Genomic DNA, 113,988 nt, shown 5'->3' with positions numbered 1-113,988 from the left:
AGCTTGCCCTGCAAAGGCAACGGCATGTCGCCGATCTCGTCGAGGAACAGCGTGCCGCCGTTCGCCAGCTCGAACTTGCCGACCCGCCCCTTGCGGTCCGCGCCCGTGTAGGCGCCCGGCGCCGCGCCGAAGAACTCGACTTCGAGCAGGGTGTCCGGAATCGCCGCCACGTTCACCGTTACGAGCGGTTGGTTCGCGCGCGCCGAGCCGCCGTGGATCGCGTGCGCGAGCAGTTCCTTGCCCGTGCCCGTTTCACCGAGCAGCAGCACCGGCGACTCCAGTTGGGCCGCGCGGCGCGCCTGGCGCTTCACCTCAAGGCTTGCCGTGCTGGTGCCGACAAAACTGCCGAACGTGTATTTGGCCCGGCGCGCCTGCGCAAGCGACTGACGCGTCGCGATCAGTTCTTCCTGCACGCGCGAGTAGTGCGAAAACAGCGGCGTCAGCGCCTTGAGCTCGTCGAACAGCGCGAAGCCGACGGCGCCGACGGTCTCGCCGGCGTCGTCCTTCAGCGGCAGACGCGTGACGACGAGCGGCTCGCGGTCCGTTTCCAGAATATCGAGCAGGATCGGCTTGCCCGTTTTGACGACTTCGCGCATCAGGCTGTTGGGAATCACCGCTTCGCAATCGCGGCCGATGGCCTGTTCCGGGTCGGCAAAACCGAAGCGCGCCGCGTAACGCTTGTTGATCCACACGACGCGCGCTTCGGCGTCGACGATAAACGTGCCTTCGCTGAAGTTTTCGAACGTGCGAAACAGGGAATCCATCGCGCGGCGCAGCACGTCGCCGTAGGTGGCGGGAAGGCCCGCCCAGTCGTTCATCATGTTGTCGCTGTCTCCGGGTATCGTTTTATTGGCCGCTCTGTCTCTATCCGGAGACAAGCCTATCTCAATAGAGAGATTCGCGACAAGCCCACTGCATCAAGGCTTTGGCGCCGCTGTCAGCCACAGATCGTGCAATTCGCATCCCTGTTTTGAGACGTTTGGGTACAATCGGCGGCGCCGCGTCTCCCGGTTTTCGCGACGTACGCCCGCCGCGTCGGCGCGGCAGCCGTTGCGAGCCGCATGGCATGGAACCTGCGTTCGCGGGCGCCATGCCGTCGCTACGAGGAGACGGCGTACACGTAGAACAAACCAAGCTTCTGGAGACTCAATGTCCTTTGTCATCGTCCTTGCCGCGCTGGCGTTTCTGATGTTCGCCGCGTACCGCGGCTACAGCGTCATTCTGTTCGCGCCGATCGCCGCGCTCGCCGCCGTCCTTCTGGTCGATCCGGCCGCCGTCGCGCCCGTGTTCACCGGCATCTTCATGGAGAAGATGGTCGGCTTCGTCAAACTGTATTTCCCGGTGTTTCTGCTCGGCGCCGTGTTCGGTAAGGTCATCGAACTGTCCGGCTTCTCCGAGTCGATCGTGGCCGCCGCGATCCGCTACATTGGCCGGTCGCGCGCGAATGCCGTGATCGTCGCCGTGTGCGCGCTGCTCACCTACGGCGGCGTCTCGCTGTTCGTGGTGGTGTTCGCGGTGTATCCGTTTGCCGCCGAGCTGTATCGCCAGAGCAATATCCCGAAGCGCCTGATGCCAGGCGCCATCGCCCTCGGCGCATTCTCGTTCACCATGGATTCGCTGCCGGGCACGCCGCAAATCCAGAACATCATCCCGACCACGTTCTTCAAGACGACCTCGTGGGCCGCGCCCGCGCTCGGCGTGACGGGCTCGCTGTTCATCATCGTGGTGGGTCTCAGCTATCTGGAATGGCGCCGCCGCTCCGCGATGGCAGCCGGAGAAGGCTATGGCACGGAACTCCTCAACGAGCCGGAGCGCGTCGAGTCGAAGCAACTGCCGCATCCGTTGCTCGCCATTGCGCCGCTGGTGCTGGTAGGCGTCGCGAACTTCGTGCTGACGCGCTGGATTCCGACCGCCTACGGCGTTTCGTACACCGTCGCGCCGGACATTCTGCCGGGCGTTCACACCCCGCTCACCACGACGATCAAGACCGTGGTGGCCATCTGGGCTGTCGAGGGCGCGCTGCTCCTCGGCATCGTCATGGTCGTGCTGACGGCCTTCGGCCGCGTGCGCGAGCGCTTTGCGATCGGCACCAAGGCCGCCGTGGCGGGCGCGCTGCTGGCGTCGCTGAATACAGCGTCGGAATATGGCTTCGGCGGCGTGATCGCGGCGTTGCCGGGCTTTCTCGTGGTCAGCGACGCGCTGAAGAGCATCCCGAATCCGCTCGTCAACGCGGCGGTGTCGGTCAGTTCGCTGGCGGGTATTACCGGCTCGGCGTCAGGCGGCATGAGCATCGCGCTCGCAGCCATGTCGGACGTGTTCATCAAGGGTGCCGAGGCCGCGCATATTCCGATGGAAGTGCTGCACCGCGTGGTCGCCATGGCAAGCGGCGGCATGGACACGCTGCCGCACAACGGCGCGGTGATTACGCTGCTGGCCGTGACCGGATTGACGCACCGTCAGTCGTATCGCGACATTTTTGCGGTGACCGTCATCAAGACGCTGGCGGTGTTCTTCGTGATCGCCGTCTATTACACGACGGGGCTCGTGTAAGCGCCGGATTGCTTCAGGAGAGGATGCCGGCCGGCTCGCCGGCATCGCGACTTTTGATCAGTTATCGTGTCAACCCGACACTCTCAGCCGTGAGGTGCAATCTCCATGAGCCCTACCCCCGCTTTCTGGATGATCCCCGGCGCCCCGACGCCGGTTGGCCCGTTTAGTCACGCCGCCGAATCCGACGGCTGGGTGTTCCTCACGGGCCAGATGCCCACCTCTCCCACTGACGACGCCGCGCCGCTTCCCGAAGGTGTGGTCGCGCAAACCCGGCGCGTCATGGACAACCTCGTGCTGGTGCTGAAGGGCCTCGATCTCGGCCTGCAACACGTGGTCGCCGTGCGTATTTTCCTCACTGAGTTCAAGCGCGACTACGCGGCAATGAACGAGACGTATCGCGCGTACTTTCCCGCCGACGCGCTGCCCGCGCGCACCTGCATCGGCGTCACTGCCTTGGCTCGTGACGCGCTGGTGGAAATCGACTTCGTCGCACGCCGGCCGGGCTGAGCCGCAACGCCGCCGCGCGGGTTGACGGCGCACGTTGAACGCGCAACGTGAGGCGCGCGTTGAATTCGCGGCTCAACGCGCCGATTCTTCGTCGACGCCATAGTGGTCGCACAAGGCTTCGTGCAGCGACACGGCGCGCTCGTCCATTTCGGTGGTCCAGCTTGCGCTGTCGTTGCACAGCCGCTGCAACTGCCTGCATGCGTCGACGAACCTCGGCTCCTGCACGATCACAAACGCGCCGCTCGCGCTATGCGCCCAGCCGGCCAGCGCCTGCCGGTCTTCTTCGTCGACAATGGCAAGAAGCCGCGGCAAATCGTTTTTCAGATGCTCCTTGAGCATGGCCGTGTAGCGGGCTTTGTCGTCGGCGGCGAGGGTGTTTCCCGGTGCGGCGGACGCGGGTGCGGGCTCGGCCACCGGCGCTGCGCGGTCTTCCGGCGCAGGCGCCACCGCGGCCAATGCGGCCTCCAGTTCGCTCAACGAGGCAGGCTTCGACACGTGGCCGCTGAAGCCGCGCTCGCGCCAGCTTTGCGCGTCCTGATCCTCGGCCACCGCGCTGAACGCGAGCACCGGCAGTTGCGGGTCCAGCTTGCGCAGCGCGGCGAGCAGCGCATAGCCGTCCATCGCGGGCATATGGATATCGGTGAGCACGACGTCGAATGACCTGGTCTCGAAGAGGCCGAGCGCCTGCTCGCCATCGGCCGCGATGGCCGGCACGCACCCGAGTGTGCCCAGCTGTTCGGCGATCAGGCTCTGAATCAGCGGATTGTCCTCGGCGACCAGAACCCTGAGACCTCGCAACGCGGGATGCACCGCGAGCGGAGCCGTTGCGCCGGACGCCTTGTGCGATGTCGCGAACGCCGCGCCCGCGACGGGCACGCCGTCGGCGGCCAGTTCGATGGCCGCGCGCACCGCCGTCCCGCTGAATTCCGTCACTTCCAGCACGCCCTCGCCGCGCGCCTGCGGCCGCTCAGGGCCACCCTGCGTGATCCACACGGCGTTCACCGGCTGCAACGCACGCAAGCCGGCAATCGTGTCCAGATCGTAGGCGCCAGAGACGATCAACGCCTTCGGGTGGTGGGTGCGCAGCCACGCCTGCGCGTCGGCCAGCGTCGACACCACGTGTGCGCGCCAGCCGAAGTGTTCGAGCCAGCGGCCGAGCAGATCGACAACCTGCCGATCGTGAAAAAGCGCGAGCAGCGGCCCGCGTTCGGCCGCTTTGGGCGCGGGTTTTTCCTCCGCGGTTGCGGCGAGCGGAATCGATACATTGAACACGCTGCCCACGCCGACTACGCTTTCCGCGGAAATCGTGCCGCCCATCAGTGCGCACAGGCGCGCGCAAATCACGAGCCCGAGTCCCGTGCTGCCGGCGCCGCGCGATGCGCCCGCCTCGCCCTGCGCGAACGGCTTGAATAGCCGCGTGATTAATTCGTCGCTCATGCCCGGCCCCGAATCGCAGACGCGGCAATGCAGAACCGGCTCGCCTTGCGCATTGTCGACGAGCTCTGCCTGCAGCGTGATCTTGCCGCTCGACGTGAACTTGAACGCGTTGCTCAACAGATTGTTGATCACCTGCGCGACGCGCATTCTGTCGCCGATAACGGTCCGTTCGAGCGTCGGCGAAAGCAGCGAATAGAAACGGACGGGCCGGTCGCCCGCCATCGACGCATACGAAAGCGCAATGGTCTCGAACGCGTCAAGCAGCGCAAACGGTGCACGCACGAGCAGCATTTCGCCGGCATCGATCTTGGAAAAATCGAGAATATCGTTGACGACGCGGCGCAGCGCATCGCCCGCCACGTTCAGGCTCGCAAGCCGCTGCGCATGCGCTTCGAGGCCGGGCGTGCGCGCGAACAGTTCCAGATTGCCGAGTAGCGCGTTCAACGGCGTGCGGATTTCGTGGCTCATGGCGGCGAAGAAATTCGTGCGCGCGCGCATCATCGCTTCCGACGTCTGCTGCGCGTGCCGCAACTCCTGTTCGAGCGCGTGTTGCGCGGTCACGTCGAAGATCGCGCAAAACAGCACGTCTTCGCCGGCGTAACGGGCAGGCGCGTAGGTGAACTGCAGAAACTGGACTTGCGCGGCGTCGGCTTCGTTCGAGCCGGCAGATGCCTGCGGTTGCGAGAGTTCTGCCGGTGTCGGGTGCCCGGGGTTCCCAAGCTGCGCAGGCGGCACCGGCGCGGCTGGCGCGACAAAAGCCGCCACCCGCGCAAAAGCGTCAGCCGAAGCCCGCTTCGGCGCCTCGGCGAGAAACGCGGCGGCAATATGCTGCGGCAGGCGGCTCGTGCCCGGCTTGCTATGCAGCAGTTCGGTGGCGAGCGTGTTCGCCGTCAATATCGAATGGTCGCTTTGCCTGACGATGCACAGTCCCACCGGCGTCGCGCTCACCAGAATGTGATTGAGCGTCTCGCTTTCCAACGCGCGCGACGTTTCGGCGAATGCATTGCGCAACAGCCGCAGGCCGAAGCAGCGTGCGGTGAGCACGATCGCCAGCAGCACCAGCAACGTAAGGCCGCCGATTACGCCGAGCTGCCAGCCCATCGCCAGCGCGAGCGCACTCCACGGCACATAACCGACGAGCGAGCCGAAGCCAGGCATCAACGGCTCGTGGAAGATCGCGCCTTGCCGCCCGAAGTGGAAGACGTGGGGCGCGGTCGCGGCCACCGTCTGTTGCAGCATCGCACCGGTTTGCGCGTCGAGCGCGGCGGACGACGCCAGGATGCGGCGGTCGGGCGCCATCAGCAGCGTCGCGCCCGCGCCGCCCGGCGGCGCAACGCGCGCCGCGAGCACGTCGAGCGGAATGCTCGCGCTGATCAGCGTGACCGGCGTGTCGCCTTCGTAATAGGCGCTCACCGCGGAAACCACCGGCGCATTGCGCAGCGGATCGCGGTACGGCCCGACCCAGACACGCTCGCCCTTGGCCGGCGCGCGCTTGCCGGTTTGCAGTTGCAGTTCGCGCTCGATCGTCTCACGCAGCGTGCCGATGACCGCCTCCTGAAGCGCTGCCGGGGCTGTCGGCGGCGCCTCGGCGTGCGCATCCGTATCCGCACCCGCCAGCGAAGGCACGATCACGGCGTAATCCTCGTGAAGCCCGATGAGCGTGGCGCGCTGCGCAAGTTCGAAGGCCTGCTGCGTCACCAGCGTCGATTGTGCCGCTTCGTAGAGCCGCCCCAGCTTGTCGCCGGATTCTGCGTCCCATGCGGTGCGCGTTGCCTGCCCAACGACGATGTCGAACGCCGCGTCCACCCGCTCCACGTTGCCGCGAGCCGCGCCGGTTTGCGCAATGGATCGCTCCACCGCTTCCGGCGCGCGCCGCACGTCGGTTGCGCTGTCGTAATAGTCGAGCGTCAATTCGGCGCGCCGCAGGAACGACTCCTCCCGATGCAGCAGCAGCGAGAGGTCGGTGGCATTCTGCGACGCGAACGTGCGGCGGTATTCGAGCTGCTTGAGCGCCGCGACCGCGGCGAGTACCAGCGCAAAGACGACCACCATCAGCATCAGCGAGCCGATTGTCGCGAGGTAAACCCGCCGCTGGCGCTGCGCATTGTTGGCGAGCGAGGCAAACGCTTGAGCGAGTGACTCTTGAGTACGATCAAGGATTTTCTGCATCGGCTCAAGTATGTTGCGGTTCCCGCAGGCAGACCGCTGCGATTTCCGGCGAACCCCGTCTGCTGGCCTACACCGGCGCAGTGTAGACGTTTTGCAGGTCGCGCGCGACGCATCCGGCACCTTTAAATCGACCGTTTTCTCGCTGCACCCGAACCCTGCTTTAACGGCACTCGCACCGGCAAACCTGAGCGGATTAGTGGGGAAACCCTCAAGACATCAGGGCTAATGCCGTTATTCCTTGCAACGACGTCAGACCGCGCACGGCGCGGCGTGAGCACAGCAAGGAAAGTCATGCGCAATAATCAGCCTGTCACCGGGCACGAGTACGAATTCCCCTCGTCGCAAATGCTTGTTTCGGCGACCGATCTCACCGGCCGTATCGAGTACTGCAATCCGGCCTTTGTCGCCGTGTCGGGCTATACGCACGAAGAGCTCATCGGCCAGCCGCACAATCTCATCCGCCATCCGGACATGCCGCGCGAAGCCTTCGCCGACATGTGGACCACAATCCGCGATGGGCGTCCGTGGACCGCGCTCGTCAAGAATCGCCGCAAAAATGGCGACCACTACTGGGTTCATGCAAACGTCACGCCGGTGGTCAAGAAAGGCACCGTGGTCGGCTATCTGAGCGTACGCGTGAAGCCCACGCGTGACGCCGTGCGCGCCGCGGAAGCCTTGTACGCCCGCATGCGCGCCGGCGAAGCACGCGGCGTCAGATTGCTGCGCGGGGTCGTCGTGCGCACGGGGCTGCGTGGGCGTCTGCAAGCGCTGACGCGCCTGCCCGTCGCGACGCGCGCGGCGACCGGCTATGCATTGACGCCGCTCGCGCTCGCCGCGGCCGGCCTCGCGTCATGGCAGGGCGCGCCGCCTGCGCCGTTCTGGATCGCGTTCGCCGTGGCAAGCGCCGTCAGTCTGGTTTCATGGAGCCTGCTCGCGCGGCACGTCGGGGCGCCCGTGCGCGACATGCGCGGCTTCGCTACCCGCCTCGCCGCCGGCGATCTGACGGTCGATCTGCAGATCGCGCGTCACGACGATCTCGGCGACGTCTTGCAGGCACTGAATCAGTTGAAGGCGAATCTGGCTGCGATCGTCTTCGACGTGCGCGAGCAGATCCACGGCATGCTCGACAACGCACGCGAAATTTCGAGCGGCAACGTGGACCTCGCGCGTCGCACGGAGTTGCAGGCCGCGTCGCTCGAGGAAACCGCCGCCACAATGGAGGAGCTGACCACCACCGTGCAAGCGAACGCGGACGCCAGCGTGCGCGCGCTGGACCTCGCGAAAGACGCGCAAGCCGCCGCCGCCGAGGGCGGCAAGATCGCGGGCCAGGTCGAACAGACGATGGCGGGCATCACGGCCGCCTCGCGGCGCATTGCCGACATTACGGGGGTGATCGACGGCATCGCCTTTCAGACCAACATTCTGGCGCTGAATGCTGCCGTCGAAGCCGCGCGCGCCGGCGAGGCGGGCCGCTCGTTCGCGGTGGTCGCGAGCGAAGTGCGGATGCTCGCGCAACGTTGCGCGGCGTCGTCGAAGGAAATCAAGACGGTGGTCGAGGCGAGCGCGGCAGAGGTGGCAGCGGGCACCGAACTGGTCGCGCGCACGACGTCGCAAATGCGCGCCATCGACGAAGCGGTCGAACGCGTGTCGTCGATCATCGTGCAAGTGGCGAACGCGAGCAGCGAGCAGGCCGAAGGCATTCGCCAGGTGAACCAGGCGGTTTCGCACCTGGACGGCGCGACCCAGCAGAACGCCGCGCTCGTCGAGCAGGCCGCGGTCACAGCGCAGCGTCTTGCCGCGCAAGCCGACGTGTTGAGCGAGGCCGTGCGTCTGTTCACGGTGGCTGACGCCGGCGCTGCGCCTCGTGCTGGCTCGGTGTCTGCGTCGCACACGGCGGCGCAGGCACGCCGCCGCGCTTCAGTCGATGCGGCGCACGACGCGACGCCGGCAAGTGCGGTGCGGCATGTTCCGCGCGATGCTCACGATGCCGCACAAGACGAGGCCGCATTGATCTGATAGATCGGCATTACTCCCACCTCGACAGCGAGGTATTGGCGCCTCACGATGCAAGCGTCAGTGCCCAATGGATGTAGGGCAGTCTGACCCAAGTAACAACGGCGTTTAGCGGCCCGTCCACGCGGACGGGCCGTTTTTTTGCGCGCGGTTTAAGCTGTGCCGGCGCGGCGGTTTATGCGCACAAACTCATGCTCACCCATCAGACTCGTCAGCATGCGGAGGCAGACATGATTTCTTCCGAGTCGCAAGGCCCCGCGCCGCGCGATCCTTTGTGTTCGCATTTCACCGCGATGGCGCGCAACAACGCCTGGTCGAACCTCCGGCTGTATCGCGCGTGTCTGAGCTTGAGCGACGAGGCGTTCGCTGCGCACAGGGTGAGCTTCTTCCCGTCGTTGCAACTCACGTTAAATCACATCTTTCTGGTGGACCGCTATTACTTCGACGCGCTCGTCGGCGGCGGCCTGGGCCTCACGATTTTCGACGACGAACTCCCTTATCCGCGCGCCGAGCCGCTGTGGGAAGCGCAGGCGGCCAGTGACCATGCGCTGCTCAGCTTCTGCGAATCACTGACACCCGGCGATCTGCAGCGCGAAGTGGCAATCGACCGCGGTCCTTCAGTCGGCGTGCATCGCGAAAGCGTCGGCAAGGTGCTGCCGCATCTGTTCGTGCATCAGATCCACCATCGCGGGCAGGTTCACGCGATGTTGAGCGGCACCGCAATCGCGCCGCCGCAACTGGACGAATTTTTTCTGGACGGCGACGCGCCGCTGCGCGCCCCGGAGATGCGGGAATTGCAGCGGATGCGCGAAGCACACCGCGGCGGACCGCTGTAGCAAAATCTTGGCGCGCAGGGCTTCTTCTCATAGCGGAATGCGTGGCCATGCGCGCTGCATGGGCTCCTCGCGCCGGGCGTTTTTGCCGATCAACAGGCGCGCGGTTCGTCGTTGCGCGTAACCGCAGCTCGCGTCACGCGCGTGACAGTCCTGAAGAACGCGTGCACCGCCACGGGGCAGGAAAAATGCAGTCGTCCGCGCGACGAGTCGCGTTAAACTCATTGTCACCAAGGGACGTGGTCGCGGCGTCGGAGAATCGCTCAAACGTCAATATTGCGCGACAGACGGCGCGCCATGCTGCCCGTACAATGATTCGATCAACAACGGAACAAGGACAACTTCGATGCGCACTACCGGGTCTTCCGGGTCAATGGCCCTGCTCACCGAATACGACGACGCAACCGGGCGCGAACTGCGCACGCTGCGCCTCGAGTCGACAGAAGACGGCAAAGGCATCCTTCTGATCGAAGTCGACGAGCGCAAGCCGGGCATACATCGGGAAGTGCGCTACGAAATCACGCCCGCCGAGCTGATTGCGGCGATTCGCGCGCACGGCGCCGAGCTGCCAGGCGAGCAGCACAATCACCGTCAATAACTGCACTGTGCGGCGTGTAAGCACAAACGCGTTGAATTCGGCGGCGAGTTCGGCGGCTCGTCAGGCGCCGTGCTCGCGGCGCGCCGCTTCCTTTCTCTTCGCGCGCCACCTTCTATTAAGCGCGCGAGCTTCAATCGTTTTTCTTTCAGTTCGGGCCGCGCCGGGTTTTGCGTTTGCGAGCGGCGCTACTGCCTGCAACCCCGAATAACCGTTGTGTTTCAAGGGCTTTGCAGGCCTTGAAAATGGTCCATAATCGCTCCATTCTCCTTTGCTTTCCCACTGCGCGCCGTGCCTGAAAAGGCCGCGGATGTAAGTCGATGCTACATGACCTCGTCGAGCAATACGGCCCGGCGCTCATCTTTGCCAACGTGCTTGCCGCCTCCATCGGCCTGCCCGTACCGGCCATGCCGTCGCTCGTGTTGTTCGGGGCGATGGCCGCCATGCATCCGGGCTCCGTCGGCACGCAGTTGCTGCCGGTGCTCGTGCTGTCGATTTTCGCCACGCTGATCGGCGACAGCGCGTGGTATCTGGCCGGCCGCATGTACGGCGGCAATACACTCAAAACCATCTGCCGCCTGTCGCTGTCGCGCGACACGTGCGTGAAGAAGACGGAGCGGTTCTTTGGGCGCTGGGGCGTGCGCGTCTTGGCCGTCGCCAAATTCGTCCCGGGCTTGTCCATTGTGTCGATTCCAATGGCCGGCGCCATGGGCACGCGCTATCGCACGTTTCTCACTTACGACGGCATCGGCGCCGCATTGTGGTCGGGCACCGGGCTCATCGTCGGCGCATTGTTCGCGCACCAGATCGACATGGTGTTCGCGGCCGCCGGGCGGTTGGGGCGCACGGCCGGTCTCGTTGCCATCGCGCTGTTGCTGCTGTATGCGGCGTACCGGTGGATTCGCCGTCGTCAGTTGATCAACAAGCTGGCGTCCGCGCGCATGGAAGTCGACGAACTCGCCGCGCTGGTCTCGGCCGGCAACACACCCGTGCTGTTCGACATCCGCTCGCACGAGAAACGCAAGCTCGATCCGTTCGTCATTCCCGGCTCGCAATTCGCCGACGAGCGGCAGTTGGACCAGATCGTCGCCACCTATCCGCGCAATCAGAAAGTGGTGATCTATTGTTCGTGTCCCAATGAAATTTCGGCCGCCTGGATGGCCAAGCAGTTGAACGAAGCAGGCTTTGACGATGTGCTGCCCCTGCGCGGCGGCATGGAAGCCTGGCGCGACTCCGGTTGGCCCGTCGAAGCCCTGCCCGGCATGCCGCCACCCGAGGCCGCGGTCGAGCACGTCGCGCCCAAAGCGGTTTGACGCCGCGGCGTCTCTCTCGCGCTGCCGGCCGTGCGCGGTCGCGCCTTCGTTCAGTCAATCAACGAACATCGAAGGAGCGGTTCCATGCTTTCCATTGCAGAACCTGAAGTTCAACCACAGCCCGAGGCCGTGGTCGCCGACGCGCCGTTTTCCAATCTGTCGACCCGCATGCACCAGATGTTCCCCGCGCTCACGCCGGCGGAGATCGAGCGCGTGCGCAAGTTCGGCGAAGTGGGCAAATGGCAAGCCGGCGAACTGCTGTTCGAGACGGGCCACACGGGTCCGGGCATGTTTGTGCTGCTCGAAGGGCGCGTGAAGATCTATCAGCGCGACGGCATCGGACGCGAAGTGTTGATCGGCGAACATGGGCCGGGGCATTTTCTCGCCGAGGTCGGTCAGCTGTCCGGGCGCCACGCGCTCGTCAACGGCATGGCACTCAGCCATGTCGAGGCCTTGCTGATTCCGCCGGAAAAGCTGCGCGCGCTGCTCGTGGCCGAAGCCGAACTGGGCGAGCGCATCATGCGCGCGCTGATTTTGCGGCGCGTCTCGCTGATCGAAAAGGGCGCGGGCGGGCCGATCTTGATCGGCAGCAGTACCGACGCGCGGCTCGTCATGCTGCAAGGCTTCCTGTCGCGCAACGGTCATCCGCACTCCACGATCGACGAATGCGACGAGGACGCGTTGCGTCTCGTCGAGCAATTCGGCGCGCAAGACGGGGATATGCCGCTCGTCATCTGTCCGGACGGCTCTGTGCTGCGTCACCCGAGCATGCCGGAACTGGCCACCGCACTGGGCCTGCTGCCCGATCTCAACGACTCCATGGTGTATGACGTCGCGATTGTGGGCGCGGGACCCGCCGGGCTCGCCACGGCCGTGTATGCGGCGTCGGAAGGGCTGTCGGTAATCGTGCTCGACAGCCGCGCGCCGGGCGGCCAGGCTGGCGCGAGCTCGCGGATCGAAAACTATCTCGGCTTTCCCACCGGCATCTCCGGCCAGGCACTGGCCGGGCGCGCGTTCGTGCAGGCGCAGAAATTCGGCGCGCACGTCGCGATTCCCGTCAATGTGAAGGCGCTGCATTGCGGCGAGGCGCCGTACCGTCTCGAGCTGAAATGCGGCGGCCATATCACGGCGCGCACCATCGTCATTGCAAGCGGCGCCGTGTACCGGCGCCCCGCGCTCGAAGGGCTCGACCGTTTCGACGGACGCGGCGTGTACTACTGGGCGTCGCCTGTGGAAGCGAAGCTGTGCAAGCGCCAGGAAGTCGTGCTGGTGGGCGGCGGCAATTCGGCGGGCCAGGCCATCGTCTATCTGGCGACGCACGCGGCGAAGGTCCATGTGCTGATCCGGCGCAGCGGCTTTGAGGCCACGATGTCGCGCTATCTGATCGACCGGATCCGCTCGCTGCCGAACGTCGTCGTGCACCCGAATTCAGAGATCGGCCGGCTTGTCGCGGACGACAGCGGGCTCGCGGGCGTCGCGCTGAAAAAGCCTTTGCCCGACGGCACGGAGCAGATCGACGCGCGGCATCTGTTCCTCTTCACCGGCGCGGATCCGAATACGGACTGGCTGCGCACCTGCGGCGTCGAGCTCGACGACAAGGGCTTCGTGCTGACGGGCGCGCTGGCGCACGGCGCGTCGGCCTGCGACCTCGCGACCACGGTGAAAGGCGTGTACGCAATCGGCGACGCGCGCGCGGGCTCGACCAAACGCGTGGCGGCGGCGGTCGGCGAAGGGGCGGCCGTGGTCGCGCAAATCCACCAGTTCCTGGCCGTATCCGCCGACGAAGCGGTGGCCTCGGTCGCCTGACATCAAGCTGGTGCACGGCCCGCTGCCGTCATGCGGCGACGGGCCGTCGCAATGCCCTGCCGCCGCGCCGTATCCGCCTGAAGTAATCCCCTGTTACAGACGCCTGCAACTCGTTGCACCCGCCTTTCTTTCTGTCTCGTAAGATGAACGTCAGCTATTCGACAGTGACTGCTCACGGTCGAAAGAGTCATCGCCTTGCTGGGACACAGGAGAAAAGCATGCACAAACGCGCCGTCGCCTTCGTCGTCTTCGCCGGCTTCGGACTTGCCGCCGCCTGCGCATCGACTGCCGCTTTCGCTCGCGTCGACGTCGGCGTGTTCGTCGGCACGCCGGGCCCGGTCTACGCCGCGCCGCCCGTGATGTACGCGCCGCCGCCCGTCGTCTATGCGCCCCAGCCGGTCTACGGTTACGGCTACCGCGACGACTATTATCGGGACCGCCGTTGGCATCACGATCATGGGCGGCATCGCGGCTGGGACAAGCATCACGGGCGTGGCTGGTAGGTTTTCGGCGCGGCAGGCGGGCGTTGTATCGACTTTCGGCGCTTGGGGGCTTGGGCGCTTCCGCGCTTCCGCGCTTCGGTTCTTCAGCGGTTCGGTCCTTCCGCGCTTTGCGCCCGGCAAACACCAGCTCGCCGCATTCACGCTACAGTGTCGTCTGCTGATTCGGGCAAGCTTCCTCCCCGCCTCATCGCAGTCACTTACTGAACGACGTCCGCGTGCAGACCCTTCCGCTTTCCGCCGCCCGCACCATCCATCTGGCCGCACAAGGGTTGTTGTCGCCGCCGCGCCGCAAAGCCACCAAAGCCGACGTGCTCGACGCCATCCGCCGCATGGCGCAATTGCAGATCGACACGATTCACGTGGTCGCGCGCAGCCCTTATCTCGTGCTCTTCAGCCGGCTCGGCGCCTATTTGCCGCAGTGGCTCGACGAGCATCTCGCCGAGGGCAAGCTGTTCGAATACTGGTCGCACGAAGCCTGCTTTGTGCCGATTGAAGACTACGGTCTGCTGCGCCATCGCATGCTGGATCCGAGCGGCATGGGTTGGAAATACGCAGCCGACTGGCACGGCAAGCACCGCAAAGACATCGACAAGCTGCTCGAGTACATTCGCGCGACGGGTCCCGTGCGCTCGGCGGATTTCGCTCGCGAGTCGGGCAAAGGCAACGGCTGGTGGGACTGGAAGCCGGAGAAGCGTCATCTGGAAGTGCTGTTCGCCATCGGGCAACTCATGGTGGCCGAGCGGCGCAATTTTCAGCGCGTCTACGACGTTACCGAACGCGTGCTGCCGCACTGGAACGACGCTCGCGACCTGCCGCCGCCAGAGGTTGTCGAGGCCGAACTGCTGCGCCGCACCTGCCGGGCGCTCGGCGTCGCCCGCGCCGACTGGGTGGCGGACTACTACCGTCTGCCGCGCCGTCCGTATCGCGACGAACTTCACACGCTGGCCGATCAGGGCGAACTGATTGCCGTGCAGGTGCCCGGCTGGAAACAGGACACGTTCGCGCATCGCGAGTTCGCGCCGCTGCTCGATGACGCCGCGAGCGGCAAGCTCGTGTCGACGGTGACGACGGTGCTTTCGCCGTTCGACCCGGTCGTGTGGGATCGCAAGCGCGCGGCGGCGCTATTCGACTTCGACTACGTGATCGAATGCTATACGCCGGCCGCGAAGCGCAAATACGGCTACTTCGTGCTGCCGCTGCTGAGCCGTGGACGGCTGGTCGGCCGCGTCGATGCCAAGGCGCACCGCGCGCAGGGCGTGTTCGAATTGAAATCCGTGCACATGGAAGCGGGCGTGCGCGCGAGCGCACGACTCGCCGGCGATTTGCGGCGCGCGCTGCAACGGTGCGCCGATTGGCACGGCACGCCGCACCTGCAGATCGCGTCGGCGGCGCCCGAATGGCTGGAGGCGCTCAGCGCAGGCGAGAACGTCGAAACCTAGGCGCGCCGGCCACGCGTGCAATCAATGCAACGCCGACCATGCCAGCGAAAGCGAAAACACGCCGAGCACAACCGACGCGCCGCGCTGCAGTTTCGCCGGATCGAGCCAACCGAGCCTGCCGCTGCCGAGCGCCGCGCCGAACGCGATCCACGCCAGCGCGATCGGCGCGAGCAGGCACGCGAATATCAGCATGGCCAGCAGATACGACGGCCAATGCGCGAAAGCGTCGGCGGGGAAAATCGTTCCCGCGAACAGCATCGCTTTCGGATTGAGCAAGGTTGCGACGAACAGGCTGCGCATGCCGCTCGCGTTCTGCGCGGAATCCGGAAGCGCGACCGCCGCGCGCCACATGTCGACGGCGAGCCACGCAATGTACACGCCCGCCGCCACGCGCAGCAACGCGGGCAGCCACGGCAACGCGTGCGCGGCTTGCACGATAAAACGCCCCCAGACGGAAATCGCGACGAGATAACCGGCGAGTTCGGCGGCAATGAGCGGCAGCGAGCGCTGCAACCCCTGGCACAGCCCGGCTGACGCCAGCAACGTATTGGTGGGCCCCGGCGTGATCAGCACGACGACAATGCCGACGGCCAACAGCGCGACAGCGGAAGCAGAGAACATGGAAAAGGCGCAAGGTGGGAAACAGTGCGCCTTTTTATCATAGATGCCGCCACGCGGCGCCTCGTCGCAATGACGAAGCGCAATCGGCAATGGTCAAGCGAACGCCGCGAGCGTTGCTCAGTGGTCGAGCTTCGCGCGCAGTTCGCGGGCTGCTTCCAGCAGCCCTTCGTAGCCGGAGCGGGCGTGCTCGGGCAGATCGGGATCGCCGACGAACGCGCCGAGCGTTTCGATGAGGCTATACAGAATGCCCTTTGCAGCGCCCGACGCGATGCTGCCGGATGACACCTGCTGATCCACGTGACTGAGCGCCGCGTCGAGATTTTCCAGGTCGGGCCGGTCGCCCGTAGGCGGCTTGGGCGTTACGTCTTGCGTCATGATGATGCCTCTCCCCGTGAAAGCCTGGTGAATGAGCGATCCTTTCGCATTGTTATATACCGATCGCGCGGTGCCGTCTATGCGTGATCCGCGCTCCCGTAAAAGCTCACCTTCCGTCTTTGACGAGGCTTCTCATGCCTTCATATTCGCGCACTGGCTGCGTCGCCCGAAGATGCGCCGCGTCATATCGAACGCGACGAGATTGCCGGCCACCACCAGCAGCAGGCCGATCACCGCTAACGCTGACCATTGGTAGCCCTCGAACACCGTCGACACCGCCAGCGCCACGATCGGAAAGAGCACCGTGGAATAAGCCGCCCGCTCCGGGCCCATGCGTCCCACCAGCATCAGATACGCGGTAAAGCCGACCACCGAGCCGAAGACCGCGAGGTACGCGAGTGCGCCAAGGTAGCGCGCGGAGGACTCGACGGCAAACGGCAAGCCTGCGAGCAGGCTGCCCACCGTGAGCACGCTCGCGCCGATCAGCATGGCCCAGCTATTTGTCGCGAACGGATGCAAGCCCATGGATTGCATCCGGCTCGACAGGAGATTGCCCGCCGAAAAACACAGCGTGCCGAGAAACGCGACGCCGAGCCCGAGCCATGCGGCGTGATCGCCGAGGTGCCCGCTCATCTGCTGAACGAACAGACAGACAATGCCGACGAGCCCGAGCATCGCGCCCGCAATCGCCGACGGCTGCAAGGGGCGGCCCATGAACAGCCGTCCGTTGATCGAATTGAGAAGCGGCGCGGTGGAAAACACCACGGCGACGAGCCCGCTCGGCACCACCTGCTCGGCGTAGTAGAAGCACAAAAAGTTGACGCAAAAGAGCGCGAGGCCTTGAGCGAACAGAAAGCGCCATGCGGCGCGCGGCGGCCACATCGGCCGGCGCATGATGCGCAATAGCGCAAACAGCACCCACGCGGCGATCCAGAAGCGCCACGCGATGGAAACCGGGGGCGGCACCGCGCCCAGTTGCCATTTGATCGCGATCCACGTGGTGCCCCAGATGAGAACGGTCACGGCATACAGCAACAGATTCATGGTCGAGGCCTGCACACGGCGGATACGGGAGCTCCACTATGCGGCAGCGCGGCTCGCCGGACTTGTCCAGGATTGCGCATTTCTGCGCTTGCGCGGCCGCAGCGCAGGCGGCGGCGCGCAGTGAGCCGTATACTCACCGCTATCCGCCGTAACAACGACATCCGCCCGTTCCGTGAACTCGAGCCCGCCCGCCCCTGTGACCCACGCCACTGAAACGCCGTTCGGCATTCAGTCGGTGTGTCACACGCTGAGCAGCTCGAATGCGCATCTGGACCGCTTCGCGTGGCTCGGGGACGGTCTCGCGATCGCCGTCTGGACGCGCGACACCGAGGTCGCCGAAACCATCTACGAGCGGCCCGGCCACCACACGCTATCGTGTTATCTGGACGGCGGCTATCGCACGGAGCGCCAGAAAATGCCCGGCCGTTACGGCGCGCCGTCGCGGCTGTGCGCCTTGCCCGGCGATCACGAATCGCGCTGGTGGGTGCGCGGCCACATGCATTTCATGCATCTGTATTTTCTGCCGGAGCACTTCACGCAGCGCGCGGTGCAGGAGCTCGACCGCGAGCCGCGCGAGCTGACGCTCGCCGATCGCACGTATTTCGAGGACGCGCGCATCGCCGGTTTGTGCCAGACACTGGCGAACGAGCATTGGGACGACGCCGACGGCCTGCTGCGCACCAACGAAACCGCGCACGAAGTGCTGAGCCTGCTGCTGCGCGCCCAAGGCGTGCGACGCACCGGCGCGCCGCTCAAGGGTGGTTTGTCGGTGGCCACGCGGCGGCGGCTGCACGACTACATCGAGAGTCATCTCGCGCAACCGCTCACGCTCGGCGAACTGGCGAACGTGGCTGCGCTGTCGGAATTTCATCTCGCGCGCATGTTCCGCACGTCGTTCGGATTGCCGCCCGCCGCGTGGATTGCGCAGCGGCGGCTCGAGCGCGCGCGGACGCTGCTGCGCACCACCGCGCTGCCGCTCGCGCACATCGCCGAACTATGCGGCTATGCGAACGCCAGCCACTTCAGTCACCGTTTCCGCGAAGGCGTGGGGGTGTCGCCGGGCGCTTACCGGCAGGCAGTGGCGGTCCGATAGCCGTCCGATAGCCGTCCGATAGCCGTCGATAGCGAGACGTGGCGCGCGTCATTGCAGCGCCATTGCCAGCACGCGCGCCACGTGCAGCGCCTTCACACCGGCGCCGTCGTGAATCTGATGACGGCAGCTCGTGCCGTCGGCGACCATGATCGCGCCGTCGTCCATCTTGCGCACGGCCGGCAATAGCGACAGCTCGGCCATGGCCTGCGAGGTCGCGTAATGCTCCGCTTCGTAGCCGAAGCTGCCGGCCATTCCGCAGCACGACGACTCCACCGTCGACACCGTCAGCTCAGGAATCCACCTCAGCACCGTTTGCACGGGCGTGAAGGCGTCGAACGCCTTCTGATGACAATGACCATGCACGAGCGCCTGTTGCGTGGCCAGCGGTTTCAGCGGTAGCTGCAGGCGTCCGGCTTGCTGCTCGCGCACGAGAAACTCTTCGAATAGGAACGCGTGCTTCGCGAGCCGCGCGGCTTCGTCTCCGAATCCGTAGTGTAGAAACTCGTCGCGCAACGACAGCAGACACGATGGCTCGAGACCCACAACCGGCACGCCGCGCGCGACGAACGGCGCGAAAAGATCGAGCATGCGCCGCGCTTCGTGCTTCGCTTCATCGACCAGACCGGCCGCGAGAAACGTGCGTCCGCAGCACACCGGCCGCTCGCCTTGCCGCGTGTTGAAGTGCACCGTGTAGCCGGCTGCCTCCAGCACTTTTTGTGCTGCACGCGCGTTCTCGGGCTCCATGTGATTATTGAAGGTGTCGACGAACAGCAGCACTTCTTTCAGCGCCGCGCCGCGCGTGTTCACCGTCGGCTTGACAGTCGACAGGAACGCCCTCGCGAAGCGCGGCAAGCTGCGTTGCTGAGCGATGCCCACCGAGCGCTTGAGCCATGTCGACATGAGCGGCACCTTGTCGGCCAGCGCGATCAAACCCGGCACACGGCTCGCCGTGACCGCATAACGCGGCATGAAGGCGACGAGCTTGTCGCGCAGCGTCAGGCCGTGGCGTTTGACGCGTGCGGCGCGCGCCTCGATCTTGAACTTCGCCATATCGACGCCCGTCGGGCAGTCGCGCTTACAGCCCTTGCAGGATACGCACAGGTCGAGCGTGTCCTTCACGTCGTCGCTCGCGAGGCCCGCTTCGCCGAGCTGCCCCGAAATCGCCAGACGCAAGGTGTTCGCGCGCCCGCGCGTCACATGCTGCTCGTCTTTCGTCACGCGGTAGCTCGGGCACATGGTGCCGGCGTCGAACTTGCGGCAGTGGCCGTTGTTGTTGCACATCTCCACGGCTTTGGCGAGGCCGCCCGACAGATCGTTGCCGCTGCCCGGCGCGCTTTCGCGGCCCGTCAGCGGATCGCGCTGCACATTCCACGCCGACCAGTCGAGCGCCGTTTCCATGCGCTGTTCGCGATAGCCTGGCGCGAAACGGAAGTAGCGCGCGTCGTCCATTTTCGGCGGACGCACCATCTTGTCGGGATTGAAACGGTTATCCGGATCGAACAGCGCCTTGATCTCGCCGAAGGCCTGGTTCAGCTTCGGACCGTATTGCCACGCGACCCATTCGCCGCGGCACAAGCCGTCGCCGTGTTCGCCGGAATAGGCGCCTTTGTATTCGCGCACGAGCGCCGCCGCTTCTTCGGCGATCGCGCGCATTTTTATCGCACCGTCGCGACGCATGTCGAGAATCGGCCGCACGTGCAGCGTGCCGACGCTCGCGTGCGCATACCACGTGCCTTCCGTGCCATGCCGATGAAAAACCTCGGTGAGCCGGCTCGTATAGTCGGCGAGATGTTCGAGCGGCACCGCGCAGTCTTCAATAAAGGACACCGGCTTGCCGTCGCCCTTCATGCTCATCATGATGTTGAGCCCGGCCTTGCGCACTTCCCATAGCGCCTTCTGCGCATTCATGTCCGGCATTTCGACGACGGAGCCGGGCAAGCCGAGATCGGCCATCAATTCAGTCAGTTGTCTGAGGGACTGCAGCTGCGCGTCGCGCGACTCGCCCGCGAACTCCACGAGCAGCACGGCTTGCGGCTCGCCCACCAGCGCCTTGGCGACGACCGGACGGAACGCCGGGTTGCTCATCGCCAGATCGATCATGGTGCGATCGACGAGTTCCACCGCGACTGGCTTCAGCTTGACGATGTGCTGCGTGAGATCCATCGCCTGCCAGAAGGTCGGGAAGTTGACCACGCCGAGGGTCTTGTGCGCGGGCAGCGGCGCGAGCTTCAGCGTCAACTGACGGCTGAACGCGAGCGTGCCCTCCGAGCCGACCAGCAGATGCGCGAGGTTGGCGACGCCGTCGTCGGTATAGGCGCGCGGATTCTGGCAATCGAATACGTCGATGTTGTAGCCGCCCACGCGGCGCAACACTTTCGGCACGCGCGCCACGATCTCGTCGCGCTCGCGTTGTGCAATCTGCCGCACGCCTTCGACGATCTGCTGCAATCGCGCACCTTGCGGCGGGTTTCGCAGCGACGCGAAATGCGCTTCGCTGCCGTCGGCCAGGATCGCGTCGATGGCCTCGACGTTGTGCACCATGTTGCCATATTCGATCGAGCGTGAGCCGCAGGAATTGTTGCCCGCCATGCCGCCGATCGTGCACTGCGCAGCCGTCGACACATCCACGGGAAACCACAGACCGTGCGGCTTGAGCCACGCGTTCAGGTGATCGAGCACGACGCCCGGCTCGACGGTGACGGTGCGCGCGTCGGCATTGAAATCGACAATGTTGTTCAGCCACTTGCTCGTGTCGATCACGAGCGCTTCGCCGACAGTCTGTCCACATTGGCTCGTGCCCGCGCCGCGCGCGAGCAGCGGTACCTTTTCGCTGCGCGCAATCTCGAGCGCCGCGCGCAAATCGTCCTGATCGCGCGGCACGACCACGCCGACCGGCATGATCTGATAGATGGATGCATCGGTCGAATAACGGCCGCGGCTTGCTGCATCGAACAGCACATCGCCGCGCAGCGCCTTGCGTAGATGCTGCGCGAGCGGCGTCGTCAGCCGCGCCGCCGACGGCACCAGATGAATCGGCTTGACCAGCAAAGCGGAAGTGGGATTCGTCATAACGTCGAGGGTTGTGGCAGTACACGTACTTCGTGCACGGCATGCACTTCGCGCGAAACGCGCTCAGGCGCATGCGCCGTGAGCGCCCGATTATTCAGTACAGCGTGACGCTCACCGGCGGCAGGCCTTCAATGCGCCCGTGCGCCATGCCCGCGCTTCGGGGGAAAAACATGCCGGTATACGACCCCGTGGTGACGATCATGTCCGGTGTCACCGTGATGCCGCGCGACGTCGCGTGATTGACGAGCCACGTGAGCAATCGGCGCGGATCGCCTGCCGGATTCGCGGGTGTCAATTCGACGACATCGCGCCCGTTGAAGTCGAAGCGCAGCGCCGGCGCAACAAACGGAAAATCCTCGTGATACGGCATGAATTCGCCGACGATCAGCGCGCCGTGGTTCTGCAAGTCCGCCAGTTGCGCGAGGCGGTCCACGTCGGGCCACTCCGCGAAACGGCTCGCGACAATTTCGATTGCCGCACCGAACGAGCCGATGGCCGCGTGGACGTCGGCTTCGCGATAAGGCGCAGCGGACGGCTCGAAGCTGCGGCCGAAACGAAACGCGATTTCCAGTTCGAGCGCTAGCGGCGTAAAGCCCGCGCGCGGCAGCATCACGCCATCGGGATGCAAATCGATGTCCGGCAGCGGCGCGCCTTGAATCGGGCCGCTCGCCGACTTCGAGCCGATCTTCCAGCCGCCGACGCGCGCGCCGGCAATACCGAGAATTTCGTGCTGGATGTCATAGGCCGCGTCCGCGTCGGCGGGCGCCCGGCTGGGTTGGAGCTTGCCGAGCGTCGCGTGATTGCGGCGCGCATCGGCCAGCAGGCGGCTGAGCGGCGAGGTGCTCAGCTTGAGGGCGTCGGCGCGAAAGGACCTGAGCATCGCTTACACGCCCATGCTGGTGGACACTTGCCCCTTGTCGGCGCCGCCGCCCGCGAACCGGCTTTCCGGTTGCATGCGGAACGCGAGCACGACACCGAGCGCCATCAACAGCATGCTGCCGACGAACGGCAACTCCCAGTTGCCGAAATAGTCGATCAGGAAGCCGCCCGCCACCGGCGAGATGATCGCCGCAAGCGCGGAGCCCGTGTTCATCATGCCGCTCGCCGTCCCGGAGGCTTCCGGCGCGATGTCCATCGGAATCGCCCACATCGGGCCGATCGTCATTTCGGCGAAGAAGAAGCCCGACGCGAGGCACGCCATCGACACATACAGATGGTGCGTGAACATCAGCGGAATCAGCGACAGCAGGCAGAACAGCATGCACACCGACACCATCCAGCTGCGCGCACGCTTGAGGCTGCCGGTGCGCGTGTAGATGAAGTCGGTGACGATGCCGCCAAGCGTATCGCCCACCACGCCGGCGAGAAACACGACCGACGCGAAGATCGCCGATTTCTTCAATTCGAGGTGATAGCTGTGCAGGAAGTACTGCGGAATCCAGCTGAGGAAGAGCCACAGCGTCCAGCCATAGCAGAAGTAGACAATCGTGACGGGCGCCATGCGGCGAAACAGCTTGCCCCACGGCACGCCGGCGCCCTTCGCTTTGGGAGCGGGCAGGACGTCGAGTTCTTCCTTCGTGATGCGCGGGTGGTCTTTCGGATGCTCGGTGAAGGTGAACGCCCACACGACAACCCACAGAAGGCTGAACGCGCCGCAGATATAGAACGATTCGCGCCATCCCCAGCTTGTCATCACCAGCACGACAATGCCGGGCGCGACTGCATTGCCGACGCGCGAAGCCGCATGCGTGATGCCTTGCGCGAAGCCGCGCTTTTCCTTCGCGACCCAGCGCGCCATGGCGGACGTCGCCGCCGGGAAAGTCGCGCCTTCACCGAAACCGAGCAGCACGCGCGCCGCCAGCAGCGACATCAGGCCGCCCGCAAAACCGGTCAGCAAGGTGGCGATGCCCCAGATCGCGCCGCACGCAAGCAACGTGCGCCTCGCGCCGAAACGGTCGCTGACCCAGCCGCCGATGATCTGGAAAAGCAGATACGGATACGCAAAAGCCGAGAACACGAGGCCGACTTCCGTGTGCGAAAGATGGAATTCCTTGCCGAAGCCCGCGGCCGCCGTGCTGACGTTGACGCGGTCCAGGTAGGTGATGAAGTACATGATGCAGAGCATCACTAGAACAATACTGGTCGCACTGGTCACACGAAACCGCTTCATCGTCTCTCTCCATTTGCATGTGTCGACGGCGTTCCTGATAGGGCGCGCCTCGTCGTCGCAAGGCGGCATGCGCCGCCTCGCCATCGCATTGTTCAGGGCCGCGTTCTGTGCGCGGCTTCATGATGGAACTGACTTCGTCGATGCCTGTTTGCGTTGTTCCTGTCTTCTTTCGATTGCGGCGGTTCGAGCTTGCCGCCGCGGCCTCGTCAGGCGGCCGCCTTCAAACCCGCGGCGTGCGCGGGCTGGCTCAACCAGTTCATAGCGGCAGGCAAGCCGCTTTCCTTGAGGGGAACGCCCGCGAGACGCAGGCCCATTTCGCAGCCGGCGAGCGTGGCGAGCAGCATCAGGTCGTTGCAGTCGCCGAGATGGCCGATGCGGAACATGCGGCCTTTCATCTTGCCGAGCCCCGTGCCGAGCGACATGTCGAAACGTTCGTAGATGAGCTTGCGCACCGCGTCGGCATCCACGCCCTCGGGCATCATCACGCCGGTCAGCACCGGGCTGTACACAGCCGGATCCGCGCACTGGATTTCGAGTCCCCATGCGCGCACCGCGCGGCGCGTCGCCTCGGCAAGACGCTCGTGGCGCGCAAACACGTTGTCGAGCCCTTCGCCTAGAATCATGTCGATCGCCTCGTGAAGGCCGTACAGCAGATTCGTGTTGGGCGTGTACGGCCAGTAGCCGGCCGTGTTCATCTCGACGATTTCCCTCCAGTCCCAGAAGCTGCGCGGCAGTTTTGCGTGCTTGCTCGCAGCGAGGGCCTTCGGCGAAATCGCGTTGAAGCTGATGCCCGGCGGCAGCATCAAGCCTTTCTGCGAGCCTGACACGGTGACGTCGACGCCCCATTCGTCGTGGCGATAATCGGCGCACGCGAGGCCCGAAATCGTATCGACGAGCAACAGCGCGGGATGGCCCGCGGCGTCGATTGCGCGGCGCACGGCCGCGATGTCGGACGTGACGCCCGTCGAGGTTTCGTTGTGCACGACGCAAACCGCCTTGATCGACTGCTGCGTGTCGGCGCGCAGGCGCTCTTCGATCATGTGCGGTTGCACGCCGCGCCGCCAGCCTTCGATACCCGGCAAGCCGAGGAACTCCGGCATGAGGCCGAGGCTTTCCGCCATCTTTTTCCAGAGCGTCGCGAAGTGACCCGTCTCGTACATCAACACGTGGTCGCCCGGGCTCAGTGTGTTAGAGAGCGCCGCCTCCCATGCGCCGGTGCCGGACGCCGGATAAATCACCACCGGATGCTGCGTCTTGAAGATTTTCTTGATCCCGTCGAGCACCTTCAGACCCAATTCGCCGAATTCCGGTCCGCGATGGTCGATGGTCGGATAGCTCATCGCGCGGAGGATGCGATCGGGCACGGGGCTCGGCCCCGGAATCTGCAGGAAGTGACGGCCGGCGGGATGAAAATCTAACTTCAGCATTGCGCTCCTCCGATTGAATTTTGCATGCAAAAAACTATATCAGACGAAGTTGCGCCGACGGAAGTTGAAAATTGCCTTTGCGCACCGGTGTTTACCCGCGTTCTACCCTTCGTTGCAGCGATCCGATAAAATCGACCGAAACGGGCATTGAGGAAGTTTGTATGCAAAATTCGGAAGTTGAGGGCGGCTCGCTCGGCGCGGCGCAGTTGCCTAAGGTCGAGCGGCAGCGCTTGCATGACACGGTGGTCGAGCACATTCGCCGGTTTATCGTCGAAGGCGTGCTCGAGCCGGGCAAGAAACTGAATGAGCGGGAGTTGTGCGAAACGCTCGGCATTTCACGCACGCCGTTGCGCGAGGCGCTCAAGGTACTCGCCGCTGAAGGGCTGATCGACATTTGGCCGAATCGCGGCGCGTCGGTGTCGAAAATGTCGGAAGCCGAATTGCGCGAGACATTCGAACTGATGAGCGGCCTTGAGGCTTTCTCCGGCGAACTCGCGGCCGAACGAATGACGGCGGCCGAACTCGCCGAGATCAAGGCGTTGCATTACGCCATGCTCGCGTGCCGCGCACAAAACGATCTGGCCGGGTACTACAGCCGCAATCAGGCCATTCACGACAAGATCAACGAAGCCGCGCGGAATTCGGCGCTGCGGCAGACTTATGTCTCCGTCAACCGGCGTTTGCAGGCGCTGCGTTTCCGCTCGAACTTTCAGATCCCGAAGTGGGACCGCGCGATTCACGATCATGACGAAATGCTGAAGGCGCTCGAGGCGCGCGACGGCAAGAAGCTGAGCGCAATTCTTCGGCAGCATCTGCTCGATAAGCGCGATGCGGTGTTGCAGGTGCAGTCGCGCGAAGATGCGGCCGCGGGGTCGGGGTTGAAGGCTTGAGGGTTATGTGCCTCGTGCCCTATGCGCCGCTTCGGCTCATGCGTGGGCGCGAAAACCCGCGAAGTTGTCCACGCAAAATGTTGGCAAGGCTCTGGACAACGTTCGCATAGCCCGGCCAAGTGATTGACGCGACGGCGGAATCGGCGTGCGGTCGATGTATGGGCAGTGCAGGCGATAGCGATAGTTCGTCCCGCGCGCGGGCATCGTTTGCGGTCGCGGTCACGCTCGCGCTGCTCAGCAACGTGCAGTTGTCCACACAATTTGTTGAAAGGGCTGTGGACAACGTGCGCACATATGCGCCAAGTGTTTGACGCGGCGGCGTAATGTCCTCGCGGTGCGGATGAATGCAACGCTTGCATTTACACCGGTCCCCAAGGACCGCCCTTCTATCGGATGCTGCGTCAAATTCAGGTGCTGTCTAACTTCCGGCCGGCCTGCCGCAATAACATTCAGCATTGCAACTCCCAACCGCCGTGCCAGTTCATCGTCAAACCGGAATTCCTCGTCATCAAGGAAAAACGGCACTGCCATCTTTCCCTCGATGAGCGGGGCCACTAGAACGGAGTCCACGGCTTGCATCGTCAATTGCCGCGGTTCGTGGGTATAGGTCAGCACGACGGTGTACGGTGGGTGGCTAGCCATTAATATCCCCCTGCATTGCTGGTATCGGTCAAAGGCGTTTTCCTCGCACAGCGCGTGATTTCGCTCGCCGCGAGGCTTAGCCGTCACTGTACAGGCGCCCAAATCCGCCTCGTACTCCATGACGCTTTGCCGCCTGAACATTTCGCCTCCGCACCCACAACCCGCGCCGCGCCTCGAACCCTACCGCACGCCATCCCTCGCCCTGAGCGACTCCGGCAACCCCCGCAACACAATCCCCGCGCAGATCAAACTCATCGCGCCGATCACATACAACGCGGGCGTGGTGCTTCCAGTCAGATCCCTGACCCGCCCGACCATGATCGGACTCACAATCCCGCCGAGCTGCCCCAGCGTATTGATCAGCGCGATGCCGCCCGCCGCCCCCGCGCCCGTCACCAGCTTCGGCGGCAATGCCCAGAATGCCGGAATCGACGCCACCACGCCCGCGCCCATTACCGCCAATGCGACGATCAGAAACCCCGTCTGCTTGTCGAAGAAACCTGCTGCAAAAAATCCGATCGCCGACATCACGAGCAAGCCGAACACGAACTTGCGCCGCTCGCCCCTTGCATCCGACAAGCGCCCGACCACCACCATGCAGATCGCGCCGCATACGTAAGGCACGGCTGTCAGCAAGCCGATTAGCGTCGGATTATGCGTGCCCGCCACGCGGATCAGATGCGGCGCCCAGAAATTCAATCCATACGACGCCACCTGAATCAGAAAGTAGACGAGCCCGAGCGTGAGAAAGCCCGGCGTCCTGATCGCCCCGAGGAACGAATGCCCGGTCTGCGGATGGCGGCTCTGCTCTGCGATCTGTCCGGCCAGAAAGGACTTCTCGGCGGATGAGAGCCAGTGAGCGTCGTCGATGCGGTCTTTCAGCAGCTTCAGCACAAGATAACCGAGCAGCACGCACGGCAGGCCGCCGAGCAGGAACAGCCAGTGCCATCCCGGCATGCCGAGCACGCCGTTCATATGGCCGATGACGAGCCCCGCAAGCGGCGCCCCCACCAAACCTGAAAAAGCCGACGCGAGAAACAGCATCGACGTGATGCGTCCGCGATAGCTCGGCGGAAACCACAGCGTCAGGTAGTACAGCACGCCGGGAGCAAAGCCCGCCTCCATCGCGCCGATCACGAAGCGCAAGCCGTAGAACTGCCATTCGTTGTTGACGAACACCATCGCCGCCGTTGCGAGGCCCCACGAAATCATGATGCGCGCGATCCAGCGCCGCGCCCCGACCTTGTAGAGAAACAGATTGCTTGGCACTTCGAACAAAACATAGCCGATCACGAACAGACTTGCGCCGAGACCGTAGGCGGTATCGGACAAGCCGAGGTCGCTTTGCAGCTGGAACTTCGCGAAGCTGATGTTGATGCGGTCAAAAAACGCGAACAGATAGCAGATCATGATGAGCGGCATCAGCCGCCATGCCACTTTGCGGATGATGGCCGCCGCGCGATCCGCGCTCTGTTCACGCCCATCGGTTGCAATTGCGCCAAGGTCACTCATGTTCGTCTCCAATGCCGGATTCGGCCGTGCCGTCCGGTCGTTTAGTGGATGAGGGAAAGTCAGATTTGCCGCACGTAGTCCGGCACGGGATGCAGGTCGCGATTGCGCCCGGCCTTCGCGACCTGCCCGGGCACATCGTGGCCGAGCAAGGCGGGCAACGCGCGCGACAGCGAGAGCAGCTTCTCGAGATCGATGCCCGTGGGAATGCCCATCTCGTCGCACAGATTGACGAGGTCTTCGGTGCAGATGTTGCCCGACGCACCCGGCGCGAACGGACAACCGCCGAGACCGCCGAGCGCCGCATCGAAGCGCCGCGCGCCGGCTTCATACGCGGCGAGCACGTTGGCGAGCCCGAGTCCGCGCGTATTGTGAAAGTGCAGCGTGAGCGCCACAGACGGCACCCGCTGCAGCACGCGCCCGACAAGCCGCGTCACCTGGCGCGGATTAGCCATGCCGGTCGTGTCGGCAAGCGTGATGCTCTCGATGCCCATCTCGCGATACACGTCGACAATGCCGATCACGCGGTCCTCGTCGATTGCGCCTTCAAACGGGCAGCCGAACGCCGTCGCCACCGATGCATTCAACAGCACGCCCGAACCCTTCACGTGGCGCACAATGTCGCCGATCGCTGCGAGCGACGACTCGCAGCTCATGCGCATATTCGCGCGGTTGTGCGTCTGACTCGCCGACATCACGAGGTTCAGCTCGTCCGCCTTCGCGGCAAGCGCGCGCTCGGCGCCCTTGAGGTTCGGCACCAATGCCACGTAGATCACGCCCGCGCACCGCTCGATCTGCTGGAACACGGCCTCGCCGTCACGCAACGCGGGAATCGCTTTTGGCGACACGAACGACCCGGCCTCGATGCGCGTGAAGCCCGCCGTGGAAAGACCGTTGATCAACTCGATCTTGTCCGCCGTCTCGACCCACGTGGGTTCGATCTGCAAGCCGTCGCGCGGTGCGACTTCCTGCACGATCAGTTTGTCGGCAGACACCATGGACGATGCAAGCTTGTTGGCAGAACTCATTGCACGGCTCCTTCGCGGCGCAGCCGCCCGATCTCTTCACCCGTAAAGCCGAGTTCGCTCAGCACGCTTCCCGTATGTTCGCCAAGCGCCGGGCCTGACCAGCGCACTTCACCCGGCGTGTCCGACAGCTTCGGCACGATGCCCGGCATCTTCACGGAGGCGCCGCCCGGTAGTTGCGCCTGCAACAACATGTCGCGCGCCTGGTAGTGCGGATCGGCGACGATGTCCGCGACAGAATAGATGCGCCCCGCGGGCACGTCGGCGCCCTCCAGCGCGGCCAGCACGTCTTGCGTCGAATGGTGGGACGTCCATGCGGCGATGGCGTCGTCGAGCGACGCACAGTGGCGCACGCGGCCGTCGTTGTGCGCGAGCGCGGGGTCGTCCGCGAGATCGGGGCGGCCTATCACCTGCATGAGGCGCCGGAAAATCGGATCGCTGTTGCCCGCGATCACGACATAGCCGTCGTCTTCGGTGGGATAGGTGTTCGAGGGCGCGATGCCCGGCAATGCGCCGCCGCTGCGCTCGCGCACGTGGCCGAGCAGGTCGTATTCGGGCACGAGGCTTTCCATCAGATTGAAGACGCTTTCCACGAGCGACACGTCCACGACCTGACCCTCGCCTTGGCCCGTTTTTACACGCAGCAAAGACATCAGCGCGCCGATCACGCCGTGCAGCGAAGCGAGCGAATCGCCGAGACTCACGCCGACGCGCGCAGGCGCTCCGTCCACTTCGCCCGTCGTGTAGCGGATGCCGCCCATGGCTTCGCCGATCGCACCGAAGCCTGGCCGGTCGCGGTACGGGCCAGACTGGCCATAGCCGGAAATGCGGACCATCGTCAGTTTGGGGTTGATCGCATGCAGCACGTCCCAGCCGATGCCGAGCTTTTCGAGCGCGCCTGGCCGCAGGTTTTCGATCACGACGTCGGCTTCGGCGGCCAGCCGCTTCACGATCTCGACACCCTCCGGCGACTTCAGGTTCACGCAAACCGACTTCTTGTTGCGCGACTGCAGATACCACCAGAGCGAGGTGCCCTCGTGCAGCTTGCGCCATTTGCGTAAGGGGTCGCCGGTTTGCGGCGCTTCGATCTTGACGACATCCGCGCCGAATTCCGCCATCAGACGCGCGGCAAACGGCGCGGCGATGAGCGTCCCGATCTCGACGACGCGGATACCTTGAAGGGGTCCACCCATGGGCTGTCTCCATGCAGTTTTATGTTGGGAGACAGCTTGAGGGCATGACGCGGCGGCGTCCAACCGCAATTCGCCAACGACCGTTCGCGAACGGCGAACGCTTGCGCGGGGCTTTACGCCGCTGGGGTTTGCACGCCTTCGGACGCTTCTATCGAGCGCAGATGGTCGAACAGCAGGCGGCTCACCGGCGACAGTGCATCCACGTCGCGCACCACCAGCACGAGGCTGCGTTGCGACCAGTCGTCTTCGAGCGGCGCGCCGACGAGTCCGAGCGGACGCCCCATCAGCTGATAGACTTTTTGCGGCAATACGCCGACGCCCATGCCGGCCTGCACCATCCTGCACACGGCGTCGAATCCCGGCACGTGGATGCGCAGCCGCAACGGCTTGCCCGCCTGGCGCGCGGCGATATGCGTGCGCGCATTGATCGAGCTCGCAGCGTGCAGGCCGACGTGGTCGCCGTCGAGCGTTTCGGCAAATGCCACGCTGCTGCGCGCGGCGAGCGGATGATCGTCGCGCATCACGAGCACCAGCGAGTCGCGCCGATAATGCTCGACGTGCAGCTCGCGCGTGTCGGCGTCGGCGGAACAGATGCCGAGATCGGCGAGGCTGTCGTCCACCGCTTCGACTACGCCGCCGCTCGGCCGCTCTTCGAGGTCGAGCTTGACGCGCTCGTGCAGCAGCTGGAACGCACGCAAATCCTCAGGCAAGAACTCGACGATGGCAGACAGGTTCGCCATCATCCGCACATAGCCGCGCACGCCGCTCGCGTGGCCGGCCAGTTCAATGCCGATGTTCTCGATATCGCGCATCACGCGTCGCGCATGATGCAGCAGCGTTTCGCCGGCCGGCGTGAGCGTCATGCCGCGCGCGTTGCGCTGAAACAGCGTTGCACTCACCGCCTGTTCCAGTTCGAGCAGGCGCTTGCTGGCAGCCGATACGGCAATGGCCTCGCGCTCCGCGGCACGCGTGAGCGTGCCTTCCTCGTAGACGGCGAGAAACAGTTGGAGCGTGGTGAGGTCGAGCTTGCGGAGAAGGTTTTTGATCACCATGGCGCGGCGCCGGAAGTTCGGTCAATCGCTCATCATCCCATATGCCGCCGCGCACGTTGCATCATTCCTTCCACGACGAGCCGAGAATCATCGTGCAAAAATTCTCGCGATGGTAACGCGGGTCCTTAAGCTCAAGCGCGTCGGCCTTCACGTTGCCGAACGTCGTGTGCGGCTTGTGGATGATGCCCTGCGTGAAGGCGTCGATAATATTTTCCTTGAAGTGCGCCGCGCGGATGCGCGTGCGTGACCGCGTGGCGTTCCTCTTCGGTGAACTCGTCGTAGGCGAGACCCAGCACGTCCACCTCGACACCCACCGTCACCAGTGCAACGACCCGTTTCAGATGCTGAGGAATGCCTGGCGTAGTGTGCAACGCAATCGAGGTCCACACTGTTCGATATCGTCCTCGCCGATTCCGTGCCGCCGCAGAAAGTCGCGCGCCGCATTCGCGCCGTCCACCTCGAAGCGTTCGTGCTCGCTGCTATACGGCGCAACAAGCCCCATGTCATGAAACATGGCGCCGATATACAGCAGCTCCGGATCGTACTTGAGCTGCTTGCGTTCGCCGGCCAGCGCGCCGAACAGAAACACGCGCCGCGAGTGGTGACACAGCAGCTCGGTTTCGGTGTCGCGCACGAGGTCGGTCGCTTCGCGCGCCATGATGCTGTCGGGAATGTGGATGCCTGCAATCGCGGTCATGTGCGTAACTCCTTGAATGCCGTGGATGAACGGAACGCGCCCGCGTGCAGCGAAAAAGCGCGTTTGGTATGCTGGACTAGCGCGTTTTTCATGCGGCTCATGCAGTGAATGCGGCCCGTCCGATGAAGTCCAGTATTGGCCAGCACCGTGGCCGCGACAATCGCGCGAAGCCGTCGAACCCTGACAATCGCACCGCGTTGACCGCCGTGGCTCGCGCGGCTCGCTCATGCAGAAGGAATCAATCAATGCCCACCGTCGCGATTGCGATCTTTCCTGGCGTGCAGGCGCTCGACGTCGCGGGACCCGTCGACGTCTTCTCCGAAGCTAACCGCTTTGTCTCACCGGACGCGCGTTACGAAGTCACGCTGCTGAGTGCGGACGACGCGCCGCTGCGCGCGTCCAACGGCATCACGCTGGTCGCCGACGATCTATTCGCGCGCGCTCGCGAACCGTTCGACCTCGCGCTGGTGGCGGGCGGTCCCGCGCTGCCCGAAGGCGAACCGCCCGCGGCGCCGCTGCTCGACTGGCTGATAAGCGTCGCGCCGCACTGCGGCCGCTACGGGTCCATCTGCACGGGCGCCTTCGCGCTCGGCCACGCCGGTTTGCTCGATGGGCGCCACGTCACGACCCACTGGCAGCACGCGGCGCAGCTCGCCGCGCAGTTTCCGAAGGCACACGTCGACTATGACCGCATCTATCTGCGCGACGGGCAACTGGTGACTTCGGCGGGCGTAACTGCGGGCATCGACCTGTCGCTAGCGCTCGTCGCGGAAGATCATGGTGCGCACATTGCGCTGGCGGTGGCGAAGCGGCTCGTCGTATTTGCGCAGCGCCAGGGCGGCCAGTCGCAGTTCAGTCCGTATCTCACCGCGCCCGCCGACGAAACGTCACCGGTCGCGAAAGTGCAAGCGCATGTCATGGAGCGCATCCACGAGAGCTTTACGGTGAAGCAGCTTGCCGACGTCGCCGGCATGAGCGCGCGTCATTTCGCGCGCGTGTTCGTGCAGGAAACCGGCGTGACGCCGCACGAATTTGTCGAGCGCGCGCGCGTGGACGCGGCGCGCAAGCTGCTCGAAAGCAGCAGCGCAGCGCTGAAAGCCATTGCCTACGATTGCGGTTTCGGCACCGCGGATCGCATGCGGATTGTCTTCGTCAAGCGAATTGGCGTGACGCCGATGCAGTACCGCGAGCGGTTTCGCGCGAGCTGAAAGCGCATGTGAACCGCGCCGCTGCGCGTCCCGGACATGCGTGAGAAGATAACGGCCTGCCTCAGCCAACGCTCAAGGAACGACATGAACTCCTCCTCCCCGATTCGCGCCATCGTCACCGGCCACACGCGTGGGCTCGGCGCGGCGCTCGCCGAGCAACTGCTTGCGCGCGATGTCGCCGTGCTCGGTCTGTCGCGCTCGCGTCACGCATCGCTGAAACAGCGCTTTCCTGCGCTCCTCGAAGAAATCGAACTCGAACTCGCGGACACCGCGCGCGTTGCGCAATGGGTCGCGACGGACGTGCTGCGTGTATTCGTGAGCGGCGCGCGCACTGTTCTGTTGATCAACAACGCCGGCATGGTGCAGCCGATCGGCCCTATCGAAGCCCAGGATGCCACGGCCATTGCGACCGCGGTGAGCCTGAACGTCGCCACGCCGCTGATGCTCACAAGCGCGCTCGCCGCAGCCAGCCCGGACGTGAGCGACCGGCGCATCATGCATGTTTCGAGCGGCGCGGCGCGCAATGCGTACGCCGGCTGGAGCATCTACTGCGCGACGAAGGCTGCGCTCGATCATCACGCGCGCGCCGTCGCACTCGATGCCACTCGCGCGCTGCGCATTTGCAGTCTCGCGCCGGGCGTTATCGACACGAACATGCAGGCGGAGATTCGCGGCACTGGCGTGGAGCAGTTTCCGATGCGCGAGAAGTTCGAAGACCTGAAGCGCAACGGCCAGCTTGCGACGCCCGAGCAATCCGCCGCTCAGCTGCTCGACTACGCATTCAGCGATGCATTTGGTACGACGCCTGTGGCCGACATTCGTGAGATTGCGAAGCCGGTGTGATTTTCACGGCTCCCGAAAAGTCTCACCTTTTAGCGCACACGGTCGCGATTCGCGTGGTTTCGGGGCGAGCATCACGCGAATCGCGCGTTGTTTGTAGCGGCTTTTGCCGCATGGCCGCCGCCGATTGCCCGGGCCGCTCATATCTATCTGACGCTCCCGAAAATCCTCACCTTGGGCGCGCAGTGCCCGACGTCCGGCGCCAGCCGGCGCTTTCATCGCTCCTGAAAAAGCTCACCTTCAGCCGGCTGGTACCGGCTGCAAAGCCATGGTGGGCGGGCACCGACGGCACCTTGACCACGAACTCCCGAAAACTCTCACCTTTCAATAAGCGCGAATGATCTGCATACCCAGGTAAGAGGTATCGCGTGGAGATTTGCATGCACGATGAACGTGACCGGTGAGGCACGTCGCTTCCCGTCGCGCACGGATCGTCACGTCGCGCGACGGGCTCCCGAATCTCCTCACCTTTCTCGCGGTAAGGCCGACAGCAACACTTGCTTTCGCTCGTGCATGTGGCGGACGTCCAGCAGATTTCGCGCAGTGCAGCGACAACCAGGCGGCCACGCCGGGCGCTTCAATCGCGCCGCGAGCCGCTCCCGAAAAATCTCACCTTTCACCCGGGTCGTGCGCGTTTCAGCTCGCGAGCTTGCGAAACGTCTCGAGAACCGCGTCGCCCTTGAACGGCTTGACGATCCAACCTTTGACGCCCGCCGCCTTGCCGCGCTCTTTCATCGCCGAGCTGCTTTCCGTCGTGAGCATGATGACGTTGACGGTCTTGTTCGCGAGTTCGCTGCGGATCTTTTCGACCATCGTCAAGCCGTCCATGTTGGGCATATTCACGTCGCTAATCACGAGCTTGATGCCCGGACTCGTTTTCAGTTTCGCGAGACCGTCCTTGCCGTCCACCGCGGTGTCCACGTCGAGGCCGTTCTTCTTCAGAAAGCCGGCCACTTCGTCGCGCACCGTGCTCGAGTCATCCACCACCAGAATCTTGGACATGTCCTTTTACCTCTCTCCACTCCATCAGACGATCAAAACAGCTCCAGCTCGCCGCTGGTTTCCTCAACGGCGCTCGTGTCGGCGATAAAGTCGACTGGCGCATACGCGCAAACGCAAACGGTCGCGCCGAGCCGCGCAGTGCCGCCCAGCGTCACCGAATACGACGACAGCAGCGCGGGCTGCAACTCATGCAAATGCGGCAAGCAATGCGCGCTCAGTACGTAAGGCGTCGACATGCCGAGGTCCGGAAAATAGCGCAGCAGTTCCTGGTTCATCGCCCCGCAACACAGGTTGCAGATTTCGAGGAACGCCTCCTGGAATGGCCGCTCATCGGCTTCTTTGAGGTAATAGCCACGCGTGCTGTCGTTTTCGTCGAAATGAAGAATGAGCAGCAGCCTGAACACGATCGACGAAATGGTCAGCACGACCACCTGAGTACCCTGCGCCGCGCTCTCGCCGGTCTGCGCGAGGGGCATGATCGCGCACTCGTCGTCCGGACTGGATGGCAAGCGCGCCTGTGCGGCCTTGCGAAAAATGCGCTCGAAGCTGTCTTTTGCATGCGCCGTAATCACGCCGGCACCTCATCCAGCTTCGCGTGAAACTGACTGGCCATCGACTCGACACTGGCCAGCGAGGCCGCGATCATCTTGCCGCCCGCCTGGATGTCCTGAAACGTCGAGGTCGTAGTCAGATCGTTGCGATGCAGACTGTCGCGATAGCTTTTCGACAACTCTTCGGAACGCGCGGCGAGCGTGCGCACTTCACTCGCCACGACAGCAAAGCCGCGGCCCGCCGCACCCGCGCGCGCCGCTTCAATTGACGCGTTCAGCGACACGATCACCACATGCCGCACGATCGACGACAGTTCCTGGTTCTTCGCGTGCATGTCGTGATTCTGCGTCATCAGCGAGATCATCTGCTCGTGCCAGCGCTCAAAGGCAGCGCCGAGACTTTTCAGTCGCGCGGCTTCGCTCGCGAGTTGCCGCGCCTGCTGTGCCCACTGCGCTTTTTCGTCGGTGGCGGCTTTCAGCGCAGTGCGCAAGGCGTCCACGCTTGCCGATTGCTCCACGAGCTCCGCGCGCAATTGCGCGGTCTCGGTTTGCAGCCGATGTTCGGCCTGCTTGCGTTCCTCGGCCAATACGTCGAGGTTGTTCTGCCCCAGCTTCAGCGACTCGATTTGCGCCTCTGCATCCGCGCGCAGGCGCGCCGCGAACCGTGCAATATGCAGCCGATGCGCGGCCAGGCCGAACAACGCGGTCGCCGCGCTGCCCGCAAGCGCCGCCAATAGATACTGTTGGATCACAACCATTCCTCGAAGAGCGCCGCGATCTTGCGGCGCAAACCGTGCTCAACGCTTCATTGCGTTAATGCATCTGTGCGAAGTTCGCCGTCTTCATTGCGCGCTTCAGCGCCCAGCGTGTCGACGGCCACGCTATCCGGCAGACTCACGATCGTTTGAAACTGACGGAACGGGGCGCCTTTGCGATCGTCGGTAAAACGCAGTTCGATGCTGCCGTTCTCGCGCTTCAGGAAGTCGCGCACGGCGTCCATGCCGACGCCACGGCCCGACACCGCCGTTACGCTGTCCGCGGTCGAAAAGCCGGGACGGAAAATAAACGCGGCGATGGCCTCGTCGCTCAAGACTTCGCCCGGGTTTATCCAGCCGCGTTCCATCGCGATTCCGCGGATGCGCTCGAGCGCGAGCCCGCGGCCGTCGTCGCTGAGCGTGATCTGCAATGCGCCGCCGTCCACGCCGGCTTCGATCGATATTGCCCCGGCCGGCGCCTTGCCTTGTGCGCTGCGCGCCTCGGCGGCTTCAATGCCGTGATCCATCGAGTTGCGCAGCAGGTGCATGAACACATTGTTGAGCAGGCCGCCGGCGTGGCCGCGCAGACGGTAGCCGTTGTCGTCGATATGCACACTCGGCGCCGGCTTGCCCAGCTCGCCCGCGAGCGAAGGCAGAGAGCCGAGCACGCCGGCGAGCGCATCGCGGATGCTTTCGCTGCCGAGCGCGCGCAGGTTCCGGCGCAGCGTGTCACGCATGGACTGCAACGCGTGCAGCGCGTTGGCATCCGTCGCGTCGAGCAGATTGAGCGTGCGCTGAATCTCCTCCTTCTCCACCATGACATAACGGCCCGCATGTCCCGCGTCGTGGCGCTGCGTCTTGCCTTTGCGGCCGAGGCTCTGTTCGTTGATGCGCGCGTAGGCCTCGATAGCTTCGCGCACACGCGCGAGCTCGCGCATCAGATGCTCCTGATCCCACGAGCGGTCGGCGTCGGGCTGGCGCAGTTCGTGATAGCTCTGCTCGGTTTCGTGCACGACATCCGTCAGATGCTGCAGGTTATAGGTGCGCGCGTTGCCCTTGATGGTGTGCATGTTGCGGAACAATTCGGCAATCGCCGCATGATCTGCTTCGGAGTGCTTGCGAATAATGCGCTCGTTCTCGCTGATAAACCCGGCCGAGCTTTCTATGAAGTGGTGGAATTTCTCTTCGCTGACGGCGAGAATTTCGCCGATCATGTCGAGGCGCCGGCGCTGTTCGCTGGCTTCGGCAGCGAGCTTGCGCAACTCCGTCACGTCGCGCACGCACAGCATGAGGCGAACAATGACGTCGTTTTCGTCGGTAATCGCGGACCAGCTCAGGTCGAGAATCTTCACGCGGCCATCGGGCATGCGCTTCGAAATTTCGCCCACCAGCAAATGCTGATTGAACGCGAAGTTGATGCAGTCTTCGCCGAGGCACGCGTGCGCGGCGGCATCGACTTGTGACAGGGCGTCCGCCCCAAGGTCAGTGTCTGCGAACACGAGGTCCATCAGCCCGCGCCCGGCAATGTCGCGCGTCTCGAAGATATCTTCCAGATACGCCGAGTACTCCGCGTGAATCACGGCGCCGTCGATCACCGTGAGAATGCCCTGCTGCATGTTCTGCAACATCGCCTGAATGTCGGCGGTTTTTTGTTTGAGTTGCGCCGAGCTTTCCTGAATCTTTTCGATCATGCCGTTGAAGGCGACAATCGAATGGCCGATTTCGTCGAGCCGCCCGACCGGCACGCGGCGCGTGAAATCCTGGCTCGATGCGATCTCGCTCATCATCGCCTGCATGCGGCTGAGCGGCCGTGTGATCTGCCGATAAAGCAAAGCGCCGATCGATGTCAGCAAAATGATCGCGATGCCGGTCACAGCGGCGATTGCCGTCGTCGTGGTAGCGAGCGTCGCATTGAGCGCGGTGATCGCTTCGTCTTTCTCGCGGTTCTTCTCGACTCGCAGCGTGTCGACAATCCCTTCCAGTTCATCGCGATACTGCGCCACGTTGGCGAACAGATACGCCTGCGCGAGTTCGTTCTTGCCGTCGGCTTTCATTTTTGCCGTCTCGGCTATCGCGGAGAAGTAATTGTCGAGACTGTCGCGGGCCTGCAAAACAAGGCCTTTCTGTGCGTGGCTCGCGGCGTCTTTCGCCTGAAGCGTGAGCGCCTGTTCCAGCGCGATTCTTTTCTTCTTCAATTCGTCCTGAGCCTGCGCGAGCACGTCGCCGTCGGGCGCGTAGACGAGCGTCATGGTGGCAAGCTGAACGTCCTTGACTTGCGAGACGAGGTCGGCGGATGCGAGCGCGCTCGGCACCACACCTTCGGTGACCTTGCGCACTTCGGCGGCACTGCCGCGCGTTTGATACACGGCGTAACCGCCGATCGCCGACAAAGCGACGAACATCAAAACCACCAACAGTGTGATGCGATGACGAATAGTCATGTGAACCCCGGATTCTGGCCTTCGCGTCCGCTCTCGTTGGAGCCGCGCGTTTTTTGTGCGCATTGAGTCGCGCTTGTAGCACTGACGAGTATTGCCGAGGCGTGTTACCAAGCGATGACTACGCGTCGTCATCCGCATTCAGAGCCGCAAATAAACTTCTCAAGTTTTTCGCGGTGACGCCGTTAATTGACGGCCGGTCATTTTGCGCTGTGGGCAGCCGGCACTCGTCTTGCTCGGGCTCCCGAATTTCCTCACCGTAAACTCCAAGGTGCGCCGACAGGTATGACTATTCTCACCGCGCCGGCTCCCGAACCTTCTCACCTATGCTTGCGGCGGCAGGCCATGCACCAACTCCTGGAACTCCTCACCTTTGGCGCAACCTCCTGGAACTCCTCACCTTTGCAAGCGCCGTGGCACAAACAGGACCAGCGGTGCGCCATGAACCCTGGGATAACTCACCATTGCCTGCGCGCACCGCCTCCTGGAATGTCTCACCTCTGAGCTTGGAATGTGAAGGTGATGGCATCTCCTGGAATTCCTCACCATCCTGGAACGGCTCACCTTTGGCGGAATCCGGGCACAGCCTGTGCCTTCGCGCGAACGGTTAGCGCGTCATCCTGATGACGTTCGACACTCCCGCTGCCGTCGAGGCGCCGAAGCTATAAGTCGAACGGCCGCTGCGTTTGGCCGCGTACATGGCAGCATCCGCAACGTCGAGCAGTCCCGCGATACTGCGGACTCTGTCCGGAAACGTCGCGATGCCGATGCTCACGCCAATGGCGAAACGGCCGCCATACTCTCTTTCGCCCACCGCACGCACGCTCGACACGAGGCGCTCGGCCAATTCCCTCAATTGCGAGTCGTCGCCGCAATCGTCGGCGAGCAACACGAACTCGTCGCCGCCGACACGGGCCAGCATGTCGTCGTGGCGCGTGACTGCGCGCAGCGATTCGGCGAGCCGGCGCAACAGCACGTCGCCCGCGCTGTGGCCCATCGCGTCGTTGACGTTCTTGAAGCCGTCTATGTCGAGATACAACAGCGCGGTTCTCCGCGACCCGGCTGCGTGGCCCGACAGCTCGTCGATGGCCGACAGCAGCCGGCGGCGGTTCGGAAGTCCTGTCAGCGTGTCATGAGCGGCCTGTTGATCGAGTGCATTCGAATAGGCATGCACCCTCGCGAAGGCGCGGCGCTGTATATAGACCGTGTACACCATCAGACAGCACACAAGCACGGCAATGGCGACCAGCGCGGCGCTTCCGAACACGAGGCGCCGGTGCGCATCCTGCGTGGCGGCCTTTCGTCGGTCGCGCCAATTGTTCAGCAGGAGGTTCAGGTCCTCGCGCAGTCCATCCATGTACAGCTTGCCTTCATTTGTCTGCACGAGCGCGATGGCGCCTGTGCGATCGCCGCTGCGGGCCAGCTCGATGGTGCGTGCGAGTTCCGTCACCTTGCTGGTCTTCGCATGCTCGACACGGCGCACGAGTTCCAGAGATTTTTCGTCGCTGCCCGCCGCCTGCTGCAGGCGCAGTATGGTGTCGTCCAGATCGTGAACGCCTTGCCGGTAAGGCACGAGGTAGCTTTCATCCCCGGTCAGCAGATAGCCGCGCTGGCCGGTTTCCGCGTTCTCGAGATCATGCAGCACGCGATTGGCGGCGCCGAGCACGCTGAATGCCTCCTCGTCGCGCAGACCATCGGCGACGATGATCTTCGCCTCGTACACGAAGAGGCCCGCGGCGACGAGCAAGCCCACAGCCATGCTCACATAAAGCGCAATGAAACGGTTTCGATCGGCTTTCGCGGAGCGGAACAGACGCGCGGGCACAAGAGCCTCCAAAGCGGTGTGGAAGGGCAAGGATGCAATGATACTGGAGAGCCGCGACAGGCTCTCGCGAAGTACGGGGCTCGACCGGTGCCGGAAGCCCGCGGCGGTGGGTGAGCTTAGAACTTCACCTTCACCTGAAAGCCGATGGTGAACGGCAGGTCGTCGGAAGGAATGGGCGGAATCACGATGAAGTTCGCGCCGACACGCTTGTATTCGACCATGATGAGCGGCGCGATCACCGGGCCGATCGTATGATCGCGACCGAGTCCCCAGTTGCCGTAGTTGTAGCCGGAGATGATGCCGCCCATGGCCGCGACCCGCACGATGCCCCAATGCAGGAAATCGGGCGACCACACGCCGCCGCCGTAGTACGAAGGCCGGCGTAGCGAATTGCGAAATCCGCCTGCGGTGAGCGCCCATTGGTTATTGAGCCAGCATTCCACGCCGAGCCCCGGGTTGAATTGCTCGAAGTGCTTATCCGGGTCGGGGTTGATGTGATAGGAGCCGAGCATCGCGTCGACCCATACGCCGCCCTCGCACCAGTTGCCCGCCTGCGCCGCCGTGCTGCCGGCGAGGCCTGCAGCCAGCGCCAGCAATGCGCGGCCGATGTACTTCTTGCTGTTCCTGATGTTCTGCCGAAGATGCATGTCCTCTCCATCGCCGCTCGAGCGCCGGCGTAATGCTGTTCTGTTTTTGGCGCGTGCCGCCCGTCGCGCACTGTACCGCAAGCCACTCGTGCGATGTTGAACACGCACTCGGGCTAGCGGGCACAAGACGTGCCGGCAGTCGGCAGCACAACCATAACGGAGGAGCGATGGCAGAGCGGTGAAGACGCCGCGCGCCTTCACGTTGCATGCGGGGCGCTTACAGACCGAGGTCCGAGAGGCTCGGGTGATCGTCAGGACGGCGGCCGAGCGGCCAGTGGTACAGGCGGTCGGCTTCGCGGATCGGCAGATCGTTGATGCTCGCGTGACGGCGCGCCATCAATCCGTGTTCGTCGAACTCCCAGTTCTCGTTGCCGTACGAGCGGAACCAGTTGTTCGAATCGTCGTGCCATTCATAGGCGAAGCGCACGGCAATGCGGTTATCGGTGAAGGCCCATAGTTCCTTGATCAGCCGATAGTCGAGCTCCTTCGCCCATTTGCGGCGCAGGAACTCGACTATCCCGGCGCGGCCACGCGTGAACTCGGCGCGATTGCGCCACACGCTGTCCACGGTATACGCGAGCGATACGCGTTCGGGGTCGCGCGTATTCCAGCCGTCTTCAGCGGCGCGGACTTTCTGGATGGCGGTTTCGCGCGTGAACGGCGGCAGCGGCGGGCGGGTTTCGATCGTGTCGGCCATGAGGCACCTCGCTTGTGGGTCAGGTTGGAGTCCGCCTCGTCGGCGGGGGCTTGGTTGATGATCGGCGTGAGCCAGCGTTGCGGGCGGCCGCGTTCGGCTTGCGGGGCAATTGCGCGTCGAGCAGGGTTCGGGCGACCGCCTGCGCGTCGAGCGCGGCGTCAGGCTCGCCGCTCACGAGCGCAACGGCGATCGCGCCGTCGAGCAATACGAGCCACTGCCGCGACAAAGCCGCGGCGCGCCTCGCGTCCAGTTTCGTTTCAGCGACGAAGTCGTCGAACTGAGTCCGCACGAAAGCCAGCAGGCGTTCCTTGTGCTCGCGCGCGACCACGCGAATCGGATCTTCGGCCGAAGCAATCTCGCCGGCCGCGTTGAGGAACGCGCAACCGTGAAAGTCCGCCGACGCGAACCATTCGCGCAACACCTCGAACATGCCCAGGAGACGCTTGCGCGCGCCCGTGCCGTGCTGCTGCGTGCCTGAGATAAACCAGTTCATCCAGCGTTCGTCGCGCCTTTCGAGCGCGGCCGCAACGAGCGCGTCTTTGGATTCGAAATGCGTGTAGAAGCTTTTGCGCGCGGTGCCGGACTGCCGGACGATCGCGTCCACGCCGGTTGCATGAATGCCGCCCGCGTAAATCAACGCTTCCGCCGCGTCGAGCAGGCGCTCACGCGCGCTCGGCGCGGGTGCGTTTTCAATGTGAGCGTCAGTAGCCATGGGCGAAGAGTAGAACGATCATTCTCCCTCGTCAAGTCTTAGCGGGTTTTTGCGCGAGCTGTGCGGCAACTGTTATCTTTGCTGGTGAGCAAACAACCGGAACCCACCTGATGAATGCATTCACCGCGCGTGCCGTCGTCGTGCGCGCTTTACTCGCGGCAGCGCTGCTCACTGCCGTGGCCTGCACGCCGCTGCAAGTGCTCACGCACTCGGTCAGCCAGGACGAGGCGCGCGTGCCGGTGGGGCGTTACGACCTCGACGCCGACCATTGCAGCATCATCTTCGACGTTGAGCACTTCAAGTACTCGCGCTTCGCGATGCGGCTCGACCGCAAGAAAGGGCAATTGCAGTGGAACGAAGGCGGTCTCGCGCAGAGTAGCGTGTCGGTTTCGATCGACGCCGCGAGCATCGACACGAACGTGCCGCTGCTCGACAAAATGGTGAAAAGCGCGAGCCTGCTGGACGTGGAGCAGTATCCGGAAATCCGTTTCGTGAGCACGAAGTTCGAACGCACCGGCGACGCGCGCGGCACGTTGACGGGCGATCTGACCATTCACGGCGTGACGCAGCCGGTCATGCTCGATGTGACCTTCAACGGTTTCGCGCGCGATCCGCTGACGAAAAGGGACACGCTCGGTTTTTCGGCCGAGGGGCGTTTCAGCCGCGCGAAGTTCGGTCTGGCGACGTGGTATCCCGCAGTCGGCGACGACATTCACGTGCGTATCGAGGCTGAATTCGGCAGAACGCCCGCAGGCGCGTAAGCGCACCGCGGGCGTTCCGGATGCAGCTGCCGCGAGTCGATTCGTTGATTGGGCTACGCGGCGGTCCAGTCGAGAATGACCTTGCCGCTTTCGCCGGAGAGCATGGTAGCGAACGCCTGCTGATAATCGTCGATCTTGAAGTGATGCGTGAGGATCGGCGACAGGTCAAGGCCGCTTTGCAGCATCGCCACCATCTTGTACCAGGTCTCGAACATCTCGCGGCCGTAAATGCCCTTGATTTCGAGGCCTTTGAAAATCACCTGCGTCCAGTCGATGGCGGTTTGCGCCGGCGGAATGCCGAGCAGCGCAATCTTGCCGCCGTGGTTCATCGCTTCGAGCATGCTGGTAAAAGCGCTCGGCACGCCGGACATTTCAAGGCCCACGTCGAAACCTTCGGCCATGTGCAGATCCGCCATCACGTCGCGCAACGATTCACGCGACACATTCACGGCCCGCGTCGCGCCCATCTTGCGCGCGAGTTCGAGCCGGTAATCGTTGATGTCTGTAATGACGACATTGCGCGCGCCCACGTGCTTCGCGATCGCCACCGCCATGATGCCGATCGGGCCCGCGCCGGTAATCAGCACGTCTTCACCGACCAGATTGAACGACAGCGCCGTGTGCGTGGCGTTGCCGAACGGGTCGAAGATCGCCGCGAGATCGTCGGATATTTCCGGCGGAATCTTGAACGCGTTGAACGCCGGAATCACGAGATATTCCGCGAACGCGCCCTCGCGATTCACGCCGACGCCCACCGTATTGCGGCACAAATGCCGGCGGCCCGCGCGGCAATTGCGGCAGAAGCCGCAGGTAATGTGCCCTTCGCCCGACACGCGGTCGCCGATCGAAAAGCCGCGCACTTCCTGACCCATGTCGACGATCTCGCCGACATACTCGTGGCCGACATGCATGGGCACTGGAATCGTTTTTTGCGCCCAGTCGTCCCACTTCCAGATGTGAATGTCCGTGCCGCAAATCGCCGTGCGCGTGATGCGGATCATCACGTCGTTATGGCCGACTTCGGGCACCTTGACGTCGGTGAGCGTGAGGCCCGGCGCGCGTTCGAGTTTGGCAAGTGCTTTCATGCGCCCTCCGCCGGTATCACGCCAAGCTCGCGGCCGACGCGCGCAAACGCATCCACGGCGCGGTCGATCTGTTCCGTCGTATGCGCAGCACTCATTTGCGTGCGGATGCGGGCGCGGCCCCTCGGCACCACGGGGAACGAAAAGCCGATTACGTAGACGCCTTCGTTCAAGAGCGCATCGGCCATTTTCGAAGCAAGCTGCGCGTCGCCGAGCATGACCGGAATGATCGGATGTTCGCCGGGCACGAGCGTGAAGCCGAGCGCACTCATTCTGCTGCGAAAGTGCGCGCCGTTTCCGCGCACGCGTGCGCGCAGTTGCGCGCCTTCGTCGCTTGCCAGCAATTCGAGCACTTTCAGCGACGCCGCCGCGATGCTCGGCGTGAGCGTGTTCGAGAACAGATAGGGCCGCGAGCGCTGGCGCAGCAATTCGACGATTTCCTTGCGCGCGGCGACATAGCCGCCCGAAGCGCCGCCGAGTGCCTTGCCGAGCGTGCCGGTGATGATGTCGACGCGCGAGAGCACGCCGCAATGTTCCGGCGTGCCGCGCCCGTGCTCGCCGACAAAACCGACCGCGTGCGAGTCGTCGACCATGACGAGTGCGCCGTAGCGGTCCGCCAGATCGCAGATGCCGGCGAGGTCGGCGATGATGCCGTCCATGGAAAACACGCCGTCTGTCGCGATCAGCTTGAAGCGCGCGCCCGCAGCGTCGGCCTCTTTCAGCTTCGACTCGAGGTCCGCGAGGTCGTTGTTTTTGTAGCGAAAGCGCTTGGCCTTGGAAAGCCGCACGCCGTCGATAATGCTCGCGTGGTTCAACTCGTCGCTGATGATGGCGTCGTTCTCATCGAGCAGCGTTTCGAAGAGGCCACCGTTTGCATCGAAACAGCTCGAATAGAGAATGCAGTCGTCGGTCTGCAGAAATTCGGCGAGCGCCTGCTCGAGCTGTTTATGCACCGTCTGCGTGCCGCAGATGAACCGCACGGAAGCCATGCCGAAGCCGTCAGCGTCGAGCCCCTGTTTTGCGGCCTCGATCAAGCGGGCGTCGTCGGCAAGGCCGAGGTAATTGTTCGCGCAGAAATTCAGCACGTCCTGGCCGTTGGCGAGCCGGATATCGGCCGATTGCGGGCTCGCGATCACGCGCTCGCTCTTGTAAAAACCGTCGGCGCGGATCTGCTCGAGCGTGCCGCGCAGATGGGCGAGAAATGGGTCAGGCATGAAGCGGGCTCCTGAATGGGTGAGACTGCCGTGGGCGAACAGGGAACGGCCTGTTATAGTCGGCTGTCAGTTTTATCGGATATTTTCGTTTTTCCGAACTAAAATCCGGTATGTCGAACAACTCTAAACGATGGGTCAGGAAATGGCAAGTTCGGGTATTCGCCGTGCGGCGGGCGGCGCGGCGCCCACGCCCACTGCAATGGCGGCGCCGGCAATCGCGGCGCCACCGCGCGTCGGCGAGCAGATTCAGCGTTTGCGCGCCGAGAGGCGCATGACGCTCGACGATCTCTCGCGGGCGGCGGGCGTGTCGAAATCGATGCTTTCGGAAATCGAGCGCGACAAGGCGAATCCGACAATTGCGGTTGCCTGGCGGCTGACCAATGCGCTGGGCGTGAGCCTCGATTCGCTGTTTGCGCCGCAGAAGACGCCTGAAGCGATCGCCGTGGCGGGTCCGCACGACATCCCCACGCTGAGTGGCCACGATGCAAAATACCAGTTGCGCGTGTGGGGGCCGATCGAGTTGGCCGGCAAATTCGAGTGGTACGAGTTGACGCTGCAGCCGGGCGGGGCGCTCGTGTCGAATGCGCACGAACCCGGCACGCGCGAACATCTGACGGTGCTGCAGGGCTCCGTGGAAATCGAGGCGGCGGGCGCGACGAAGCGGCTCAAGGCGGCGGACACCGCACGCTATGTCGCGGATGAGCCGCATGCCATCCGCAATGCCGGCAAGAGCGAGGCGAAAGCCCTGCTGGTGGTGATTCACGGCTGAGCGGCGGGCTCACCGTGGCGCGTCGCGGCGGATCGCGGGGCGGCAGGCTACCGGAATCCGGACTTGCGCGAGGTTGCGTCGAACACTGTATGTTTGTACAGTACAGGCTATCGACTGGAGCCGATAATGAACGACCTCAAGACCGCCCCGACCGACCGCGCTCTGGCCGCGCTGCGCTACCAAACCGCCGCGCGCGATCTCGAACATATCGTCCGCAACATCGCCGCGCGCTACATCGTGCAACAGGTTCCGCTGACCTGGCGGCTGCTTCATGCCATCGAAGCCGAGGCGCTCGCGGACCTCGGATTTGCCAGCCGGCATGACGCGCTCATGCTCGGTCTCTTTCAACGTCCGTCGGACCTGCCTTATCCCGAAACGGACGAGACCGTGGATTTCGGCATGTCCACCGCGCTGCCCGCCGTTTTCGCCTTTGCTGTGTCGGCCTACGAAGAAGCGGCTCGCGGTGCCGCGCAACGCGCGCTGCAAGATCCCGCGCCGAAGCGGGTCCAGGCTTGGGGCGACTGAGCCGGCGCTTTGCTTTGCTCGTCTACACTATGCGCAACTAACCGATAATTTGCGCATGTCGCCTCCCCACCTGTCCGATCTCGTCCCGCGCCCGGAGCCGTCCACCGATCTCTTCGATCAGCAACGCGAAGACTGGCGCCGCGATCCGCACATTGCCTTCGACGCGTGGCTCGCGAAGCAGCATTTCCGGCGGTCGTCAGCACAGGTTTATCAGGCGCAATGGGGCCTCTTTCTCGAGTGGCTCGCTGCGCGCGGAAAAAGCCTCGCTAATGTGGATACCCATGCCATCGCCGATTTCGTCGCCGGCCTCGAGGTTCGCAAGCCGCAGCGCGTGCGCTATCTGCGGTTAATCGAGCGGGTGCTGGATCATGTGCGCGAAGTCGAGGCATCGTCGACGAATCCCGCACGCTTCATTGCTCAGGACGGCGAAGCTGCATGGCGCAACGCGCGCGACAATGAGCCGACCGGATTTCTCGATCATGCGGAGCGGACCGCGCTGATCGCGCATCTCTTTTCGCCAGTGCAGGGTTTGTCGAGAGCGCGGCGCTGGAAGGAGCGGCGCGACCGCGCGCTGGTCGCCGTGTTTCTCGGTGGCGGACTGAAGACGGGCGAGGCCGCCGCGCTCACGGTTAGTTGCACGACGCCGGGCTCGCCATGGGTCACCATCGACTCGGCGAATCCGACGCTCGTGCGGCGGACGCGGCTGGCGCCCTTCGCCTGCGCGATTCTCGACGCCTGGCTCGCTGAACGCCGGCTGGTGGAACTGGCCGGCAATCTCGTGTTTGCGGCGTCGCCATCCGGCCGGCCGATGCACAAAGCCACCATGCTTCGCGCCGTGGATGCGCTCGTGGACGCGGCCGGCATTGCCGCGTCGCGTACCTCGCGCGCCAGCCCGCAAACCTTGCGCAACACTTTTGCAGCCGATCTGTTCGAAAGCGGAGTGGAGGCGGAACTCGTCGGGCAATGGCTCGGATTTGTTCAGGCGGTCTCCGCGAATCGTCTGTATCGCGCCTGGCAAACGTGGATGGAACAGCAAAATTCACGAGCAACCGACGAGCCGGATCCCGCCGCGCAGCTGCTGCCGGAACCTCGGACGGACGGGCGTTTGACGCGGACGGCGGGACGAGCGGAATCCTGAAACCTCTCACGGTTCGCGTCCCGAATTTCCTCACCTTTGGCGACTGTCGGACGCTCGCTTCAGGCGGTCGTCGACAATGCGCCGCGCGACAAAAACCGGCTCACCGCTTCGAGCCGTGAATCGCCGGGCCCCGACGAATGCTCGCATTCCGGACATTGCAATTCGAACCGGTGATCCACCTGGGACAGTTCCGGCTCACCTTCCTCGCACTTGGGACAACGCAGCGGCAAGCTCACATGGCCATCTGCCGCCGTGCCGATGGTGTGCAATTCGTCGCTCGTGAGACGACCCGCCTGCACGAGCGAATAGAGCAGACTGCCAATGGCGGGATCGATGCCCTGCCGGCTGCGCAGCGTCGCCAGTTCCTTCGTCAGCGCATCCAGCTCGTCCGATTGTTCGCGCAACTGGGCGTCGAGCCGGTCGCCGCGCGCTTTGGCGGCCGCCAGTTGCTGAATGAACTCGAATTCCTTGCGGCTCGCGTCGCGCACGCCGGACTGATACGTCGCGGCCATGCTGCGCAGCGAGTCCAGTTCGACGAGCATCGGCTTGACGCGGCGCTCGGCCTCCGCGACGGCGTCTTTAATCTGTTGCGCATAATGCTCGGTGCTCTGGCGCAGCTCGACGTGCAATGCGTCGATACGGTCGCGCAGCGTCGCATTCGTCGCCTGCTCGCTGTCGACGCGTTGGCGAAGTGTCTGGTTTTCTTGTTCCAGCCGACGAACCGCAGCCTGCAGGCCTTCCTGGTGAGCTGTGCCGTGTGTCGCCACGCTCGAAAGCTCTGCCTCTAGGGCTCGAACGCGTTCCCACGCCGATTCTGCCCGTTGCTCGCTGCGCTTGATGGCTTCGTCGGCGGCGTCGCGGCGGATTTCCGCATCGCGCGCACGTTGCTCGGCCGCGGCGATCTGGGCGCGGACTTCCTCGCGCTCGGCATCCAACGCGCTGCGTGCCTGCGCGACGGCTTCTTCGAAAAGCGCGCCCAGCAGTTCTCCGGCGCGCTCTTCCAACGCTTTCGGGATGGCGCCGGCACCGACCTTCATGCGCGACACGTCGCGAATGCGCTCCCAGAAATGATCGATGTCCTTTGGGATGTCGCTCGCACTGCCCGTCTGCGTGAGATCGCGCACGGCTGCTATCGACGGACGTATGCCGAGATCAAAGAACAATCGCTTGCAGGCGTGCAGCGACAGATCCTGCCGTCGCGCCCCGGCAGACCGCAGGGTGTCGAGCTCTTCGCGGATCGCTCGGCGTTCGTCGTCCAGATTCATACGGGCCTCGTCTACGTGATTTCACGAATCATAACAATTTACGTATCGAACGCTACAGTTTTTCGCTCTTGTGTTGCCGCGACAGGCAAAAGGGCCGATGCGCGGTTTATTTCCCTTTGCCATACCGCGCGAGGGCGCCTTTTCCGTGAAACAAAACTAAGAACATCTTATAAGCGATTGTTTGCAAACGGGATTACGGGTTCCCGGACGCATCGCGCACTGTTTCACGACACGCAAGCAAGGGGCGGCGGTGGGCTGGGGGTCTATCCGAAGGACTCGCGGGTCTCGGGCTTGAGAGTTATAAATATAAACACCTTTGAACCCATGTTAAAACCGTTAACGCCACGGCAATGCCTTACCTGGCGGGCTTTGCCGGCCGTGAAGGTGAAGCTTTCCGGGAGGCTTGGTGAGGTCTTGCGGGAATCTGAAGTGATGGGGTTCGGGGACACCGGTGAGCAGCTGCGGGACAGATCGTGAGCGGGTTCAGGAAGCGCCCTTTCGTGGCGAAACAGGCGACGGTGAGGTTTTCCGGGAGCAAACCGACGGCAAGTCCCCGGCTGTGCGCGCCGACGGGTCCAGGCACCGTCAGCGGCAAGGTGAGCGTTTTCGGGACTGTTCAAACGGCCTGTTTTTATCGATGTCCGAGCCTCCAGAAACCTTGAGGTGAGCCGGGACAGGAGAAAACGCCAGGCGAAGGTGAGGTTTTACGGGGCTTGAGAGCCTCTTTTGCCTCAATTTTGTGCAATGCAAGGGCCAAGGTGAGCTTTTTCGGGAGCTTGCCGGGGCATGCGCTGCTGGGTCCGGCATGGCGGCGATGGAGAAAAGTTCGACATCCCGCCGGAAGGTGAGCAAATACGGGAGTGGTGCTCCTTGTCGGCCGCTTCACGGGAAATTGGAGTCGCTGGTCGCCAGAGGTGAGGCGTTTCGGGAGTTGTTTTCGGTGGCATTTAACGACAAAGGTGAGGTGATTCGGGAGCCTGGCACCAACTGCATGCCGGAAATGTGCTCTGGATGGGGCTTCTTTTTGTGGCTGCGGTGGACACGCGAATCGTAAAGGTGAGGGTTTTCGGGACCGTTTCTAGCGGGGTAAAGGGCCGAGGACAACCGCAGTCTGCCCTTAAGGTGAGGCTTTACGGGAGAACGCGTGTGGGGCGAGCGGTGCGTGTGTCGGCTGTGTGATTGGACTAAGGCATTGAAAGTTAAAAGGAAACTCCACAATTCAGCGAAAGGTGAGGGTTTTCGGGAAGCGCCTTTTCGCGGCTCTCGCGACAGGGTTACGTTCCTAAGGTGAGCGTTTCCGGGACGGTTTATGTCCGCGTCTAACGCATTGTGCTTGCGACACCCGCGCCATGCGGAGCGCTCCCGCTCCTCAACGGTGAGCCTTTACAGGAGATGGATGGTCTTATCGAGGCCCAGCGTGGACATGGGCGTCCGAGGGGGCAGTGAAGAACCGTCGCGAGCGTGGGCGAACAACGACGTGCATCGCCGGAAGTGGGTAGGTGTCAATAAACTGTCGATGCGTGCGCGACGAGCGCCAGGGCTGCGGCTCCAAGGCACAATGGTCGAAAGCGCAAAAAATTTTTGTGGTGAGAAGATTCGGGATGAGGCATTCCCCTTTCAGCGCATGGGAGAATTCGCCCGGTTTTTCCCAACCCGCGACGCTAAAGGATCGCCGGAATCCTGCGTGGAATCATGAGGTGAGGGTTTTCGGGAGTCGCCCGAGGTGAGTCGCGTCGCGGAAACTGCCATCACCCGCAACGGTGAGCGCCGCGCTATAGACGCGTATCACCACAGTCGGTATGCTCTCGCCAAATCCTCCTTGACCAGACGCATGGCCACGAAGCGCGCCAAGAAAACCGATGTAGTCAGCCCCAGCTCGGCGGAGTTGCGCAAGGCCGTCGAGGCGATCGCGATTCAGCCCAAGAGCGGCAAGATCACGTTGCTGACCCGCAAGCTCTTCAATGTGCTGCTGGCCGTTGCCCAGCAGGCGGACGAATCGGGCGACACCTATCGCGCGTTGCTGTCCGACATTGTGGCCAATTCCGCGTTCGACTCCAACGACACCGCGCTCGTCAAGGAGCACCTGCGGCGCATGGTTTCGGTTCAGGTCGAATGGAGCACGGGCACCTCCAGCCAGAAGCCGGGCCGCAAATGGGGCATTTCGACCCTGATCGCCGACGCGGAAATTCTCGAAGATCCGACCACGCGCCGAGTCTGGGTGGAGTTTTCGTTTGCGCCCAAGATCAAGAAAAAGCTGCTCGACCCGGTCCAGTATGCACGCTTGAGCCTGCAATTCCAGAGTCAGTTGCGCAGCAGCGCGGGCCTTGCGCTGTACGAAATCTGCGTGCGCTATCTGACCAATCCCAGCCATTTGACGATGCGCGAATCGTGGGAATGGTGGCGTCCCATTCTGTCAGGTACGCCCGACACGGAAGCCGGCGACGAGGCAAAGCGCGAGTACAAGTACTTCAAGCGCGACTATTTGCGGCCCGCAATCGCCGAGGTCAACGCCGTCACGAATATCTTCGTCGAGCTGATCGAACATCGCGAAGGCCGGCGCGTGGCTGAGATCCAGTTTCGCGTGACCGAGCGCAAGCAGCCGATGCTCGCGCTCGACGAGCACCCGAACGTGTTCGACAGCACGCTGGTGGACCGAATGGTCAAGATCGGCATCCCGCTGAAAGAGGCGCAAACGCTCTACGCGGACAGCGAGGAAAACCGAATCCGCGCGGCTTTGCAGATGACCGAGCAACGCATGCGCAGCACGTCATTGCCGCCGGTCCGCAGCGCGCCGGCGCTCTTCAAGGATGCGCTCAAGAAGGGCTACGCACCGCCGGTCGAAGCCGTTCCGTCCACGGGCGGGGCGAAGGCCGCGGTGGCGGCGCCTGCCGACGACCTGAAGGCGCGTCTGTTGGGCGAATACTCCGCCTATCGCCGCAAGGAAGCGCGCGAACTGTATGACGAACAGGGCGAGTCGGAGCGGGAGATTGCGCGGCAGTCTTTCGAGGAAGAGGAGTTGCCGGGCCTCGGTGCTCATATGCGCGACGACTGGCGCCGCCGCGGGCTGGACTCGAAGATTGTCGAAACCGCTTTCTTCGACTGGCTTGCGCGCAAGACTTGGGGCGAGCCAACGGACGGCGATCTGCTCGCCTTCACGTTGAGCCAGTCGCGCGCGGCGTGAGGTGTGTGCCCGCCTGATCGTCTGGCGGCCGCGCGGCGTTTGTGGCGGCGGCCATCGGCAGTAACCGTTGTGCCGCCGCTGACTGCTGCTACTTCTGCCGCTTCTGCATTTGCTACTTCAACATCTTTTCAATCTGGCGAAGGATGTCGTCGCGCTTCTCGCGCGTGAGACCCTTGAGCCGTAGCTCGAGCCGGTCATCTCCGTACGACTTCAGGTCGCCCACTGCCACACCATCCAGCTTGATCTCCAGCCGTTGCGCGTAGCGTTGCCTGCCCGCCGGCTTGGCGCTTTCCTGCGTGGTGGCCCTGCCCTTGACGATATCGGCGACCTGCCGCGTGCTGAGGTCGTCGGAGAGAATCTTGTTGATGAGCCGCAGCGTGGCGTCCGCGCCGCGGGCGGCGTGGTAACGGCCCACCTGATAAGCCATGTTTGAACCGAAGCGATCCGGGCGCGCCACCATCTCTTGCATGACGGTCTCCGGCAATTTGGCGATTGACAGTGCGACCGCGACCGTCGACTCGTCCAGGCCGAGATGCTCTGCGAGTTCTTTCTGGCTCTGGAAATGACGATCGTCAAGAAAGCGTTTCCAGACGACGGCGTTGTCGAACACCGTCTGCGAGTCGCGCTGGACGTTCAGATCGTAGCCGAGCTTGTAGCTTTCCAATCCGATTGGCAGATCGATCACGATCGCCTTTACGGTTTCCTTGTTCGCTTCCTTCAGCGCGCGCACGCGTCGGCCGCCGTCGCTGACGAAGTACGTGCCGGGGTTGTCGTAGTCGGGAATGACATGGATTGCCTGCTGCTGCCCTTGCTTCGCCAGGTTGACGGCGAGCTCGGCAATGGACGACTTCAGATAGAAATGCCGCGGATTGAACGGGCTCGGCTTGATGGTCTTCAGCGCGAGTTCAATGACCTGGCCGGGGCGGTAGCCGTGCTGCATTCTCCACGAACGATAGGCGGCGGACTCGTTTTCCGTATCGACGGAGTCGAGGTCGGCGGACATCGGCGAGACGACGGACGACAAAGTCCGAGCGGTTCCGTCCGGCGGCTTCGGAGCATTGTTCTTGACCAAACCGTCGATGGCGTTCAGACGATCCAGGGCAGTTCGTTTCTCGCTGCTGGTCGTATCAGGACGTGCTTGAAAGCCTTTGGCGAATTGGGAGGGTTTCATTCAGGGTCCTTTATGCGCATAAACTCAGGGGAGCAAGGCGGCGATCTCGTTCGCGCACGCCCTCACTTCGATGGCCGCGAGCTTGGCGCCGCGGTCGCTCATCTGGAGTACTGTCTGGCCCAACGCCATGGCCTGCTTGTAGGCTTCCCGCGTTGGGATCTGGGTCTTGAGGAGGGGGAATCCGAGTTCCTCTAACGCGCGCTTAAGTTCGCGCGTCAGCATCCGCTTTTCTTCGGTCTTGTTCAGCAGGAACACCGCGCGCAGATCTTCGTTCATGACCTGTGCTTGCTGAACGAGCTTGACGAGGCCGACGCTCGACCAGTAATCAGCGGGTGAGGATGAAGTCGGTATCACGGCAACGCTCGCCGCCAATAGCACCACGCCCGACACCTTCTCTGTGATGGAGGGCGGGCAATCGACGACGATGATGTCGTAGTCGGCTACGAATTTCTTGATCTCACGATGAATCTGGCTGCCGGCCTCGGAAAGATTCACGACGGGGAACGGTATGCCGGTGTCTCCGTCGGATGAGGCGCTGGCCCAGTGGATGAGTGTGTTCTGACCATCGGCGTCGACAACCAGGACTCTTTTGCCCTTCTCATGAAAGGCCGCCCCGAGGTGCATCGCGATTGTGCTCTTCCCGACTCCACCTTTCTGCTGAGTTACCGCGATGATTTCCGCTGCCAATGTTCACCTCCTTTTTTAGACGCAGATGGATTTTACCTGGATGATTTCTCATTTCAATCATTTCTTTTAAAAAAAGAGATGGGATAGCCGAACGGCCAGGTTTATGCGCATAAAGATGGCAGGGACAGAGGAACGGCGCGGGGCGAAGTGTCTTCCTTGCCCCTCGTCTCGTATGGTGAGGGTTCACGCTGAGGTTCAGGCCGGCGCCGAAGTCCGCCAGTTACAGGAGCGCGCGGCATCGGCATCTGATGCCGGCGCTCTCAGGACGGTACTGAGGTTTCGGGCGGCGCTTACGCGGGGCCCCAGGCGCGCACGGGCGAAAGGGGTGCGGCTAGCCCGGGCGGTTTATGCGCATAAACTCGGCCCTTAGCCTTAGCCTTAGCCTTAGCCTTAGCCTTAGCCTTAGCCTTAGCCTTAGCCTTAGCCTTAGCCGACAGCGACAGCGACAGCGACAGCGACAGCGACAGCGACAGCGACAGCGACAGCGACAGCGACAGCGACAGCGACAGCGACAGCGACAGCGACAGCCGGGGCGCGCCGCGACTCTTTCGTGTTCCGGCTAGGCGTGCACGAAGCCGACAAGGATCAAGCGGCCACCCCAGCGTGGGTTGCCGTGACTCAGCGACACAGGCCGACATTGCTCGAACCCCACGCTTCTCCGACCTCCGCATCGCGGCAGAGAAGCCGACGGATGTCCATCTTCTTCCACGAGCGGTTTATGCGCATAAACTCCCGAATCGCGACGGCGCACCGCGAGGACGCACAGCAAGCCGGCCACCCAATGGAACCGTCGCCCAGCCCCCATCCACGACCGGCTAAAATCGAACCATCCGTCACCCAACCCGGTCACCCCCGCTCACCCAGCGATCCAACCAAATCACCAAGCAAGCTGCAATGATCACCATCTACCACAACCCCCGCTGCTCGAAGTCCCGAGCGACTTGTGAGTTGATCACCGCCACGTACAACCGCGCCCAGGAACCGACTGAGGTTATTGAGTATCTGAAGCAGCCGCTCACGGTCGAGCAGTTGCAGCAGCTAAACAGGCAATTAGGCTGCCCCATCCGGGACATGATTCGCGACTCTGAGCCGGAGTACAAAGAACTGGGCCTTTCCGACGCGACGCTTTCCGACGCTCAGTTATACGAAGCATTGGCCGCCCACCCGATCCTTCTGCAACGCCCGATTGTCGTGCGGAATGGGCGCGCGGTAATCGGACGACCACCCGAAAACGTAGCGACCTTATTCGCGTGACGCCGCCACGGCAAACTTCAATCGGCGGGAAACGCAAAAGCAAGACGAGGAGCCTCGCCGCACCGCTGTCAGCAATTGACGCCTGAGTGTCACTTGCCTCCAGCGCCCGCCACTTAAACTGGCGCAGTGCTCGACGGCAAATCGTTCGCCGTCGTAACGGTGTCGTGCATGAAAGCACAAAGCCGAACAGAAATGAGGAGTCTGAATGCTGGAACTACGACCGTCTTGCGAAGGGTGTGGCAAGTCACTGCCGCCAAACGCACCCGACGCGATGATCTGCACCTACGAGTGCACCTTCTGTGAAGTTTGCGCGCTCACCGCCTTGCGCAACGTGTGCCCGAACTGCGGCGGCAATTTCGAGCGTCGGCCGATACGCACTCGCGCGCAGTTAGCAAAACACCCGGCCCGCAGTGAGCGAAGCCCGATCGCAATCGATGAAGCATCGCACGCCAGCTTCTTCGAGCGCTATCGCGACACGGCGCCTGGCGAACGGTAAAATTCCCGTCACAACATTGGCGCGATTGCAAGGCAGCGCGAACTCAATCGTCGCTGTCTGCCGTGTCCGGCATGGAAATGCCGCTCATCGTGTGAGCCGCTTCACGCAGCAACCGAATCTGTTTGCGATAGTTGCGGCAGCCGCTGCATGTCGGTAAATGCAGCCGGATGGCGACCCACTCGCCCGTCGACAAAGAGCGGTCGAGCGCGTCGGACAGCAGGCGCGTGATGTTCTTACACTTCCCCATTCGCATCCTCGCTGGATAGGCCCTTCTCGCTCAGGCAGGTGCGCAAACGCAGCCGCGCCCGATAAATCAGCACGCTGCAATGGTTGGCCGTCATCCGCAGCTCGGAGCAGATTGCCTCAATGTCCAGGTCGAGGAATTCGCGCATCATAAAAACGCGGCCGATGTGCTCAGGCAGATGTTCCAGGCACATCTCGAACAAGATCCAGAATTGTTGCTGGCGCAACGCCGTTTCAGGCGTTGGCCAAGGTCGGGGTTTGGTCTGTTGCGACCAGTGGCCGTTGTCCTTGAACAATTCGCGGTCGAGCAGCGCCTCGTCCTCGAGTTCCGACTCCAACGCAGAGAGATTCACGGTACGTTGCCGGGCGCGCAGCGTGTCCACGAGCTTGTGCCTGAGAATTCCGAAAACCCACGTCTTATGCTCGGACTGTCCGGCAAACCGGTCCGCCTGTGTCCAGGCAGCGGCGAGCGCTTCCTGAACCGCGTCTTCCGCTGCGGCCGCATCGCGCAGTTGCAGACGGGCGAAACGCACCAGATCCCGGCGCAGTTGCGTCAGATAGACGGGATCGTCGAATCCCGATTCGCTCACGCGAGCCACGAGATGCTCCGCTCCGCGCTTCGCGGAAGGCAAATGTTTTCGTCTGACTGATTGTCGCTCATGAGCGGGGCGTTGATCTCGCACGGGGTTCGAACACGTGCGCCATTCTGCCGTAGGTTGCAGCGCAAGCGAATCGGTATTGAACATGTGCGGCTTCTCGCGGTGGGTTACTCAATGATCTTGTCGGATCTTGCGGGCCGGTATGACAAACGGAAACGCATTATTGTGAAAATTGAAAAGGCGACGGAATCGCCTCATGGCCACGTTCCCGATACCTGCAAAGCCGGAGCAGAAGCCGAGCGCCCACTTTCAGCGCGCACACGCCGCGTCCACTATTTCAAAATCCGAAAAGATGTCTTCCTGACTTGCGCGTTTTTACGCAGGCGCTGAATCGCTATTCTTCACCCATCGATCGACCGGGATCGCAAGCCAACCCCACGAGGAGTAGCACCATGAAACGCATTCTGTCCGCCCTGATCACTTCCGTTGCCCTGTTCGCTGCCGCGTCGGGCGTCGCGCAAGCCGCCGCTCCGTCGCAATGCAACGGCCCCGCGTCTTACTGCAACGTGTTTTTCGGCAACTAAGCCATTGCCGGCTGTAGTCCCGGCGCGCATCGTTGTGCCGGGCCGGGCAGAACCGTCCCCGCGACCAAGCTCCCCGCCGATCCCGAAAAGGCGCGCTGCCTCCAAAAGGTATAGGCCGGAGGCACGCTTGATTGACAAGGCAAAAGTATCAGTTATCCACAAGGTTATTCAGTAAATCTGTGGATAACTTTTCCGCCCGCGGGCTTATCCACCGGGCTAGCGCAAAGCCGTCACGCTATTGCGCCAATTGCGCCGCCTGCGGCCTTCAACCAGCATCGATCCGCGCTTTTTGCCTATGATGGACAGTTCGTACCCTTCGCGCCCCCGAGCGCCTCATTCAAGGAAACGAATCATGGCCCTACATATCGCAGTCGTCGTCGGCAGCCTGCGCCGCGAGTCGTTCAACCGCCAGTTGGCGCAAGCCGTCATCTCGCTCGCACCGCCCGAACTCACGTTCGAGTTCATCGACATCGGTTCATTGCCTCTTTACAGCCAGGAGTACGACGCCGATTTCCCGGAAGTCGCGAGGCAGCTCAAACAACGCGTAGAGGCCGCCGATGGCCTGCTGTTCGTGACACCCGAATACAACCGGTCCATTCCCGGCGTGCTGAAAAATGCACTCGACTGGGGCTCGCGCCCGTGGGGCGCGAATTCCTGGGGCAATAAGCCGGGCGCGGTGATCGGCACCTCGGTCGGCGCGACCGGCACTGCGCTCGCGCAGCAGCATCTGCGCAATGTGCTCGCCTACCTCGACGTGGCTACGCTCGGGCAGCCGGAGGTGTTCATCAAGCACGACCCCGCGGTAATCAACGAGAAAGGCGAAATCCTCAACGACGGCACGCGCAAGTTCCTGCAGAGTTTCGTCGACCGCTACGTCGCATGGGTCAAGCGGCACGCGGCCGCTTGAGCCGCGGTGCACGGCCACGCGCGCCCGTGAGGCCCGTGGCGTGTTAATCGCGCGCCAATTGCGCGTTAAACGCGGCGGCGGCGCTCAGGCTTCAGAGCGCGCGCTGCCGCTACCGCTTCCCCGTTTCTGCTTCCTATACGTGGTGATGTCCCGTGACGCGCTCCCAGCCGTGGCGCACGGCGAGCTTGAAGCGCTCCCACGTGCTGTTGTCCGCCGACGTCGATTCCCAATGACGCCGCGCCTCAGGTTCCACGTCGTCCCACGCTCTGTCGCGAAAACGCACGTCCCTGCCGATCTCGGCGCCATAGCGATAAGCCGGCACATAGTCCTCGTAGCGCGAGTCGTCGGCTGCATACTGCTCGTCGTAATGGATGCGGAAGTCTTCTTCGTACTCCAGATATTCGTTCGGAATCTGGCCGCTCAAACCCGCCGTCGGATGCCCCGCGCCCGAGACCACTTCCGACGGCTGCATGACCGCGCCCGAACCCGGCGCCGAGCCGGCGGCGATGGCGCTGCGTCCGGCGTCCCCGGTCAGCGGGTCGTGTATGGGCTCGCTGAGCGGACCGGTTGCCGGACGCTCGTTGAGCGGCGGCGGTACGAACGGTTCGGCGTCGGTGCTGCGCGGGGACGTCGAATAGAGCGGATCGGGCGCGAGCGGATCAGACCTCAGCGGATCGGCCGTTAGAGGATCGGTCTTCAGCGGATCAGTCGTCGCCGCAGACGGCGTCGTGGCGCTGAAACCGGTCGCGCGCGGCGCGCCCCCACCGCCCGCCGGCATCGTTCCGCTTGCCGCCGACGTCGTCGCGCTCGTCTCCCGGCCGGTGGCGCCCGTCATGCCGCTTTGGGCCCCGCGCACCGCACCCGGCGCGGCGCTACCCGCCGTTCCCGTGCCAATCCCCAACTCGTCGAGCAACGAATGCTCGCGCGCGCTTTCGGACGCCGTTTGCGTGCCCCAGTCCGGCGAGCGCTCGCCGATATCGGTCGCGCCGAGCCGCGTCAGCGTGTTGCGGGCGAGTTCCGCGTGCGATTCGCTGGCGGCGTCGATCACGACCAGCACCGCGCCCCGACGCACCGCTTCCGTGTAGCGCGCCGTCTCGGGCGCGCGCGGGCCGCTGGCAAAGAGGCTCGACAGAAAACGTTCGATGTTGGCGAGCACGCCCGACCCGGCGACTTCCTCGGTGGCGGAGCCGACGGACGGCTCGGCGTTCGCCTGCAATTCAATGGTGTCGCGAGCGAAACCGGTCTGCACTAAGGTGTCGCGAGCGGCTTCGGCGTCAGCATAGGTGTTGAATAAACCAATCACGGTATGTCGCATGGCTGTCTCCCGTTTGGGTAGGACGGACAGCGCGTTGCGCGCCGTCCCCATTAGCTACCGGATGCCGCAACGTTCATGCCGGGAATGCGGCTCGCGCGTCGCCGGGCCGCAGCCGTGGGCCGGCGCGAAGGCCCTCGACAAAATCCCGCGGCGGGCCGCGGCCTGCGCGTTTTTACAATCCGCGGTAATGGAGCGCACGAGGCAAGCAGCCCCCCGCCGGAACCGCCGGTGCGCTATTGCACCTGATGCGCCGCCGGATCCAGTCCGCTCTGCGCGAGCTCCCGCTGGATTCCCTGCAGCAGGCTTTCCAGCAGCGCGATGTCGAAAGGCTTGGACAGCACGCGCACATTGACCTGGCGCGCGCGATCGAGCTCCTCCGCGTAGCCCGTCACGAGAATGACGGGCAGCGTGGCGTCGAAGGCCCGGATGGCCTCGGCGAGGTCTATGCCATTCAGACTGCCCGGCATATGGATGTCCGACAGCACGACGTCGAACGGCAGCGGCTCGCCGGTGCGGCTAAGCTGCCGGTGCCCGTCGTCCAGCAGGCGCAAAGCCATGTCGGCGTTCAGGACGCAGGTGACGTGGTGGCCCATCATCTGCAGCAGCGCTTCGGTGCCCGCCGCGACTTCCTCGTTGTCTTCGACAAGCAGAATGCGCAGTCCATGCGGTGCGCTACCGTCCTCGGTGCCCGTTTCGACCGGCACGTCGACTGCGGGCGCTTCCGTCGCGCGCGGCAAATAGAGCCGCACGGACGTGCCTGCGCCGACCGCGCTGTCGATCGCGGCAAGCCCGCCCGAGCGCTCGCAGAAGGCGAACACCTGCGGCAAGCCGAGCCCGGTGCCCATGCCCTTCGCCTTGGTCGTGAAGAGCGGCTCGAAGGCGCGCGCGAGCACCTCGGGCGCCATGCCGACGCCGGTGTCCTCCAGCGACACCTGAACGAAATCGCCGGTCAGCGGAAAGCCGTCTTCGTGACGGAACGTGATGTTGGTCGCGCGCACGGTGAAGCGCCCGCCGTTGGGCATGGCATCGCGCGCGTTCACGGCGATGTTGATGAGCGCGAGTTCCAGTTCCGCGACGTCCACGCGCATCGGCCAGATGCCGACGCCGACATCCATCACCAGAGAAACCTTCGCCCCGAGGGACGCGCGCAGCAGGTCGCGACAGGCCGGCAGCCAGCGGTCGAGCGCGACGGTTTCATTGCGCAGCGGCTGCTTGCGCGCCACGCCCAGCAACTGCCGCGTGAGCGACTGGCCGCTCTTCAGCGCGCGCTCCATGGCCGAGAGTTCGCGGTCGAGCCCGTTGGCGCCGCGGCGCCGCGCAATCTGCACGTTCGCCGACAGGATCATCAGCAGATTGTTGAAGTCGTGCGCGACGCTGCCGACCAGCGTACCGAGCGCCTCCATCTTGCGCGACTGCCGGTACGCCGATTCGATCGAGCGACGCATGGAGGCTTCCGCCTGCCAGCGCTCCCACGCCTCTTCCTCGGCGCCGAGCCGCCGCAGCGACAGCCAGATCACGCACCAGAGCGCGACGGACGGCGTGAATATGGACAGGAACAGCACGGCCAGATGCCGGTACCACGCGGTCCACATGGCCGACGCGCGGTAGCCGCACATGACGTAGACCGGATACGAGCCGACGTGCCGGAATGCAACGATCATGTTGTCGCCGTCGATGTTCGAGCGCATGCGCGTCACGCCCGCGCGTCGCCGTTCCTTCATCGCCTCGGCGAACGGCGAGTCCGCCGCGACCGCGTTCGGCTCGCCCGGGCGGCGCGGATAATGCGCGAGCACGGCGCCGTCGGTGCGCACGAGGGTCATGGTCATCGGCAGGCCGTCGGTGCCGCCGAGCAGCTCGCGGTAAAACGCGTCGAAATAGCTCGGCCGCAGCGCGACCGACACCACGCCGGCGAATGTGCCGTCGGGCGCGCGACGTTCGACGCCGGTGTTGAACACCTGCTCGCCGGCGACGTGCCCCGACATCACCTTCGAGACGTGCTCGAGGTCGCGGCCCTCGCGCAAGCCGACGAAATCGTCGCGGTCCCCGATCGAAACCGGCGGCGCCGGATAAAACCGGCTCGTCACCAGCAAGGCGCCGTCGCGGCCGAAAATGGACACGGCGGCGACCTGCGGATAGCCGCCGCCCATCGTGCGCAGTTTCTGATGAATGGCCGCCTCGCGCGCGCGAATGCCGTCGTCGCCGAGACCTTCCGTCAAATCGACGATGCGCGTGTCGAGCGTTTCGTTCATGTCGAACACTTTCAGCGCATGTTCCTCGGCGACGCGCACGGTGCGCAGCGTCATATCCGTGGCGTCGGCCTCGCGGCTGCGCAGGTCGCTGAACGCCATTGCCGCGACGTAAAGACACGGAAGCACGACTGCGGCGACGAGCAGCGCGATCAGCGTGATGCGCCGCACGTGAAAATTCCGTTCGGGCACGGCGGGAAATACGGCGTCGCCCTGCCTTTCAGCGGAACGGCGGCTCGCTCGGCGCGGATCGAACCGGTCTTGTGTCATTGTCAGATGCTCGGTATTTCCAGGCGAAAAGAGACAGGATGATACGAGAAGCATAGTCGCAGAACGGCGGTAGAAGTTACCGTAGTGGACTGCGCTTGCCTGTAGGACGCGCAATTCATCGGACTTTTAAAACAGTGACGAATTACGAAGCGCAAACGTACACAAAAGTATAAACGGTATAGAAACGATTATTATGCGGCGCGTATGTTTTCGAAAAATGGATAATGCAGGAAGATATTGTTAGCCAGGCGAGAATAGCGCGTATTGCGTTTCGGGTGGTTTACTTCGAGAATCGACGCCACGACAAAAAGTGCGTCCGCCATGTTCGAACGCATACGCCGCGAGGGCACCGGATCATGCGTACGCGCGTGAGCACCGGGCGTTCGCGGAACCACGCGCGCGGCAAGACTTAAGCCAGATTGAGCGAGCCGCGCCGATTCATCTACGGGGTAGGCTCAGCACATGCCGGTCACAGCCGTCGTCCGCCGCACGCGCGCGCAGTTCTGCGCGCGCACGGGTTTCGCCCAACGCGCCCTGCCGCGCCTTATCCCCGCCGGGCCGACAGGCGCCTTCCAGCAGGCGCCTGTCGCCGCTCGCCGTCAGACTCCGCCCTAAAGAGTTCCCGCCACCCGCCGTTAACCCGAACGAGCTTATTCCGTCTTTTGCCGCCATGTCTTTGCCTATCGTGATCGCCGATGATTCGCTGCTTGCCCGCAAGGTGCTCACCAAGGCATTGCCGGCGGATTGGGACGTCGAGGTGTCCTACGCCTCGAACGGACGGGAAGCGCTCGCTTTGTATCGCCAAGGGAAAGCCTCGGTGATGTTCCTCGACCTGACCATGCCGGACATGAACGGCTATCAGGTGCTCGAAGCATTGCAGCATGAGGATCTGAACACCTTCGTCATCGTCGTCTCAGCCGATATCCAGCCGATGGCCCAGTCGCGCGTGCGCGCGCTCGGCGCCGCGGCGTTCGTCGCCAAGCCCGTGACGCCGGAGGCGGTACTGCCCATCCTCAAGGAGTACGGGTTGTATGTCTGAGCCAGTCCTCACCGAAGATCAGCGCGACGCGCTGCAAGAGGTCGCCAATCTGGCGATGGGTCAAGCCGCGACGCGCCTCGCACGGCTGCTCGATTCGTTCATCGAGCTGTCGGTGCCGCGCGTGAGGGTGGTGGCGGTCAGCGAGGCGGCGCAGGCGCTGAGGGAAATGACCGGGATCCAGGATCCGGTGAGCGCGGTGCGTCAGGGGTTTCGCTCGGACATCAAGGGCGAGGCGCTCGTGATCTGTCGCAGCGACAGCGTCGAGGATCTGTGCGCGCTCGTGAGCGACCCTTACTCGCGCTCGGCCTACGAATCGGTGAGCCAGAAAGAATTGATGTTCGACGTCGCCAATGTGCTCACCGGCGCGTGCGTGTCGTGCATTCTGGACCAGCTCGGCCGCACGCCGGTGTTCTCCGCGCCCGGCCTGCTCGGCGACGCACTGACGCTCGACGAAGTGTTCCAGCCCGGCGTGCTGCAATGGGAAGTCGCGCTGCTCGTGGAGGTCAATTTCACGCTCGAAGACCAGAGCTTCCGCGCCCATCTCGTGATGCTGATGGCGGAAGAATCCATCCGTCACATGAACGACGCGCTCGACGCGCTCCTCTCCAGCCTATGAGTTCGCCCGCGCCGTCGTTGAGCGATCTGGTGGTCGAGCGGGTCGGCTTCGGCATCTTCGTGCTCGACCGCGACATGAACGTGCTGATGTGGAACCGGTTCATGCAGGACCACAGCGGCTTGTCGGCGGAGCAGGTGGTCGGCAAGTCATTGTTCACGCATTTTCCGGAACTGCCGCGCGTGTGGTTGTCGCGCAAGATCGAAAGCGTGTTTCAGCTGGGCAGCTTCGCGTTCAGTTCGTGGGAGCAGCGGCCCTATCTGTTCAAGTTCGATCACGACCGGCCGATCACCGGCGGCGTCGACTACATGCAGCAGGACTGCACCTTCATGCCGCTCACGCGCGATCGCGAAGTGGTGGCGGTGTGCGTGACGATCTCCGATGTGACGCACGTGAGCATTGTGCAGCGCGAGCGCGAGGAGGCCGTCGCCAAGCTCCAGGAATACGCGGACCGCGACGGGCTCACCGGCATTGCCAACCGCCGCTACTTCGAGGCGCGTCTGCAGGACGAATACACGCGCTGGCAGCGCTACGGCGGCGACATGTCGGTGCTGCTGTTCGATCTCGACCACTTCAAGAAGATCAACGACCAATTCGGCCACGGCGTCGGCGATACCGTGCTGCGCGTGATGGCGCAGCGCGTCGCCGGCGTGGTGCGGGCGCAGGACACATTTGGGCGTTTCGGCGGCGAGGAGTTCGCCTTGCTGCTGCCGTGCACGCCGCTCGAGGATGCAATGCGCGTCGCCGAAAAAATCCGCTGCACGATTGCGGACACGCCGGTCGAGGTGCAGGGCACGGGCGTGCCCGTGACGGCAAGCGTCGGCGGCGCGGCGGCGCGCCCCGGTTTGCCCGCCTACGAGGTGCTGATCAACGAGGCCGACGCGGCGCTCTACAGCGCGAAGCGCCAGGGACGCAACCGCTCGGTCGCGCTGACGTGAACGCCTGCCGAGGCCCTCACTAAGGCTCGCGCCCCTTATTCCGCAGGCGAAACTGCGTCGTCTCACAAACGTTGATATACTTTTCGCCGTTTCCGGCCTCCCAGCCGTCTGTTTCGCGCGTGTCCGCGCGCGCGGGCCGCCCGCCCTGCGGCGAGGCATCACAATTCCTGTACGCCTTTCAGCGGGCGCCCTCCTGCGGAGATCGTCTTGGCTGTTTCCAATCTCGTCGTGGACGATACTGAAATCGACGCCGCTGCCGCCACGTCCGGCAGCTCGTTCTATCTCGCCATGCGCATCCTGCCGGCCGCGCAGCGCGACGCGATGTATCAGGTCTACGCCTTCTGCCGCGCTGTCGACGACATCGCCGACAGCGACATGCCGCGCGCCGAGCGTGCCGCCGCGCTCGAGCGCTGGCGCGCCGACATCGACGCGTGCTATGCCGGCGCGCCGCGCGCCTCGTTGCGCGCGCTCACCCGACACATTCACACGTTTCATCTGCAGCGCGAGGATTTCCACGCGATGATCGACGGCATGGCAATGGACGCCGCCGCCGACATCTGCGCGCCCGACGAAGCCACGCTCGACCTGTATTGCGACCGCGTCGCGAGTGCGGCGGGCCGTCTGTCGGTGAGAATATTCGGGATGCAGGAGGAGCCGGGCCGTTTGCTCGCGCACCATCTCGGCCGTGCGCTGCAGCTCACGAACATTCTTCGCGACATCGACGAAGACGCCGGCATCAACCGTTGCTATCTGCCGCGCGAGTTGCTCGCGCGCGAAGGCATCGCGATCAAGAACCCGCAGCAGGTCGCCGACGACCCGTCGCTGCCGCGCGTGTGCGCGACGCTCGCCGCGCGCGCGCAGGAGCACTTCGCCGCCTCCGACGCAATTATGGACCGCGAGCCGCGCGGCCATGTGCGCGCGCCGCGCATCATGTCGGGGGTGTACCGCGTGCTGCTCGAGCGCACGCTGGAGCGCGGCTTCGACATTCCGCGCACGAAAGTCAGCAAGCCGAAGCTGCACTTGCTGTGGATCGTCGCGCGTTACGCGCTTTTCTGAGCTGATGCCGAGGCTCGTACATGTGGTCGGCGCGGGCCTCGCCGGCCTCGCCGCCGCCGTGCAGTTGCAGCGGCGCGGCGCGCGGGTCGTGTTGCACGAGGCGGCCGCGCAGGCCGGCGGCCGTTGCCGTTCGTATTACGACGCCACGCTCGGCGCGACGATCGACAGCGGCAATCACCTGATGATGTCGGGCAACAGCGCCACGCTCAATTACCTGCGGGCAATCGGCTCGGCGGATGAACTGACGGGGCCGGCGTTACCGGAATTCCCCTTTGTCGACCTGGCCACGCGCGCGCGCTGGACGGTGCGCCTGTCGCCGGGGCGGCTGCCATGGTGGATCTTCGACCCGAATGCACGCGTGCCGAATACCGGCCCGGGCGATTATCTGAGTATGCTGCCGCTCTTTTTTGCGAAGCCCGGCCGCAGCGTCGCGCAGACCATGCGCAGCAACGGCCCGCTGTGGGACCGCCTGCTCGCGCCGTTGTTTCGCGCGATGCTCAACGTGGAGCCGCGGGACGCGTCGGCGGAACTGGCTGCGGCCATGGTGCGCGAGACGCTGATCGCGGGCGGCCTGGCGTGTCGGCCGCTGGTTGCGCGCAATGGCTTGAGCCGTGCGTTCGTCGACCCGGCGTTGCGGCTGCTGCAGCATGGCGGCGCGACGATCGAACTCGGCTCGCGGCTCGACAAACTGGTGTTCGCCGCGGACGCCATAGCCGGCGCCAAGGCCAGCGTGAAACCCGGCGTAAGCGCGGCCCGCGTGCAGGCGCTGCATTTCGCCGAACGAACTATCTCGCTCGACGCGAACCATGCGGTGCTGCTCGCCGTGCCGCCGGAAGTGGCGCAGACGCTGGTGCCGGGGCTGCGCGCGCCGACCCGCTTCACGGCGACCGTCAGCGTGTATTTCGCGGTCGAGCCGCCGTTCGGCTTGCCGCCTGTCACCGGCCTCGTCAACGGTACCGCGCAGTGGCTTTTCGCGTTCGACGGACGCCTGTCGGCGACGGTCTATGGCGCGGAAGACGTGATCGACACGCCGGCCGATGAGCTGGCAGCACGCGTGTGGGCCGAGGTCGCCCAGGCGGCCAATCTGCCCGCCGCGCCCCGGCCGGCCTGGCAGGTCGTGGTCGATAGACATGCGACGTTTGCCGCGCTGCCGGATCAGGAAACGCTGCGTCCCGGCACGCGCACTCGCTGGAACAATCTGATGCTCGCGGGCGACTGGACGGCTACCGGCCTGCCCGCGACGATTGAAGGCGCGATCCGCTCCGGCCAGCAGGCCGCGGATACGCTGCTGAATCAACCGATGGAACGCTGATGAACGACCTATCTCAAGCCCACCTGCTGGGCGCCGCTCTGTCCGAACCCGCCGGCGACGCGCGCAGCGCGCCCGCTGCGGCGCAGGCGTCTGACACGGCGCTCGACGCCGCCATCACGCGCGCGACCGACGCGATTCTCGCCGCGCAGAATCCGGACGGCCACTGGGTCTACGAACTCGAGGCCGACGCAACGATTCCCGCAGAGTACGTGCTGCTCGTCCATTACCTCGGCGAGACGCCGAACCTGGAGCTGGAGCAGAAAATCGCGCGCTACCTTCGGCGCATCCAGTTGCCCAACGGCGGCTGGCCGCTCTTCACGGACGGCGCGCTCGACATCAGCGCCAGCGTGAAGGCGTACTTCGCGCTCAAGATGATCGGCGATGCCGCGGACGCCGAACACATGGTCCGCGCGCGCGAGGCGATTCTCGCGCACGGCGGCGCGGAAGCCGTGAACGTGTTCACGCGCATTCTGCTGGCGCTCTTCGGTGTGGTGTCGTGGCGCGCGGTGCCGATGATGCCCGTCGAAATCACGTTGCTGCCGACGTGGTTCCCGTTCCATCTGTCCAAGGTGTCGTACTGGGCGCGCACGGTGATCGTGCCGCTTCTCGTGCTCAACGCCAGGCGGCCGGTGGCGCGCAACCCGCGCCGCGTGCGCATCGACGAATTGTTCCGCGGGGCGCCGGTGAACACCGGCATGCCGGAACGCGCGCCGCATCAGCACGTCGGCTGGTTCCGCTTTTTCCGTGTCGTGGACACGGTGCTGCGCGCAGTGGACGGCCTCTTTCCGAAAGCCACGCGCGAGCGCGCGGTGCGCGAGGCGGTGACCTTCGTCGATCAGCGGCTGAACGGTGAAGACGGCCTCGGCGCGATTTTCCCGGCCATGGCCAACTCGGTCATGATGTACGACGTGCTCGGCTATCCGGCCGATCATCCGAATCGGGCGATTGCGCGTCAGTCGATCGACAAGCTGCTCGTCATCAAGGACGACGAAGCGTATTGCCAGCCCTGCCTGTCACCGGTGTGGGACACGTCGCTCGCGGCGCACGCGCTGCTGGAAACCGGCGAGGCGCGCGCCGAGCAGGCGGCCGAACGCGGCCTCGCCTGGCTGCGTCCGCTGCAGATTCTCGACGTGCGCGGCGACTGGATCTCGCGCCGGCCGAACGTGCGGCCGGGCGGCTGGGCGTTCCAGTACAACAACGCCTATTACCCGGATGTCGACGATACGGCGGTGGTCGCCATGGCCATGCATCGCTCGGCAGCGCTGACGCAGACGGACGTGGACCGCGAGGCGATTGCCCGCGCGCGCGAGTGGGTGGTCGGCATGCAGAGCAGCGACGGCGGCTGGGGCGCGTTCGAGCCCGAGAACACGCAGTATTACCTGAACAACATTCCGTTCTCGGACCACGGCGCGCTGCTCGATCCGCCTACCGCGGACGTGTCCGGCCGTTGCCTGTCGATGCTCGCGCAACTCGGCGAACTGCCGCAGAACAGCGAACCGGCGCAACGCGCGCTCGACTACATGCTGAAGGAACAGGAAGCGGACGGCAGCTGGTACGGCCGCTGGGGGCTGAACTACATCTACGGCACGTGGACGGCGCTCTGTTCGCTGAACGCGGCCGGTATGCCGCACGACGACCCGCGCATCAAACGTGCTGCCCAATGGCTTCTGTCGATCCAGAACGAAGACGGCGGTTGGGGCGAGGGCGGCGAGAGCTACAAGCTGGACTATCGCGGCTACGAGCGCGCCCCGAGCACGGCGTCGCAAACGGCCTGGGCGCTGATGGGCCTGATGGCAGCGGGCGAGGTCGATCACGAGGCGGTCGAGCGCGGCATCGGCTATTTGCAGCGCGAACAGCGCGAGCACGGTCTGTGGGACGAAACGCGCTTCACGGCGACCGGTTTCCCGCGCGTGTTCTATCTGCGCTACCACGGCTATCGCAAGTTCTTCCCGCTGTGGGCGCTGGCGCGTTACCGTCACCTGAAGCGCAACGGGCTCACGCGCGTCGCCGTCGGAATGTAACGGATGTTGCGTTCAACAGCGGCATCCGCGGATGCCGGCTCGGGTTCCGCTTCCGCCGGTCTGCCGGTGATTGTCGTGACGGGCATGGCCTTCGAGGCGCGTATTGCGCGCGGCGAGGGCGTCGAGGTGGTGTATGCGGCGCGCGCCGACCTGCTCGAGCGCGCGCTGAGCGCGGCAGTGGCGCGCGGTTGCTCGGGCATTGTCAGCTTCGGCACGGCGGGCGGCCTCGCGCCGGACCTGAAGCCGGGCGCGCTGGTCGTGGCCGACGCGGTGGTGGGCCCGTTCGGCCGGGTTCCGACCGATTCCGCGTGGGCCGACCGGCTCGCCGCCGCGCTGGCCGCGGGCCCGCTCGCGTCGCGCCTGAACCGCGGTCCCATGGCGACGGTCGCCGCGCCGCTCATATCCGCCGACGACAAACGCGCGCTGCATCGCTCGACGGGGGCATTGGCGGTGGACATGGAGTCGCATCTGGCCGGCGCCATGGCCGCCGCGCGCGGTGTGCCGTTTGCCGTGTGCCGCGCGGTCGTCGACCCGGCGTGGCGCACGCTGCCGTCCGCGGCGACAGCCGGTTTGCGCGACGACGGCAGCACGGCGCTCGCGCCGATCCTGCGCGAACTGCTGCGCGAGCCGTCGCAGATCGGCGCGCTGATTCAGGTGGCCGTCGATGCCCGCGCGGCGCGTCTTTCGCTGGTGCAGGCGCGCGAGGCGCTCGGCGCGGCGCGGGCGCTGGAGATGCGCAGCGCCTGACGCGCTGGCGCTGGCGCGTCGTTGGTTTGCCGGGCGCTCGTTTGAAGTCCGCTCGGTTGTGGCCCGCTGGTTTGTGGCTCGCCCGTTTGCCGCGGGCCTATTTGCCGCGGGCCTATTTGCCGCGGGCGCGTCGCGTCGCTGTTCGAACGGCCATGTCAGCCATCGGCACACGCACTGAGGCGTGCCCTTCCCGATGAACCTTACTGCGCAGCTGGCGCGGAAGCCGGCTTTGCTGTCTCAGGAGACGTAGAGCGCGGAGCCATGGGCGCCGTGCCTGCCGCCGAGGCCGCAGCCGGCGCGGCCGGCCCGACAGTCGACCCTTCATTCGACCCTTCATTGGGCCGACCCGGCGCCGCTCCGACCGAGCCAGCCGCACCGCTCGCCGGCGTATCGCCGGGATCGGTGTAATTGGGCAGCCCACTCGCGGGCGCCCCCGTAGCCGCCCCGGACCCGCCATCCGGCGACGCGGCCGTATCGCCCGGATCCGCGTAGTTCGGCAGCGCGGCCGGCGCGCCTGCGGCGGCGCCCTTGGCCGGCACAGTGGCGGCGCCCGAGTCGCCCTGATCGTCGTATTCCGGAAGCGGCGCCGCGTTGTCGCTCGTGCCGCGCAGACGCGCGCGCCGTTGCTGCGTGTACGCATCGCGCACGAACGAGTACTTGTCCAACGCCGCCTGTTGCAGCAGATCCGTCGCGCCCAGCAGATCCGAGCGCACGCTCACGAACTGCAGCACGTACAGCGGATTGCGCACCGCGGGTTCCATGTAGTTAAGGGGATTGAACTTCACGTCCACCACGAGACCCATGCTGTCGCGCACGGTGCTGGGACCGAAAAGCGGCAGCACGAGATACGGTCCGGACGGAATGCCCCAGCGTCCGAGCGTCAGGCCGAAATCCTGATGATGCTTGGGCAAGCCCGCCGGCGTCGCCCAATCGAGCAGGCCGCCCAGACCGAACGTGGAATTGAACGCGAAGCGGACGATGTCCTGCGTCGCGTCGGTGATCTTCAGCTGCAGCAGTTCGTTCGCGGCGTTCGTGAGGTCGCCGAGATTCGAGAAGAAGTTGCTCACGGCCGTGCGCAGCGGCTGCGGCGTCACCTTCTGATAGCCCTTCGCGACGGGTACCGCGACGTAGCGGTCAAGGCCGTCGTTGAAGTTGAACACCGCACGGTTCATCGGCTCGAACGGGTCGCCGGGCTTGCGGTCGGGGGCCGTTGCGCAGCCGGATACAAGGCCGGTGGCGGCTAGCGCCAGCACAGTGGTACGCAGTTTCATGCTTATATTCCTTTGTGCTTCGCGCGACGTGGGCGGGGCTTGCCCATCAACACGGGTTGGAAAACCACCGCACCAATGAGCGTGCAAAAGAGCGACAGCGCCAGCAGGCGGCCCATGCTCGACGTGCCCGGATGATGCGATAGCCAGAGGCTGCCGAACGCCGTCGCCGTGGTCGCCGCGCTGAACAGCACTGCGTGCGTCAGGCTCGACTGCAAGAGGCCCGTCTGCCCATTGCGCCACGCCATCACGAAGTAGATCTTGAAGGCCACGCCGACGCCGAGCATCAGCGGCAATGCGATGATATTCGCGAAATTCAGCGGCATGCCGAACACCACGCACAGTTCCAGCGTGACGAGCGCCGAGACCAGCAGCGGAACCAGCGTGCGCAGCATGTCGCCGAGGCGGCGCAGCGCTACCCACAACAGGATCGCGATGGACAGCAGCGCCCAGCACGCGGCCTGCAGGAACGCCTTGATGATCGTGTCCGCGGAATGGAGGATCGAGATCGGCCCGCCGATCGCACCGGGCTCCGCCTTCTTCACGGCATGCGCGAAGCGTGCGAGCGCGACGTCGTCGTTCGGATCGGCGCCGGGCTTCACCTTGGGCGCGATGTCGACGAGCGCCCGGCCGTCTTTCGAGACCCAGCCCCTGGAGATGTCCTTCGGCAGCGTGTCGCGCGTGATTTCCGTGGGTTGCAGCAGATTTTCGAGTTGCTTGAGCGCGATGCGCAGTGTCTCGGACATCGCGGTTTCCGCGCGGTCGCGCGTGGCGGCGTCGGCGGCGGCGAGCTTTTGCAGCGTGGCCGACAGATGTTTGGCCTCGGCGGCGCCTGGGCCCGGGTGGTCGTCGGCCGCGAGCGAGAGCTGGTTCGACGCGCGCTTGAGCGCCGCGACGCGCACCGCGTCCGTGGCTTGCGGCGCCGGCTGTTGCTGCAAGGCGGGCAGCAGCTGCTGCGCGGCGCTCGCGATCAGCATCATTTTCTGTTGCTGCTGCTCGGGGACGAAGCTGTCGAGCGTCGTGACGCGGCCCACTTCGGGCAACGCGCGCAGGCGCTCGGCCATGCGGTCGGCGTCGGCCAGCGACGGCGCGAGCACATGCACGTTATTCACCGCGGCCTCGGGCGAGTCCTTCAGCGACAGCAGCGTGGCCATCGACTCCGTATGCGGATCCTTCAGATGCAGCGGATTGAAGTCGAAGTGCAGACGCGTGAGCAGCGGCGTGGCGCCGATCACGACGATCAGCGTGCCGATCAGCACGGGCTTGCGGTGGCGCGCGAGAAAGTCGTCGACGGGAGCCAGCTGCTTGAAGCCCGGCGATGCCGGCTCGCCCGGCGGGTTGAAGATCTTCAGCAAGGCCGGCAGCAGCGTCATGTTCGTCAGATACGCGACGAACATGCCGACGCCGGCGATCTCGCCCAGCTCGGACACGCCGCGGTACGCCGTCGGCAGAAACGAAAAGAAGCTGAGCGCAACGGCGACGGCGGCAAGCGTCAGCGGCACGCCGATACTGTGCGCGGTATGGGCGAGCGCAGCCGAAAGACGGTCGTCGCGATTGCGTTCCTCCCGATATTTGACGCCGAACTGCACGCCGAAATCGACGCCGAGCCCGACGAACAGCACCATGAACGCAACCGAGATCATGTTCAGCGCGCCGACCATCATGAGGCCCAGCGCGGCGGTGATTGCCAGTCCGACAAAGAGCGTGATGAAGACCGCGGCGATCATGCGGCCCGAGCGCAGCGCGAGCCACAGAATGATGAGCACGACAACAAACGTGGCGATGCCGTTGAGCACCGCGCCGTCCTTGACGGACGCGAACTCTTCGTCGGCGAGCGGCTGTTCGCCGGTCAGACGGACGGTCGCGCCATAGCGCGAGTCGAGATGCAGCGAAGCGGCCGTGTCGCGAATGCGTTGCGACGCCGCGGCGCCGGGCTCGAGCGCGTCGTAGTTCACCACGGGTTGCACGACCACGAAGGCCCGCGCCGGATTCGTGGCAGCGCTCCTGTCGACGAGCGCGCGCCACGAGAAAGCGGCCGGCTTGCCCGCCAGCACGAGGTCGAGCGTGTTCGCGCTTTGCGACAACAGGCGGCTCATGTCCGAGAGCTTCACCTGACCGATCTGCAGCGGCAGCAGAAGGCTCGTGGTGAGCGTGCCGGCCAGTCCCGTCAGGCTCGGGTCGTGCGCGAGCGTGTTCACGAGCGGGCGCGACTGCACAAGCTGCGACGTGGTGGACATGACCTCTTCCGTCGACGGAAAGAGCAGACCGTTGTGTTCGAAGAACGGCCCGCCGGCCGGCTGCGAGACGGCGACGAATTCTTTCGGCTCGGCTCGCAGTGCAGCCGTCAGCGCGCTTGCGGCTGCGTCGGCGAATTCCGGCGCGCGTGCTTCGACGACGACCAGCACGGTTTGGCCGCGGTCCGGGAAAGCCTGGTCCATTGCATGCTCGAGCGTGGACCATTCCTTGTCGGTTTCGATGAGACGGCTGATGTCGGTGTTGATCTTGAAGTGATGCGCGACATAGATGCCGCTCAAAATGGCGAGCACGATCGACAGTGCGATGATCCGCAATGGATGGCGCACCGAATAGGCGACGAGGCGAACAATAGATGACTTCAGCATGTAGGCGGAGCTGGCCTTATCACGGGTGGCATTTTGACGAAAGTGCACAAGTATACAGAGCCGGAGCAAACCGGACCGCATTCGGCAGCAATGCGCGCCGGCGATGCCGGGCAGACAATCGCCGTAGCAATTGCGGCTCCCGGGCCATGGGGGCGGTGTAGCGCTGCCGGGACCCTGGACGCCCATTGCACGGACCCTGTGGGGCGGGAACGCAATCTCGGTATACTGGTCTATCCAGCTTTCGCCGCCAGCTTGCTTCGGGCTTGCTCAATCGCCCCATCGCATGTTCCCTGACCGGCGGCGCACACTCTTTTCAGGTTGCCTGAGCGTATGAAACGTTATCTGTCTGCATTCCTCGCTGCCGCCGTCGTGTCAACGGCGGCCTTTGCGCAGAGCGCGCCGGACTCGGTGGTAAAAAGTGCCGTCGAAGGCACGGTCTCGGCAATGAAAGCCGATCCGCAGGCGCGCGGCGGCGACATGGCAAAGATCACGCAACTGGTCGAGACGCGCTTCGTTCCGGCAACCGACTTTCAGCGCACCACGCGTATCGCGGTAGGCAAGGCGTGGAGCACCGCCACGCCCGAACAGCAGAAGCAGCTTTACGACCAGTTCACGCTGCTGCTGGTGCGCACGTATGCGTCTTCGCTTTCGCAATTGCGCGACCAGGACGTGAAGTTCAAGTTCTTGCCGGCCAATGTGCCAGGCGGCGCGAAAGACGTCGTCGTGCAATCGCACGTCATCAGCAATGGCGGTGACGATGCAATCGACTACCGGCTCACGAAGGGACCGTCGGGCTGGAAGATCTACGACATCAACATGATGGGCGCGTGGCTGATTCAGGTGTACCAGACGCAATTCGCCGATCAGCTTGCCAAAGGCGGGGTCGACGGCCTGATCAAATTCCTGACCGCGCATAACGCGCGCAGCGCGGGGTGATCCAGCGCGGAGGCGGAAGGTCAGCCTCCGGCTTCCCAACTAAGTCCCAACTAAGCCGCAAGAAAAAAGCGCGGTGGCTTTGCAGGCCACCGCGCTTTTTTGCATCATGCAGCGCGAACTTCCGGACGACGGCCCCGCCGCACGGAGCTACGCCGCCTTGAATACTCGGTGTGCGCTCAGTGCGCAGCCGTCGCCGTCTGCACCTTGTTGCCCTTGCCCGCCACCTTGATCTCTTCCAGCTTGATTTCAACGTGGCGCGAGAACACGTACTCGGCCGGGCGTTGCTTGTCGAGCGGGATGTCCTTGGCGAACGCGCCCGTGGTCTTCGGACCGCGCATGCTGACCTTGAGCGCCTTCAGCGGATGGGCGACCGTATCCATCACGGCCGTGGCTTCGAAACCGCAGTGGACCATGCAGTCGGCGCACTTTTCGTAGTTGCCGGTGCCGTACTTGTCCCAGTCCGTGGTTTCCATCAATTCCTTGAAGGTCTTCACGTAGCCTTCGCCGACCAGGTAGCAGGGCTTCTGCCAGCCGAACACCGTGCGCGCCGGGTTGCCCCACGGCGTGCATTCGTACGTCTGATTGCCGGCGAGGAAGTCGAGGAACATGGCCGACTGGCTGAACGACCAGTTCTTGCCGTTGTTGCCGCGCTTGAAGATTTCGCGGAACAGGTGCTTGGTCTTGTCGCGGTTCAGGAAGTGCTGCTGGTCCGGCGCGCGCTCATACGCGTAGCCCGGCGAGACGGTGATGCCGTCCACGCCCATCGGCCCGACCGTGTCGAAGAACGCGGCCACGCGCTCCGGCACCGCGTCGTTGAACAGCGTGCAGTTGATGTTCACGCGGAAGCCGCGGCGCTTCGCTTCCTTGATGGCCGCGACGGCCTTCTCGTACACGCCTTCCTGCGACACCGAGTGGTCGTGCATCTGCTGATCGCCGTCGAGGTGAACCGACCACACGAAGTACGGATTCGGCTCGTAGTCGTCCATTTTCTTTTCCATCAGCAGCGCGTTCGTGCACAGGTACACGAACTTCTTGCGCGCGATGATGCCTTTGACGATCTGCGGCATTTCCTTGTGCAGGAGCGGCTCGCCGCCTGCAATGGAGACCACCGGCGCGCCGCATTCGTCGACGGCGCCGAGGCATTCTTCCAGCGACAGGCGCTGATTCAGGATAGGGTCCGGATAGTCGATCTTGCCGCAGCCATTGCAGGCGAGATTGCAGCGGAACAGCGGCTCCAGCATCAGTGCGAGCGGATAGCGTTTGTTGCCGGACAGGTGCTGACGCATGATGTATGCGCCGACCCGGACTTTCTGTAGCAGCGGAATAGACAAGACGTCCTCCTTAAACTTCGCGTGCGGCGAGTGGTTGCATCAGCTTCGATGGCAACTTGAATTCGACCTTCTCTTCACGGCCCGCCATCGTCGTGACGTCGACGGGTCCCATTGCGCTCAGCGCATCGATCACGTTCTTGACCATTTCTTCGGGCGCCGAAGCACCCGCCGTGATGCCGATGGTCTGCGCATTCGCAAACCACTCGGCCCTCACTTCCGAACCGTCGGCGACGAGGTAGCTCGCCACGCCGCTTTCGCTGCCGATTTCGCGCAGCCGGTTCGAATTGGAACTATTGGTGGCGCCGACCACCAGCAATACGTCGACCTGCTTGCTCAGCTCGCGCACCGCCGCCTGGCGGTTTTGCGTCGCGTAGCAGATGTCGCGCGTGTCCGGCCCGACGATGTCGGTGAACTTGCGCAACAACGCGTCGATAATGCCGCGCGTATCGTCCACCGAAAGCGTGGTCTGCGTCACGTAGGCGAGCGGCGTGTCGACCGGCAGGTCCAGATGCTCGACTTCGGCTTCGCTTTGCACCAGCAGCACTTTGCCCGGAATCTGGCCGATCGTGCCTTCCACTTCCGGATGCCCCGCATGGCCGATCAAAATCAGCGTGCGCCCGGCAGCCACATATTGACGCCCTTGCACGTGCACTTTAGTGACGAGCGGGCAGGTCGCGTCGAGCACGTCGAGCCCGCGGGCTTCCGCGTCGCGTTCGACCGTTTGAGCGACGCCATGCGCGCTGAAAATCGCCACGGCGCCTTGAGGCACTTCGTCGAGTTCCTCGACGAAACGCGCGCCTTTCTGGCGCAGATTGTCGACCACGTGCCGATTGTGGACAATTTCGTGGCGCACGTAGACGGGCGCGCCGTGCTGCTGCAGCGCCCGATCGACAATCTCGATTGCACGAACAACGCCCGCACAAAAGCCGCGGGGTTGGGCAAGGATGACTCGCATAAGTTGGCGGACTCCGACTGACGCGGGTTTCGAGGAAGCCGGAAATTCTGACTTTATCGCCGCGACGATCTAATTAATTAACGTCTTGAGCTCCGGCGACGTGCCGGTACAGCAAAACCAAACGCGCATTCTAACGCTATCAGGCCAGCTTTGCTTTGGCGGGCCGCCGCAGTGTTGGGCGGACGCGGCAGTTGCGGCGGGCGCGCCGGCCGTTTTGCGGAAGCTTGCGCGTTAATTTATGCGGCAAGAATTGCACACTGCACCGGTTTGGCGGAACCCTTAAACTACGTCGTCCTGTGGAGCGCTTCGCGCCCACGTCGAAAATCATTCCGACGCTTGCCGGAAATAGAGGGTAACGCTTAATGGGCTGGGTGCCGGTCATTCTGTTTTTTCTTTCGTGTTTGTCCTTGCTGATCTGGGCTGTGCTGCTGTTCGCTCGCGGCGGTTTCTGGCGCGCGCGCCCCGCCGCGCCGCTCGCTGTCGGGCCGCGCGCCGCGTGGCCGGCGGTGGCCGCGGTGGTGCCCGCGCGCAACGAGGTCGACGTGATCGCGCAAGCCGTCACGACGCTGCTCGAGCAGGATTATCCTGGCGCTTTCCACGTGATCGTGGTGGACGACCACAGCACCGACGGCACCGCCGACGCCGCCCGCGCCGCGGCGTTACAACTGCAATGTCCCGACCGTCTCACAGTGCTGGGCGCCAAGCCGCTGCCGCCCGGCTGGTCGGGCAAGGTGTGGGCGCAGTCGCAAGGCATCGAGGCCGTGCGTACGCTCGGTTTGCCGGCGGACTTTCTGCTGCTGACGGACGCCGACATCGGCCATCCCGCGGACGCCGTCACGCAGCTCGTTGCCCGCGCCGACGCGGAAAAACGCGATCTCGTCTCGCTGATGGTGCGTCTGCGCTGCGATTCCTTCTGGGAAAAGGCGCTGATTCCGGCTTTCGTATTCTTCTTCGCCAAGCTGTATCCGTTCGCGTGGGTCAATAATCCGCGCAATCGCACGGCGGCGGCGGCGGGCGGCTGCATGCTGGTGCGCCGCAGCGCGCTGGAAGAAGCGGGCGGCATCGAGTCGATCCGCGCGGAACTGATCGACGATTGCAGCCTTGGCGCGCGCATCAAGCATCGGGGCACCGGGCGTCATCCGATCCGGCTCGACGTGGCGGCGCGCAGCGTGTCGCTGCGCCCTTACGACAGCTGGCGCGAGATCTGGAACATGATCGCGCGCACGGCGTTCACGCAACTGCATTATTCGCCGCTGCTGCTGGCGGGCACGCTGGCCGGCATGGCGATCATCTACCTGGTGCCGCCGGTCGCCGCGCTCGTGCTCGGGCCCACGGGCTGGCCAGCGTGGCTCGCGTGGGCGGCCATGTGCTGCGCGTATGCGCCGATGCTGAGCTACTACCGCCGCTCGCCGCTGTGGGCGCCGTTTCTGCCGCTCGTCGCGCTGTTCTATGTCGGCGCGACGTTCGCTTCGGCGGTGCGCTATTGGCGCGGCAAGGGCGGGCAATGGAAGGCGCGGGTCCAGGCGCCCGTGCAGGAGCGCTGAGGCGTCGGCGGTTTGCAGGACGAGGGCGGCGGCAACGCCGCGCGGTCATAAAAAAACGGCGCATGAGCGCCGTTTTTTCTGCCTGTCCGGGACTGCTTTTCACTTGTTTGTGAGCATCATGTAGAGCTGAATCACCATATCCGGCGAAAAAGTGAACGGCACCCAGCCGTGGCCGGTATGGCGCATGACCAGCAAACGGTCGCCGTTCGACTGCTTCTGCACAGCCATGACCGGGTTCTTGGTCGACACGAAACGCCAGCCTGGCGGAATGCCCGGCGGCGGTTCCGGGGTCATGGAAGCGCGCGCGTTCGACAGTTCCTCGATCAGCTTGCCGACCTGCTCGGGACGCAGCGCGACCGTCTGACCGCCGATCGTCATGGTGATTTCGTTCTGCGCCGGACGATTGATTTCGAGCGTGGGCAGCGGCGCCGCGGGTGCCGCCGCCTCTTCGGCCGCACCGGCTTGCGGTCCGGCCGTTTGGGTCTGTTCCGCCGCGGTTTTCGCTGCGGACACCGACTTGTCCGCCGAGGCCTCTTGCGGGGCGTTTTCGTTGCCTGTCTCGGGGATGTTCTGGGCCTGCGGGGCCACGACAGCCTGAATGAGCTGATCGACGCCCGCTTCCAGCGCGCCGAGCTGTTCGTGAAGGTTCATGCGAGGTTTCTCTGGTAAGACCCACGATTTTAACTGCTGCGCGCAGGCTTTTACCTTTCGCAATCACAGCGACGTTGTAACAAAATGCGTGCGCTACGCCTTCAGATAGCCTGCGCCGCGGAACCATTCGAGTGCGTCGCTCAAACCCTCGCGGTAGGGCCGCGCCCGGTAACCCAGTTCGCGCTCGGCTTTTGCGGAACTGAAGTACATCTTGTTTTTGGACATCTTCAATCCGTCGACGGTGACGAACGGTTCGCGTTTCGTGAACTTGGCGACGGCTTCGGCGCCCACCGCGAGCGGATAGAGCGGCCAGCGCGGCAAGCTGATAGTGGGCGCCTTGCGGCCGGTCAGCGCCGCGATATCCGCGAGCATCTGCTGCAGCGGCAGGTTTTCGCCGCCGAGAATATAGCGTTCGCCGATCTTGCCGCGCTCGAGCGCGAGAAAGTGGCCGGCCGCCACATCGTCCACGTGCACGAGGTTCAGGCCGGTATCGACAAACGCGGGAATTTTGCCGAGCGCTGCTTCGACGATGATGCGCCCGGTCGGCGTCGGCTTGACGTCGCGCGGGCCGATGGGCGTCGATGGATTGACGATGACGGCGGGCAGGCCGTCCTCTGCGATCATGCGCTCCACGGCGCGCTCGGCCAGCACCTTGCTGCGCTTGTACACGCCGATGGCCTGATCGGCTTTCAGCGGCGAGGTTTCATCGGCTGAATGCCCGGAGCTCGTCACCTTGAGCGTAGCCACGCTGCTCGTGTAGACGATGCGTTCGACGCCTTCCTTCAACGCCGCGCGCATGGTGGCCTCGGTGCCTTCCAGATTCGAGCGCTCGATCTCGCTCGGGTCCGGCGCCCACAGCCGGTAATCTGCCGCGACGTGCAGCAGATAGCGCACGCCGCGCAGCGCGTTGCGCATCGACGCTTCGTCGCGCATATCGCCCACGACGATTTCCGCGTCGAGCGACTCGACGTTTTGCCGCGGACTGGTGGCGCGCACGAGCACGCGCACTCTCAAGCCTTTCTGCTGCGCGATGCGCGCCACCGACGAGCCGACGAAGCCGGATGCGCCGGTCACGAGCACGAGATCGCCATTCTGTTCGGTCATTCTGTTTCCGTTTCCTGCGTGACAGTCGGGGGATTGTACGTGGCGCGCGGCGCCGGTGTCGCTGAGGCTGCGCCGTCAGGCGCGAGGCAACTCGCGAGGCAACTCGCAAGGCAACTTCGGCAGGCAAGCTCGCCGCGCCCCGACTAGAATGCCGGCTTGAAAGATTGCGAGGAGAAAACGGCATGGCACCGGATCTGGATGAGCGGATCGAAACGTATTACGTGCGCGTGCGCGGCACCGTGCAGGGCGTCGGCTTTCGTCACGCGACGGTGCGCCAGGCGCATGCGCTCGGCATCAAAGGATGGGTGGCGAATCTGGACGACGGCTCCGTGGAAGCCGTGTTGCAGGGCGCGGCCAATCAGGTCGACCGGATGCTGTCGTGGCTGCGGCACGGGCCGCCGGCGGCGCGCGTGACTGAAGTGACGGGCGAAGAGCGCGCGACGGAAAAGCGCTATGAGCGCTTCGAGCAGCATTGAGCGGCGCGCGAGCCGGGAACGGCTCGGCGTTGCGAAAACGTTGGGCGGCCTGCGTTGAGCTTCATTGAGATTCAACTGCTGTGCATCTGACGCTAAAAGCGGTGCGATTCAAAAGAACACGCGCCGCCCGATCGGCCGCGCCCCAAAAAACGTAGTCCGCAAGAAAAGGCGCGAGCCCTTAGCGCGCGACCAACAGGCTTTCGGCGAATCCCCACTCGCTTTCCACCCACTGATGGCTGCACGCGAAACCCGCGTCGTCGGCAATGGCCGGCACTTCGTCCGCGCGGTATTTGTGGCTGCTCTCCGTCCAGATCGTTTCGCCTGCGTTGAGCGACACGGTCAAATTCGCCGCGCTGACGTGCGCGGTGAACTCGCGCTTCGCACGCAAATGCATTTCGATGCTGCGCGCGTCCGGATTGAAACGCGCGACGTGCTCGAACGCATCGAGCGGAAAATCCCCGCCCAGTTCGCGATTGATGCGCGCAAGCAGATTCAGGTTGAAAGACGCCGTGACGCCGATCGCGTCGTCGTAAGCGGCAATCAGCACGGGCGTCGGCTTGATGAGGTCGGTGCCGAGCAGCAAGGCATCGCCGGGCGCGAGCATGTTGCGGATGTCGCGCAGAAAACGCGTTGCCGCGAGTCTGCCGAAATTGCCGATCGTACTGCCAAGGAACAGCACGAGGAGGCGCTCGCCGGACGTGCGCTTCTTGCTGACTTCTGCGAGGCCTGCCAGATAATCGCGCTCGTAACCCACAATCGAAATACGTTCGATGTCGCCCAGCTCGCGCCTGCACAACTGCAACGCACTGCGCGAAATTTCAATCGGGCAGTAAGAAGTAGGGCGCTTTTTACACAGCGCCTCAAGAATGCGGCGGGTTTTGCGGCCGCTGCCGCTGCCGAGTTCGGCGACCGTGACGTCGTGTGGCAGATGCTCGACGATGTCCGCCGCGTGCTTCGCGAGCAGCCGCTCCTCGGCGCGCGTCACGCCGTATTCGGGCAGCACGGTGATCACTTCGAACAACGCGGAGCCGACTTCGTCGTACAGATACTTGGAGGGCAGCTCTTTCTGCGGCGTATGCGTGAGGCCGGCGCGGACGTCGGCGGCGAAAGCTGAGCGCAGATCGGGCGATGCGTCGTGCGAGAGGGCTGGCTGGGTCATGGTGGCTCCAGTAGTCACATTCGATGAGCGGGATCGTGGCGGGACGCCGGCACGGCGGATGGAAATCGACGCGTGCCGCGAAGGAAGCGGGTCCGGCCATGCCGGCCCGGCTCGTGGATGTTGCAAACGCTGCAGCAAGCTACCGAAGCAAGATTCGCGCTTGAGCGATGCGGTGCTGCTGCTGCGTTGCCGACAAACGCGCGCGGCTTGTCTCGCGCGCGTGAAGTTATGTTCTAGTCCATTGCGGCGAGATGCGCACGGATTAATTTGCCGCCGCTGTTGCCGCTCCGCGCCCTCCCGCGCCTCAAAAACCAGGCCGCGCGGCTGCGCAGGGAGTACACGCCGGTAATCCAGCTAGAATGCGCAGCTTGCTCACGGACCTTCACGTCGAATGACCACCCTCACAGCGATGCACCCGCGCATCGGGCCACGGACCGCACCATGAACCAGTATTCGCCGAGGCGCGGCATTGCCCTATCGGTGAGCGCCTGCGCGATGTTCGCGTCGCTGTCTGCGTATGCGACGCTGCTCGCGCCGCTCAGCGGCCTCGATATTTTCGCGTGGCGGATCGTGTGGACGGTGCCCGGCGCGCTGTTGCTCGTGGCGTTGCGCAAACGTCTGCCGATTTTGCGCGAGCTTCTTTACCGGATGGTGACGCAGCCCGTGCTCGGCGTCGCGATGATCGCGGCCGCCGCGTTGCTCGGCGCGCAGTTGTGGATCTTTCTCTGGGCTCCGCTGCATGGGCGCATGCTCGAAGTGTCGCTCGGCTATTTCCTGCTGCCGCTCGTGATGGTGCTGGTTGGGCGCTTCTACTATCGCGAGCGCCTCGACGGTTTGCAGTGGGCCGCCGTCGTCTGCGCGGCCGTGGGCGTTGGCCATGAATTGTGGGTGACGGGCGCGTTCTCCTGGCCGACGCTGTGGGTCGCGCTCGGCTATCCGCCGTACTTTGTGTTGCGGCGCAAGATTCCGTACGATTCGCTCGCCGTGTTCACTGTCGAGATGATCTTGCTGGTGCCTGCTGCGGTTGCGTTCATCGTCAGCGGCGGATCGCTTGCGCTTATCTCCGGGCGGCTCGACATGTGGCTCCTGCTGCTGCCGGGCCTTGGCGCGCTGAGCACGCTTGCTTTGGCTTCGTATCTCACCGCGAGCCGCCTGTTGCCGGTCGCACTGTTCGGCATTCTCGGCTATGTGGAGCCGGTATTGCTCGTGCTGGTCTCCATCACGCTGCTCGGCGAAACGTTGAGCGGCGCGCAGTTGGCGACCTACGTCCCCATCTGGATCGCCGTCGCATTGACAGCGCTGCACAGCATGCGGTTCGTACGCTTCGGCTGAGTTCGGGGAAGGCGCGCCGCGCATCGTACGGCGCGGCACGCGTTTAGCGATGCGCGGCGGCGCGGTTCGGGTTGACGCGCGTCGGTCCCGCTTCGCGCTCTATCGCGTCACGCAATGCGGGCCGCCAGCCGATTTCGAACAGCGCTTCGGCGAGCACGAACAGCGGTCCGATCAGCAGGCCGATCACATCGTCGACGAAAGCCGGTTTGCGATGCTCGTACGCCACGTGCCCGATAAACTGAAACACCCAGCCGATCACGAAGAGGCCAACGCCCGTTGCGAGCCAGACCAGCGTGGACTGCGCCGCGATCCACTGGCCGAATGCGACGCACAGTGCTGACACCGCTGCCATCATCAGACCGAGCGGGACGTCGAGCACCAGGTAATAGAGCGTGGCCGCGACGAACAGCAGCCACGCCGGCGATAGCGTGACCGGCAGCGCGGCGAGCGCGAAAGCGGGACGACTCAACAGGACGGCCAACGCCAGCACGATCATCGGAATGCCGACGAAATGCGTGGCGATATTGCGCCTGTCGCGATGGTAGGCCGCATAGTGCGTAAGCTGTTGTGTCAGCGTTCTCATGGATGCCGCTCCTCGGTCAAAGCCAGCATAATCGCGGCGATCGAGATTGGAAACCATCGGGTAGCCGACAATCGGCATAGGCGCGATTCAATGACCGCAACTCTTCGTTCCGTCCAGCTTGCCGCGCGGCTCGCTGCCAGCGCATGGTTTCGCTCGGCCCCGGCGGCGTTGCAGGCGCAATTGGTCGAAGCAGGCCGCCTGAAGCGACTCGCTGCCGGCGAGCGTCTCTTCACGCGCGGCGATTCCGACGACGGCCTCTATTGCGTGCTCAGCGGCTTGATGCGAATCGGCGCCGCGAGTGTGAGCGGCAAGGAAGCGTTGCTTGCGGTCATCGAGCCGATGAACTGGTTCGGCGAAATCGCGCTGTTTGACAATCGTCCGCGAACGCACGACGCGTATGCCGAGCGCGACACCGAGCTGTTTCATGTGCCGCGCGCCGCACTCGCGGCGCTGCTCGAACGCACGCCGGCCTATTGGCACACGTTCGGCTTGCTGCTCACGCACAAGCTGCGTCTTGCCTTCGACGCGATAGAAGAAGCGGCGTTGCTGCCGGCTGCGCAGCGCGTCGCGCGTCGGCTGCTGCTGATGGCGGGCGGGTATGGAGAAGCGGGCGCGCTGCGGCGCGTGATCCCCGTGCCGCAGGAAGATCTCGCGATGATGCTGGCGCTGTCGCGGCAGACCATCAATCAGGTGCTCAAGCAGTTTGAAACGCAGGGCGCGTTGAAGCTTGGCTACGCGGAAATAGAGATCGTCGACGCCCGCAGGCTCGGAGAGTTCGCACAACTGAACGGAAGTTCGGATCAGTAGCGCGCGCGTAGGCGCCGCACGGCGGCCGCCTGGACTAATCCACGCCGCATAAGCGCATAAAAAAGGCGAGTCATACGACTCGCCCTCCCTGAACGGCCTGGCCCGGCTTCGATTATTGGCTTCTATCTTTTAGTGCACATGTGGCCGGTGCGCGCCGAAACCGTACACGTGTTATTGCGTTTTGGTCGTGTCGGTCTTTGCGCCGTCGGCGTTCACCGGTGCATTGCTGGTTTGCTGCGTGCTGTCCGTTTTCGCTTTCGCTGCGCTCGAATCGGCCGGCGTTTTCTTCACGGCTTTGTGATGCTTCGCCACGTGCTTCGACGACGTCTTCACATGCGACTTTGCAGTGGCTTTGGAAGGCGCTTTGGTCGTAGCCGCGCTGTCATCCGATGCACCGGTTTGCACGGCGGTGCTCGCCTTCAGATTCGCCTGGCCGGCGGACTGCGTTTGTGCGGGCTGCGCGGAGGGGGACGATGCCGGTGCCGCCGTTTGGGCGAAAGCAGTCGACACGAGCACAGCGGAAGCGAGAGCGGCGAAAAGCGTCTTCATGGTTTGACTCCTTGTTTAACCGGTGGATTCCTGTTGGAGGATCCTGACCGCGGCTGATTTGTTCAGCGCTGCCGGTTTAACGCAGCCCGGAAGACAGCAGTTGACGATGCTCTGGTGACAAAACGTAACGACAGCACAACCGCTGAAACATATCGGGGTGCTGAAGACGCTTTAAGCCTTTTTGCTTCCGCCTCGTCTGACGATTCTTAAACGTCATTGAAACGGGTTTTGAACGACGCCCGGTTTTTCATCCGGCTCGTCCTTCACTTTGGCGGGCAACCCAGGATGCGCCTGCAATGCCGCGACGATGGCATCCACGGCTTCTTTGAGTGCGAGCGCCGCCTTCAGCCCGCGCTGATCCTGCGTGAGTTCGAGCGTGCCGTTGAGTACGACGCGCGTCGTGCCGTTGCTCACAGTCAGTGCGTCGCCCTGGATGTTGAGCACGTCGTCATCGTTCGAATAGGGTTTAAACACCTTTGAGTCCTCCCGGTCGCTGATCTTTGAGGTTCTCCGGAATGCCCGGAAAGCGGATACCCGATGCTGCCTCGAGTTCGTGAATCGTCCTGATTTCGTAGCGGTTCGTCGATACATTGTCGACCACGACCGCGAACGCAAGTTGCCGCGAGGGCACGTAGACCGCCTTGAAAAGCTGCGTCGGCACGAACACGCGCGAGGGTCCGATGGTCTGCAGTTGCCGGCCGCTGAACATGGGCCCGGTGACGACATAGGTGTCGTCATACGCAACGGCGATTTTACGCACGGACGTTTCGATGCGCGCCCACAAGCGCTGATTGTTCTCGCGATTTTGCGGCACGATGTTGGCGAGCGAAAACGATTGCGCCATCGCTTCGGCATTCCAGCGATTACCCGCGGGACTCATATGTCCGCGATCGAAGCCGCTGCGCCGGTAGTCGGCGAGCGTCGCGCCTTCGCCGTCGGGCAAGCGCTCTTCTTCGAAAAACTTGTTGGTGCGCACCATGTCTTTCGCGGCTTCGATATGGTCGCGCGTCAGATGTTCGGCGGACCACAACGGACCGTGCGTGATACCCGAATGCATGACGGCGAAATCGCTGTAGCACAGCATGCGCGTTTTCGGCGCCATCTTCTGATTGGTCAGAACCGGCCATTGCGCATTCGGTGTGAACTGGGTGCAGGAAGGCGCCGCGCTGGCGTGAGCGGCAAACGCGACGAGCAGGCAGGCGAACCACTTCTTCATGTGTCGAACGGTGAGGAGGGAAGGGGCGCAAAGTATAGCGTTGCGCGCACCGCCGGACAGCAGGGATTGCGAGAATCGCGCGGGCAAAAAAATGGGTCGCCTTGCAGCGACCCGAATGCGTGGATCTCCAACTTTACGTACGCAAACTTAAGACGGGCTTAAATGCGTGCGTTAGGCAGAATGGTCGGCGCGTTACCGCGTAGAGCATCAACGCCGCAAAAAATGCCCGCGCGCGGGCCGCTCGGCGCGCGCGTGGGAATTTCGACCGGCAGGGGAAAAGACGCTGGAATTAATTGCCGAACACGCTATTTTCAGCGTGCACGTTGTGACGATCCACTGCTTGCAAGCGCCAGAAGCCGCTTGTCGGTGTGCGGTTGCGCAGCGCGGTCCACGCGGCGTCGCCTTGTGCCGCGCTCACACGCTGTTTGCGGTCCACGTGCAGGCCGCGCAGCGTGCAAAGCGGCGCGTTGTTACTTGGGGCGCAGAGTGTCGTCACGCCGTCTTCGTCGTGTAATTCGCCCCACGGGGGCAGATCGATCCCTTGATGCGCTTCCCTCGACCACCGGCGTTGGTCGGTGTCGAGCCAGAGAACAGCATAGTCGTGACTGACGGTGGGATCGGAACCGTTAATAAGGATAGTGAGGCGCATATCAGTTCCGTGCGAAGTGCGGAGAATTGCTTTATCAGTCTATGTCGCGGCACCGGTTATTCAAGGCAAACGTATGACTCTTTCGGGGCTTTAAAAAATACGCGTGAAGGCGCCGCGCGGCGGCGCGTTCTCCGACTGCATTCACGCGAGGTCGAGCGGCGCCGTCAAATCGCCGGGCGGCGCGAGACCGTTGCGTGCAAATGCGCGCTCGCGCGCGACGACGCCGTCGAGCGGTGCGAGTCCATGCACGCGGCTGATAAAGCGAAGAATAGAGTTGGTGTCGTACACGGTGTGATCGACGTAGCCCTTCTTGGCGAGCGGCGAAATGACGAGCGCGGGGATTCGCGAGCCGGGGCCCCAGCGGTCGCCCTTCGGCGGCGCGACCGGATCCCACCAGCCGCCGTTTTCGTCGACGGTGACGATCACGACCGTGTTGGCCCATTGCGGGCCTCGCTGGATATGCTCGATCACGCGTGCGATGTGCCGGTCGCCCGCTTCGACGTCGGCATAGCCGGCATGCATATTCAGATCACCCTGCGGCTTGTAGAACGCCACAGTGGGCAGACGTCCCGCGTCGATGTCCGCGATGAAATGGTTGGTCGACGGATCGCTGCCGAGACCCGCATCGCGCAAATATTTGCGCCGCGCAGCGGTGCCGGGCGCGTAGTTGGCGAAGTAGTTGAAGGGCTGGTGGTGATACTGGAAGTCGGGCACCGCGCCCGTGTCCTGATGTTCCAGCGCGTATTGCCACGCGCCGCTGTACCAGGCCCAGTCGACACCCTTGTCCGAGAGACGGTCGCCGATCGTCGCGTAGTTTTGCGGCGGCAGCACGCGCGGATTCGCTGCGTCCGCGAATGCCGGGTCGCCGCCTAACGCGGGGCGCACGTTGCTCGGCTGATACGGCGGCGCCATGGTGTTGACCGCGTAGCCGTCGGCGGTGAATGCGCCGTCGTTGACGAACTTCGGCGGGCCGTCGAGCGCCGACGCGGGCGAGTCCGCCGCGAGCTTCAGCCGCGTGCCGGTGGGATCGTCGCCTTCGACGACGGACACCATTTTTTTCGCCGGACTGTTGTGGATGTCCGGATAAAACGGTGCCTGCGCTGAAATCAGAAAGATGTGATTCAGCCAGGAGCCGCCGAACGCGGCCATGAAAAAGTTATCGCACAGCGTGTACTGCTGCGCGAGACTCCAGAGCTTGAGCGTGTCGGCAGAATTGCGGTAATGGCCCATGACGAGGCCGCCCGAATCGCCCCACGCCGCGAACTGGTTATTGCGGCCGGCGTTGATCTGCATCTGGTTCTGATAGAAGCGATGCACCAGATCGCGCGTGATCACGCCCGTGGGCAGCGGCGCGCCGTGCGCGTCGGTCAGATGGAACGGCCCATTGCGCAGATTGCCGATGTCGTTCTGGCCGATCATGTAGCGCTTGCCGTCCACTTCCTGCGCTTGCGGAACGAGGCCGCCCCAGATGGCCGGCAGGCGCGGCAGCGGCGTTTTGCCGTCGCGGTCGAGTTGCAGCGAACGCTCGGCGCTCACTGCATCGAGCGGATGCTGGATGCCTGGAAAATTGCCGTAGAGATTGGCGAAGCTGCGGTTTTCCGCGTAGATCACCACGATCTGTTTGACCTGATCGTGCAGAGCAGCGTCGAGCCGGATATCCGCGGCGTTGCGCGGCGTGGCGGCGTTGGCGATTTCGTCGGTCTTGCAGCCGGTCAGCGCGAGGCCGAGGCCGACCGCCGCAAGACCGGTCAGCACGCGGCGGCGCTCGGGGTTGTGCGGATCGTCGGTGGCGTGGGTGGCGTGGTCGGCGCTGCCGGGGTTCGGCGGCAGGGAGGAGTCGTGGTCTGTCATCGGTCGGTTCCGGAATGCGTGACGAGCGTCAAATGCGGCTCGGGGCGGCGCGCGGGGCGCCGGCGGTCGCTACGATTCTGCGCAAGGTACGGCGGAAGTTTGCACCGGAAGACCGCTCCGGCTTACTGCGGGATGTGATGCGGTGTCGGGCAGCTAGGGCAAGCGACGCTTGACGCGCCAACTGTTGTGCGTTGCATCGACGGCGAGCAGCAGCCAATGTCTCGCGTTGACGGGGTGGCGCGTTTGAGTGGCGTAGCCGTCGACGGTCAATTCCAGTTCGTCGTGCGCGCGCAGATGGCAAGTGGCGTTGGCACCGGAGCCGTCGGCGAATTCGACGACCGCGGCGGCCGCCCGCGCGGGTTCCGGCAAGTGGGCGATATGCACGGCGCACCCGGGATAAAGATGCGAATCGGCAACCTGGATCTGCACGGAATTGGACATGAGCGTGGCCTCCGACGCTTGAGCGGTATGAAGGCGCGGCAACGAGGCCTCGCGCAGCGGACCGCATCAAAGCATAGCACCGCAAAGACGTTATGATGCTGATCTGACCTCGATGAACAGCAGAAAACGGCAGCGAAGATGGCAAAAGAAGACCAGACCGGAGCGGGACGCAAGCAGGCGAGGCCACGTGCCGCGGCAGCGCCGGCTTCGCACGACGACGCGCTGTCGCCCGTGCATGAAGCCGCCAACGACGAAGACAGCGCCGCGGGCTCGACCTATCTGGTGCCGGGCCTCGAGCGCGGCCTGCGCATCCTCGCCGAATTCAGCGCACGCGAACCGGTGCTCGGCGCGCCGGAACTCTCCAAACGCATCGGCATTCCGCGAACCACCACCTTCCGTTTGTTGCAGACGCTCGAAGCACTCGGCTTCCTGGAGCGAGTGAACGGCGACCGCTATTTCCGCCTGAGCGTCGCGGTGCTGCGGCTCGGTTTCGAATATCTGAACTCGCTCGAACTAACCGACGTCGGCACGCCGATCCTCGAACGCCTGCGCGACGCCACAGGCTTGAGTTCGCATCTGCTGATTCGCGATCAACGCGACGTCGTGTTCGTCGGCAAGGCGCAAACGCACGAGCCCATGTTCAGTTCAGTGAAAGTGCATGTGGGCACGCGTTTGCCGGCACACGCAACGGTGCATGGCCAGGTGCTGATGGGCGATCTGACTTTCGACGAATTGCGGCGCCTGTATCCCGAGCCGCAACTCGAACGCTTCACCGAACGTACGCCGGCGACGGTCGAAGAACTGTATGGAAGAGTGCGCGAAAGCGCGGCGCTCGGCTATGCGCTCAGCGAGGCGTCGTTCGAGCGGGGCATTTCGGTGGTGAGCGCGCCGGTGCGCGATCAGAGCGGCAAGATTGCCGCCGCCTTGACGGTTACGATTCCGCGCTCCGACCTTGGCGAGGCCGACGAGCGCGATCCGCTCATCGCCGCAGTTTGCCAGGCCGCGCTCGAGTTGTCCGAACGCCTTGGCCACCGGCCACGGCCGGACGATCCAACGGCACTGCAGGCTCGCCGCAAACCAGTCGCGGCGAGCTAGCCCGGCCTCGTCGTCAGAACGAGTGGTGAATGCCGGTCAGAATGATGGTCTGATTCCGGCCGCTCGACACCCCCGCCGTGAAGAAAGCGGCGTCCGTGTTGGAGCCCGCGCGCTCATACAGCGCGTTCACGTACACCTGCGTCGTCTTCGACAACGCATACACGTCGCCGATTTCGAACTGCGTCCAGCGGTGCCCGGCGAGCGTGGTGGTCGCGGCGCCACCGGACACGCTGTTAAACGGCGTGAACTGGTAGTTCGCGCCCACGTCGTAGCTTTGATAGGTGTCCGAATGTCCCGCCGACTGCAGTTTCACCCGCGTATAGAGGCCATGCACGAGCAGCTTGCCGAACTGGTATGACGCGCCCGCGCCCATGTTCTGCACTTTGTCGGCGCTATAGTTCGCCGCTGCCACGCCCTGGAAACTGGTGATGCCCGTGGTCACAACAGAGGGCGTGCGATTGTGCTCGTTCGCATAGGTCGCACCGGCCTTGAACGGACCGTTCGCATAGCTAAGCGCAAAGCTCAGCGTTTTCCCGGTGGAGAAGTTCGTCGTGTTGCCGAGGCCCATCATCGCGCCAAACGAAAAGCCGCTGAAGCTCGCGGAGCGGAACTTCACCGAATTGTCGAACGGCACGACGCCCGTGTCGGCGAGTTCGTCGATATTGCCAGGATGGAACGCGTACCAGCTCGCGGCGAGATAGGCGGTGCTCAACGGGCCCAGCACGTCGAAGCTGAACGGCGTCTGATGACCCAAGGTCAATGTGCCGATCCGGTCCGAATTCAAACCCACAAACGCCTGGCGATTGAACAGCGTGCCCGCTTTGGCAAACGCGCCCGTGTTCGTATAGAAGCCGTTCTCCAACTGAAAGACCGTCTTCAGCCCGCCGCCCAGATCTTCGACGCCCTTCAGGCCCCAGCGGTCCGGCTGCATGTTGCCTTGCTCCTCGATCCACTTTGAGTGGCCGCCCGCATTGCTGATGTAGGCAATACCGGCATCCAGGCTGCCGTATAACGTGACGCTGCTCTGTGCCCATGCGCCTGTCGTCGCGCAGATGGCCGTCAAGCCGGCCGCAATAATGTGCTTCACCGTTGGTTCTCCTGATCGCACGACGGACAGCGCGCGCCTTTTCCGCCGCTTCCGATCCCATGCTTTTGGGTTGATGCAGTCTTCGCGTTTCGCGCCGGAAAACTGCGCTGCATTCGTTCCACCTATGGGCGTTCGTATCGCCTATGGAAAAGTATAGTGACTTCCCAAGCCGTCAAAATAAATTTTCGGTGTCCGTACAAACCCGGATCGTTTCCAGTCCGAAGTCTCTTTGTTAGCGGCGAATGCCCGTACGGTAAGGTTTCCCGGCGCTCGCGGCCGTCGCCGCGCATCGTGCAATGCAGTCTTGTGAAGACTGCAGTCAGTGTTTTCCCCTAACGCATGAGATTTTTATTTGCTCGCCCGAAGGCCGCTCCTATAATTATCCATACACGAACTGATGTTCCTTATATGGAACGTAAGGCTTCAGGAGAAGGCGAGAAATGACTGACCAATGGCGCTGCGCCGGACATGCCGGCGATCTGTCCGAAGACGCGCCGCTCGAGTTCAAGCTCGACGGCACCGAGATCGGTATCTACAAGGTGGGCGACGAGCTCTACGCGCTCGAAAACGTCTGCCCCCATGCATACGCACTGCTCACGCAAGGCTTTATCGACGGCGACACCGTCGAATGCCCGCTGCACGAAGCCGTATTTCATATTCCGACGGGCAAGTGCCTGAAAGAGCCCGGCGGCCGCGACCTGAAGATGTATTCGGTGCGCCTCGCCGGTGAAGAAATCCAGATCAAGGTGGAATGACATGCGAGAGGTAGCCGTGAACTTCAATCCCTTCCTGAAGCCGTGGCTCGCGCCGCAGCCGAACAACGTCGCCGGCAAGGGCGTGATCGAGAAGCCGGGCGAGGCGGAAAACTTTATCTGGCAGACGCGCAAGGCCGAGCCGACGCAATACGAAAACGACTTCGGCGACGCGCTCGAAAAAGTGTTCGAAGCGGGCGCGGTAGAGCTGCAGGAAGTCGTCGACGGTTTGAACGGTCTCGGGTTCCGCACGCCGGAAGGCAACGCATGGAGCGCCGAGCGTCTTGCTGCCGAATTCCGCCTGCTCGCCGAATAAGCGCGCTTTTCCGAACACGTTTCATCGCATCCGCACCCGGAGTCTCTTCATGACGTCCCCCACGACAACGCAACACGCGGCCGATCCAATTCAGTCCTACCTGGACCGTGGTCTGCGCAACTACTGGTATCCCGTCGCGCCGAGCTGGCAGGTCGGCGATGCGCCGATCGGCATCACTCGCCTCGGCGATCAGATCGTGCTGTGGCGCGACAAGGAAGGCAAAGTCCACGCGCTGGAAGACCGCTGCCCGCACCGCGGCGCGCGTCTGTCGCTGGGCTGGAATCTCGGCGGCAGCGTCGCGTGCTGGTATCACGGCATCGAGATCAACGGCAGCGGCACCGTCACCAAAGTGCCGGCCGTGTCGGCGTGTCCGCTCGAAGGTCAGAAGTGCGTGAAGTCGTATCCGGCGCAGGAACACGCGGGCGCGGTCTTCCTGTGGTTCGGCGACGACGCACATAAGGAACCCGCGCCGCTGAATCTGCCCGAGGAACTGGTCGGCGAGGAGTACGCGAGCTTCCTGTGCATGTCCAACTGGAAGTGCAATTACCAGTACGCAATCGACAACGTCATGGACCCGATGCACGGCGCCTATCTGCACGCGACATCGCATTCCATGGCCGAAGGCGACAAGCAGGCGGACATGCGCGTGCGCAAGACTGAAACCGGCTTGATGTTCGAAAAGGTCGGGCAGCGCGACGTCAACTTCGACTGGGTGGAACTCGGCGAAACCGGCTGCCTGTGGATGCGTCTCGCGATTCCGTACAAGAAGAAGTTCGGCCCGGGGGGCAACTTCGGAATCATCGGCTTCGCGGTTCCCGTCGACGAAAACAATTGCCAGGTTTACTTCTGGCGGACGCGCAAAGTGCAAGGCTGGCAGCGCGACGCCTGGCGCTTCATGTATCGCAATCGCCTGGAAGGCCTGCATTGGGCGGTGCTGGAGCAAGACCGCTATGTGCTCGAAAGCATGGCGCCGAACGCGCGCGAGCACGAGTTCCTGTATCAGCACGACGTCGGCATGACGCGTGTGCGCCGCATGCTGCGGCAACGCGCGCAACAGCACTTTGCCGCGCTCGACGCGCATCGCGCGCAGGCAGCACAAGCCGCGCAGTCGGGCGCAGCGCACACCGAAGCCGCGGGCCACGGCCATGCATAACGACGCCGCGCTTGCGCTCAATGGCCGGCGCGTCCTCGTGACGGGCGGCGCGCGCGGTCTCGGCGCGGCGTTCGTGCGTGCGTTGGTGCAAGCCGGCGCGCAGGTCGTGTTCGGCGACGTTCTGCACGACGAAGGACGCGCGCTCGCGGCGTCGCTAGTGAAGGAAGGCCATGCGGCAACCTACTTGCCGCTCGATCTCGCTGATCCCGCGAGCATCGCGCAATTTGCGCAGCAGGCGGCGGCGCAACTCGGCGGCCTCGACGCGCTCATCAACAACGCGGCGATCACGAACTCCGGCGGCAAATTGGCCGGCGAGCTTTCCGTCGAAACGTGGGACGCCGTCATGAATGTGAACGTGCGCGGCACCTGGTTGATGAGCACCGCCGCGCTGCCTTATCTGCGCGAGTCCGGGCGCGGCAGCATCGTGAACATCGCGTCCGACACGGCAATGTGGGGCGCGCCGAAACTGCTCGCGTATGTGGCCAGCAAGGGCGCGGTGATTTCGATGACCCGCTCGCTCGCGCGTGAATTCGGCGCGCATCAGGTGACCGTCAACGCAATCGCGCCCGGCCTCACCGAGGTCGAGGCGACCGCGTATGTGCCCGCCGAGCGTCATGAGTATTACCTGCAAGGCCGCGCGCTCGCGCGTGCGCAGGTGCCCGACGACGTCACCGGGCCGGTGCTGTTTCTGTTGTCCGATGCCGCGCGCTTCGTGACCGGCCAATTGCTGCCGGTGAACGGCGGCTTCGTGATGAATTGATCTTGTCGAATCGAAAGGAGAAAGAGATGGCGGACGCCGAAATCGAACGCAAATCGTGGGACCAGCCCGAGGACGCAAGCTTTGCACAGTGGCTGGACAGCCGCGTCGCACGCTTTGCAACGCGTCGCTACGACTGGGACGCGCTGAAGTTTCAGGCCGATTACGACCCGAAGTACCGCCGCGCGCAGATGCGCTATGTGGGCACGGGCGGCACGGGCGTCGCGAAAGACGTGAATACGGTGCCGGCAGGCGGCTTCACGTTTTCGACGATGGTGATTCCGGCCGGCAATATCGGCCCGAGCCATATTCATATGGACGTCGAAGAAATTTTCTTTGTGCTGCGCGGCAAGATGAAGGTGATCTGCGAGAAAGACGGCGAAACGTGGGAGGCCGTGCTCGGCGAGCGCGATCTGATTTCCGTGCCGCCGGGCGTCTATCGCACCGAAATCAACGTCGGCGAAGAAGATGCCTTGATGTGCGTGATGCTCGGTTCTCCTAAGCCCATTACGCCGACGTATCCGCCGGATTCGCCGCTCGCGAAGCTCAAGCGCTAAACCTACCTCCTTGTGAACATTCCCGCGAAGCAGATCATGTCCGCCACCGCTCTCACCGATGCGAACGCCACGCTCGAAGCACGCCTTGCACGCTTTCCTGCCCGGCAGATCGCGCTCGCACAGCGACGCACGCTGAGCTATCGCGAAGCGAATCGTGTCGAAGATGCCGCTCGCGCCGCGGATAACGCGTTGCCGCTGGTGCTGCTGCACGGTATCGGTTCGGGCGCGGCTTCGTGGGTGCAGCAATTGGAGTCGCTGGGCGCACGCCGTCGCGTGCTGGCGTGGGACGCGCCCGGTTATGGCGAATCGACGCCGGTTGCTGCGGCGTCGCCCGCGGCAAGCGATTACGCAAGCATGCTCGGTGAATGGCTCGCCGCGCTTCACATCGAACGCTGCGTGTTGGTGGGGCATTCGCTTGGCGCAATCATCGCTGGGGCGTTTGCCGCGAGCCATCCGGAGCGTGTGGCAGGCCTGCTGCTGCTCTCGCCCGCCGGCGGCTACGGCGCGGCAGCCGCGCAAGTGCGCGAAGCCAGGCGCGACCAGCGTCTTGCGATGCTGAACGAGCTCGGCCCGCAAGGCCTCGCCGACACACGCAGCGCCAATATGTTGTCTGAGCAGGCGAGCGACGAAGCACGCGCATGGGTGCGTTGGAACATGTCGCGCGTGATTCCCCATGGCTACGCGCAGGCCACGCATCTGCTGGCCAACGCGGATCTCGCCGCCGATCTCGCGCGCTTCAAGGGCCGCGTCAACGTGGCGGTCGGCGCCGACGACACCATCACGCCCCCCGCCGCCTGCGAGCGGCTCGCACTCGCGGCCGGCACGCCGCTGCAGGTGGTGCCGCGCGCGGGGCACGCCGGCTATATCGAAGCCGACGCCGCGTACAACGCGATCATCGACACGTTCAGCCGCGCAAGCGCCGGACCACGGAGCCAATAAATGACGCCCGAGACCCTCAATGAGCGCGACGCGGAAGACGAGCGCAACAACGAGCACAACAACGAGCAAAACGGCAACCACAACGACAGCGGCGGCGAATCGAGCTATCGCGTGCCGGGTCTGGAGCGCGGTCTGAAGATACTGACCGAGTTTTCGCCACGTGAGCCCGTTCTCGGCGCCCCGGAATTATCGAGGCGCCTGAAGATTCCTCGCACGACGGTTTTCCGTTTGCTGCAAACGCTCGAGTCGCTGGGCTTTCTCGAGCGCGCGGACAAGGACCGCTACTATCGGCTCGGCGTGGCGGTGCTGCGCCTCGGCTTCGAATATCTAAGCTCGCTGGAGTTGACCGACCTCGGCTTGCCGATCATCGAAGCACTGCGCGACGACACCGGCCTCACCACGCACATTGTGATTCGCGATGGACGCGACGTCGTCTTTGTCGCGAAGGCGCAAAGCCATGCACCCATTTTCAGTTCCGTGAAGGTCAACGTCGGCACGCGCTTGCCCGCGTATGCGACCACGCACGGCCAGGTGCTGATGGGCGACCTGACGCTCGACGAATTGAAAAAGCTCTATCCGGAACCGGAACTGGAGCGCTTCACACGGCAAACGCCTGCCACGGTAGATGAACTCTACGAACGGATCCGCGACGACGCGCGGCGCGGTTTTGCGATCAGCGAGTCGTCGTTCGAGCGCGGCATTTCGGTGGTGAGCGCGCCGGTGCGCAACGACACGGGGCGCATCGTCGCCGTGATCACGACGACGATTCCGCGCCAGGAAATCGACGCGTCGCTGCTCGACAGCGGCCTCGTCGACAAGGTGCGCCGCGCGGCCGGCGAACTCTCGCAGCGGCTCAATTACCGTCCCGGCAACGCGTCGAATTCCGGCAGCAAATACATGAAGGCACTGGGGCTCAAATGATTCAAATCGATCTGAACGGGCAGGTCGCGGTGGTGACGGGCGGCTCGTCCGGCATCGGCCTCGCGTGCGCGCAACTGTTCCTGCGAGCCGGCGCATCGGTTGCGATTTGCGGCCGCGATACGGAGCGCCTCGCGCAAGCCGAGGCCGCGCTTAGCGCGAAGTATCCGGACGCGCGGTTGCTCGCGCGCCGCTGCGACGTGCTGAATACCGAAGACGTCAGCGCGTTTGCAGAAGCCGTGCAAGCACGCTTTGGCCGCACGGACATGCTGATCAACAACGCAGGCCAGGGCCGCGTGTCCACCTTCGCCGACACCAGCGACGAAGCCTGGCGCGAGGAGCTCGACCTCAAGTACTTCAGCGTGATCCGCCCGACCCGCGCGTTCTTGCCGATGCTGCGCGATGCCGCGGGCTCGGGCAACGCAGCGATTGTGTGCGTGAATTCGCTGCTTGCGCTGCAACCGGAGCCGCACATGGTGGCGACTTCGTCGGCGCGTGCGGGCGTGCAAAACCTCATCAAGTCGCTGGCGGTGGAACTCGCGCCGCAGCGCGTGCGCGTCAATTCGATTCTGATCGGCATTGTCGAATCGGGGCAATGGCGCCGCCGTTACGCAAAAGAAGCGCAGCCCGGCCAGAGCTGGGACGACTGGACCGCCGAGCTGGCGCGCAAGAAAAATATTCCGCTAGGCCGCTTCGGCAAACCCGAGGAAGCCGCTCAAGCGCTCTTTTATCTGGCTACGACGCTGTCGTCCTACACGACGGGCAGTCACATCGATGTTTCTGGAGGCGTTGCACGACATGTCTAATACAACCACCGTTGGCGAGCTGATCGCCGCCTTTCTCGAGCAATGCGGCGTAAAAACTGCATTCGGCGTGATCTCGATCCACAACATGCCGATCCTCGACGCGATCCACAAGCGCGGCAAGATTCGCTATGTCGGCGCGCGCGGCGAAGCCGGCGCCGTGAACATGGCCGACGGTCTCGCGCGCGTCTCCGGCGGCCTCGGCGTGGCCTTCACCAGCACGGGCACCGCAGCGGGCAATGCAGCGGGCGCCATGGTCGAGGCGCTTACTGCCGGCACCGCGCTGCTGCACGTGACCGGTCAGATCGAAACCGAATACCTCGACAAAGATCTCGCCTACATTCACGAAGCGCCGGACCAGTTGTCGATGCTGCAGTCCATCTCCAAGGCCGCGTATCGCGTGCGTTCTGTCGAAACCGCGCTGCCCACTATCCGCGAAGCCGTGCGCGTTGCGCAAACGGCGCCGAGCGGTCCCGTCAGCGTCGAAATTCCCATCGACATTCAGGCAGCCGAAATTGAATGGCCCGCGGATCTGGCGGCTCCGCACATCGCCACGCTCACGCACTGCGCAAAGCGCGTCGCGCAACTCGCGGAGCAGCTCGCCAAGGCGAAGCGCCCCTTGTTGTGGCTCGGCGGCGGCGCGCGTCATGCGACGCAGGCTGTGGAGCGTCTCGTCGCGCTCGGCTTCGGCGTCGTGACGAGCGTGCAGGGCCGCGGCGTGCTGCCGGAAGATCATCCCGCGACGCTCGGCGCCTTCAATGTGCATGCCGCCGTCGAAAGCTTCTATAAGACCTGCGATGCATTGGTGGTCGTCGGCTCGCGTTTGCGCGGCAACGAGACGCTCAAATACAAGCTCGCGCTGCCTCAGCCGCTGTATCGCATCGACGCCGACGCGCTGGCCGATAACCGCGGCTATCGCAACGAAATGTTCGTGCACGGCGACGCGAGCGCCGTGCTGGAAGAACTCGCGACACTGCTGGAAGGCCGCATCAAGGTCGATCCGGCCTTCGCGCAGGATCTTGCGGCAGCGCGCGAAAGCGCCGTCGCCGATGTGAGCAAGGGCCTCGGCCCTTACAAGCGGCTCGTGGACGCGCTGCAGGCGGCGGTGGGTCGCGACTATAACTGGGTGCGCGACGTCACGATTTCGAACAGCACGTGGGGCAACCGCATGCTGAAGATTTTCTCGCCGCGCGCAGGCGTGCATGCGTTGGGCGGCGGCATCGGCCAGGGCATGCAGATGGGCATCGGCGCGGCGCTCGCGGGCAGCGCGGCGAAAACCGTGTGCCTCGTCGGCGACGGCGGCTTGATGGTGAATGTCGGCGAACTCGCGACAGCCGTCCAGGAAAACGCCAACGTGATGATCGTACTGATGAACGATCAGTGCTACGGCGTGATCCGCAACATTCAGGATGCGCACTATGGTGGGCGCCGCTGCTATGTCGATCTGCATCAGCCGGATTTTGCTCAGTTCTGCGAAAGCCTGAAGCTCACGCATTACCGCATCAAGTCGCTCGATCAGGCCGACGCGATCATCCGCGAAGGCATGGCGAAAACCGGGCCGGTGTTGGTGGAAGTCGACATGCTGTCGGTCGGCTCGTTCGCCACCGCGTTCGCGGGGCCGCCCGTCAAGAAAGAGGAGCCGGAACATGCGTGAAGCGGGCTACGCGGGGCATCATGCACCGGTCGACGTCGCGATGATCGGCTTCGGCGCAATCGGCCAGGCGGTGTATCGCTCGGTTGCCGCTGATCCGGCTGTGCGCGTGTCGCACGTGATCGTGCCGGAACATCATATGGCGTCGGTGCGTGGAGTGGTCGGCGGCGCGGTGGATGTGGTCGCCTCCGTGTCCGCGCTTTCCAGCCGGCCGCACTTCGCGCTGGAGTGCGCAGGACACAGCGCGCTGGTGGATCACGTAGTGCCTTTGCTCAAGGCCGGCACGGATTGCGCGGTCGCGTCGATCGGCGCGTTGTCCGACGTGATGCTGCTCGACGCGTTGTCGGCGGCCGCCGACGAAGGCGACGCGACGTTGACGCTGCTGTCGGGCGCCATCGGCGGCGTGGACGCATTGGCCGCGGCCAAGCTCGGCGGTCTCGATGAAGTGCTGTACACGGGCCGCAAGCCGCCCACCGGCTGGCTCGGCACGCCTGCCGAACAGGTCTGCGATCTGAACGCGCTGAAGGAAGAGCGCGTGATTTTCGAAGGCAGCGCGCGAGAAGCGGCGCGCCTTTATCCGAAGAATGCCAACGTGGCCGCGACCGTTGCGCTGGCCGGCCTCGGACTCGATCAGACGACTGTCCGCCTGATCGCCGATCCGAATGTGACGCGCAACGTGCACCGCATTCTCGCGCGCGGCGCATTCGGCGAAATGTCGCTGGAAATGTGCGGCAAGCCGCTGCCCGACAACCCGAAGACGTCGGCGTTGACCGCGTACAGCGCGATTCGTGCGCTCCGCAATCGCGCGGCGCGCTGCGTGATTTAAGCCGAGCGAAGCCAATCGCTCAAGTCAACCGCTCAAGCAAACCGGAATGACCGACATGACTCACTTCGATACCAGCCTCGTGCCGACCAGCGATATTTTTATCGGCGGCGAATGGCGGCAAGGGCGTGGCAACCCGTACAAAAGCCTGTATCCGGCGGATCAGTCGGTCAACATGGAAATCTCGACGGCCAATGCCGACGACGCCCACGAAGCCGTGGAGGCCGCGGATCTCGCGTGGCGCCGCGCCGACTGGTCGGGTTTGAAGCCGCATCAACGCGCGCTGATTCTGTATCGCGTCGCCGATCTGATCATGGCGCGTCACGAGGCGCTCGCGCAATTGCAGCGCCGCGACAACGGCAAGCCCATCGGCGAAACGCGCGTGCTGGTGGCGAGCGCGGCCAACACGTTCCGCTATTTCGCCGCGTGCCTCGAAACGCTCGACGAAGAAGTGACGCCCTCGCGCGGCGACTATCTGACGATGAGCGTGTACGAGCCGATCGGCGTGATCGCGGCCATTACGCCGTGGAATTCGCCGATTGCCTCCGACGCGCAGAAGCTCGCGCCGGCACTCGCAGGCGGCAACGCGGTGGTATTGAAGCCCGCGGAAGTGACGCCGCTCGTTTCGTTGGCGCTCGCGCGCATCTGCGAGGAAGCCGGCGTGCCGAAGGGCGTAATCAGCGTGCTGCCGGGCAAGGGTTCGGTGATCGGCGACGTGCTCGTGCGTCATCCGCTCGTGAAGAAAGTGTCGTTCACCGGCGGCACGGAAGTGGGCCGCGGCATCGCGCGCATTGCAGCGGACAAGCTGATGCCGGTCTCGCTCGAACTGGGCGGCAAGTCGCCGACCATCGTGTTCGACGACGCGGATCTCGATCATGCGGTCAACGGCGTGCTGTACGGCATCTTCAGTTCGTCGGGCGAGGCGTGTATCGCCGGCTCGCGTCTTTTCGTGCAGCGCTCGATTTACGACGCGTTCATGAAGCGTCTCGTGGAAGGCGCGCGCAAGCTGCGCGTCGGCGATCCTTCGCGCGCGGAGACGCAAATGGGTCCGCTCATCACGCAAGCGCACCGCGAGACAGTGGAGCGTTACGTCGCGCTGGGTCTGCAAGAAGGCGGCCGGCTTCTGTGCGGCGGCGAACGTCCGGTCGGCGACGGCCGCGAACAGGGCACCTACTACCAGCCGACCATTCTCGAAGGCCTCACCAACGACGCACGCATCTGCCAGGAAGAGATCTTCGGCCCGGTGCTCGTGGCCATGCCCTTCGATGACGAAGCCTCTTTGCTGAAGGACGCGAACCACAGCGTGTTCGGCCTTGCCGCAGGCATCTGGACGCGCGACTACAAGCGCGCCTACCGGATTGCCCGCGCGCTCGAAGCCGGCACTATCTGGATCAACACCTACAAGCTGTTCTCGATTTCGACGCCGTTCAGCGGCTGGAAAGAGAGCGGCATGGGACGCGAGAAAGGCCGGCTCGGCATCCGCGAGTACATGCAACAGAAGAGCCTCTACTGGGGCTTGAACGACGCGCCGCTGGCGTGGGCTGACTAATACGCAAGAGGCGCTTTATGACGATTCTCGGCATTGAACAGATTACCTACGGCGTGACGGATCTGGCTATCTGTCGCCGCTTTTTCGCCGACTGGGGCCTGAAGGAAGTGGCGCACGACGAAACGCACGCGCGCTTTGAGACGCTCAACGGCTGCACGGTTCTGGCCGTCGACGCCACCGACCCGTCGTTGCCGCCCGCGTTCGAAGAAGGTCCGACGCTGCGCGAAGTGACCTGGGGCGTCGCGACGCGGGCGGAACTCGACGCACTGCGCGGCCGCTTCACGGGCCAGCCGGGCCATTTCGAAACCGACGAGGCAGTCGGCTGCATCGACCCGAACGGCATGGCGATCCGCGTGGAAGTGACGCGCAAGCGCTCGCTCGACATTCACGGCTCGCCTTCGAACGTGTGGGGCCAAACCTTGCGCGTCGATCAGCCTTCGCCGATCTACGAACGCGCCGAGCCGGTGGAAGTCGGGCACGTCGTGTTCTTCACGAACCGGCTCGCCGAGCAGGAAAAGTTCTATCACGAGCTGCTCGGCTTCGAGACGTCGGACCGCTATCCGGGCCGCGGTGCGTTCATGCGTTGCGCGCCGCACGGTGGCCATCACGACATTTTTCTGCTCGCGCTGCCCAACGGCAAGCGCGGTTTGAACCACGTCGCGTTCACCGTGCGCGACATTCACGAAGTGTTCGGCGGCGGCATGCATATCAGCCGCTGCGGCTGGGACACGCAACTTGGGCCGGGGCGCCATCCGGTTTCGTCGGCGTACTTCTGGTACTTCCAGAATCCCGCGGGCGGGCTGATCGAGTACTACGCCGATGAGGATCAACTCACGCCCGAATGGCAGCCGCGCGATTTCGAACCCGGCCCGACCGTGTTCGCCGAATGGGCGATAGACGGCGGCATCGACGGCAATACGCGTCGCCAGAAAAACGCGAAGGCGCCGGAAGGCAAGTTCATGACGGAGCGCAAAAATGACTGATGCTGCTACTGCAAAGGCGCAGGCCGCGCATGCCGAACTCGAGGCGCCGCGCACGATCGTCGTGATCGGCGGCGGCCAGGCGGCGGGCTGGGTGGTGAAGACGCTGCGCAAGGAAGGCTTCGACGGCCGCCTCGTGATGATCGCCGACGAGGTGCATCTGCCGTACGAGCGGCCGCCGCTTTCGAAGGCGGTGCTCGCCGGCGAGGCGAACATCGACACGGTGCGCCTCGTCAAGCCGGACGATTTCGACGCGCTGAACATCGAGGCGTGGCAGCCGGACTCGGCAATCTCGATCGATCGCGAAACGCGCACGGTCCGCACGCAAACGGGACGCGAAGTGCAATACGACCGCCTTGTCATCGCGACGGGCGGCGCCGCGCGGCGCTTGCCCGAGTCGCTCGTGAAGACCTCGCACATTGCCTATCTGCGCACGCTCGACGAAGCGCTCACGCTCGGCGAACGGCTGCGTGCCAACAAGCGTGTGCTGGTGGTGGGCGGCGGCTGGATCGGCCTCGAAGTCGCGGCAACCGCGCGCAAGCTCGGCGTCGAGGCGACGGTCGTGGAGGGCGCGCCGCGGCTGTGCGCGCGCTCGTTGCCGCCGCTCGTGTCCACTTTCCTGCTGGAACTGCATCGCGCGAATGGCGTGGACGTGCGCCTGAATGCGGCGCTCACGAAGCTCGACGATCATCCGAACGACGCGACTCGCATCCGCGCAACTTTCGCGGACGGCTCGACGCTCGACGCCGATTTTGCGGTGGCGGGCATCGGCCTCACCCCGCATACGGCGTTGGCCGAGGCGGCGGGCGTGAAGGTGGAAGACGGCATCGTGGTCGATCACTTCGGCGCGACCGACGACCCGCGCATCTTCGCTTGCGGGGACGTAGCGAATCATCCGAGCGCCTGGCTCAAGCGGCGAGTGCGGCTGGAATCGTGGGCCAACGCGCAAAACCAGGCCATTGCGGTGGCGAAAGCGCTGCTCGGCACGTTCGAGCCGTACGCGGATATTCCGTGGTTCTGGTCCGATCAGTACGACGTCAATCTGCAGATTCTCGGCGACATTCCGGCCGATGCACAGCTGGCTGTGCGCGGCGATCTCGCGGCCAAACGGGCGACGCTGTTCCATCTCGAAGACGGCGCGATTCGCGGCGTGATCGCCATCAACACGCCGCGCGAGCTGAAGCTCTCGCGCAAATGGATGAATCAAGGCCGGACTATCGACCTTGCCACACTGACCGACGCCTCAACGGCGCTTGCCTAACCACATCTACGGACGGCACAACGGCATGAGAACCATCGACAATATGATTGGAGACCGCAGCGGCGCCGGTGTTTCGGGCCCTGTCACAAGAGGGTCGATTATCGCGCGACTCGAGCGGCTGCCGAAGAATGCGATGCAGGTGCGTGCGCGCATTCTGATCGGTCTCGCGACGTTTTTCGACGGCTTCGACGTGATCGCAATCGCGGCGACGCTGCCGGTGCTGATCGCGAAATGGCATTTGACGCCGTGGGAAATCGGCTTTCTGATCGGCTCCGGTTCGGTCGGGCAATTGATCGGTGCATTCGTGTTTCCGTGGTACGCCGAGCGTCAAGGGCGTGTGCGGGCGATTGCGCTGAGCTCGGGCATCATCGGCGTGACGAGTATTGCGTGCGGCTTTGCGCCGACCTTTGCAGCGTTTGTCGCGTTGCGCGTGATTCAGGGCCTGGGCCTCGGGGGCGAGTTGCCGGTTGCTGCGACTTACATCAACGAGATCAGCCGGGCGCATGGGCGCGGCCGCTTCGTGCTGTTGTACGAGATCGTGTTTCCGGTGGGTCTGCTCGCTTCCAATGCGCTCGGTGCCTGGATCGTGCCGCGTTTCGGCTGGCAGGCGATGTATTTCATCGGCGGCATGCCGTTGATTCTGTTCTTCGTGCTGCGCAAGCTCGTGCCCGAATCGCCGCGCTGGCTCGCCGAACGCGAACGCATGGCCGATGCTGACGCCGCCGTGCATGCATTCGAACGGGCGGCGAAGGGACCACTGCCGCCCGTCACGCAGGCGGCGGAATTCGAAGCGATGGCCAATCGGCACCCGAAGCGTCGCATGAGCGATCTGTTCGGTGCGGCGTATCTGAAGCGCACGTTGGCCGTCGCGATGCTGTGGATTACGTGCGGCTTCATTCAGTATGGCCTGTCGACGTGGTTGCCCACCATCTACCGCACGGTCTATCACGCGCCGCTGCAACTGGCGCTGAACCTGGCGGTGGCGGCTTCCGTGCTCGGCGTGGTGGGGTCGTTGACGTGCGCGCTGCTCGTCGACAAGGTGGGGCGCAAGCCGATCATTAATCTGTCATTCGTGGCGTGCGCGCTGTCGCTGCTGTTTGCAGGCGTTTTGCACGACTCTTCCGTGTATGTGGTGGCGGCGTGTTGTGCGTTGTCGCTGGGTTTTCTCGCGTGCGGCTTCATCACCGCTTATGTTTATACGCCCGAGCTGTATCCGACCAGCATCCGCGCGATGGGCTGCGGAGTGGGGGGCGCGTGGCTCAAAGTGGCGGCGATCTTCGCGCCGGCCATTGTGTCGAAGACGATGATCGGCGGCAATTTGCAGTTTGCGTTTTATATTCTCGCGGCGGTGCCGTTTCTGGCGGCGGTGGCGGTTCATTTCCTTGGCATTGAAACCAAGGGCAAGGTGCTCGAGCAGCTGGAGGCTTGAGGGTGCGCGGCAATAGAAGCGACAAAGGCGCACCAGGTGGTGCGCCTTTGTTTTCTAGCGCCGGCGCGTGCCTCCTGCATCGCACCGCCCCACCTCACACCTGCTTCCGATAAACGACAAACCCCGACTTATCCGCCACCGTGTCATACAAGCGCATCGCAGTGTGGTTGGTCTCATGCGTTTGCCAGTACACGCGTTGCGAGCCGTCCGCTTTCGCGCGCGCATATACGGCTTCGATCAACGCGCGGCCCACGCCTTTGCCGCGCTCCGCCTCCAGCGTGTAAAGATCTTGTAGATAGCAGATCGGTCCCGCGAGCGTCGTATGACGGTGATAAAGAAAGTGCACGATGCCGACTATCTGATCGCCGCGTTCGGCGACCATCGCGTGCATCGGTTCATAAACGTCGAAGAAGCGGCCCCAGGTAAGCTGAGTGATTTCGCGCGGCAATGCGGTTTCGCCGGAGCGGCCATAAAACGCGTTATAGGCATCCCATAGCGGCAGCCATGCGTCGAAATCCTGTTGTTTGACGGGGCGGATGTGAATCGTGTCGGACATGCGCGGCTCCTTGTTATGTCGGCGGGCGAACCGTCAGCATAAGAAAACCGGGCCGCTATTGTTAGCTCCAGCGCGCGGCCCGAATTTGGAGCCATGCTTTCGTCGGGCCGTCGATGTGAGCGTGCTTACACCGTCTCGGCTCTGAGCCACTGGACAAGCGCGCTGTCGTCACCGGTTTCGAGCGCATGCGCGACGCGCTGCCCGACGGCGGCGCCGAACTTGTAGCCGTGCCCTGAACATGCCGACACCACGAGCGTCTTGCCGATGCGCTTCGAAAAGAACCGCTGATCCGCCGTGAAAGTGTACGCGCACGTTTTCACCTCGGTTACTGCGTATTCGTCGATGCGGCTCAACGGCGGCGCAAAGAGCCGCCGCAACCGGTCACCTTCGCCGGGCATGGCGACGCGGTCGGTTTCCGCATCCGCCACCGCTCGCTTTAACACGCCCGCCCCGAACTTCAGACCGACGCCGTCGATGGGCGGCAACACGTAGCCGTCACTCGAACCGCCAATATCGACGATTGCCGGCGCGTTCGACCATGCGTGCTCCAGATCCGCAGGCGGCGTCAGATAAGCCACGGTGTTGCGATAAATGGTGAGATGATCGGCCAGTGACGGAAAGAGCCGCAGCGTCCACGCGCCCGTCGTCACCACGAGCCTGTCCGCGTGGATCGTCGTGCCGTCTTCGGTCTGAATGCTCGCCGCTTGCGGATCGATTGCAACTGCTTTCACATGCAGGCGAACGTCGACGCCGCGCATGCGCAGCCATGCTTTCAGATCGTGCGCAATGCGCTCGCTGAAGAGCGCGCCTCCTTCGCGATCGAGGTACGCGTACCGGAACGTGGCGGCGTCGAGAAACGGATAACGCTCGGCGGCTTCTCGCGGATCGAGCCGATCGTAGTCGAAACCCATACGTTCGAGGCCGAGGCGAAACTGCTCGGCGCCGTCGCCCGCAAACTGCGAAATACCGAGCACACCGCAGTTCGCGTAATGCGACACGCCGAGATCGTCCCACAGCCTGTCCCAACTATCGAACGCTTCGGCGATGGTCTGTGCATAGCCGTCGGCGTCGCCATATGCACGGCGAATCATGCGATGCCGGTCGCCCGACGCCGCGAGCGGATTCGGGATCGAGCCCTGCTCGATCAGCGTGACGTCATGCCCTGCTTTGGTGAGCGACCACGCCGTGCTCAGTCCGGCGATTCCCGCGCCAACGATTGCCACACGCATGCCCATTCCCCGATCGGTTGAACGGGGTCCAGTCTAGCAGCGGGAAAAAATAAGCGGTGTATTGCGAAGAGCGGCGAAGAGCGGCGCGCGTGTCCGTTCAATCAACCGACGAATGGCACGTCGCCTCAAAACGGTGGTCTTCCCGCGCCGCAATGCCGGTGGGGCAACAATGGCGACGAGGGCGGGCTCAATGTTTGCGACGCGAGCCGTCGCGAAGCTGGTCGCGCACTTTTCTGGCCGCAAAGAGCGGCACGTAATCGAATACCCGCGCTTGATGCCGATAGTCGGCCAGAATGTCCTGATACATCTGCGAGACGGTTTCCGCGGGCGTATTGGTTTCCTCAGCGATGCTTCTGACCACTTCGTCTACATTCGGCTCGGGTTGCGACATGGAATGTCTCCAGTTAAGCGGCGGTGGGATACGCGAGTGAGGCCAAACACAGGGCTTTTATTAGAGGATGCGATGCCCGCCGATGCCAATTGAATCAGTCTATCGCGTGTTGCACGCCACAGAGATTTTTTTCTTGCCTCGCGAATTTCGCCGCCTTAGCGCAGACTCGCCGGCCGCCGGCGTGAAATAAACCGCAACACATCATTAAGCGCGTCATGGAATAAAACGGCACACTCAGCAGTTCTTGTCCGTGAATGGCGCGCCGCCGAAAACCGCCATGACAAACACTTTGCAACGACTTCCTCCCCGAGCGCACGACTGATGAACACGCAAGCCGAACACCTCGCCAAACACACCGACTTATCCGCGCCCTCGCGCTATACGCGCATGGCGATGGGGCTGCACTGGCTCATCGCGCTGCTGATCATCGGCAATGTTGCGCTCGGCCTGTCCGCCGACTCGCTGCCCGACGACTGGGTGCGCCCCGTGATCGATACGCACAAGTCCATCGGCATCACCGTGCTCGGCCTCGCGCTGCTGCGCATTGTATGGCGCGTTTCGCATACGCCGCCGCCGTTGCCGCGCGAGTTTCCGTCGTGGGAAAAAGTAGCCGCGCATGCTGCGCACTTCATGCTCTATCTGCTGATGATCGCGCTGCCGCTTTCGGGCTGGCTGCACGATTCCGCATGGAAGGACGCGGCCACGCATCCCATGCGGCTTTTCGATCTGTTCACGTGGCCGCGTATCGGCTACGTCATGAATCTTGACCCCGCGTCGAAGGAGACGCTGCATGACCGCTTCGGCGTATTGCATACGTGGCTCGGGTATGCACTGTACGCATTGCTCGCCATGCATATCGGCGGCGCGCTGAAGCACGAGTGGATCGATCGCAAGTCGGTTCTGAAGCGCATGGTGCCGTGAGCGCCGTGTCGTTCATCGTTTGAAACCGCAGCCAAGACGGGCCATCTGCCATTTTGAAAAAGACCCTGGAACAGGCGTTCGCGCTTGCATCGCCTCGCATCGTGCCGCGCGGCACGACATTGTCGAGCACGCTGATTCACGCGGCGGTCGTCGCTGCATGGCTATTGCTGTTCGCGCGTGCTTTCTTTTTGCACGGCGTGGTGGCGTGGTCGACCGGGATTGCGTACGTCGTCTACGACACGTTGCTGCTCGCGTTCGTCACGTGGAAAACCTTGCCGCTGATGCGCCGTACGCCGCCGCTCGATCCCGACTACGATCGGCGCAATTTGCCCAGCATGGGCGTGGTCGTGGCGTCGCATAACGAAGCGGCGGTGCTGCCGGTCACGCTCGCGGCGCTGCTTCGGCAGGCGCACGGTCCCGCGCAAATCGTGATTGCCGACGACGGCTCCACGGATCACACGCATGCGCTGCTCACGGAGCGCTTCGGCCTCACCGCGCCGGCCGAGGGAAAGCTCAGCGCGCCCAGCGCGCTTCATCCGAATCTGTTCTGGCTGCGCATGCCGCACGGCGGCAAGGCGCGCACGCTGAACGCCGCCATTACGCTGATGAACACGGACACCGTCATGACCGTCGACGCCGACACGCTTCTCGACGACGACGCCACTTACGCCATGCGCGCCGCTTTCGCAAGCAGCCCCAAGCTGGTGGCCGCGGCCGGCATTCTGGTGCCGGTGTGCGGCAAGTCGGCATCGGGGCGCGTGCTGCAGTGGTTTCAGACGTACGAGTACATGCGCAACTTCATCGCGCGCTTTGCATGGATGCGCGCCGACAGCCTGCTGCTCGTCTCGGGCGCCTTTGCTTCGTTCAGGCGCGAGGCGCTCCTGGACGTCGGCGGTTTCGATCCGCAGTGTCTCGTCGAGGACTACGAGCTGATTCACCGGCTGCGCCGCTATTCCGTCGACCGCGGCCTCGGCTGGGACGTGCGCGTGGTCGGCAACGCGCACGCGCACACGGACGCGCCGGACACCGTCGGCGGTTTCCTGCGCCAGCGCCGGCGCTGGTTTGCGGGCTTCCTGCAAACGCAGTACTGGAATCGCGACATGACGGGCAATCCGCGTTATGGAACGCTCGGCATGCTGATGCTGCCTGTGAAGGCGCTCGACACCATGCAGCCTATCTACGGCCTGACCGCGTTCGGACTGCTGCTCGCTTTTCTGCTCGGCGGCCACGGCGCGATCGTTGTCTCGATCTTCGGCGTGATCGGCCTCAAGACGGCGATGGACCTCGCCTTTTATCTATGGAGCATTCATCTTTACCGACGCTGGACCGGCCGGGGCACCGGCGCCACCATGGGGATGGCGATGCTGGCGGCGGTGGCCGAGCCGTTCACGTTCCAGCTGTTGCGGCACGCAGGCGCCGCGCTCGGCTGGCTGCACTTCCTGCGCGGCGGGCGTTCGTGGGGCGTGCAGCGCCGCACCGGCCTCGTGAGCCGCGACGAGGCATAGCGCCGAAGCCCTCCAAACAACGCCTGGCGCCACCACCCTGTCCCCGAGGCCAGCCGGCGCGGCGCTCTGGCCCCGTCGGACCCATGCTCTGCCCGGTTCGAGTAGACTGACGACGATAACGGCCGCGACACGCGGCCGCCTACTCTATCCGCACGTGCACGGAGGCTCCACACTATGCATGCTGTTCCCCCGCTCGAACAAAACACCGTCGAGGCGTCGCCAACGCATGCGGCATCGCCGAAAACCGCTCCGACGCAGGGCCACGCGGCCAACGACGCGCCGGTCCGCGACTTGCGCCGCGTCGGCATTCATCCCGACTACTGGTATCCGCTCGCGTGGTCGCATGAGGTGAAGCGCGGCAAGACGCACGGGGTGACGTTCACTGGCGATCCCATCGTGCTCGCGCGTACGGAATCCGGCAAAGTGTTCGCGCTCGAAGACCGCTGCGCGCATCGGCAGGTGCCGTTGCATCAGGGTGTCGTCGACGGCGAGTCGATTCGTTGCGGCTACCACGGCTGGACTTACGACTGCTCGGGCAAATGCATCGACGTGCCGTACCTCGGGCGCGAGCGTTTGCCGAACGGCGTGCGCTCGTATCCGTGCCGTGAAGTGGAAGGACTGATCTTCGTGTTTCCCGGCGACCCGGCCATGGCCGAGGTTCGTCCGCTGCCCCGGCTCGGCTCCGTCTCGGACAAGAAGTACAAGACGCGGCGCTTCGGCCGTCCGGTGAATTGCCACTATTCGTTCATGCACGAGAATCTGATGGACATGAACCATCAGTTTCTGCACCGCCGCCAGATGGGGCAGATGCGCGCGCGGTCGCTCGGGCGGCGGCACGGCGAAGGCTGGGTCGAGGTCGACTACACGTTCGCGCGCATGGCGGGCCAGCAGCCCATCGGCGAGGCGATCGTGTTCGGTCAGAGCCGCAAGAGCGGCGGCGACAACGACAAGGACGTGATGACGATCCGCACCGAATATCCGTATCAGACGCTGCAGATCCGCACGTCGGAAAACACACTGGTGATGGATTTGTGGATCGTCTATGTGCCGCTCGACCGTGAGCAGCGCACGAACCGCACGTTCGGACTGCTGTCGATCCGCAAGCCGGGCATTCCCGGCGCACTGAATCTCGCGTGGCCGCTGCTCGTGTGGTTCACCGAGCGCATCTTCAAGGAAGACCGCGAAATCGTCGAGGCGGAGCAACGCGCGCACGATTCGCAGGGCGCGGACTGGAACCACGAGGTGTTTCCGGTCATCAACGAACTGCGCGCGCTGCTGCGCGAGTGCGGGGCGCCGGACCAGATCGTCGGCGCGGGCACGGGGCACACGGAAGTGATCCGCTTCTGGGACTCGCGTCACGGCAGCCCGTTGGCGAAGACCTGAGCGTCACATGCACGGGCAGCTTTGCGCCTCGCCAGGAATTTATTCATCTCTGCCCCGCGAGTAATACGGCCCGGTCGGACAGCGATAATGGGAACCAGGCGACAACGCCTGGCCCACTGATGCACGCGGGTTTGCGCTAATCGGCATGCGCGGCGGCGCGAGCCGTGTACCATTTCGCTTTTTTCGATTCCTGAAGACCGTCCCGTGACCACGCAACCACTCCCCACCGCATCGCGCAAATCCCTCACTCTGCTGCAAATGCTCGGCCTGATCGGCGGCGCCGCTCTGATCGCTGCTATCGTGCTGAATCTGCTGGTTTAACGCCGACATGTACAGGAAGGGCGTCGCCGTAGAACTGCAGTTTTCTCCCGAACGGCTCAACGACGGCGCAGGCGATCCGTACTGGATCGACCTGACGCAAGACGAGGCGCAGCGCCTGCTGGAAAGCCTGCAGACACGCCTCGCCGGCAATGGCGAGGGCACGCAGGCGCCGCTCGTCGTGAGCCTCGGCGAAACGCCGGCCTCGCCGCCAGCGCACGGCGTGCCGGAATCGTCGGATTCGCCGGCCGCGAACAATGCTTCGCCCGACGACCTCAAGCAATGGGTCTGTGTGATCTGCGGCTGGATCTACGACGAAGCCGCCGGTCTGCCCGAGGAGGGCATTGCGCCGGGCACGCGCTGGGCCGACGTTCCCGCCGACTGGCGCTGCCCGCTTTGCGACGTGGGCAAGGAAGACTTCGCGCTGGTTGAGTTCTAGAGTTCCAGGCGCCGGCCTGTGTCGTTTCAGCGCGCCCGCACGGTGCGCGTGTACGAGGCGATCATCGTCGCGAGTTCTTGCGCAGCCGGTGTGAGCGGAATGGCGGCGCGCTGCAGCAAGCAGACCGTCTGCTCGATCGCGCGCTCGCGAACCTCGATGGTGCTGAGCGCGCCGGTAAACGGACCCTGCCGCGCGACAATCGAGGACTCCAGCGACAGGCAGTCCGTCGCGCCCACCAGATGCAGCGTCTCGTATAAACCTTCCACGGTCGCGACGATTTTCGGCGGCGCCAAGCCGTGGCTTTCGAACAGATGATTCAGGCGATTGACGTGCGGGTCGTCGGTCAGATTCGGCGAGCGCGTGGCGATCCATGTGCAATCGGCCAGCTCGGCCAACGAGCGCGCCCCTGCCTTCGGATGACCCTTGCGGCACACGATCACCGGGTCCGACGCGTAAAGCGGCACGACGGACAGATCCGCCGTATCCGTGTGCTTCGAGACAAGTGCGACCGCGAAGTCCAGCGTGCCTTCACGAATCCACGAAATCATCATGCGCGATGTGCCGGTGCGCAGATGCAGCGCCACGCGTTCGAAGCGCGTGCGAAAGTCCATCAGCACGTGCGCCAACGCATCGACCAGCGGTTCGGTCGTCATGCCGAAGGTGACTTCGCCCACATAGTCGCCGCGCAACTGCTGCACTTCCTGCTCGGCGCGCTCGCATTCGCCGATAATCGCGCCAGCCCGCTGCAGCAGACGTTGACCGAGCGCGGTCAGCGCAATGCCGCGATTGGTGCGGATAAAGAGCGTCGCGCCCAATATCGATTCCAGGTTCTGCACCTGCTGCGTGATGCCGCTTTGTGCGACGCCGAGCGCGCGCGAGGCTGCGCGCAGGCTGCCATGCTCGGCGACTGCCTTGAAGGCGCGCAACTGGGAGATCGTCAACGCCATGTGAGCGTCCGTGTGGTGATCAGGGCCATGCGCGCGTGCGTGCCGCGTCGCATGCGGGCGTGATCGGCAAAAGCGATCATGATAGTCCGAAGCGGACTTTTGTGAAGCGCCGCGGCGGCATACGATGGCCTCGCCGTGTTCCGCCCACCTCCAAACCACTTCCGCTCCCATGAAACTTCCGCTGATGATGCTGAGCGCCGCGCTGATTTTCAGCAACGGCGTGCTGGCCGCCGAAACCGACACGCTGCGCCTCGGCATCGACCCGAGCTACCCGCCCATGGATTCCAAGGCGCCCGACGGCAGCCTCAAGGGATTCGACGTCGATCTCGGCAATGAAATCTGCCGCCGCATTCACGCGCGCTGCCAATGGGTCGAGCTCGAATTTTCGGGGATGATTCCCGCGTTGCAGGCGCGCAAGATCGACGCGATTCTTTCGTCGATGGCGATCACGCAAAAGCGTGAGCAGCAGATTCTGTTCACGTCGAAGCTCTTCCAGTTCAAGTCGCGGCTGATCGCGCGGCAAGGCTCGCCGCTCGCCGGCGGCCTTCAGGCGCTTGCCGGCAAACAGATCGGCGTGCAATCAGGCACGCAGTTCGAAGGCTATGCACTGAAGAACTGGGCGCCGCTCGGCGCGCATGTCGTCGCGTACAAGAGCCAGGACGAGGTCTTCGCCGAC

Annotated in this window: 105 protein-coding genes and 1 pseudogene (2 of these 106 cut by a window edge); 54 read left to right on the top strand and 52 right to left on the bottom strand. The window is 64.1% G+C overall.

Annotation, left to right across the window (positions count from 1 at the left end; genetic code table 11):
• Positions 1–821, bottom strand: partial view of a sigma-54 interaction domain-containing protein gene (locus HV711_RS04320; protein WP_028361675.1) — the 5' portion only. 652 nt of this gene lie to the left of the window's left edge; the window shows 821 of its 1,473 coding nt (coding positions 1–821); the start codon lies at positions 819–821; its stop codon lies off the left edge, out of view.
• A gap of 328 nt (positions 822–1,149) precedes the next feature.
• On the opposite strand from HV711_RS04320, the gene HV711_RS04315 reads away from it, so the two are divergent.
• Positions 1,150–2,550 (top strand): GntP family permease, encoded by a 1,401-nt coding sequence (locus tag HV711_RS04315; protein ID WP_013591305.1) that lies wholly within the window; start codon positions 1,150–1,152, stop codon positions 2,548–2,550.
• Positions 2,551–2,655: 105 nt separating this feature from the next.
• Positions 2,656–3,057 carry a RidA family protein gene (locus HV711_RS04310; RefSeq protein ID WP_028361674.1) on the top strand — a complete coding sequence of 134 codons (402 nt, stop codon included), beginning with the start codon at positions 2,656–2,658 and terminating at the stop codon, positions 3,055–3,057.
• Positions 3,058–3,129: 72 nt separating this feature from the next.
• Here the strand turns inward: HV711_RS04310 and HV711_RS04305 are convergent, their stop codons facing one another.
• Entirely contained in the window at positions 3,130–6,663 is a 3,534-nt protein-coding gene (locus HV711_RS04305; RefSeq protein WP_035484581.1) for a response regulator, read from the bottom strand.
• 291 nt (positions 6,664–6,954) lie between these two features.
• Here HV711_RS04305 and HV711_RS04300 point away from each other — a divergent pair, with 291 nt between their 5' ends.
• The 7 genes from HV711_RS04300 to HV711_RS04270 all read left to right on the top strand — a co-directional run bounded on the left by HV711_RS04300 (position 6,955) and on the right by HV711_RS04270 (position 15,165).
• Complete coding sequence (locus HV711_RS04300; RefSeq protein WP_175145005.1) at positions 6,955–8,679, top strand: methyl-accepting chemotaxis protein; 1,725 nt, start codon at positions 6,955–6,957, stop codon at positions 8,677–8,679.
• A gap of 227 nt (positions 8,680–8,906) precedes the next feature.
• The gene (locus tag HV711_RS04295) at positions 8,907–9,512 is read left to right on the top strand and encodes a DinB family protein (protein ID WP_035484584.1); all 606 of its coding nucleotides are present in this window, start codon (positions 8,907–8,909) and stop codon (positions 9,510–9,512) included.
• A 343-nt stretch (positions 9,513–9,855) separates the two neighbouring features.
• Positions 9,856–10,107, top strand: coding sequence for a hypothetical protein (locus HV711_RS04290; protein ID WP_013342140.1), 252 nt, complete (start codon positions 9,856–9,858; stop codon positions 10,105–10,107).
• Between the two features lie 317 nt (positions 10,108–10,424).
• Positions 10,425–11,417, top strand: a complete 993-nt coding sequence (locus HV711_RS04285) for a DedA family protein/thiosulfate sulfurtransferase GlpE (protein WP_014972678.1) — start codon at positions 10,425–10,427, stop codon at positions 11,415–11,417.
• An 84-nt stretch (positions 11,418–11,501) separates the two neighbouring features.
• On the top strand, positions 11,502–13,223 hold the full coding sequence (locus HV711_RS04280) for an FAD-dependent oxidoreductase (protein WP_013591299.1): 1,722 nt from the start codon (positions 11,502–11,504) through the stop codon (positions 13,221–13,223).
• A 218-nt stretch (positions 13,224–13,441) separates the two neighbouring features.
• The gene (locus HV711_RS04275; RefSeq protein ID WP_028361670.1) at positions 13,442–13,726 is read left to right on the top strand and encodes a hypothetical protein; all 285 of its coding nucleotides are present in this window, start codon (positions 13,442–13,444) and stop codon (positions 13,724–13,726) included.
• 215 nt (positions 13,727–13,941) lie between these two features.
• Positions 13,942–15,165 carry a winged helix-turn-helix domain-containing protein gene (locus HV711_RS04270; RefSeq protein ID WP_035484585.1) on the top strand — a complete coding sequence of 408 codons (1,224 nt, stop codon included), beginning with the start codon at positions 13,942–13,944 and terminating at the stop codon, positions 15,163–15,165.
• 21 nt (positions 15,166–15,186) lie between these two features.
• On the opposite strand, the gene HV711_RS04265 is transcribed toward HV711_RS04270, so the two are convergent.
• The 3 genes from HV711_RS04265 to HV711_RS04255 form a co-directional block, all read right to left on the bottom strand.
• Positions 15,187–15,786 (bottom strand): LysE family translocator, encoded by a 600-nt coding sequence (locus HV711_RS04265; RefSeq protein WP_035484587.1) that lies wholly within the window; start codon positions 15,784–15,786, stop codon positions 15,187–15,189.
• A gap of 117 nt (positions 15,787–15,903) precedes the next feature.
• Positions 15,904–16,161 (bottom strand): hypothetical protein, encoded by a 258-nt coding sequence (locus HV711_RS04260; protein WP_028361667.1) that lies wholly within the window; start codon positions 16,159–16,161, stop codon positions 15,904–15,906.
• A gap of 132 nt (positions 16,162–16,293) precedes the next feature.
• Positions 16,294–17,205: a DMT family transporter gene (locus HV711_RS04255; protein ID WP_035484589.1), complete on the bottom strand. Its 912-nt coding sequence runs from the start codon at positions 17,203–17,205 to the stop codon at positions 16,294–16,296.
• A gap of 172 nt (positions 17,206–17,377) precedes the next feature.
• Here HV711_RS04255 and HV711_RS04250 point away from each other — a divergent pair, with 172 nt between their 5' ends.
• The gene (locus HV711_RS04250) at positions 17,378–18,298 is read left to right on the top strand and encodes a helix-turn-helix domain-containing protein (RefSeq protein WP_013591294.1); all 921 of its coding nucleotides are present in this window, start codon (positions 17,378–17,380) and stop codon (positions 18,296–18,298) included.
• A 48-nt stretch (positions 18,299–18,346) separates the two neighbouring features.
• Here the strand turns inward: HV711_RS04250 and HV711_RS04245 are convergent, their stop codons facing one another.
• From HV711_RS04245 to HV711_RS04230, 4 genes are all read right to left on the bottom strand, one after another.
• A complete protein-coding gene (locus HV711_RS04245; RefSeq protein ID WP_035484590.1) occupies positions 18,347–21,367 on the bottom strand; it encodes an FAD-binding and (Fe-S)-binding domain-containing protein in 3,021 nt (1,006 codons plus the stop codon).
• A gap of 94 nt (positions 21,368–21,461) precedes the next feature.
• Entirely contained in the window at positions 21,462–22,247 is a 786-nt protein-coding gene (locus HV711_RS04240) for a 2-keto-4-pentenoate hydratase (RefSeq protein ID WP_051224708.1), read from the bottom strand.
• Positions 22,248–22,250: 3 nt separating this feature from the next.
• Positions 22,251–23,537: an MFS transporter gene (locus HV711_RS04235; RefSeq protein WP_028361662.1), complete on the bottom strand. Its 1,287-nt coding sequence runs from the start codon at positions 23,535–23,537 to the stop codon at positions 22,251–22,253.
• 206 nt (positions 23,538–23,743) lie between these two features.
• Positions 23,744–24,964 carry a pyridoxal-phosphate-dependent aminotransferase family protein gene (locus HV711_RS04230; protein WP_035484592.1) on the bottom strand — a complete coding sequence of 407 codons (1,221 nt, stop codon included), beginning with the start codon at positions 24,962–24,964 and terminating at the stop codon, positions 23,744–23,746.
• Positions 24,965–25,125: 161 nt separating this feature from the next.
• On the opposite strand from HV711_RS04230, the gene HV711_RS04225 reads away from it, so the two are divergent.
• Complete coding sequence (locus HV711_RS04225; RefSeq protein ID WP_013591289.1) at positions 25,126–25,854, top strand: GntR family transcriptional regulator; 729 nt, start codon at positions 25,126–25,128, stop codon at positions 25,852–25,854.
• 234 nt (positions 25,855–26,088) lie between these two features.
• Here HV711_RS04225 and HV711_RS33395 read toward each other — a convergent pair whose 3' ends face one another.
• From HV711_RS33395 to HV711_RS04195, 6 genes and pseudogenes are all read right to left on the bottom strand, one after another.
• The gene (locus HV711_RS33395; protein ID WP_244142648.1) at positions 26,089–26,616 is read right to left on the bottom strand and encodes a hypothetical protein; all 528 of its coding nucleotides are present in this window, start codon (positions 26,614–26,616) and stop codon (positions 26,089–26,091) included.
• Between the two features lie 60 nt (positions 26,617–26,676).
• On the bottom strand, positions 26,677–28,008 hold the full coding sequence (locus HV711_RS04215; protein WP_035484594.1) for an MFS transporter: 1,332 nt from the start codon (positions 28,006–28,008) through the stop codon (positions 26,677–26,679).
• 59 nt (positions 28,009–28,067) lie between these two features.
• Complete coding sequence (locus HV711_RS04210) at positions 28,068–29,033, bottom strand: hydroxymethylglutaryl-CoA lyase (protein WP_051224710.1); 966 nt, start codon at positions 29,031–29,033, stop codon at positions 28,068–28,070.
• Positions 29,030–30,223, bottom strand: coding sequence for a CaiB/BaiF CoA transferase family protein (locus HV711_RS04205; protein WP_035484596.1), 1,194 nt, complete (start codon positions 30,221–30,223; stop codon positions 29,030–29,032). Before HV711_RS04205 ends, HV711_RS04210 begins: the two co-directional genes overlap by 4 nt.
• Positions 30,224–30,336: 113 nt before the next feature.
• The gene (locus HV711_RS04200) at positions 30,337–31,275 is read right to left on the bottom strand and encodes a LysR family transcriptional regulator (RefSeq protein ID WP_035484598.1); all 939 of its coding nucleotides are present in this window, start codon (positions 31,273–31,275) and stop codon (positions 30,337–30,339) included.
• Between the two features lie 61 nt (positions 31,276–31,336).
• A pseudogene (locus HV711_RS04195) lies at positions 31,337–31,972 on the bottom strand (HD domain-containing protein).
• A 245-nt stretch (positions 31,973–32,217) separates the two neighbouring features.
• Here HV711_RS04195 and HV711_RS04190 point away from each other — a divergent pair.
• Positions 32,218–33,180 carry a GlxA family transcriptional regulator gene (locus HV711_RS04190; RefSeq protein WP_035484600.1) on the top strand — a complete coding sequence of 321 codons (963 nt, stop codon included), beginning with the start codon at positions 32,218–32,220 and terminating at the stop codon, positions 33,178–33,180.
• Positions 33,181–33,264: 84 nt separating this feature from the next.
• Entirely contained in the window at positions 33,265–34,023 is a 759-nt protein-coding gene (locus HV711_RS04185; protein WP_013591281.1) for an SDR family oxidoreductase, read from the top strand.
• Between the two features lie 633 nt (positions 34,024–34,656).
• On the opposite strand, the gene HV711_RS04180 is transcribed toward HV711_RS04185, so the two are convergent.
• The 8 genes from HV711_RS04180 to HV711_RS04145 form a co-directional block, all read right to left on the bottom strand.
• Positions 34,657–35,022 (bottom strand): response regulator, encoded by a 366-nt coding sequence (locus HV711_RS04180; protein WP_035484602.1) that lies wholly within the window; start codon positions 35,020–35,022, stop codon positions 34,657–34,659.
• Between the two features lie 32 nt (positions 35,023–35,054).
• Positions 35,055–35,594: a hypothetical protein gene (locus HV711_RS04175; protein ID WP_028361651.1), complete on the bottom strand. Its 540-nt coding sequence runs from the start codon at positions 35,592–35,594 to the stop codon at positions 35,055–35,057.
• Complete coding sequence (locus HV711_RS04170; RefSeq protein WP_035484667.1) at positions 35,591–36,325, bottom strand: methyl-accepting chemotaxis protein; 735 nt, start codon at positions 36,323–36,325, stop codon at positions 35,591–35,593. Before HV711_RS04170 ends, HV711_RS04175 begins: the two co-directional genes overlap by 4 nt.
• Positions 36,326–36,378: 53 nt before the next feature.
• A complete protein-coding gene (locus tag HV711_RS04165; RefSeq protein ID WP_028361649.1) occupies positions 36,379–38,769 on the bottom strand; it encodes a HAMP domain-containing protein in 2,391 nt (796 codons plus the stop codon).
• Between the two features lie 604 nt (positions 38,770–39,373).
• Positions 39,374–40,591, bottom strand: a complete 1,218-nt coding sequence (locus tag HV711_RS04160) for a diguanylate cyclase domain-containing protein (protein ID WP_035484603.1) — start codon at positions 40,589–40,591, stop codon at positions 39,374–39,376.
• Positions 40,592–40,707: 116 nt separating this feature from the next.
• Entirely contained in the window at positions 40,708–41,238 is a 531-nt protein-coding gene (locus HV711_RS04155; protein ID WP_035484605.1) for a hypothetical protein, read from the bottom strand.
• Between the two features lie 217 nt (positions 41,239–41,455).
• Positions 41,456–41,935 (bottom strand): nuclear transport factor 2 family protein, encoded by a 480-nt coding sequence (locus HV711_RS04150; RefSeq protein WP_013591274.1) that lies wholly within the window; start codon positions 41,933–41,935, stop codon positions 41,456–41,458.
• 19 nt (positions 41,936–41,954) lie between these two features.
• On the bottom strand, positions 41,955–42,647 hold the full coding sequence (locus HV711_RS04145; protein ID WP_028361647.1) for a TetR/AcrR family transcriptional regulator: 693 nt from the start codon (positions 42,645–42,647) through the stop codon (positions 41,955–41,957).
• A 110-nt stretch (positions 42,648–42,757) separates the two neighbouring features.
• Here HV711_RS04145 and HV711_RS04140 point away from each other — a divergent pair, with 110 nt between their 5' ends.
• A complete protein-coding gene (locus HV711_RS04140) occupies positions 42,758–43,408 on the top strand; it encodes a YceI family protein (protein WP_035484607.1) in 651 nt (216 codons plus the stop codon).
• A gap of 53 nt (positions 43,409–43,461) precedes the next feature.
• Here the strand turns inward: HV711_RS04140 and tdh are convergent, their stop codons facing one another.
• On the bottom strand, positions 43,462–44,493 hold the full coding sequence (gene tdh / locus HV711_RS04135; protein WP_028361645.1) for an L-threonine 3-dehydrogenase: 1,032 nt from the start codon (positions 44,491–44,493) through the stop codon (positions 43,462–43,464).
• Positions 44,490–45,704 carry a glycine C-acetyltransferase gene (locus tag HV711_RS04130; protein ID WP_035484609.1) on the bottom strand — a complete coding sequence of 405 codons (1,215 nt, stop codon included), beginning with the start codon at positions 45,702–45,704 and terminating at the stop codon, positions 44,490–44,492. Before HV711_RS04130 ends, tdh begins: the two co-directional genes overlap by 4 nt.
• A gap of 130 nt (positions 45,705–45,834) precedes the next feature.
• Between HV711_RS04130 and HV711_RS04125 the strand changes: the two genes are divergently transcribed.
• The 3 genes from HV711_RS04125 (at position 45,835) to HV711_RS04115 (ending at position 48,136) form a co-directional block, all read left to right on the top strand.
• Positions 45,835–46,473 (top strand): helix-turn-helix domain-containing protein, encoded by a 639-nt coding sequence (locus tag HV711_RS04125; protein ID WP_028361643.1) that lies wholly within the window; start codon positions 45,835–45,837, stop codon positions 46,471–46,473.
• 126 nt (positions 46,474–46,599) lie between these two features.
• Positions 46,600–46,998 (top strand): DUF2471 family protein, encoded by a 399-nt coding sequence (locus HV711_RS04120; protein WP_013591268.1) that lies wholly within the window; start codon positions 46,600–46,602, stop codon positions 46,996–46,998.
• A gap of 55 nt (positions 46,999–47,053) precedes the next feature.
• Complete coding sequence (locus tag HV711_RS04115) at positions 47,054–48,136, top strand: tyrosine-type recombinase/integrase (RefSeq protein ID WP_035484610.1); 1,083 nt, start codon at positions 47,054–47,056, stop codon at positions 48,134–48,136.
• 59 nt (positions 48,137–48,195) lie between these two features.
• Here HV711_RS04115 and HV711_RS04110 read toward each other — a convergent pair whose 3' ends face one another.
• Positions 48,196–49,401, bottom strand: a complete 1,206-nt coding sequence (locus HV711_RS04110) for a DNA-binding protein (RefSeq protein ID WP_035484612.1) — start codon at positions 49,399–49,401, stop codon at positions 48,196–48,198.
• A 1,831-nt stretch (positions 49,402–51,232) separates the two neighbouring features.
• Here HV711_RS04110 and HV711_RS04105 point away from each other — a divergent pair.
• Positions 51,233–52,582: a replication initiation protein gene (locus HV711_RS04105; protein ID WP_013591265.1), complete on the top strand. Its 1,350-nt coding sequence runs from the start codon at positions 51,233–51,235 to the stop codon at positions 52,580–52,582.
• Positions 52,583–52,694: 112 nt separating this feature from the next.
• Here HV711_RS04105 and HV711_RS04100 read toward each other — a convergent pair whose 3' ends face one another.
• From HV711_RS04100 to HV711_RS04090, 3 genes are all read right to left on the bottom strand, one after another.
• The gene (locus HV711_RS04100) at positions 52,695–53,753 is read right to left on the bottom strand and encodes a ParB/RepB/Spo0J family partition protein (RefSeq protein WP_028361640.1); all 1,059 of its coding nucleotides are present in this window, start codon (positions 53,751–53,753) and stop codon (positions 52,695–52,697) included.
• Positions 53,754–53,777: 24 nt separating this feature from the next.
• The gene (gene parA / locus HV711_RS04095; RefSeq protein WP_013591263.1) at positions 53,778–54,440 is read right to left on the bottom strand and encodes a ParA family partition ATPase; all 663 of its coding nucleotides are present in this window, start codon (positions 54,438–54,440) and stop codon (positions 53,778–53,780) included.
• Between the two features lie 290 nt (positions 54,441–54,730).
• Positions 54,731–55,078: a hypothetical protein gene (locus HV711_RS04090; protein ID WP_175145004.1), complete on the bottom strand. Its 348-nt coding sequence runs from the start codon at positions 55,076–55,078 to the stop codon at positions 54,731–54,733.
• 256 nt (positions 55,079–55,334) lie between these two features.
• Here HV711_RS04090 and arsC point away from each other — a divergent pair, with 256 nt between their 5' ends.
• Both arsC and HV711_RS04080 read left to right on the top strand, forming a co-directional pair.
• Positions 55,335–55,694: an arsenate reductase (glutaredoxin) gene (arsC, locus tag HV711_RS04085; protein ID WP_028361306.1), complete on the top strand. Its 360-nt coding sequence runs from the start codon at positions 55,335–55,337 to the stop codon at positions 55,692–55,694.
• Between the two features lie 205 nt (positions 55,695–55,899).
• Positions 55,900–56,190: a DUF1272 domain-containing protein gene (locus tag HV711_RS04080; protein WP_013591261.1), complete on the top strand. Its 291-nt coding sequence runs from the start codon at positions 55,900–55,902 to the stop codon at positions 56,188–56,190.
• A 43-nt stretch (positions 56,191–56,233) separates the two neighbouring features.
• On the opposite strand, the gene HV711_RS04075 is transcribed toward HV711_RS04080, so the two are convergent.
• Entirely contained in the window at positions 56,234–56,443 is a 210-nt protein-coding gene (locus HV711_RS04075) for a zf-HC2 domain-containing protein (protein ID WP_175145002.1), read from the bottom strand.
• The gene (locus HV711_RS04070) at positions 56,424–57,179 is read right to left on the bottom strand and encodes an RNA polymerase factor sigma-70 (protein WP_013591259.1); all 756 of its coding nucleotides are present in this window, start codon (positions 57,177–57,179) and stop codon (positions 56,424–56,426) included. The genes HV711_RS04075 and HV711_RS04070 overlap by 20 nt, the downstream gene beginning before the upstream one ends.
• Positions 57,180–57,484: 305 nt before the next feature.
• On the opposite strand from HV711_RS04070, the gene HV711_RS33785 reads away from it, so the two are divergent.
• Together HV711_RS33785 and HV711_RS04065 are read left to right on the top strand one after the other, a co-directional pair.
• Positions 57,485–57,616, top strand: coding sequence for a hypothetical protein (locus tag HV711_RS33785; protein WP_013591258.1), 132 nt, complete (start codon positions 57,485–57,487; stop codon positions 57,614–57,616).
• Between the two features lie 352 nt (positions 57,617–57,968).
• Positions 57,969–58,523, top strand: a complete 555-nt coding sequence (locus tag HV711_RS04065) for an NADPH-dependent FMN reductase (RefSeq protein ID WP_035484615.1) — start codon at positions 57,969–57,971, stop codon at positions 58,521–58,523.
• A gap of 133 nt (positions 58,524–58,656) precedes the next feature.
• On the opposite strand, the gene HV711_RS04060 is transcribed toward HV711_RS04065, so the two are convergent.
• Positions 58,657–59,838 (bottom strand): hypothetical protein, encoded by a 1,182-nt coding sequence (locus tag HV711_RS04060; protein WP_035484616.1) that lies wholly within the window; start codon positions 59,836–59,838, stop codon positions 58,657–58,659.
• Between the two features lie 233 nt (positions 59,839–60,071).
• A complete protein-coding gene (locus HV711_RS04055) occupies positions 60,072–62,354 on the bottom strand; it encodes a hybrid sensor histidine kinase/response regulator family protein (protein WP_035484618.1) in 2,283 nt (760 codons plus the stop codon).
• A gap of 670 nt (positions 62,355–63,024) precedes the next feature.
• Here HV711_RS04055 and HV711_RS04050 point away from each other — a divergent pair.
• The 7 genes from HV711_RS04050 (at position 63,025) to HV711_RS04020 (ending at position 70,080) form a co-directional block, all read left to right on the top strand.
• Positions 63,025–63,393: a response regulator gene (locus tag HV711_RS04050; protein ID WP_013591254.1), complete on the top strand. Its 369-nt coding sequence runs from the start codon at positions 63,025–63,027 to the stop codon at positions 63,391–63,393.
• Complete coding sequence (locus tag HV711_RS04045; RefSeq protein WP_014972644.1) at positions 63,386–64,009, top strand: chemotaxis protein CheC; 624 nt, start codon at positions 63,386–63,388, stop codon at positions 64,007–64,009. The genes HV711_RS04050 and HV711_RS04045 overlap by 8 nt, the downstream gene beginning before the upstream one ends.
• A complete protein-coding gene (locus HV711_RS04040; protein ID WP_035484619.1) occupies positions 64,006–64,944 on the top strand; it encodes a sensor domain-containing diguanylate cyclase in 939 nt (312 codons plus the stop codon). Before HV711_RS04045 ends, HV711_RS04040 begins: the two co-directional genes overlap by 4 nt.
• A gap of 207 nt (positions 64,945–65,151) precedes the next feature.
• The gene (gene hpnD / locus HV711_RS04035) at positions 65,152–66,000 is read left to right on the top strand and encodes a presqualene diphosphate synthase HpnD (protein WP_035484621.1); all 849 of its coding nucleotides are present in this window, start codon (positions 65,152–65,154) and stop codon (positions 65,998–66,000) included.
• 4 nt (positions 66,001–66,004) lie between these two features.
• Positions 66,005–67,312 (top strand): hydroxysqualene dehydroxylase HpnE, encoded by a 1,308-nt coding sequence (hpnE, locus tag HV711_RS04030; RefSeq protein ID WP_035484623.1) that lies wholly within the window; start codon positions 66,005–66,007, stop codon positions 67,310–67,312.
• Positions 67,312–69,333, top strand: coding sequence for a squalene--hopene cyclase (shc, locus tag HV711_RS04025; protein WP_035484624.1), 2,022 nt, complete (start codon positions 67,312–67,314; stop codon positions 69,331–69,333). Before hpnE ends, shc begins: the two co-directional genes overlap by 1 nt.
• 3 nt (positions 69,334–69,336) lie before the next feature.
• Entirely contained in the window at positions 69,337–70,080 is a 744-nt protein-coding gene (locus tag HV711_RS04020) for a phosphorylase (protein WP_035484626.1), read from the top strand.
• A 200-nt stretch (positions 70,081–70,280) separates the two neighbouring features.
• Here HV711_RS04020 and HV711_RS04015 read toward each other — a convergent pair whose 3' ends face one another.
• Positions 70,281–71,351 carry an MlaA family lipoprotein gene (locus HV711_RS04015; RefSeq protein ID WP_035484627.1) on the bottom strand — a complete coding sequence of 357 codons (1,071 nt, stop codon included), beginning with the start codon at positions 71,349–71,351 and terminating at the stop codon, positions 70,281–70,283.
• Positions 71,352–71,353: 2 nt separating this feature from the next.
• A complete protein-coding gene (hpnN, locus tag HV711_RS04010; protein WP_028361298.1) occupies positions 71,354–73,969 on the bottom strand; it encodes a hopanoid transporter HpnN in 2,616 nt (871 codons plus the stop codon).
• Positions 73,970–74,299: 330 nt separating this feature from the next.
• On the opposite strand from hpnN, the gene HV711_RS04005 reads away from it, so the two are divergent.
• On the top strand, positions 74,300–74,905 hold the full coding sequence (locus HV711_RS04005; RefSeq protein WP_028361297.1) for an MlaC/ttg2D family ABC transporter substrate-binding protein: 606 nt from the start codon (positions 74,300–74,302) through the stop codon (positions 74,903–74,905).
• Between the two features lie 176 nt (positions 74,906–75,081).
• Here the strand turns inward: HV711_RS04005 and hpnH are convergent, their stop codons facing one another.
• A complete protein-coding gene (gene hpnH / locus HV711_RS04000) occupies positions 75,082–76,236 on the bottom strand; it encodes an adenosyl-hopene transferase HpnH (protein ID WP_013591244.1) in 1,155 nt (384 codons plus the stop codon).
• A gap of 10 nt (positions 76,237–76,246) precedes the next feature.
• On the bottom strand, positions 76,247–77,191 hold the full coding sequence (ispH, locus tag HV711_RS03995; protein ID WP_035484629.1) for a 4-hydroxy-3-methylbut-2-enyl diphosphate reductase: 945 nt from the start codon (positions 77,189–77,191) through the stop codon (positions 76,247–76,249).
• A 362-nt stretch (positions 77,192–77,553) separates the two neighbouring features.
• Between ispH and HV711_RS03990 the strand changes: the two genes are divergently transcribed.
• Positions 77,554–78,735 (top strand): glycosyltransferase, encoded by a 1,182-nt coding sequence (locus HV711_RS03990; RefSeq protein ID WP_035484631.1) that lies wholly within the window; start codon positions 77,554–77,556, stop codon positions 78,733–78,735.
• Positions 78,736–78,834: 99 nt separating this feature from the next.
• Here HV711_RS03990 and HV711_RS03985 read toward each other — a convergent pair whose 3' ends face one another.
• On the bottom strand, positions 78,835–79,386 hold the full coding sequence (locus tag HV711_RS03985) for a hypothetical protein (RefSeq protein ID WP_035484632.1): 552 nt from the start codon (positions 79,384–79,386) through the stop codon (positions 78,835–78,837).
• Between the two features lie 93 nt (positions 79,387–79,479).
• Complete coding sequence (gene hpnA, locus HV711_RS03980; protein WP_028361294.1) at positions 79,480–80,490, bottom strand: hopanoid-associated sugar epimerase; 1,011 nt, start codon at positions 80,488–80,490, stop codon at positions 79,480–79,482.
• Between the two features lie 182 nt (positions 80,491–80,672).
• On the opposite strand from hpnA, the gene HV711_RS03975 reads away from it, so the two are divergent.
• Positions 80,673–80,966, top strand: a complete 294-nt coding sequence (locus HV711_RS03975; RefSeq protein ID WP_013591239.1) for an acylphosphatase — start codon at positions 80,673–80,675, stop codon at positions 80,964–80,966.
• A 178-nt stretch (positions 80,967–81,144) separates the two neighbouring features.
• Here HV711_RS03975 and egtD read toward each other — a convergent pair whose 3' ends face one another.
• Complete coding sequence (egtD, locus tag HV711_RS03970) at positions 81,145–82,125, bottom strand: L-histidine N(alpha)-methyltransferase (protein ID WP_035484634.1); 981 nt, start codon at positions 82,123–82,125, stop codon at positions 81,145–81,147.
• A 441-nt stretch (positions 82,126–82,566) separates the two neighbouring features.
• Here egtD and rarD point away from each other — a divergent pair, with 441 nt between their 5' ends.
• A complete protein-coding gene (gene rarD / locus HV711_RS03965) occupies positions 82,567–83,457 on the top strand; it encodes an EamA family transporter RarD (RefSeq protein WP_035484635.1) in 891 nt (296 codons plus the stop codon).
• Positions 83,458–83,500: 43 nt separating this feature from the next.
• On the opposite strand, the gene HV711_RS03960 is transcribed toward rarD, so the two are convergent.
• Positions 83,501–84,040, bottom strand: coding sequence for an Mpo1 family 2-hydroxy fatty acid dioxygenase (locus tag HV711_RS03960; RefSeq protein WP_028361291.1), 540 nt, complete (start codon positions 84,038–84,040; stop codon positions 83,501–83,503).
• A 90-nt stretch (positions 84,041–84,130) separates the two neighbouring features.
• Here HV711_RS03960 and HV711_RS03955 point away from each other — a divergent pair, with 90 nt between their 5' ends.
• The gene (locus HV711_RS03955) at positions 84,131–84,847 is read left to right on the top strand and encodes a Crp/Fnr family transcriptional regulator (protein WP_028361290.1); all 717 of its coding nucleotides are present in this window, start codon (positions 84,131–84,133) and stop codon (positions 84,845–84,847) included.
• Positions 84,848–85,018: 171 nt separating this feature from the next.
• Here HV711_RS03955 and HV711_RS03950 read toward each other — a convergent pair whose 3' ends face one another.
• The 6 genes from HV711_RS03950 to HV711_RS03925 form a co-directional block, all read right to left on the bottom strand.
• Positions 85,019–85,396: a hypothetical protein gene (locus HV711_RS03950; protein ID WP_028361289.1), complete on the bottom strand. Its 378-nt coding sequence runs from the start codon at positions 85,394–85,396 to the stop codon at positions 85,019–85,021.
• Positions 85,397–85,609: 213 nt separating this feature from the next.
• Complete coding sequence (locus HV711_RS03945) at positions 85,610–85,870, bottom strand: hypothetical protein (RefSeq protein WP_013591233.1); 261 nt, start codon at positions 85,868–85,870, stop codon at positions 85,610–85,612.
• The gene (locus HV711_RS03940; protein ID WP_028361288.1) at positions 85,863–86,612 is read right to left on the bottom strand and encodes a DNA/RNA non-specific endonuclease; all 750 of its coding nucleotides are present in this window, start codon (positions 86,610–86,612) and stop codon (positions 85,863–85,865) included. The genes HV711_RS03945 and HV711_RS03940 overlap by 8 nt, the downstream gene beginning before the upstream one ends.
• A 289-nt stretch (positions 86,613–86,901) precedes the next feature.
• Complete coding sequence (locus tag HV711_RS03935) at positions 86,902–87,261, bottom strand: DUF3564 domain-containing protein (protein ID WP_035484637.1); 360 nt, start codon at positions 87,259–87,261, stop codon at positions 86,902–86,904.
• Between the two features lie 141 nt (positions 87,262–87,402).
• Positions 87,403–89,112: an acid phosphatase gene (locus tag HV711_RS03930; protein ID WP_035484639.1), complete on the bottom strand. Its 1,710-nt coding sequence runs from the start codon at positions 89,110–89,112 to the stop codon at positions 87,403–87,405.
• Between the two features lie 153 nt (positions 89,113–89,265).
• A complete protein-coding gene (locus HV711_RS03925; RefSeq protein WP_013591229.1) occupies positions 89,266–89,553 on the bottom strand; it encodes a hypothetical protein in 288 nt (95 codons plus the stop codon).
• A 138-nt stretch (positions 89,554–89,691) separates the two neighbouring features.
• Between HV711_RS03925 and HV711_RS03920 the strand changes: the two genes are divergently transcribed.
• Complete coding sequence (locus HV711_RS03920; protein WP_013591228.1) at positions 89,692–90,648, top strand: IclR family transcriptional regulator; 957 nt, start codon at positions 89,692–89,694, stop codon at positions 90,646–90,648.
• A 13-nt stretch (positions 90,649–90,661) separates the two neighbouring features.
• On the opposite strand, the gene HV711_RS03915 is transcribed toward HV711_RS03920, so the two are convergent.
• Complete coding sequence (locus HV711_RS03915; RefSeq protein WP_035484641.1) at positions 90,662–91,735, bottom strand: porin; 1,074 nt, start codon at positions 91,733–91,735, stop codon at positions 90,662–90,664.
• Between the two features lie 440 nt (positions 91,736–92,175).
• Here HV711_RS03915 and HV711_RS03910 point away from each other — a divergent pair, with 440 nt between their 5' ends.
• From HV711_RS03910 to HV711_RS03845, 14 genes are read left to right on the top strand one after another with little or no spacing between them, the layout of a single operon-like run.
• Positions 92,176–92,490, top strand: coding sequence for a non-heme iron oxygenase ferredoxin subunit (locus HV711_RS03910; protein WP_013591226.1), 315 nt, complete (start codon positions 92,176–92,178; stop codon positions 92,488–92,490).
• 1 nt (position 92,491) lies between these two features.
• Complete coding sequence (locus HV711_RS03905) at positions 92,492–92,803, top strand: recombinase-like helix-turn-helix domain-containing protein (protein WP_013591225.1); 312 nt, start codon at positions 92,492–92,494, stop codon at positions 92,801–92,803.
• Between the two features lie 49 nt (positions 92,804–92,852).
• The gene (locus HV711_RS03900; protein WP_014972623.1) at positions 92,853–93,956 is read left to right on the top strand and encodes an aromatic ring-hydroxylating dioxygenase subunit alpha; all 1,104 of its coding nucleotides are present in this window, start codon (positions 92,853–92,855) and stop codon (positions 93,954–93,956) included.
• Positions 93,949–94,716: an SDR family oxidoreductase gene (locus HV711_RS03895; RefSeq protein WP_035484643.1), complete on the top strand. Its 768-nt coding sequence runs from the start codon at positions 93,949–93,951 to the stop codon at positions 94,714–94,716. The genes HV711_RS03900 and HV711_RS03895 overlap by 8 nt, the downstream gene beginning before the upstream one ends.
• A 26-nt stretch (positions 94,717–94,742) precedes the next feature.
• Complete coding sequence (locus HV711_RS03890) at positions 94,743–95,270, top strand: cupin domain-containing protein (RefSeq protein ID WP_013591223.1); 528 nt, start codon at positions 94,743–94,745, stop codon at positions 95,268–95,270.
• A gap of 36 nt (positions 95,271–95,306) precedes the next feature.
• Positions 95,307–96,209: an alpha/beta fold hydrolase gene (locus HV711_RS03885; protein WP_035484669.1), complete on the top strand. Its 903-nt coding sequence runs from the start codon at positions 95,307–95,309 to the stop codon at positions 96,207–96,209.
• Complete coding sequence (locus HV711_RS03880; RefSeq protein ID WP_035484645.1) at positions 96,210–97,130, top strand: IclR family transcriptional regulator; 921 nt, start codon at positions 96,210–96,212, stop codon at positions 97,128–97,130.
• Entirely contained in the window at positions 97,127–97,933 is an 807-nt protein-coding gene (locus tag HV711_RS03875) for an SDR family oxidoreductase (protein ID WP_035484647.1), read from the top strand. The genes HV711_RS03880 and HV711_RS03875 overlap by 4 nt, the downstream gene beginning before the upstream one ends.
• Positions 97,926–99,584: a thiamine pyrophosphate-binding protein gene (locus HV711_RS03870; RefSeq protein WP_014972621.1), complete on the top strand. Its 1,659-nt coding sequence runs from the start codon at positions 97,926–97,928 to the stop codon at positions 99,582–99,584. Before HV711_RS03875 ends, HV711_RS03870 begins: the two co-directional genes overlap by 8 nt.
• A complete protein-coding gene (locus tag HV711_RS03865; protein WP_035484649.1) occupies positions 99,577–100,407 on the top strand; it encodes an aspartate dehydrogenase in 831 nt (276 codons plus the stop codon). Before HV711_RS03870 ends, HV711_RS03865 begins: the two co-directional genes overlap by 8 nt.
• A 55-nt stretch (positions 100,408–100,462) precedes the next feature.
• Entirely contained in the window at positions 100,463–101,953 is a 1,491-nt protein-coding gene (locus tag HV711_RS03860) for an aldehyde dehydrogenase (protein ID WP_035484671.1), read from the top strand.
• Positions 101,954–101,970: 17 nt separating this feature from the next.
• Positions 101,971–102,936, top strand: a complete 966-nt coding sequence (locus HV711_RS03855; RefSeq protein ID WP_175145000.1) for a VOC family protein — start codon at positions 101,971–101,973, stop codon at positions 102,934–102,936.
• On the top strand, positions 102,929–104,194 hold the full coding sequence (locus tag HV711_RS03850) for an NAD(P)/FAD-dependent oxidoreductase (RefSeq protein ID WP_035477569.1): 1,266 nt from the start codon (positions 102,929–102,931) through the stop codon (positions 104,192–104,194). Before HV711_RS03855 ends, HV711_RS03850 begins: the two co-directional genes overlap by 8 nt.
• 25 nt (positions 104,195–104,219) lie before the next feature.
• Entirely contained in the window at positions 104,220–105,623 is a 1,404-nt protein-coding gene (locus HV711_RS03845; RefSeq protein WP_035477570.1) for an MFS transporter, read from the top strand.
• A gap of 94 nt (positions 105,624–105,717) precedes the next feature.
• Here the strand turns inward: HV711_RS03845 and HV711_RS03840 are convergent, their stop codons facing one another.
• From HV711_RS03840 to HV711_RS03830, 3 genes are all read right to left on the bottom strand, one after another.
• Entirely contained in the window at positions 105,718–106,179 is a 462-nt protein-coding gene (locus HV711_RS03840) for a GNAT family N-acetyltransferase (protein WP_013591213.1), read from the bottom strand.
• 125 nt (positions 106,180–106,304) lie between these two features.
• Positions 106,305–107,408 (bottom strand): NAD(P)/FAD-dependent oxidoreductase, encoded by a 1,104-nt coding sequence (locus tag HV711_RS03835; RefSeq protein WP_035477640.1) that lies wholly within the window; start codon positions 107,406–107,408, stop codon positions 106,305–106,307.
• A 187-nt stretch (positions 107,409–107,595) separates the two neighbouring features.
• Positions 107,596–107,799 (bottom strand): DUF3562 domain-containing protein, encoded by a 204-nt coding sequence (locus HV711_RS03830; protein ID WP_013591211.1) that lies wholly within the window; start codon positions 107,797–107,799, stop codon positions 107,596–107,598.
• 321 nt (positions 107,800–108,120) lie between these two features.
• Between HV711_RS03830 and HV711_RS03825 the strand changes: the two genes are divergently transcribed.
• From HV711_RS03825 to HV711_RS33780, 4 genes are all read left to right on the top strand, one after another.
• Positions 108,121–108,720 carry a cytochrome b gene (locus HV711_RS03825; protein WP_035477573.1) on the top strand — a complete coding sequence of 200 codons (600 nt, stop codon included), beginning with the start codon at positions 108,121–108,123 and terminating at the stop codon, positions 108,718–108,720.
• Positions 108,721–108,773: 53 nt separating this feature from the next.
• Complete coding sequence (locus tag HV711_RS03820) at positions 108,774–110,225, top strand: glycosyltransferase family 2 protein (protein ID WP_028361269.1); 1,452 nt, start codon at positions 108,774–108,776, stop codon at positions 110,223–110,225.
• A gap of 174 nt (positions 110,226–110,399) precedes the next feature.
• The gene (locus HV711_RS03815; RefSeq protein WP_035477574.1) at positions 110,400–111,608 is read left to right on the top strand and encodes a Rieske 2Fe-2S domain-containing protein; all 1,209 of its coding nucleotides are present in this window, start codon (positions 110,400–110,402) and stop codon (positions 111,606–111,608) included.
• Positions 111,609–111,936: 328 nt separating this feature from the next.
• Positions 111,937–112,365 carry a rubredoxin gene (locus HV711_RS33780; RefSeq protein WP_082201381.1) on the top strand — a complete coding sequence of 143 codons (429 nt, stop codon included), beginning with the start codon at positions 111,937–111,939 and terminating at the stop codon, positions 112,363–112,365.
• A gap of 26 nt (positions 112,366–112,391) precedes the next feature.
• Here the strand turns inward: HV711_RS33780 and HV711_RS03800 are convergent, their stop codons facing one another.
• Positions 112,392–113,312: a LysR substrate-binding domain-containing protein gene (locus HV711_RS03800; RefSeq protein ID WP_035477576.1), complete on the bottom strand. Its 921-nt coding sequence runs from the start codon at positions 113,310–113,312 to the stop codon at positions 112,392–112,394.
• Between the two features lie 169 nt (positions 113,313–113,481).
• On the opposite strand from HV711_RS03800, the gene HV711_RS03795 reads away from it, so the two are divergent.
• Positions 113,482–113,988, top strand: partial view of a transporter substrate-binding domain-containing protein gene (locus HV711_RS03795; RefSeq protein ID WP_028361267.1) — the 5' portion only. Its footprint extends 261 nt past the window's final position; only the first 507 of its 768 coding nucleotides appear in the window; it begins with the start codon at positions 113,482–113,484; the stop codon falls past the right edge of the window.

It is taken from the genome of Paraburkholderia phenoliruptrix (assembly GCF_902859825.1).
Lineage (GTDB): Bacteria > Pseudomonadota > Gammaproteobacteria > Burkholderiales > Burkholderiaceae > Paraburkholderia > Paraburkholderia phenoliruptrix.
This window is presented reverse-complemented; position numbering and strand designations above follow the sequence as displayed.

Excerpts from the sequence above, each read along its gene's own strand:
- HV711_RS04105 (WP_013591265.1), top strand. The coding sequence starts at position 51,233 with ATGGCCACGAAGCGCGCCAAGAAAACCGATGTAGTCAGCCCCAGCTCG.
- HV711_RS04125 (WP_028361643.1), top strand. The coding sequence starts at position 45,835 with ATGGGTCAGGAAATGGCAAGTTCGGGTATTCGCCGTGCGGCGGGCGGC.
- tdh (WP_028361645.1), bottom strand. The coding sequence starts at position 44,493 with ATGAAAGCACTTGCCAAACTCGAACGCGCGCCGGGCCTCACGCTCACC.
- HV711_RS04285 (WP_014972678.1), top strand. The coding sequence starts at position 10,425 with ATGCTACATGACCTCGTCGAGCAATACGGCCCGGCGCTCATCTTTGCC.
- HV711_RS03905 (WP_013591225.1), top strand. The coding sequence starts at position 92,492 with ATGCGAGAGGTAGCCGTGAACTTCAATCCCTTCCTGAAGCCGTGGCTC.
- HV711_RS04305 (WP_035484581.1), bottom strand. The coding sequence starts at position 6,663 with ATGCAGAAAATCCTTGATCGTACTCAAGAGTCACTCGCTCAAGCGTTT.
- HV711_RS03845 (WP_035477570.1), top strand. The coding sequence starts at position 104,220 with ATGAGAACCATCGACAATATGATTGGAGACCGCAGCGGCGCCGGTGTT.
- HV711_RS04150 (WP_013591274.1), bottom strand. The coding sequence starts at position 41,935 with ATGGCCGACACGATCGAAACCCGCCCGCCGCTGCCGCCGTTCACGCGC.
- HV711_RS04100 (WP_028361640.1), bottom strand. The coding sequence starts at position 53,753 with ATGAAACCCTCCCAATTCGCCAAAGGCTTTCAAGCACGTCCTGATACG.
- HV711_RS03925 (WP_013591229.1), bottom strand. The coding sequence starts at position 89,553 with ATGTCCAATTCCGTGCAGATCCAGGTTGCCGATTCGCATCTTTATCCC.
- HV711_RS04045 (WP_014972644.1), top strand. The coding sequence starts at position 63,386 with ATGTCTGAGCCAGTCCTCACCGAAGATCAGCGCGACGCGCTGCAAGAG.
- HV711_RS04235 (WP_028361662.1), bottom strand. The coding sequence starts at position 23,537 with ATGAAGCGGTTTCGTGTGACCAGTGCGACCAGTATTGTTCTAGTGATG.
- HV711_RS04050 (WP_013591254.1), top strand. The coding sequence starts at position 63,025 with ATGTCTTTGCCTATCGTGATCGCCGATGATTCGCTGCTTGCCCGCAAG.
- hpnE (WP_035484623.1), top strand. The coding sequence starts at position 66,005 with ATGCCGAGGCTCGTACATGTGGTCGGCGCGGGCCTCGCCGGCCTCGCC.
- HV711_RS03875 (WP_035484647.1), top strand. The coding sequence starts at position 97,127 with ATGATTCAAATCGATCTGAACGGGCAGGTCGCGGTGGTGACGGGCGGC.
- HV711_RS04315 (WP_013591305.1), top strand. The coding sequence starts at position 1,150 with ATGTCCTTTGTCATCGTCCTTGCCGCGCTGGCGTTTCTGATGTTCGCC.
- HV711_RS04140 (WP_035484607.1), top strand. The coding sequence starts at position 42,758 with ATGAATGCATTCACCGCGCGTGCCGTCGTCGTGCGCGCTTTACTCGCG.
- HV711_RS04280 (WP_013591299.1), top strand. The coding sequence starts at position 11,502 with ATGCTTTCCATTGCAGAACCTGAAGTTCAACCACAGCCCGAGGCCGTG.
- HV711_RS04180 (WP_035484602.1), bottom strand. The coding sequence starts at position 35,022 with ATGTCCAAGATTCTGGTGGTGGATGACTCGAGCACGGTGCGCGACGAA.
- HV711_RS03975 (WP_013591239.1), top strand. The coding sequence starts at position 80,673 with ATGGCACCGGATCTGGATGAGCGGATCGAAACGTATTACGTGCGCGTG.
- HV711_RS04040 (WP_035484619.1), top strand. The coding sequence starts at position 64,006 with ATGAGTTCGCCCGCGCCGTCGTTGAGCGATCTGGTGGTCGAGCGGGTC.
- HV711_RS04020 (WP_035484626.1), top strand. The coding sequence starts at position 69,337 with ATGTTGCGTTCAACAGCGGCATCCGCGGATGCCGGCTCGGGTTCCGCT.
- HV711_RS03940 (WP_028361288.1), bottom strand. The coding sequence starts at position 86,612 with ATGAAGAAGTGGTTCGCCTGCCTGCTCGTCGCGTTTGCCGCTCACGCC.
- HV711_RS03830 (WP_013591211.1), bottom strand. The coding sequence starts at position 107,799 with ATGTCGCAACCCGAGCCGAATGTAGACGAAGTGGTCAGAAGCATCGCT.
- HV711_RS03815 (WP_035477574.1), top strand. The coding sequence starts at position 110,400 with ATGCATGCTGTTCCCCCGCTCGAACAAAACACCGTCGAGGCGTCGCCA.
- HV711_RS03890 (WP_013591223.1), top strand. The coding sequence starts at position 94,743 with ATGGCGGACGCCGAAATCGAACGCAAATCGTGGGACCAGCCCGAGGAC.
- HV711_RS03825 (WP_035477573.1), top strand. The coding sequence starts at position 108,121 with ATGAACACGCAAGCCGAACACCTCGCCAAACACACCGACTTATCCGCG.
- HV711_RS04015 (WP_035484627.1), bottom strand. The coding sequence starts at position 71,351 with ATGAAACTGCGTACCACTGTGCTGGCGCTAGCCGCCACCGGCCTTGTA.
- HV711_RS04230 (WP_035484592.1), bottom strand. The coding sequence starts at position 24,964 with ATGCTGAAGTTAGATTTTCATCCCGCCGGCCGTCACTTCCTGCAGATT.
- HV711_RS04200 (WP_035484598.1), bottom strand. The coding sequence starts at position 31,275 with ATGGTGATCAAAAACCTTCTCCGCAAGCTCGACCTCACCACGCTCCAA.
- HV711_RS04265 (WP_035484587.1), bottom strand. The coding sequence starts at position 15,786 with ATGTTCTCTGCTTCCGCTGTCGCGCTGTTGGCCGTCGGCATTGTCGTC.
- HV711_RS04295 (WP_035484584.1), top strand. The coding sequence starts at position 8,907 with ATGATTTCTTCCGAGTCGCAAGGCCCCGCGCCGCGCGATCCTTTGTGT.
- HV711_RS04215 (WP_035484594.1), bottom strand. The coding sequence starts at position 28,008 with ATGAGTGACCTTGGCGCAATTGCAACCGATGGGCGTGAACAGAGCGCG.
- HV711_RS04190 (WP_035484600.1), top strand. The coding sequence starts at position 32,218 with ATGCCCACCGTCGCGATTGCGATCTTTCCTGGCGTGCAGGCGCTCGAC.
- hpnA (WP_028361294.1), bottom strand. The coding sequence starts at position 80,490 with ATGACCGAACAGAATGGCGATCTCGTGCTCGTGACCGGCGCATCCGGC.
- HV711_RS04240 (WP_051224708.1), bottom strand. The coding sequence starts at position 22,247 with ATGCTCAGGTCCTTTCGCGCCGACGCCCTCAAGCTGAGCACCTCGCCG.
- ispH (WP_035484629.1), bottom strand. The coding sequence starts at position 77,191 with ATGCGAGTCATCCTTGCCCAACCCCGCGGCTTTTGTGCGGGCGTTGTT.
- HV711_RS03950 (WP_028361289.1), bottom strand. The coding sequence starts at position 85,396 with ATGAAGACGCTTTTCGCCGCTCTCGCTTCCGCTGTGCTCGTGTCGACT.
- HV711_RS04245 (WP_035484590.1), bottom strand. The coding sequence starts at position 21,367 with ATGACGAATCCCACTTCCGCTTTGCTGGTCAAGCCGATTCATCTGGTG.
- HV711_RS03850 (WP_035477569.1), top strand. The coding sequence starts at position 102,929 with ATGACTGATGCTGCTACTGCAAAGGCGCAGGCCGCGCATGCCGAACTC.
- HV711_RS04075 (WP_175145002.1), bottom strand. The coding sequence starts at position 56,443 with ATGCGAATGGGGAAGTGTAAGAACATCACGCGCCTGCTGTCCGACGCG.
- HV711_RS04005 (WP_028361297.1), top strand. The coding sequence starts at position 74,300 with ATGAAACGTTATCTGTCTGCATTCCTCGCTGCCGCCGTCGTGTCAACG.
- HV711_RS03955 (WP_028361290.1), top strand. The coding sequence starts at position 84,131 with ATGACCGCAACTCTTCGTTCCGTCCAGCTTGCCGCGCGGCTCGCTGCC.
- HV711_RS33395 (WP_244142648.1), bottom strand. The coding sequence starts at position 26,616 with ATGGAGTACGAGGCGGATTTGGGCGCCTGTACAGTGACGGCTAAGCCT.
- HV711_RS04110 (WP_035484612.1), bottom strand. The coding sequence starts at position 49,401 with ATGAATCTGGACGACGAACGCCGAGCGATCCGCGAAGAGCTCGACACC.
- HV711_RS04260 (WP_028361667.1), bottom strand. The coding sequence starts at position 16,161 with ATGACGCAAGACGTAACGCCCAAGCCGCCTACGGGCGACCGGCCCGAC.
- HV711_RS04275 (WP_028361670.1), top strand. The coding sequence starts at position 13,442 with ATGCACAAACGCGCCGTCGCCTTCGTCGTCTTCGCCGGCTTCGGACTT.
- HV711_RS04145 (WP_028361647.1), bottom strand. The coding sequence starts at position 42,647 with ATGGCTACTGACGCTCACATTGAAAACGCACCCGCGCCGAGCGCGCGT.
- HV711_RS03865 (WP_035484649.1), top strand. The coding sequence starts at position 99,577 with ATGCGTGAAGCGGGCTACGCGGGGCATCATGCACCGGTCGACGTCGCG.
- shc (WP_035484624.1), top strand. The coding sequence starts at position 67,312 with ATGAACGACCTATCTCAAGCCCACCTGCTGGGCGCCGCTCTGTCCGAA.
- HV711_RS03885 (WP_035484669.1), top strand. The coding sequence starts at position 95,307 with ATGTCCGCCACCGCTCTCACCGATGCGAACGCCACGCTCGAAGCACGC.
- HV711_RS03920 (WP_013591228.1), top strand. The coding sequence starts at position 89,692 with ATGGCAAAAGAAGACCAGACCGGAGCGGGACGCAAGCAGGCGAGGCCA.
- HV711_RS04165 (WP_028361649.1), bottom strand. The coding sequence starts at position 38,769 with ATGACTATTCGTCATCGCATCACACTGTTGGTGGTTTTGATGTTCGTC.
- HV711_RS03960 (WP_028361291.1), bottom strand. The coding sequence starts at position 84,040 with ATGAGAACGCTGACACAACAGCTTACGCACTATGCGGCCTACCATCGC.
- HV711_RS04155 (WP_035484605.1), bottom strand. The coding sequence starts at position 41,238 with ATGCATCTTCGGCAGAACATCAGGAACAGCAAGAAGTACATCGGCCGC.
- HV711_RS03860 (WP_035484671.1), top strand. The coding sequence starts at position 100,463 with ATGACTCACTTCGATACCAGCCTCGTGCCGACCAGCGATATTTTTATC.
- egtD (WP_035484634.1), bottom strand. The coding sequence starts at position 82,125 with ATGACCCAGCCAGCCCTCTCGCACGACGCATCGCCCGATCTGCGCTCA.
- HV711_RS03835 (WP_035477640.1), bottom strand. The coding sequence starts at position 107,408 with ATGCGTGTGGCAATCGTTGGCGCGGGAATCGCCGGACTGAGCACGGCG.
- HV711_RS04115 (WP_035484610.1), top strand. The coding sequence starts at position 47,054 with ATGTCGCCTCCCCACCTGTCCGATCTCGTCCCGCGCCCGGAGCCGTCC.
- HV711_RS04300 (WP_175145005.1), top strand. The coding sequence starts at position 6,955 with ATGCGCAATAATCAGCCTGTCACCGGGCACGAGTACGAATTCCCCTCG.
- HV711_RS03895 (WP_035484643.1), top strand. The coding sequence starts at position 93,949 with ATGCATAACGACGCCGCGCTTGCGCTCAATGGCCGGCGCGTCCTCGTG.
- HV711_RS03870 (WP_014972621.1), top strand. The coding sequence starts at position 97,926 with ATGTCTAATACAACCACCGTTGGCGAGCTGATCGCCGCCTTTCTCGAG.
- HV711_RS04210 (WP_051224710.1), bottom strand. The coding sequence starts at position 29,033 with ATGAGTTCTGCCAACAAGCTTGCATCGTCCATGGTGTCTGCCGACAAA.
- HV711_RS04310 (WP_028361674.1), top strand. The coding sequence starts at position 2,656 with ATGAGCCCTACCCCCGCTTTCTGGATGATCCCCGGCGCCCCGACGCCG.
- HV711_RS03985 (WP_035484632.1), bottom strand. The coding sequence starts at position 79,386 with ATGAACCTTCACGAACAGCTCGGCGCGCTGGAAGCGGGCGTCGATCAG.
- HV711_RS04065 (WP_035484615.1), top strand. The coding sequence starts at position 57,969 with ATGGCCCTACATATCGCAGTCGTCGTCGGCAGCCTGCGCCGCGAGTCG.
- HV711_RS04290 (WP_013342140.1), top strand. The coding sequence starts at position 9,856 with ATGCGCACTACCGGGTCTTCCGGGTCAATGGCCCTGCTCACCGAATAC.
- HV711_RS04130 (WP_035484609.1), bottom strand. The coding sequence starts at position 45,704 with ATGCCTGACCCATTTCTCGCCCATCTGCGCGGCACGCTCGAGCAGATC.
- HV711_RS03930 (WP_035484639.1), bottom strand. The coding sequence starts at position 89,112 with ATGACAGACCACGACTCCTCCCTGCCGCCGAACCCCGGCAGCGCCGAC.
- hpnN (WP_028361298.1), bottom strand. The coding sequence starts at position 73,969 with ATGCTGAAGTCATCTATTGTTCGCCTCGTCGCCTATTCGGTGCGCCAT.
- HV711_RS33780 (WP_082201381.1), top strand. The coding sequence starts at position 111,937 with ATGTACAGGAAGGGCGTCGCCGTAGAACTGCAGTTTTCTCCCGAACGG.
- HV711_RS03910 (WP_013591226.1), top strand. The coding sequence starts at position 92,176 with ATGACTGACCAATGGCGCTGCGCCGGACATGCCGGCGATCTGTCCGAA.
- HV711_RS03900 (WP_014972623.1), top strand. The coding sequence starts at position 92,853 with ATGACGTCCCCCACGACAACGCAACACGCGGCCGATCCAATTCAGTCC.
- HV711_RS04185 (WP_013591281.1), top strand. The coding sequence starts at position 33,265 with ATGAACTCCTCCTCCCCGATTCGCGCCATCGTCACCGGCCACACGCGT.
- HV711_RS33785 (WP_013591258.1), top strand. The coding sequence starts at position 57,485 with ATGAAACGCATTCTGTCCGCCCTGATCACTTCCGTTGCCCTGTTCGCT.
- HV711_RS04090 (WP_175145004.1), bottom strand. The coding sequence starts at position 55,078 with ATGTCGGCCTGTGTCGCTGAGTCACGGCAACCCACGCTGGGGTGGCCG.
- HV711_RS03990 (WP_035484631.1), top strand. The coding sequence starts at position 77,554 with ATGGGCTGGGTGCCGGTCATTCTGTTTTTTCTTTCGTGTTTGTCCTTG.
- HV711_RS03855 (WP_175145000.1), top strand. The coding sequence starts at position 101,971 with ATGACGATTCTCGGCATTGAACAGATTACCTACGGCGTGACGGATCTG.
- HV711_RS03935 (WP_035484637.1), bottom strand. The coding sequence starts at position 87,261 with ATGCGCCTCACTATCCTTATTAACGGTTCCGATCCCACCGTCAGTCAC.
- HV711_RS04120 (WP_013591268.1), top strand. The coding sequence starts at position 46,600 with ATGAACGACCTCAAGACCGCCCCGACCGACCGCGCTCTGGCCGCGCTG.
- HV711_RS04225 (WP_013591289.1), top strand. The coding sequence starts at position 25,126 with ATGCAAAATTCGGAAGTTGAGGGCGGCTCGCTCGGCGCGGCGCAGTTG.
- HV711_RS04070 (WP_013591259.1), bottom strand. The coding sequence starts at position 57,179 with ATGTTCAATACCGATTCGCTTGCGCTGCAACCTACGGCAGAATGGCGC.
- HV711_RS04060 (WP_035484616.1), bottom strand. The coding sequence starts at position 59,838 with ATGCGACATACCGTGATTGGTTTATTCAACACCTATGCTGACGCCGAA.
- HV711_RS03840 (WP_013591213.1), bottom strand. The coding sequence starts at position 106,179 with ATGTCCGACACGATTCACATCCGCCCCGTCAAACAACAGGATTTCGAC.
- HV711_RS04255 (WP_035484589.1), bottom strand. The coding sequence starts at position 17,205 with ATGAATCTGTTGCTGTATGCCGTGACCGTTCTCATCTGGGGCACCACG.
- HV711_RS03880 (WP_035484645.1), top strand. The coding sequence starts at position 96,210 with ATGACGCCCGAGACCCTCAATGAGCGCGACGCGGAAGACGAGCGCAAC.
- HV711_RS03800 (WP_035477576.1), bottom strand. The coding sequence starts at position 113,312 with ATGGCGTTGACGATCTCCCAGTTGCGCGCCTTCAAGGCAGTCGCCGAG.
- arsC (WP_028361306.1), top strand. The coding sequence starts at position 55,335 with ATGATCACCATCTACCACAACCCCCGCTGCTCGAAGTCCCGAGCGACT.
- HV711_RS04080 (WP_013591261.1), top strand. The coding sequence starts at position 55,900 with ATGCTGGAACTACGACCGTCTTGCGAAGGGTGTGGCAAGTCACTGCCG.
- rarD (WP_035484635.1), top strand. The coding sequence starts at position 82,567 with ATGAACCAGTATTCGCCGAGGCGCGGCATTGCCCTATCGGTGAGCGCC.
- HV711_RS04055 (WP_035484618.1), bottom strand. The coding sequence starts at position 62,354 with ATGACACAAGACCGGTTCGATCCGCGCCGAGCGAGCCGCCGTTCCGCT.
- HV711_RS04205 (WP_035484596.1), bottom strand. The coding sequence starts at position 30,223 with ATGGGTGGACCCCTTCAAGGTATCCGCGTCGTCGAGATCGGGACGCTC.